An 82,797-nucleotide genomic window follows, 5' to 3' on the forward strand; every position below is an offset into this window, starting at 1 on the left:
GCCGGCGCCGAGCGCCGCCTCAAGCGCTGTCTGATCGCTGATGAAAAGCTTGATATTCTTTGCCGGGATCGATCCGGACGTGGTGCGTCTCAACCATCGCCGTGATGATTGGGCGAAACTGACGTCGCCAAAAAGTGCAGCGACAGTCCAAGGGCGATCACAGTCGCGAAGACCCCCGCGAAGTTGAGCCAGTCCACGCTGAACAACCAATGGATGAGATCCTTCACTGCCCCATCCCCTTTTGTCGCGTGTACCTGCCGATTGTCGCAGGAAAGAACTGGCACCGCAATTGGCGGCGCCCGGCTCACACTGGCGGGCTTTTTGTTAGCCTATGGTTAGCCCGTCTGGAAACCGACCTTCACCGTTTCGGAAGCGAAATACTATCCGCCTGTGCTTGATAATTTGGTGAGCGCGTCGGGGTTCGAACCCGAGACCTACTGATTAAAAGTCAGTTGCTCTACCGGCTGAGCTACGCGCTCCCGCGGGCTTTAAAGGCCGCCCTCGAAATTGCGCGGAACATAGGGAGAGTGCCGCGACCGGTCAACCGGAAAAAGATGGCGCTTTCACCGAGGTTTCCGCCATCGCCTGACGCCCTGCAAATTGCCTTGGCAGGACGCCCGGTGAGCCGCTCCCGCAATGAGGTCGCCGCTTCAAAATCTGCAGGCGTGTGAGATGGTCTTTTCTTCTCCGGTTCATTGGAGAAACATTACAAATCAGCAACTTAATGTTTTGGCTGGAACCATCGCACCGTCGAGCCGTTCACTCCCCACAAGGGACGTCAACCACCCTTTCAGGAGAAGATCATGAACAAGATCGCAACGGGTCTGCTGGCGACCACACTATCAGTTTCATTCGCGGCCGCGGCGATCCTGCCGGCTGACGCCGCGCAGATGTTCGTCCCGCAGGCAACGACGACGTCGTCCGATATCGTGAAGGTCGGCGAGTCTCATCCTGAGCGGTATGAACAGTGGCGTCGTGGCAAGCGCCATTTCAACGGCAACCGCAATTTTGCCCGCAACAATGATAGCGGGGCCTATTGGAATGGCCATCGCGGCTATCGCGATTACCACCGCGGCTACCGTCGTCATGGCGACTATTGGTTCCCGCTGGCTGCCTTCGCCACTGGCGCCTTGATCACCGGCGCAATCGTCAACAGCGAGAACAACCGCGTCTACGAAGGCAACGCCCATGTGCAGTGGTGCTACGACCACTATCGCAGTTACCGCGCCTCGGACAACACCTTCCAGCCGAACTACGGCGGCAGACAGCAGTGCAATTCGCCGTACTGATCCAAGAATGAGTAGCTGACGAGTATGAGTAAAAACCCGCGCCGAGATGGCGCGGGTTTTCTGTATGGCTTGTCACAAGCCGGCGGTTCAGCTCAACTCGCCCAGCCAATGGTCTTCAAGATCAAATAGAGGCCACCGCCTTCTCCGCGTGGAGACCGATAAACTCCGAGAGCGCCGCAAATTCGAACCATGGTCGCGGACAATTCCCAACCGAGCACTTCCAGATCGTCTTGAGCATCCGTCACATAGGCCTGCGCCAGTTCCTTAATGCCGTTCTTCTCTCCGAACGATCGAACCAGCTTTGCGTCGACAAGCAGTTCGCTAGGCAGGTTTGAGTTCGACCAGGCCCAAAGCCAGTTGCTGGCCTTCGCGCTGGTGCTACCTGCAATCTGGATTTCGGCGACAACTCTGACGATGTTCTGGTCTGAAAAGAGAAGCTTTCCGGATGTCAGATCATAGTCGTAGCGGGACCAGTTACCCAGGTTGAAGTCGCCCTCGAGTCGCTTGTTCTTCGCGTTCAGCTGGTCGATAGCCTCGTCGCGCCAAGCAGGATACCAATCTGGACTTGTCATGCCCCCTCGCTCAGCAAAACCAAATCATTTCGCGGTCCGCCGATCTATTGCGCGCTTAGCGTCCTGCGCACCGCATCGCGCCAGCCCGCCAGTTTTGCCGAACGAACGGTGGCATCCATGTCCGGCTTGAAGCGCCTCTCGAGCGCCCAGCTCCTGGCAAAATCCCTCGCCTTCGGCCACACACCCGCCTTCGAGCCGGCAAGCCACGCGGCGCCTAGCGCCGTCGTCTCCAGGATGGTCGGACGGTCGACCGGCGCGTCGAGAATGTCGGCCAGTCGCTGCATCGTCCAGTCGGAGGCCACCATGCCGCCGTCGACGCGAAGCACGGTTTTGGCCGAAGCTCCTTTCCAGTCCTTGCGCATCGCGTCGAGCAGATCGCGCGTCTGGTAGGCGACGGATTCGAGTGCGGCGCGGGCGAACTCCGCCGGGCCTGAATTACGGGTCAGGCCGAAGATCGCGCCACGCGCCTCGGCGTCCCAGTGCGGCGCGCCCAGCCCGACGAAAGCCGGCACCAGATAGACATTCTGCGTCGGGTCCGCGGTCGCCGCCAGCACGCCGCTGTGCTCGGCCTTGCCGATTACTTTGATGCCGTCGCGCAGCCATTGCACGGCAGCACCGGCGATGAAGATCGAGCCTTCCAGCGCATAGGTGGTCTTGCCATTCAGCCGGTAAGCGATGGTGGTCAACAGCCGGTTCTTCGAGCGCACCAGATCGGCGCCCGTGTTGAGCAGCGCAAAACAGCCGGTGCCATAGGTCGATTTCATCATGCCCGGCTCGAAACAGGCCTGGCCGATGGTCGCCGCGTGTTGGTCACCCGCCACGCCGAGGATCTTTATCCCGGCGCCAAACAGCCTTTTCTCCGTCACGCCGTAGTCGTCGGCGCAATCCTTGACCTGCGGCAGCATCGCGACCGGGATGCGCAGGATGGAGAGCAGCTCGTCGTCCCAGACATTTTTCTCGATGTTGTAGACCAGCGTGCGCGAAGCGTTGGTGGCGTCGGTTGCGTGAACCTTGCCGCCGGTCAGCCGCCAGATCAAAAAACTGTCGATGGTGCCGGCGAGCAATTCGCCCTTTTCGGCGCGTTTTCTGGCGCCCTTCACCTTGTCCAGCATCCAGGCGATCTTGGTGCCGGAGAAATAGGGATCGAGCAGCAGACCGGTTTTTTTGGTGAATGTCTTTTCCAGCCCCTGATTCTTCAGCTTCTGGCAGAGCGGCGCGGTGCGCCTGTCCTGCCAGACGATGGCATTGTGGATCGGCTCGCCCGTCGCCTTGTCCCAGATGACGACGGTTTCGCGCTGGTTGGTGATGCCGATCGCCGCCACATCGGACGCCTCGCGGCCGGCGGCCTTCAGCGCGCCTTTGACCGTGGCGACGACGGTCGCCCAGATGTCCTCCGGGTCGTGCTCGACCCAGCCGGAGGCCGGGTAATGCTGGGTGAATTCCTGCTGCTTGCTGCCGGCAACCTTCATCTCACCGTCGAACAGGATCGCCCTGGTCGATGTCGTGCCCTGGTCGATCGCAAGGATGTATCCGGTCATTAGTCCTCCCGGTAGCTCGCTTATACAAACAGGGGAGACGGCACGATGCCGCCTCCCCGTTCACTATGATCCTGGCGCGTATGCCAAGCTTACTTCTGCCAGCTCTTCACCAGTTCGTCGTAGTTGATGGTGATCGGCTTTTCCTTCTCGTTCTCGATCTTCAGCTGAGGCGCGAGATTGCCCTTCTTGACCGCGTCGGCGTTCCAGTAGGCGAGGTCATGCTCTTCGGCCATCTTCGGGCCGATGTCACCCTGGACGCCCGACTTCTCGATGCGGGTCATGACCTTTTCCTGCTCGGCGCAGAGCGAGTCCATGGCTTCCTGCGCCGTCTTGGCGCCGGATGAGGCATCGCCGATCGCCTGCCACCAGAGCTGTGCCAGTTTCGGATAGTCAGGCACGTTGGTGCCGGTCGGCGACCACTGGACGCGGGCCGGCGAGCGGTAGAACTCGATCAGGCCGCCGAGCTTCGGAGCGCGCTCGGTGAAGCTCTTGTCGTGGATCGTGCTCTCGCGGATGAAGGTGAGACCAACGTGGCTCTTCTTCACGTCGACGGTCTTCGACGTCACGAACTGCGCGTAGAGCCAGGCGGCCTTGGCGCGGTCGGTCGGCGTCGACTTCATCAGCGTCCAGGAACCCACGTCCTGATAGCCGAGCTTCATGCCGTCTTTCCAGTAGACGCCGTGCGGCGACGGCGCCATGCGCCACTTCGGCGTGCCGTCGTCATTCATCACCGCCTTGGCGCCGGCGTCGACCATCGAAGCGGTGAAGGCGGTGTACCAGAAGATCTGCTGCGCGACCGCACCCTGCGCCGGAACCGGGCCGGATTCGGAGAAGGTCATGCCCTGTGCTTCGGCCGGAGCGTAGGCCTTCAGCCAGTCGAGGTACTTCTGGATCGAATAGACGGCAGCCGGGCCATTGGTGTCGCCGCCGCGCGCCGTGCAGGAGCCGACAGGACGCGAATTCTCGTCGACCTTGATGCCCCATTCGTCGACCGGCAGACCGTTCGGGATACCCTTGTCGCCATTGCCGGCCATGGACAGCCAGGCGTCGGTGAACCGCCAGCCGAGTGACGGATCCTTCTTGCCGTAGTCCATGTGGCCATAGACCTTCTTGCCGTCGATCTCGCGGCCGGTGAAGAACTCGGCGATGTCTTCATAGGCCGACCAGTTGACGGGAACGCCGAGGTCGTAGCCGTACTTGGCCTTGAAGTCGGCCTTGTTTTTCTCGTCGTTGAACCAGTCGTAACGGAACCAGTAGAGGTTGGCGAACTGCTGGTCGGGCAGCTGATAGAGCTTCTTGTCCGGCGCCGTGGTGAAGGAGGTACCGATGAAATCCTTCAGGTCGAGGTTCGGGTTGGTGACATCCTTGCCGTCGCCCGCCATCCAGTCGGTCAGGTTGCGCACCTGCTGGTAGCGCCAGTGGGTGCCGATCAGGTCGGAATCGTTGACCCAGCCGTCATAGAGGTTCTGACCTGTCTGCATCTGGGTCTGGATCTTTTCGACGACGTCGCCTTCCTGGATGGTGTCATGCGTCACCTTGATGCCGGTGATCGCCGAAAAGGCCGGCGCCAGCACCTGCGATTCATAGGAATGGGTGGCGATGGTTTCGGAGACGACCTTGATGTCCATGCCGGCGAAAGGTTTCGCGGCATCGATGAACCACTGCATTTCGGCTTCCTGGTCGGCGCGCGAGAGCGTCGACAGCGGGCCGATTTCCTTGTCCAGGAACGCTTTTGCCTCGTCCATTCCGGCGTAGGCGTTGCCTGCCCCGAGCAACAGGACAAGGGCGGTTGTTGATGTTAAAAATTGCCGTCGCATAGGTTTCCTCCACATTTAGGTTTCAAGTGCGATCTGGAGCGGCCGCCGGCACGCGGTCGCTCCAACAGTTTCCCCCTCTATACGTAGCGGAACACGCCGACGGCGTAGACCACGGAGAGAGCGAGAGCCCACCACAGGTTGGATCCGACAAGACCCAGCCAAGCGAGATGGATGAAGGCGCTGCCAAGCAGCGAAAGAAAAAGGCGATCGCCGCGCGTCGTCTCGAAGCGCAGCACGCCGACACGGGGATTGCCGCCCGGCGAGACGAATTCCCAGGCCGCCATGCCGCACAGCAGGAAAAGAATGGTGCCGAAGAACGCCGCCGTTGGCCACGTCCACGCCATCCAGGTGAGGTCGAGATTCATGGTCACACCCTCCCCAGGGCGAAGCCCTTGGCGATGTAGTTGCGGACAAACCAGATGACGAGCGCGCCGGGGATCAGCGTCAGCACGCCGGCGGCGGCGAGCAGGCCCCAGTCCATGCCGGCGGCAGAGACCGTGCGGGTCATCGTAGCGGCGATCGGCTTTGCATCGGTGGTGGTCAGCGTGCGCGCGATCAACAGTTCCACCCATGAGAACATGAAACAGAAGAAGCAGGCGACGCCGATGCCGCTGGCGATCAGCGGCATGAATATCTTCACGAAGAAACGCGGGAAGGAATAGCCGTCAATATAGGCGGTCTCGTCGATTTCCTTCGGCACGCCCGACATGAAGCCTTCGAGGATCCACACCGCCAGCGGGACATTGAACAGGCAGTGCGCCAGCGCCACCGCAATATGGGTGTCGATCAGGCCGAAGGCCGAATAAAGCTGGAAGAACGGCAGCGCGAACACCGCCGGCGGCGCCATGCGGTTGGTCAACAGCCAGAAGAACAGATGCTTGTCGCCGAGGAAGCGGTAGCGCGAAAAGGCGTAGGCCGCCGGCAGTGCGGCCGCCACCGAGATCACCATGTTCATGACGACATAGGTGATCGAGTTGATGTAGCCCGAATACCAGGAGGCGTCGGTGAAGATGGTGACGTAGTTGGCGATCGTTGGTGCATGCGGATAGAGCGTCAGCGACGAGACGATCTCGGCATTGGTCTTGAAGCTCATGTTGATGAGCCAGTAGATCGGCAGCAAAAGCACGATGATGTAGACCGTCGGCACGATCCACCACCAGCGCGATTCCTCGCCGCGCTTGCGCATCAGCCGGGCGACCTGGTCCTGCGAGAGCGTGCTCGCCAGTTTGCCCTCGGCTGTCGTCTCGCTCACTCGGTCAGCTCTCTCATTGGCGCCGCTCATCTCAGCGCTCCGCGTCGTAATTGGTCATCACGGTGTAGAACACCCACGACAACAACAGGATGATCAGGAAGTAGACCAGCGACATCGCCGCCGCCGGACCGAGGTCGAACTGGCCAAGTGCTGTCTTGACGAGGTCGATCGACAGGAAGGTCGTCGAATTGCCGGGGCCGCCGCCAGTGACGACGAAGGGCTCGGTGTAGATCATGAATGAGTCCATGAAGCGCAGCAGCACGGCGATGAGCAGCACGCGCTGCATCTTTGGCAGCTGGATGTAGCGGAACACCGCCCAGCGCGAAGCGCCGTCGATCTTGGCCGCCTGGTAGAAGGCGTCGGGAATCGAGACCAGGCCGGCATAGCAAAGCAGCACGACAAGGCTGGTCCAGTGCCAGACATCCATGATGATGATGGTGACCCAGGCGTCATACGGGTCCTGGACGTAATTGTAGTCGATGCCGAGCGCATTGACGTAATAGCCGAGCAGACCGATGTCGTTGCGGCCGAACACCTGCCAGATGGTGCCGACCACGTTCCACGGGATCAAGAGCGGCAGCGCCATCAGCACCAGGCAAACCGGAACGCCCCAGCCCTTCTTCGGCATGTTCAGCGCGATGAAGATGCCGAGCGGCACTTCGATGGCGAGGATGATGAAGGAGAAGACCAGGTTGCGGACCATCGCTTCCCAGAAGCGGTCAGAGGACAGCAGTTCCTCGAACCATTCGGTGCCGGCCCAGAAGAACTGATTGTTGCCGAACGTGTCCTGCACCGAGTAGTTGACGACCGTCATCAGCGGGATGACGGCCGAGAACGCCACCAGCACCAGAACCGGCAGCACCAGGAACCAGGCCTTGTTGTTCCAGGTCTTATCCATCTATGCCCCCATCTCGACACGCCAGGAATCGGCATAGATGTTGATGCCGGCCGGGTCGAAGCGCACCTTCGGCTCGGCAGGCACGCTCTCATCCTCGCCGATGACGGCAGCGATCTCGCGGCCTTCGAGGTTGGCGCGCACCACCTTGTGGCGGCCGAGATCCTCGACCTTGCTGATCTTCACCGCCATGCCGTCGCGGCCGAGCCTCACATATTCGGGCCGGATGCCGAGTTCGATGGTGCCCGTTCCTGTCTTCCCAGCGGTAGTCTTGGGCGCGCCGGGCAGCTCGATGCGCTGGCTGCCGATGGTCGCGGTCTTGCCCTCGATCGCCACCGGCATGACGTTCATGCCGGGCGAGCCGATGAAATAGCCAACGAAAGTGTGGCGCGGGCGCTCGAACAGTTCGGCCGGCGTGCCGATCTGGACGATGCCGCCGTCGTACATGACGACGACCTGGTCGGCGAAGGTCAGCGCCTCGGTCTGGTCATGGGTGACATAGACCATGGTGTAGCCGAAGCGGCGGTGCAGCTGCTTCAGCTGCGAGCGCAGCACCCACTTCATATGCGGATCGATGACGGTCAGCGGCTCGTCGAACAGGATGGCGTTGACATCGGAGCGCACCAGGCCGCGGCCGAGCGAAATCTTCTGCTTCTGGTCGGCGGTCAGGCCCCTCGCCTTCTTCTTCGCCCATGACGCCAGATCGATCATCTCCAGCGTCTCGCGCACCTTGCGGTCGACATCGGCTTCCGGCACGCCGCGGTTGCGCAGCGGGAAGGCCAGATTGTCGTAGACGGTCATGGTGTCGTAGATGACCGGGAACTGGAACACCTGCGCAATGTTGCGCTCCTGCGTCGACAAATTGGTGACGTCCTTGCCGTTGAACAGCAGTTCGCCGTGCGAAGGGTGCAAAAGCGCCGAAATGATGTTGAGCAGCGTGGTCTTGCCGCAGCCGGAAGGCCCGAGCAGCGCATAGGCGCCGCCATCCTCGAAAGTGTGGTGCACTTCCCTCAGAGCGAAATCAGCATCCTTCTGCGGGTTGGGCAGGTAGGAGTGCCGGACATGGTTGACGTCGATGCGCGCCATCGCTTCCTCCTCAAGCCGCCAGCTTCGATGCGGCGACGGCGCTGCCGTTGCTGTCGAAGACCATGATGTGGCGCGGATCGATGAACACCTCGATCTCTGCGTCGGGCTCGAAATCGCGGATGCCATGGGTCAGCATGACCCAGCGCGCGTCGGCGAAATCGAGATGGATGAAGCTTTCCGAACCGGTGATCTCGGTGATCGTCACCTTGGCGCGGACCGGCACGGCGGCGGCGTTGGGCCGCTCGAGCGAGAGATGATGCGGCTGGAAGCCGATCGTATAATTCGCGTCGGCGATGCCGGAAAGCTCGGCCGGCACCGGCAGCTTGACGCCGCCCTCGAGCAGGAAATCCGGGCCCTTCTTGGCCAGCACGATGGTGTTGAGCGGCGGGTCGGCAAAGGTCCTTGCCGTCACCAGGTCAATCGGCTTGCGGAAGACGTCGATGGTCGGGCCGAACTGGGTGATGCGTCCCTCGGACAGCGTCGCCGTGTTGCCGCCGAGCAGCAGCGCTTCGTGCGGCTCGGTCGTGGCATAGACGAAAATGGTGCCTGCGGCGGCGAAGATCTTCGGCAGCTCGGCGCGCAATTCCTCGCGCAGCTTGTAGTCGAGATTGGCGAGCGGCTCGTCGAGCAGCACCAGGCTGGCGTTCTTGACGATCGCGCGGGCAAGCGCGGTGCGCTGCTGCTGGCCGCCGGACAGGCTGAGCGGCGTGCGGTCGAGATAGGGCGTCAGCTTCAGAAGCGCTGCCGCGTTGCGCACTTCCTTGTCGATCTTGGCCTGATCCGTGCCGGCGACGCGCAACGGCGAAGCGATGTTCTCATAGACCGTCATCGCGGGGTAATTGATGAACTGCTGGTAGACCATGGCGATCTTGCGCTGCTGCACCGGCATGCCGGTGACATTCTGGCCGTCGAACCAGACCGAACCGGAGGTCGGCACATCGAGCCCGGCCATCAGCCGCATCAGGCTGGTCTTGCCCGACAGCGTTGGCCCGAGCAGGACATTGAGCGAGCCGTGCTGAAGCGTCAGCGAGACGTCGCGGATGTGCTCCGCCGCACCGACCGTCTTCGTCACGTTTCTCAGTTCCAGCATGATGCCTCCTCCCAGGCTTTGTGCATCAATCGCCTTCCCTATTCCGCTGCCACGACATGGCGCTGGCTGATGCCGCGCATGAACTCGTCGAGGGCCGACACCTGCTCGCGGCTGAAATGCAGGCCGCGCTTGGTGCGGCGCCACAATACATCTTCGGCGGTCAGCGCCCATTCGTTTTCGCAGAGGTAGCGCACCTCGGCCTCGTAGAGATCGGCACCAAAGGTGCGGCCGAGATCGGCATTCGACTTGGCAAGGCCGAGCAGCACTTGCGCGCGCGTGCCGTAGAGCCTGGTCAGCCGCCGCGCCAGGCGCTGGTCGAGGAAAGGATAGGCGCTCTTCAGCTTCGCCACCTGGGCGTCGAAGCCGGTGGCCGGGAAATCGCCACCCGGCAAGGACGCGTTCGCCGTCCATGGCTTGCCGCGTTTGCCGAGAAACCCTTCGATCTTTTCCAGCATCGATTCCGACAGCCGGCGATAGGTGGTGATCTTGCCGCCGAAAGCGTTGACGATCGGCGCCTTGCCCTCGCCGCCATCGGCCTTCAGCACATAGTCGCGGGTCGCTTCCTGCGCCTTCGAGGCGCCGTCGTCGTAGAGCGGGCGCACCGCCGAATAGGTCCAGACGATGTCCGGGCGCGTCACGGCTTGAGCAAAATATTCGCTTGCCGCCGCGCAGAGATAGTCGATCTCGGTGTCGCTGATCTTCACGTCATGCGGATCGCCGGGATAGTCGCGATCGGTGGTGCCGATCAGCGTGAACTCCTCCTCATAGGGAATGGCGAAGATGATGCGCCCGTCCTTGTTCTGGAAGAAGTATGCGCGCGGATCGTCGAACTTCTTCTTGATAACGATGTGGCTGCCCTGCACCAGGCGGACATTGTGCACGTCGTTCTGGCCGACAGCGGTCGACAGCACATGGTCGACCCACGGACCGGCGGCATTGACCAGCAGCCGGGCCTTGACCTCTTCGGTCTTTCCTGTCGCCAGATCTTCCAGCCGGATCGCCCAGATATCGCCTTCGCGCCGCGCCGAGACCACCTTCGTGCGGGTGCGGATGGTGGCGCCGCGGTCGGCGGCGTCGCGCGCGTTCAACGCCACCAGGCGGGCATCGTTGACCCAGCCGTCGGAATACTCGAACGCCTTGTGAAACAGCGGCTTCAGCGGCTTGCCGGCCGGGTCCTTGGCCATGTCGAGTGTGCGGGTCGCCGGCAGCAATTTGCGGCCGCCAATATGATCATAGAGGAAAAGGCCGAGCCGGATCAGCCATGCCGGACGCAGGCCCTTGGCATAGGGCAGCACGAAGCGCATCGGCCAGATGATGTGCGGCGCGTTCTTCCACAGAACCTCGCGCTCCATCAACGCCTCGCGCACCAAGCGGAACTCATAGAATTCGAGGTAGCGCAGGCCGCCATGGATCAGCTTGGTCGAACCGGAGGAGGTCCCGCTGGCGAGATCGTTCATCTCAGCCAGAAATACCGAAAAGCCTCGCCCAACGGCGTCGCGGGCGATGCCGCAGCCATTGATGCCGCCACCGATGACGAAGATGTCATGGATTGCGTCCACAAAGCCCCTCCCGCGATTTCGCATTGCAGCATTTTTAGGTTTTTACGAAACCGTATCGGGATTATTTCGAAATCAGAACGAATGTCAAACGAAATGTCGCAGCGCCGTGATCACACCGCTATCCGAGCGACGTTTCGATCAGTTGCACCTCCGCCTCTTCGCAGATCCTGCGCACCGAAGGGATGTCGCAACGGTCGGTGATGAAGGTGTTGACCTGCGACAGATGTCCGATGCGAACCGGCGCGGTGCGCTCGAACTTGGTCTGGTCGGACACCAGGATGACATGCCTGGCATTGGCGATGATGGCTTGCGCCACTTTCACTTCGCGAAAGTCGAAATCAAGCAACGCGCCGTCATGGTCGATCGCCGAGGCGCCGATGACCGCATAATCGACCTTGAACTGTCGGATGAAATCGACGGCCGCCTCGCCGACCACGCCGCCGTCGGAGCCGCGCACGACGCCGCCGGCGATCACCACCTCGATCGAAGGATAGATGCGCATCCTGTTGGCAACATTGATGTTATTGGTGATGACCATGAGCCCGGTGTGATCGAGCAGCGCCTTGCTGACCGACTCGGTCGTGGTGCCGATATTGATGAACAACGAGGCGTTGTCGGGGATCAGCCTGGCCGCCGCGCGGCCAATCGCCTCCTTCTCGTCGGCGGCGATCTTGCGCCGCGCCTCGTACTCCATGTTCTCGATGCCGGACGGAAACAAGGCGCCGCCATGGATGCGCGACAGCAGCCGCTGGTCGCAGAGATCGTTGAGATCCTTGCGGATGGTCTGCGGCGTCACATTGAAATGCGTGGCCAGATCGTCGACCAGCACGCGGCCATGGTCTTTGGCCATCTGGATGATTTCGGCATGACGCGACGACAAATACACTGAGGACCTCCCGTTTTCGTTTTTCTTGTTTGTAACCCAAAACGAAAGCAATGAAAAGGGAGAAGCCGGCTAATGAAATATCGATGATTGAAAAGGCGAACCAGGCAGATACAGCTCAGACCCGCTCCGCCACCTTGCGGGCGACGGCAGCGACTTTGCCTGGCGAGCGGATCATCAGGAATTTGCCGGACCAGCTTCCCAGGATGCGCCAGGTGCCCGCGATCTCGGTGGCATCGCCGTTCAGAATGCCGCTGTAGTCGATCGGATCCACGTTCGATCCGGCATTGTCATATGTTTTGATGAAGGAGACGGCGTTGCCGTCGCGCTGCCCCTGCAGGGTTGCGTATCTCACTGTGCCGGTCGCCGGGCTCGCCGGTTCGTGGGTCATCCCCGTCAAACTGGTTGCCGTCTCGATCAGCGTGGCAACAAAGGAGACGGGTGCAAGCTCGCGCGGATAAAAATAAAGCCCGTTCCAGACGCCCGTCAGATTTTGGCTCGTCTCTTCGCCCTGCCCGGCCATGCCCTTGCTCGCAATTCTTGCTGGCTACTCTGGGGCGGGAAACCGCCGGTACATGCTGTCAGCGCCTGAGCGATCTTGCACAGTCGCAAATGACAGTGAAGGCGGTATTGACGTCTTCCGCCGTGGTCTCGAACTGTCCGACCTGGAAACGAATGGCGACCCGTCCGTCGACCCGCGTCTGCGTCAGATAAAGGCGGCCATCGTCGTTGATGGCATTGACCAGGCGCAGATTGTGGTCGTCGGCATCGCCGGTGGCCTTATGGCGGAATGAAAACAGTGACAGCATTGGCTCAGTGACGATCTCGAAATCCGGCTCGTTCGCCAGCCGCGCTGCAAGGCCCTCGCTCCAGCCGACGTGGTTGCGGATCATGCTGCGCAGCGCTTCCAGTCCGTGCGCGCGCAGCAGAAACCACAGTTTCAGCGCCCGGAAGCGGCGGCCGAGCGGCACCGACCATTCGGAATAATTGATGATGCCGTCGCGGCCGTGCGTCTTCAGGAATTCGGGCTTGATCGCCAAAGTGCGGACCAGATCCTCGGGCTGGCGGATGAACTGCATCGAGCAGTCAAATTGCGCGCCAAGCCACTTATGCGGGTTGAAGACGATGGAATCGGCGAGCTCTGCGCCGGCCCAGAAATGGCGGAATTCCGGGCAGATCATTGCCGATCCCGCCCAGGCGGCATCGACATGCAGATAGAGCCCGTGGCGCCTGGCCACTGCGGCGACGGCGGCGACATTGTCGGTGCCGCCGGTGCTGGTGCCGCCGACGCTGGCGATGATGCCGGCGGGCAGCATGCCGGCCTCACGGTCGGCGACGATTGCCGCCTCGAGTGCAACCGTATCCATGGCGCGAAAGCGCCCGGCGACCGGAATGCGGACCAGATTGTCCTCGCCGATGCCCGACACCCAGATCGCGCGGTCGATCGAGGTGTGGACCTGATCGGAGGAATAGATGCGCGGCCGCCTCTGCCCGGCCAGGCCCTGCTTGTTGCCCTGCCAATCGAGCGCGCGCTCGCGCATGGTCAGCACGGCGGCCAGCGTCGCCGACGAGGCCGAATCCTGGATGACGCCGGAAAATCCTTCGGGCAAGCCGAGCGCCTGGCGCATCCAGTCGACAATGCGTGTCTCGAGTTCGGTCGCCGCCGGCGAGGTCTGCCACAGCATGCATTGCGCGGCCATCGCCGAGACAAGATATTCGGCCACCACCGAGACCGGCGCGGCATTGGCCGGGAAATAAGCGAAGAAACGCGGATGCTGCCAATGCGTCATGCCCGGCACGATCTTCTCTTCGAAATCGGCGAAAATCCGCTCCATCGGCTCAGCCGCTTCCGGCGGCGACGCCTCGATGCTGCGAAAGATGTCGCCGGGTTCGACCAGCGGCCGCACCGGCCTTTCGCGCAGCGAGGAGCGGTATTCGACTCCCCAATCGGCGGCGTGCCTCGACCATTGCCGGAAATCATCACTGTTCATTCTGGTCTCCAGACCTGAGCCAAGCAGCGTCGATCGCCGCGGCCAGCGCCACGCAACAGCGCCAGCAAGGCAATCTAACCCGGGAAATCGGGCAGGCTGGCAAAGGCCGTTTTCAGCGCGTTCGACCAGCCGTCCGAGATGGTACGATAATACTGGTCGTCCTGGCTTATCCGCTTCTTCAGCCCGACCTTGAAAGCATCCTTCTCGAGGAACAGCAGGTCGAGCGGCAGGCCGACGGACAGGTTCGACTTCAGCGTCGAATCGAAAGAGACCAGAAGCAGCTTCACCGTTTCGGCCAGGCTCATCGTCCTTTCATAGGCGCGGATGATGATCGGCTTGCCGTATTTGGTCTCGCCGATCTGGAAGAACGGCGTGTCGTCGGTCGATTCGATGAAATTGCCCTCGGGGTAGATCATGAACAGTCGCGGCGCGCTGCCCTTGATCTGGCCGCCGAGGATGAAAGAGGCGTTGAAATAGGAATCCGCCTTTTCGCCGGCCGGTGACGACTGGGCGATGACTTCCTTGACGGTGTCGCCGACCAGCCGCACCGTCTGGTACATGGACGGGGTTTCGAGCAGCGTCGCATGGCGTTCGCCGATCGCCTTGTTGCGCTCGTCGAGCAGGCTGATGACAGCCTGCGTCGTGGCCAGATTACCGGCCGACATCAGCACGATGACGCGCTCGCCCGGCTCTTCCCAGACATGCATCTTCTTGAAGGTCGAGATCGAATCCATGCCGGCGTTGGTGCGCGTGTCCGACATGAACACGAGCCCACGATCGATCTTGAGGCCGACGCAATAAGTCATGGAATCTCTTCAGGCAGCAATCTTGCCGAGAACTACTGCTCTACCGTGACGGTGACCGCAAGCTGTTCCTCCGCCTGTCCCAGTCGAATTCCCGACACCGGCGAGGCGTCGCGATAATCGCGACCGGTGGCCACCCTGACATAGCGTTCATCGGGAGAAATGCCATTGGCGGCGTCGAAGGCGACCCAGCCGAGACCCTGGACATGGACTTCGGCCCAGGCATGGCTCGCCGCCTGTTCAATGGCCGCATCCATCATCAGATAGCCGCTGACATAACGGGCCGGAAAGCCCATGGCGCGGGCCGCGGCGACAAAGATATGGCTGTGGTCCTGGCAGACGCCGGTCTTCAGCGCCAACGCCTCTTCCGCCGGCGTCGTCACGCTGGTGGTGCCTGGCGTATAGGCGACGCGCTCGACGATTAGCGCCATCAAGCGATGCAGCCTCTCTATGTCGGTGCCTTTGCCGACCGCCGCGGCAAGCTCGCGGATGCCGTCGCCAGGGATGGTCAAAGCGGTCTCCTGGCTGAACAGCCAGAGCGGCGCATAGCCGTGATGCGGACCCGAGACGCCTGCTGTGTCGCGCGTCACAACCTCGCCGGAGGCCTCAACCGTGATGAAGTCACGCTCGCCCTCGACGCTCAACAGCCTGTTATCATTGCCGAAATGGTCGCTGAAACGCACTTCCTCGCGCGCACCTTCGATCTTCAGCGCCCAGGACAGCACAGTCTGCGTCGGGCCGCTGACCGGCAACAGCCGCAGTCGCTGCAGCAGATAGTGTACCGGCGCGTCGTAGCGGTATTCGGTCCGGTGGGTGATCTTCAATCTCATAACTTGTCTTCCGTTTTGAGCATGACCTTATCCGAAAACCGGGTCCCACTTTTCGCTGACGCGGTCCTCCGGTTCGGGGTCATGCTCAATTGAACCGGTAATCCTGGGCGATCTCGTCGCCCAGCTTGGTGTTGTCTTGAATGAACCTAGCCAGGAATTCGTGCAGGCCGGCGTCGAATATGTCCTTGATCGACCCTGCCCGCAGCATCGCCTGGGTCCTGTCGACAGTGGCGTGGCAGGCATGGCGTTCGCCGTAATCGTCACCGAGGAATTTCAGATGCTCGGCCAGGAAACGATAGCAGAAGGTCAGCGAGCGCGGCATGCGGACATTGAGGATCAGGTAGTCGGCAATGTTGGTCGGCTTGTAGTCGGCCTCATAGACCCAGCGGTAGGAACGATGCGCCGAAACCGAGCGCAGGATGGATTCCCACTGGTAATTGTCCAGCGTCGAGCCAACCCACGAGATCGACGGCAACAACACGTAGTATTTCACGTCGAGGATGCGCGCCGTGTTGTCGGCGCGTTCGACATAGGTGCCGAGCTGCGAGAAGTCGAAGATCTCGTTGCGCAGCATGGTGCCGTAGAAACAGCCGCGGATAAGCGCTGTCTCGCGCTTGATGGCGTCGAGCACGCTCGGCAGGTCGCGCTCGTCGATCGGCTTTGCCAGCATCCGCTTCAACGCCATCCAGGCCTCGTTGATGCTTTCCCAGGTTTCGCGTGTCAGCGCGGTGCGCACCATGCGGGCATTGTTGCGTGCGGTCTCGATCGCCGACATCGTGCTCGACGGGTTCGAGGTGTCGCGCAGCAGGAAGTCGGCGACATTGGCGGCGGTATAATCCTGGTATTTCTGCGTGAAGGCGACGTCGGAGCCGGCGCTGAGCAGCACCGAATTCCACTCTTCCGAAGCGCTCTGGGTACGGGTCAGCGCCATGCGCAGGCCGGCATCGACCAGACGCGCCATGTTTTCCGCCCGCTCGATATAGCGGTTCATCCAGTAAAGCCCGTTGGCGGTGCGGCCGAGAAGCATGGGAGGCCCTTCGGGCTAGTGAGTAGGGATTGGTGAGTAGGGATTAGTAATCATTTGAATTTCAATAGAATATGGCATTCCCTGTCCCCTATTTTTTACTACTGCCTACTGACTAATCCCTACTCACTCAGTCATCCAACACCCACGTATCCTTCGTCCCGCCGCCCTGCGAAGAATTGACCACCAGCGACCCCTCCTTCAGCGCAACACGCGTCAACCCGCCAGGCACGATTTGGATACGGTCTGACACCAGCACGTATGGCCGCAAGTCGACGTGACGGGGCGACAGGCCTTTTTCTGTCAGGATCGGACAGGTCGAGAGCGCCAGCGTCGGCTGGGCGATGTAGTTGGACGGTTTGGCCTGCAGCTTCTTGGCGAAGTCCTGGCATTCCTTCTTGGTCGCCGCCGGGCCGACCAGCATGCCGTAGCCGCCGGAACCGTGCACTTCCTTGATGACCAACTCGTGGATGTGTTCGAGCACATATTTCAGGCTGTCGGGTTCCGAGCAGCGCCAGGTCGGGATGTTGCCGAGGATCGCCTTGCGGCCGGTGTAAAACTCGACGATCTCGGGCATGTAGGAATAGATCGCCTTGTCGTCGGCGATGCCGGTTCCCGGCGCATTGGCGATGGTAATGTTGCCGGCGCGGTAGACATCCATGATGCCGGGCACGCCAAGGGCCGAGTCCGGCCGGAAGGTCAGCGGGTCGAGGAACGAATCGTCGACGCGCCGGTAGAGCACGTCGATCTGCTTGTAGCCCTCGGTGGTGCGCATGGCGACATGGCCGTCGACGACGCGCAGGTCCTGGCCTTCGACCAGTTGCACGCCCATCTGGTCGGCAAGGAAGGCGTGCTCGAAATAGGCGGAGTTGAAGCTGCCCGGCGTCAGCACGGCGATGGTCGGCGCGCCCTTGGTGCTTTGCGGCCGGACCGCTGCCAGCGACTGGCGAAGGAGCTGCGGATAGTTCTCGACCGGCCGTACCTTGATCTGCTGGAACAGCTCGGGGAAGAGCTGCATCATCGTCTCGCGGTTCTCCAGCATGTAGGAGACGCCCGACGGCGTGCGCGCATTGTCCTCCAGCACGTAGAACTCGTTCTCAGAGATGCGGACAATATCGACGCCGATAATGTGGGTGTAGACGCCGGCCGGCGGCCGCACGCCGATCATTTCCGGCAGGAAGGCCTCGTTCCTGGCGATCAGCTCCCTCGGCACACGGCCGGCGCGCAGGATCTCCTGGCGATGGTAGATGTCATCAAGGAAAGCGTTCAGCGCCTGCACGCGCTGCTCGATGCCTTGTGTGAGGCGCCGCCATTCATTGCCGGAGATGATGCGCGGAACGATATCGAAGGGGATCAGCCGCTCGGAAGCTTCCTGCTCGCCATAGACGGCGAAGGTGATGCCGGTCTTGCGGAAGACGCGCTCGGCGTCCTGCATCTTTTCGGTAAGCCTGGCCGGGTCCTGCTCCTTCAGCCAGCGGTCGTAAGCCGTATACGGTTTTCTCAGTCCGGAAACTTCCGGAAGCATTTCATCGAACGCTGCCAATCGCATACTCCCCTGTGACGCCATTTCACTGGCGTCGCGGGAGAAAATCAAGCGCAATCGGTGATTTGGCGGACATCGGCGATCAGTATGTTACGACTGCCCAAAATTAGGGCAGTCGAAACAGGGACGTAATCAGGCTCTGCCTCGTCGCCAGGCAAGTGCCTGATGCGGCGCTAGAGCAGTTCATCGTTTCACGGAAACGGTGAACCGCTCTATCCTTTGTTTCAACGCAATTCCCAAGGGAAAGCGCTACGCGCTTTTCCCGGGAAAACCGATTCACGCTTTTCCTGGAATTGCTTTAGAAAGCGCGGAAAGTGACGACCGTGAAGGTGTCCTTGATTCCGGGAAGATGCTGCACCTTCTCGTTGACGAAGTGGCCGACATCTTCCTCGTCGTCGACATAGAATTTGGCGAGCAGGTCGTAATTGCCGGCGGTCGAGTAGATTTCCGAGGCGATCTCGGCGTCGGCGAGCGCGCTGGCGACCTCGTAGGACTTGCCCAGGTCGCACTTTATCTGCACAAAAAACGTCTTCATTGCCGGTCCTGCCAGGTTGAAACGCGCATCTTGCGCCCATGGCGGCCCTTCTCGCAGACTGCTGCCCGGCTTTCAAGCATCAGGCCGAATGCGCCTTGGCGACGGCGTGTCACTGATAGTCGACGAGTTCGGCGATGGTGACGTCGCCATCCGGATTGCCGAGCGCTGGAATGGCCGGATCGAAGGCGATTTCGGTGACGGTCGGCCCGGTGGCTGCCCAAGCGGGCAAGGGAGCCAGAACTGCAAAGCTAGCCGCGCCCTTCAGCAAAAGGCGCCGATCGATCGGCTGCTTAGACATGGTTCGTCCCTGGTGCGCGAACGGGTCCCACCCGTCCCCTACGATGCGCGATGCTTAAGCATGATCTTGCGGCACTTGCGTGGCGAATATTTGCGGTTGCTGAAACCGTGAGGCAGCGCCGAGCGTATGGTATGATGTGCCTTCAGACAGCGATTTGTCAGGAGACAATGGAGACAGGCCATGCGCCGTATCGCATTCGCAGTCGTTTCATTGCTGTTCGCGTCTTCCCTGTTCATCTCGGCAGCCCTTGCCGGCGATGCCGAAATCAAGGCCGGCCAGGCCGTCATCGACGGTCAGCTGAAGGCGCTCATCGCAAACGATGGCGCCAAGGCCTACAGCTACGCTGCTCCAAACGTGAAGCAGATTTTCCCGACCGTCGACGCCTTCATGAACATGGTGACTAACGGCTACGCGCCGGTGCGTCAGCCACAAAGCTATTCCTTCGGCAAGGTCGAGCAGACCGGCCCAGGCTCGATCATCCAGCAGGTGCTCATCGTCGGTCCCGACGGCAAGGACTACGAGGCGGTCTATACGCTGCAGCAGCAGCCCGACGGCAGTTTCCAGATCACCGGCTGCAGCCTGCGGGCGTCGAATTCACTGAGCACCTGACGCACAAAGCCTCAGTAGCGTGCCCTGCCGCCCGACATGTCGAACACGGCTCCGGTGTTGAATGCGCTGGCGTCGGAACAAAGCCAAAGCACCAGTGCCGCCACTTCATCCACCTCGCCAAGGCGCTTGAGCGGGCTGGCATTTATCATGTATCATGTCGTCTACGACATCGTTTCCAAGGCGCCTGATCAACTCGGTATCGATCGGCCCCGGTGCCACGCAATTCACCCGAATGTCGGTATCGCAGGTCTCCCGCGACAAGGCTTTCGTAAAGGCAATGACGCCTGCACTTGCCGCTGAATAGGCGGCCAGATTCGGCAACCCTTCCTTGCCTGCCAGGGATCCCATATTGATGATCCGGCCCCTACCAACCTTGCGCATGATCGGCAGAACCTGATGCGTAACCTCGAAAACGCCGATCAGGTTGACACCGATGATGCGTTGCCACTCGATCGGATCGAATGCCTCGAACCCACGATAGTCGCCTAAATAGCCTGCATTGTTGATTAGAATGTCAATCCGGCTATTGTCTGCGACGATCTCGGCCAGGGCGTCTTTGATCTGGTGAGCCTTTGTCACATCGACCGTCTGGCAATGCGCGCCGTCCACAGGTGTCGGATCAGCATCCCATATCCAGACTTCGGCCCCGGAGTTCAACAACTGCGCCGCAATGGCCTTGCCGATGCCTCGTGCGCCGCCAGTCACGATCGCGGTCTTGCCGCCAAGTTCATATGTGACAGTCATGGCCTGACCCCAACCGGAATCTGCGCCCGGACAATGGATCCGTCAATCATCGTCAGGTGGCGTTGATTTGTTCAAGGGGTAGGGATATCGCCCCTCGCCCAGCCCTCGGAAATCTCGGCCGCGCACGCCTCGAAGGCGCCGGCCTCGATCGACGTGCGAAGGTCCTGCATCAGCTTCTGATAGTAGGACAGGTTGTTCCAGGTCAGCAGCATCGCCCCCAGCGCCTCCTGCGAGCGCACGAGATGATGCAGATAGGCGCGTGAATAATCGCGTGCCGCCGGGCAGTCGCTCTCCTCGTCGAGCGGGCGCGGATCGTCGGCATGACGGGCGTTGCGCAAATTGACCTTGCCGCGCCTGGTGTAGGCCAGGCCGTGGCGGCCGGCGCGGGTCGGCATCACGCAATCGAACATGTCGATACCGCGCGCCACCGATTTCACAATATCGTCCGGCGTGCCGACGCCCATGAGATATCTAGGCTTGTTGTCAGGCAGTTCCGAACAGGTGATGTCGAGCATCTCCAGCATCACCGCTTGAGGTTCGCCGACGGCCAGTCCGCCGACGGCGTAGCCCTTCAGATCCATGGCGCTCAGCGCCTGCGCCGAGCGCACCCTGAGTGCTGCATTATCGCCGCCCTGGACGATGCCGAACATCGCCTTGCCCGGCTGGTCGCCGAACGCCGTCTTGCAGCGCTCCGCCCAGCGCAGCGACAGTTCCATCGCGCGCTCGATCTCCTTCAGATCGGCCGGCAGCGCTGTGCACTCGTCGAGCTGCATCTGGATGTCGGAATCGAGCAGGCCCTGGATCTCGATCGAGCGCTCCGGCGACATCTCGTAAGGCGCGCCGTCAATATGCGAGCGGAAGGTGACGCCCTTTTCGGTCAGTTTCCTGAGCTTCGACAGCGACATCACCTGAAAGCCGCCGCTGTCAGTCAGTATCGGCTGCGGCCAGCGGGCGAACTCATGCAGGCCGCCAAGACGCGCCACACGCTCGGCGCCGGGCCGCAGCATCAGATGGTAGGTGTTGCCCAGGATGATGTCGGCGCCGACGCCGCGCACCTGGTCCATATACATGGCCTTGACCGTGCCGCCGGTGCCGACCGGCATGAAGGCCGGCGTGCGAATTTCGCCGCGCGGCATGTCGATGACACCGCGCCGTGCCTTGCCGTCGGTGGCAAGGACCTTGAAGGTAAACGGCTTAGCCATTGAATTCCTTGTCATGGACAGGTGCGTCCGGCGCCTGCCTATCGAGCGACTGGCGATACTGGATGCAGCCGCGCATGAATTTTGGCCACGGCGGCACGGCGATCGAAGGCTCGGTCTTTTCCGGCAACAGATCCCACAGATCAGGATGATGCCAGCACAGATCATGGCCCGTCGTATCGCGGTGCGCACGAATGCCGGCGCGCAGTTTTTTCACCTCCGCGATCAGGCTTTCTCGGTCAAAGGCTTGCAGATCATCGTCCATCGCTCATCTCCGCTCGATAAAGCAGGCTTGCGTCTCCGTAGGAGTAGAATCTGTAGCTGGTGTCGATGGCATGCGCATAGGCGGCCCGCATTGTGTTGAGGCCACCGAAGGCCGAAACCAGCATGAACAGCGTCGAGCGCGGCAGATGGAAATTCGTCATCAGCAGGTCGGCAGTCTTGAACCGATAGCCGGGCGTGATGAAAATGTCGGTCGGGCCTGACCATGCGGCGAGCGTACCGTCGGGCTTTGCCGCGCTCTCCAGCAGGCGCAGCGAGGTCGTGCCGACGGCGATGATGCGCCCGCCCCTCGCCTTCGCGGCATTGAGCGCCGCTGCGGTCGCCTCGCTGACTGAACCGGTCTCTGCATGCATCTTGTGGTCGGCGGTGTCGTCGGCCTTGACCGGCAGGAAGGTGCCGGCGCCGACATGAAGCGTGACGAAGCGGCGTTCGATGCCTTTGGCGTCTAGCGCGGCAAATAGCTCCGGCGTGAAATGCAGGCCGGCGGTTGGCGCGGCAACCGCGCCCTCCTCCCTGGCATAGATGGTCTGATAGTCCGTCAAGTCGCGCGCGTCATCGTCACGCTTGGAGGCGATGTAGGGCGGCAGCGGGATGTGGCCGACGGCGCGCAGCGCCTCGTCGAGAAACGGGCCGGACAGGTCGAAGCCGAGCAGCGCCTCGCCAGCCTCGCCCTTCTCGATCACCGTGGCGTCGAGCTGGCCGAGGAAGCAGGAATTGCTGTCATGGCCGAAATGGATGCGGTCGCCGGCAGCGATGCGCTTGCCCGGCCGCATGAAGGCAAGCCAGCGGTCCGGCGCCATGCGCATGTGCAGCGTCGCCTCGACCTGCGCCTGCGCTTCGCCGCGCCGCCTGATGCCTTTCAGCTGCGCCGGGATGACCTTGGTGTCGTTGAAGACCAGCACGTCGCCGTCCCCGAGCAGGGACGGCAGGTCGCGCACCATGCGGTCCGAAAGGCCCTCGCCCGGCCTGACCACCAGCATCCTGGCGCTGTCGCGCGGCTCGGCCGGGCGAAGCGCGATGCGCTCCTCCGGCAGGTCGAAGTCGAAGAGGTCGACGCGCATCAGTAAAGCCGGACGAGCAGCGCTCCGGCCAAGAGCAGCACCGCGCCGGCGACGCGGCCGAATGAGATCTCGCGCACCGCCACGCCGAGGAAGCCGACGCGGTCGATCAGCATGCCGGCCAAGAGCTGGCCGGCAACCAGGAACGCCATCAGGGCGGCCGCACCGATGCGCGGCGTCAAAATGGTCGACAGCGTGACGTAGAAACCGCCGAGCATGCCGCCGGCGATGAACAGCCAGGGCGCCGGCGCCTTCCAGTCGAGTGAGATGTCGTTCAACTTTACCACGGCGACGGCGATGATGCCGAGCACGATCGCGCCGGACAGGAACGAAAACGCCGCCGCCGCGACCGGGAGACCCAGGCCGCGCGCCAGCTGCGAATTGATCGGCGCCTGAACGGCGATGAAGGCGCCGGACAGGATGCCAAGCAGCGACCAGACCACGCCCATCATTGTCGTTTGTCCTTACTTGACGTCGGCCGCGACCTTCAGCGACACGATCTTGTCGGGATCGACCACCGGCTCGCCGCGCTTGATCTTGTCGACATTGTCCATGCCTTCGATGACCTGGCCCCAGACCGTGTACTGGCGGTTGAGGAAAGCGGCATCGTCGAAGCAGATGAAGAACTGCGAATTGGCCGAATTCGGGTTCTGCGAACGAGCCATCGAGCAGGTGCCGCGACCGTGGTTGGCGTTGGAAAATTCAGCCTTCAGATCGGGCTTTTCCGAGCCGCCCATGCCGGCGCGGGAGGGGGCAAATGAGGGCTTGCTCGAATTGCCGAACTTGACGTCGCCGGTTTGCGCCATGAAGCCTTCGATGACGCGGTGGAAGACCACGCCGTCATAGGCGCCTTCGCGCGCCAGTTCCTTGATGCGGGCGACATGGCCGGGGGCCAGATCGGGGAACAGTTCGATGACGACCTTGCCCTTGGTCGTTTCCATGATGAGCGCGTTTTCGCGGTCCTTGATCTCAGCCATGTCGGATATCCTTTATCTCAGAAAAACAGATTGATTTGATAGACTACTTGTCTGCGGCGATGCGCACTTTGATCATGCGGTCGGGGTTGCTGACCGTTCCATTGTCGGCCTCGTCGCCCTTCTTGATGTGATCGACCAATTCCATGCCGCTGACGACATTGCCGACGATAGTGTACTGGCCGTCGAGGTTCGGCGCCGGCGCGAACATGATGAAGAACTGCGAATTGGCGGAGTTCGGATCCTGCGAGCGGGCCATGCCGAGCGTGCCACGCTTGTAATGTTCGCTCTGCGAGAATTCTGCGGGCAGATCAGGCAGATCGGAGCCGCCGGTGCCGACGGCCTCGGGGCTGAACCCCTTCTTCATATTGCCGAACTTGACGTCGCCGGTCTGCGCCATGAAGCCATCGATAACGCGGTGGAAGGCGACATTGTCATAGGCGCCTTCGCGCACCAGCTTCTTGATCTGGGCGACATGCTTGGGCGCCAGGTCGGGCCGCAGCGCGATGGTGACGTCGCCATCCTTCAAGGTGATGATCATGGTGTTTTCCGGATCGGCGGCATAGGCCGAGACAGATGCGATGACAAGACCGGCAAGCACAACGAGGAACGAGGCGAGCTTCTTCAGCTGCATAGGGATCTCCGGGGGATTATTTCTTGAATTTTGCGGTGAGCGCGCCGGCAACCGCGGCCGGCACGAAGGAACGGATGTCGCCGCCCATCGAAGCTATCTGGCGCACAAGTGTGGCGGTAATGGTTCTGACTGACGGACTTGCCGGCAGAAAAACAGTCTGTAACTCCGGCGCCATGGTCTCGTTCATGCCGGCCATCTGCATCTCGTAGTCCAGATCGGTGCCGTCGCGCAGGCCGCGGATCATGATCGAGGCGCCGTGCTTTCTGGCGGCGTCGATGACCAGCCCGTCGAACGCGACAACCTTGATGCGGCCGCCGTCGCGGCCGAATTCGGCCTTGGTCGCCGCCTCGATCAGCTTCACCCGTTCCTCGAAGGAAAACAGCGGCGTCTTGCCGGGATGGGTGCCGATCGCCGCATAAACCGTGTCGGCAACGGCCAGCGATGCCTTCAGGACGTCGAGGTGTCCGTTGGTCAGCGGGTCGAAGGAGCCGGCATAAAGGGCGGTGCGTTCGGTCATGGCAGGGATAGGGCTCTATCTCTCGGTTTGAGCATGATCTGTTTCCGAAAACCGGATTCCACTTTTCGGGATCATGCTCTAGCGGGGCATTGGACGGAAGGCAAATGCGATTGGGAACATCTGCGTGAACCTTTTCGCAGACATGAACGACAGATGAATGCCTTGATCACGAAGACTTCACGCAGCGTTCACTAGTGTGCACTTCAGAAGATGAAACCAAAACCCCATCTAACCGTTGTAAGGCGCAGGAGAACACGCAAATGCTGATCTACATGCTCGCCACCGCAATGACCGTCGCCATGCTGATTGCTACCGCATTCGGGCTGCATCAGGAAGCAGAGCGTGTCCGTGTCCGGACCAAGCGCTTCGAAGGCTTCGGCGCTCGCTGGCCCCACCGTCACCACTAATCTTACCGGCTAAGTCTTGATCGCGCCGGCCCATCGGGCCGGCGTTGTTGTGTCTGAGCCTATTCGGCGCTGTCGGGTGCGGCATCCGCTGCATCCGGACCGCCCTCGCCGTTCTCCTCGGCATCCTCGTCAGACTGCGGTTCCGATATCCGCTCGACCGAAACCACCTTCTCGCCTTCGGCGGTGTTGAAGATGGTCACGCCCTTGGTGGCGCGGCTGGCGAAACGGATGCCGTTGACCGGCACCCGGATGACCGTGCCGCCGTCCGAAACCAGCATGATCTGGTCGTCATTGCCGACCGGGAAGGTCGCCACCAGCTGGCCGATCTCTGCCGTTTTCGACACGTCGGTGGCGCGGATGCCCTTGCCGCCGCGCCCGGTCAGGCGGAAATCGTAGGACGACGAGCGCTTGCCGTAGCCATATTCGGTCACCGTCAGCACATATTGCTCATGCGCCTTGAGGAATTCGTAGCGGTCGTCGGAAAGCTCCGCCTCCTCGCCGATCTCCTCATTGGTCAGCGCGATCTCTTCTTCCTCGCCGGCCGTCTCGAGCCGTCGCTCCGCCGCCGCCCGCTTCAGGTAAGCGGCGCGCTCCGCCGGCGAGGCATCGACATGCTCGATCACCGACATCGAGATGATGCGGTCGGTCTCGGCCATGCTTATGCCGCGCACGCCGACCGAATTGCGGCTCTGGAAAACGCGCACGTCGCCGACCGAGAAACGGATGCACTGGCCGGAGTCCGCCGTCAAAAGCACGTCGTCATTGTCGGTGCAGGTCTCGACACCGAGGATCTCGTCGCCTTCCTCCTCCAGCTTCATGGCGATCTTGCCGTTGCGGTTGACCTGGACGAAGTCGGAAAGCTTGTTGCGGCGCACGGTGCCGCGCGTGGTGGCGAACATCACGTCGAGCTCGCCCCAGCTGGTCTCGTCCTCGGGCAGCGGCATGATGGTGGTGATGCGCTCGCCCTGCTCGAGCGGCAGCATGTTGATCAGCGCCTTGCCGCGCGACTGCGGGTGGCCGATCGGCAGCCGCCAGACCTTTTCCTTGTAGACTATGCCGCGCGAGGAGAAGAACAGCACCGGCGTATGGGTGTTGGCAACGAACAGCCGGGTGACGAAATCCTCTTCCTTGGTCGACATGCCGGAGCGGCCCTTGCCGCCGCGGCGCTGCGCCCGGTAGAGCGACAGCGGCACGCGCTTGATGTAGCCGGAATGGCTGACGATGACGACCATGTCCTCGCGCTGGATCAGGTCCTCGTCTTCCATGTCGGCGCCGCCGTCGGTGAGCTCGGTGCGGCGCGGCGTGCCGAACTCGTCGCGCACGGCGGCGAGCTCGTCCTTGACGATCTGCTGGATGCGCGCGCGGGACGACAAAATATCAAGGTAATCAACGATTTCGGCGCCGATCGTGTTCAACTCGTCGGCGATCTCGTCGCGGCCGAGCGCGGTCAGGCGCTGAAGGCGCAGTTCGAGGATGGCGCGCGCCTGTTCCTCGGACAGATTGTAGGTGCCGTCCTCGTTGATGCGATGGCGCGGATCGTCGATGAGAAGGATCAGCGATTCGACGTCGCCGGAGGGCCAGCGGCGCTCCATCAACTGCTCGCGCGCCGTCTGCGGATCGGGCGCGGTGCGGATCAGCTTGATCACTTCGTCGATGTTGGCGACGGCAATGGCGAGGCCGACCAGGACGTGGGCGCGGTCGCGCGCCTTGCGCAGCAGAAATTTCGTTCGCCGGCTGATCACCTCTTCGCGGAAGCCGACAAATGCCTTCAGCATGTCGGTCAGCGTCATCACTTCCGGCTTGCCGCCGTTCAGCGCTACCATATTGGCGCCGAAAGAAGTCTGCAGCGGCGTGAAGCGGTAAAGCTGGTTGAGGATGACATCGGCGACAGCGTCGCGTTTCAGCTCGATGACGACGCGGTAGCCCTGGCGGTCGCTTTCGTCGCGAATGTCGGAAATGCCTTCGATGCGCTTGTCGCGCACCAGTTCGGCCATTTTCTCGATCATCGAGGCCTTGTTCACCTGGTACGGGACTTCGGTGATGATGATCGATTCCCGGTCATTGCCGCGCTGTTCGACATTGACCTTGCCGCGCATGACGATGGAGCCACGGCCGGTCGCATAGGCGCTATAGATGCCGGAACGGCCAAGCACGATGCCGCCGGTCGGGAAATCGGGACCCGGAATGATCTCCATCAGCGCCGGCAGGTCGATCGCCGGATTGTCGATGATGGCGATGGCGCCGTTGCAGACTTCGGCCAGATTGTGCGGCGGAATGTTGGTGGCCATTCCGACGGCAATGCCGCCGGAACCGTTGACCAGAAGGTTGGGGAAGCGAGCCGGCAACACCTTCGGCTCGGTGTCGGAGGCATCATAGGTCTCCTGGAAATCGACGGTTTCCTTGTCGATGTCCTCGAGCAGCTCATGCGCGACCTTGGTCAGGCGCGACTCGGTGTAGCGCATGGCCGCCGGCGGATCGCCGTCGATGGAGCCGAAATTGCCTTGCCCGTCGATCAGCGGCACCCGCAGTGACCAGTCCTGCGCCATGCGCACCAAGGCGTCATAGATCGAGGCGTCGCCATGCGGATGGTATTTACCCATCACGTCGGCGACCGGGCGGGCCGATTTCACATATTTGCGGTTCCAGTGGTAGCCGCTCTCATGCGCCGCATAGAGAATGCGGCGATGCACCGGCTTCAGGCCGTCGCGAACGTCCGGCAGCGCACGGCTGACGATCACGCTCATGGCGTAAGAGAGGTAGGAGCTCTGCATCTCCTCGATGATGGAGATCGGCTCGATGCCGGTGGGGCCGCCGTCGGCGCCGCGCGGTGTCTTTTGGTCGGTCAAATTGGATCACAATCTAATCAGGAATCACTGACCGCTTATATAGGAAGCCCGCTCGAAACTCCAATGTTCCCGGCACTTTTCCAAAGACAATTTCGGTGGTAATTTCAAATGGATACCGCTGATTGCGACGATTTGGCAAAAGCGTATTTCGCCGCCGCCAGGCAAAAGCCTGCGATGGACCGTTTTCCCCGGCCGGGAGCCATAAGCACGATGAACTGGACCCGGTGGCTGCCGTTGCGAGCGCTGAGCGGTTGGCGGCCCGGGGATCTCAATGGCGATCTGGCCGCCGGGCTGACGCTGGCGGCAATCGCCATTCCCGAACAGATGGCGACGGCGCGGCTTGGCGGCTTTGCGCCCGAGATCGGCTTCTTCGCCTTTGTCGCGGGATCACTGGCCTTTGCCCTGTTCGGCGTCAACCGCCATCTGTCGTCCGGGGCGGATTCGACCATCACACCGCTGTTTGCCGGCGGCCTCGCGCTCATCGCCGTTGCCGGCTCGGCGCATTATCTGGCGCTGGCGGCGATGCTGGCGCTGATGGTCGGGCTACTGGTGGGTTTGAGCGGCATCTTCCGGCTCGGCTGGATCGCCGACCTTCTGTCTGTCCCAGTCACCACCGGTTTTCTGGCCGGCATCGCGGTCCATATCATCGTTTCGCAACTGCCCGGATTGCTCGGGCTGCCGCCCGAAAGCGGCGAAACGCTGCGCCGCGTCGGTGAGATCGCCGCCAATCTCCACCTCATCAACCCGTGGAGCTTGGCGCTCGGCCTTGGCGTGTTTGCCATTGTATTCACCGCCGAGCGCATCAGCGCCCGCATCCCCGGCGCCTTGATCGGCATGGTGCTGGCGACGCTGGCGGTTGCGATCTTCGGCCTGAAGGCGCGCGGCGTCGAGGTTCTCGGCGCCTTTCCCTACGGCCTGCCGCAGGCCGGCCTGCCGACGGTCAGCTTCAGCGATGCGCAGGCGGTGTTACCGCTGGCCCTGCTGATCGCCATCGTGGTCATGGTGCAGACGGCGGCCACCAGCCGCTCCTTTGCTGGCGACGACATCAACCGCGACTTTGTCGGTGTCGGCGCCGGCAGCATCCTGTCCGGCCTGTTCGGCGCCTTCGCGGTCAATGCCAGCCCGCCGCGCACCGCAATCGCCGCCCAGTCGGGCGGCCGTTCGCAGTTTTCAGGCCTGATTGCCGCGGCAATCGTGCTGGCGCTGGGCGCCTTTGGCGGCGGCCTGCTTGCCGATGTCCCGCAGGCCGCCCTTGCCGGGGTGCTGATGTTCGTTGCCCAGTACATTTTGCGCTGGAAGGTGTTTGCCAGTGTCTACCGGCAGGCGCCGGTCGAATTCCTGCTGATCCTGGTCACCATGACGGCGATCGTCGTGTTGCCGATCGAAACCGGCGTCGCGATCGGCATCGGCCTGTCGCTGCTGCATGGACTGTGGAGCGCGACACGCACGCAGGCGATCGAACTGGAACAGGTTCCGGGCACCTCGGTGTGGTGGCCGCCGAGCACGCCGTCGGCCGGCGAGCAACTCCCCGGCGTGCTGGTCGCGGCTTTCCAGGCGCCGCTGTCCTTCGTCAATGCCGAAAGCTTCAAGCGCGGCGTCCGCAAACTGATCGACGCCCGGGGCGACAGTGTGAAACTGGTCGTACTCGAAGCCAGCAACATCGCCGAGATCGACTATACCGCCGCACAGGCGCTGATCGAAACCGTCGACCATTGCCGCAAGGCCGGTGCTGTCTTTGCCATCGCACGGCTGGAATCGCTGCGTGCCCAGGCGGCGCTGGCGCGTTTCGGTATCGCCGACATCGTCGGCCCGCACAGAATCTTCCACAGCGTCGACGCCGCCATCAAGGCGCTATCGTCGGACAAGAAACTTGTCGGACAACAGGACAAGGCGCCATGACCACCGAGCGGGAACCCTTGCTCAAGCCTGTCGCCGTGGAGGAGCTGCGGCCACCAGCCCGGCAGATAGTCCGCGTCCTTGCTCTTGGCTAGGATCAGCGCTTGGTGCAGGCCGACCTCGGACTGAGGTCAGAAGGCTGCGAACGCTGACGGTGACGGCGAGGCGCTGCCTGACCGGCGCGCGCGATAGTCTCCCGGCGTCTCGCCCATGACGCGCCGGAAACGGCGATTGAAGGTCGACAGGTCGTTGAAGCCGGCCTCGAAAGCGATTGCCGAGATGGGCTCATCCGACATGCGCAGCCGCACCGCCGCGCGGTGCAGCCTGGTTCTGAGCAGGAACTGATAAGGCGTCATGCCGGCGACCTGCCGGAAGGTGCGCAGGAAGTGATAGGGGCTGGTCGCCGTCGAGCCGGCAAGCTCGGAAAGCGAGACCGGCCGGTTGGCATTGAGTTCGATCTGCCGGACCGCTTCGGCAACCCGTTTCTGGTCACGGCGGCTCGGTGGGCGAGCGGCAGGCGCGGCCTCGCTGGCAACAGTAAGGGCTGCGCCGGCTATGCGCAGGCCAAGCTCCTCGAAGGCGTCGGTATCGGCCGTCTCGCGCGCCGCTTCGGCCTCGGCCAGCAGCGACGCCAGCGCCGGCAAGGGCGGCAGATGCGACACCCCGAACGTCAGCTTCTTGGCGCCAGTCACGTCGTTGGCAATCCGGTCGAGATAGGCGGGAGCGAAGTGGAAGGACAGGCAGCGGTCGCCGGCGCCGTGCTCGTGCCCGCATTCATAGCAGGCGCCGACATTGCCGAGCAGGACGGCACCTGGCGCCAGCATGGCGGTGCCCTGGCTGGTGCGGTAGCGGAAGCTGCCGCTGGTGACTGCGGCAATGCAGACACCGCGGTGCTCTTCCTCGAACGGGCGATCGCCGGCGCCTGCGGTGCACACCACGTCGGACACATACCAGTCCGGCCCCGAAGCCAGTTTTTGTTCGCTCGTCGTCATGGCTTGAAAGATAGCAATTTTTCCCAAGCGCAACACCCTGCCCCGGCCTATCGCTTGCAGCCTCCTGACACCACGAAGGCAGCAACATGACCAATTCATCTTCTTTCAGCCAAGCGCTGCACAGCGATGGCCCCAATCGCGATCTGGCTGAGAAGCTCGACCTCTACGGCCGTTTCGTCGGCGCCTGGACATTCGATGCCACGCGCCACCTCGAGGACGGCACGGTTTTGACCGGGCGCGGCGAGGTGCATTTCGGCTGGGTCCTGGAAGGCAAGGCGATCCAGGATGTGTGGATCCTGCCCGCGCGCGATGCCGGCCCTTCGCCCTCGCTCGGCAAATGGACCTTTTATGGCACAACGCTGCGGGCCTATGATCCCGGCACGGATGCCTGGCACATCTTCTGGAGCGATCCGCGTAACCAATATTACAGCCGCCAGCTTGGACGCGCCGAAGGCGACACGATTGTGCAGGTCGGCGCCGACGGCACTGGTTCCTCGGTCCGCTGGAGTTTTTCACGCATCACCAAGGACAGCTTCCGCTGGCTCGGCGAGCGTTCGCACGACAATGGGGAGACATGGCGCCTCGAAGTCGAGTTCCTGGCGCGCCGCGTCGCCCAGGGCTGATGGCGCAACACACCTGCAACAAGGAGAAACCCATGCTTGACCACGTTTCGATCGGTGTCCGCGACACCGCCGTGTCAAAGCCTTTCTACGATGCCGCGCTGAAGCCGCTCGGCTATTCCTGCCTCAGCCAGTCGCCGGGCTCGCTGGGCTATGGCGCGCAGGCGGCGGCATTTTGGGTGAACGACGCGGCGCGGCCGGTGCCGGCTGACGAAAAATCCGGCCTGCATTTCTGCTTCGCCGCACCGACAAGGGCCAGCGTCGACGCCTTTCATGCCGGCGCCTTGCGTGCAGGCGGCAACAGCAATGGTGCGCCGGGCCTGCGCGCCGACTATGGCGAGAACTATTATGCCGCCTTCGTCATCGATCCCGACGGCTATCGCCTGGAGGCCTATTGCAGCGCTGCCGGCTAAGCTGCCGGCCACCAGAATCCTGACGGTTCCCACCGGCCGGGCTTTGCTTTACCAATAGGGTGGTGCGGGGCTCGGCCCGGCGGGAGGGGTCAGCGATGCCGAGTTTCGACAGCCTGTTCAACGCCTTCGTCACCATTCTGGTGACCATCGACCCGCCCGGTCTCGCGCCGCTCTTCCTTGCGGTGACACGCCGCATGAACCGCGAGGAGCGCCAGCAGGTTTCGGTGCGCGCCTCGATCATCGGCTTCCTGGTGATGGCGCTGTTTGCGGTGGCCGGCGCCTCGATCCTGTCAGTGTTCGGCATCACGCTGCCGGCCTTCCGCGTCGCCGGCGGGTTCCTGCTGTTCTTCATCGCCTTCGAAATGGTGTTCGAGCGCCGCCAGGACCGCAAGGAGAAGATCGGCGACGTCGCCATCACCAAGGACATGATCCACAACATCGCCGCCTTCCCGCTGGCGATCCCGCTGATTGCAGGCCCCGGCGCGATTTCGGCAACTGTGCTTCTGTCCGGCTCGTTTCAGGGTTTTACCGCACAGGCAGCACTCGTCGGCATCATCTTCGTCTGCCTGGCCATCACCTATCTGGTATTCGTGCTGTCGGAACGTATCGACCGCATCCTCGGCCAGACCGGCCGCTCGATCCTGACCCGCCTGCTTGGCGTCATCCTGGCCGCACTCGCAGTGCAGTTCGTCGCCGACGGCATCAAGGCGCTGATGGCGGGGTGAACGCGCCGTCCCTACTGCCTACTTCACCGCCGTGTCGACGACTTCGAAATCGTGGGTGATGACGGCGGTCTTCGCCATCATGGCGGACGCCGAGCAGTATTTCTCGATCGACAGGTTGATCGCACGCTGGACCTTGTCGTGCGACAGGGCGCGGCCCGTGACGGTGAAATGCATATGGATGCGGGTGAAGACTTTTGGATCGGTTTCCGCCCGGTCGGCGTCGAGTTCGACGGTGCAATCCTCGATCGCCTCGCGGCCTTTTTCGAGAATGTGGACGACATCATAGGCCGAGCAGCCGCCAGTGCCGATCAGCACCAGCTCCATCGGGCTCGGGCCCGGCGTCTTGCCTTCAGGACCGGAGGCGGTTCCCAGCACGAGTTTGTGGCCACTGCCTGACTCGCCGACGAAAGTGCGCTCTTCGACCCATTTGATCCGTGCTTTCACGGCAATCATCCTCCTGGAAAGACATCCCTAGCCGAACACGACCGCATGCATGATGCGGCCGGGCAGCAGTGTGAACACGCCGGCGCCGACCAGCGCAAAAACATACAGCGAAATCATGACCCTGCGATGTTTGGCTACGTAATGCCTATGCGCGTGCCAGACCGCAAGCGGAACGGTGATCAACACTATGATCGACAAGATATGGATCGGGCTGAACGGGCCGATGAGGCGGATCTGCTGGATCCAGAGGCTGGAGGCGGCGATGACCAGCATCAGCGCCGCCCAGGCATAGCCCATCACGCGGTGGCGCGTCGTGCCTTTCGGCAGCGCCAGCTGGGCGCCGCCCAAGGCAAGCGCGGCTAGGGCCGCGAAGGCGTGCCATGGAATGGGAGGGGGCGCCGATAGAAGCGGTCCGAGCGACATCGCGCCCTCTCCTCAAATGCCCTTCACGTGGCCTTGATACTCAGAACGGGATTTCGTCGTCCAGTTCGCGCGACGAACCACCACCGCCGCCACCACCCTTGGAACCGCCGCCACCGCCACGGTTGAAGCTTTCATTGGGACTCGACTGGCCGAAATCCGAGCCACGGCTCGCACCGCCGCCACCGGCATAATTGCCGACCTGGCCGCCGCCCTCGCCGCGTGAATCGAGCATCTGCAGCTCGCCACGGAATTTCTGCAGCACGACTTCCGTCGTGTATTTGTCGGCGCCGGTCTGGTCCTGCCATTTGCGTGTCTGCAGCTGACCTTCGACGTAAACCTTCATGCCCTTCTTCAGATATTGCTCGGCGACCTTGGCGATCTGGTCATTGAAAATGACGACGTTGTGCCACTCGGTCTTTTCCTTGCGCTCGCCGGAATTCTTGTCGCGCCAGCTTTCCGACGTGGCGATGCGGATGTTGACGACCGGGTCACCGGAGTTCAGGCGGCGGATTTCAGGGTCCGCGCCGAGGTTTCCGACCAGAATGACCTTGTTGACGCTACCCGCCATGACACTTCTCCGCGCTCATCCGAAACAAATTTTAAGTCGCTCACCTTACAGCCTGCAGGCGATCCTCGCTTGCCGCGGCTGGCTTTTCCCACAAGGTTTTTGTTCTTTTTTTGTTCTATTCTTGTCTGCCCCGGCTGTCAAGAATGTCAGCAAGAGGTAGGGTGTGCGTCTGAAATTGCGACTGTGCCGGGATCGAAAGGCGGAGGCGAATGAAAGTCATTGCGCATCTGGACCAGCCGCGAGAGCAATGGCGAGCGGGCGTGGAAACCCGCATGCAAGTTTCCGCCGGCAATGGAGCGAGCCAGCTTTGCCTGTTCGAACAGTGGGTTCAGCCCGGCGTCGGGGCTCCGACACACCAACACCCAGTCGAGGAAGTGCTGACTGTCATCGCCGGGATCGCTGAAATGTGGATCGACGAAGGACGTCTGACACTGATTGCCGGACAATCGCTTCTCATTCCTGCCCAACGAAAACATGGGTTTAGAAACGTTGGCACCGAAACGCTTCACATCCAGGCCGTGCTGGCGTCGCCGATCTTCGAGGCGACTTTCGAAGGGGCCGCCGAGCCGGTGAGGCGCTGGCTTCCGGCGGCGCCATAAAAGACCGCTTGCCAAATCAATAAGTATCGACTTATGCTTTTGTCATGATCGAAGCAGAGATTTTTCGCGCCCTGGCCGACCCAACGCGCCGCGCCGTCTACGAACGGCTTGCCGCCGGCGAGATGAGCGTGTCGGAACTGCGCACCGGCCTGAGCGTGTCGCAGCCGGCGGTGTCACAACACCTCGCCGTGCTGCGCGGCGCCGGTCTGGTCAGCGAAAGGCGGTCCGGCCGCAACGCGTACTACCGCGCCGATCCGCAAGGGCTCGAGCCGCTGCTCGGCTGGATCGAACGCTACCGCGCATTCTGGCCGGAGCGCATCGAAAGACTAAAGGCCGTTTTGAAGGACGTGGACCAATGACCGATGAAAAGCAGGCTCCGGCCGCCAAGGATACACTCGCCTTCGAATGCGACCTGCCGGACGCACCGGAAAAGGTGTGGCGGGCGCTGACCGTGCCGGAGCTTTTGGCGGCGTGGATGATGCCAAATGACATCAAGCCGGAAACCGGCAGCCGCTTTGCCTTTGCCGGGCCGGACGCGCCGATCGAATGCGAAGTGCTCGATGCCGAACCGGGGCGACTGCTGCGCTATTCCTGGCGCGAGCGGTCCGACACCGGCGATGCCGATGGGTTGGACAGCATCGTCACGTTCACGCTCGCCCGCACCGTTTCCGGCGGTACGCATCTGCGCATCGTCCATGACGGGTTTGTGCAGGCGGCAACGCCCGCGGTGGCGATGGCGAGCGCCGGTTGCCGGCTTTCGCTCAGGGCATACAAGCCCAAACCGCTGATCGCCGCCAACGCGCCATATCTATTGATGCGCGCGGCCTGAGCCGAAGAAAAACAAACGGAGACAATGAGATGAGCGGCTTTGCTAATCTGGTCCCGATGGTGATCGAGCAATCGAGCCGCGGCGAACGCGCCTTCGACATTTTCTCGCGGCTGCTGCGCGAGCGCATCATCTTCATCAATGGCGAGATCAATGACGGCATGTCGGCGCTGGTCTGCGCCCAGCTTCTGTCGCTGGAATCGGACAATCCCGACAAGGAAATCTCACTCTACATCAACTCGCCGGGCGGCGTGGTGACCAGTGGCTTCGCCATCTACGACACGATGCAATATGTCAGCTGTCCAGTGTCGACGGTGTGCATGGGCTTTGCCGCCTCGATGGCTTCGTTCCTGCTGATGGCGGGAACGCCGGGCCGGCGCATCGCGCTGCCCAACGCCAGCATCGTGCTGCATCAGCCCCTGGGCGGCTTCCAGGGCCAGGCCTCCGACATCCAGCGCCATGCCGAAGGCATTCTGCGCACCAAGCGGCAGATGACCGAGCTCTATGCGCAGCATTGCGGCCGCACCTATGAAGACGTCGAACGCACGCTCGACCGTGATTTCTTCATGACCGCGCGCGAAGCCAAGGACTGGGGCCTCGTCGACCATGTTTTCGACACCCGCAAGCAGGCGGCGGCCTAGCGGGATTGAACGCGCGCCGCCGTCGCGTCAATTTCGACGCCGCCGGTCTGGCCTCGCATGGAGCGCGACACTATAGTCCTGCAATGCGTTACCGCCGGAACAGACTGATGACAGCCATTGCGATCACCGCTGCGACCTGTAGCGCGGCTCTTGCCGGGAACAGCACATCGCAGCCGCAGACGGGCGCCCTGCCCGGCGTGACCAGCGACTACCGTATCGCCAAGCCGACGCCGCAGCCTGAGCCCGACGACGCGCTGCCCGCCGGCGAGAACGGGACATTCAAGATCGGCGATACCGGTGTCCGGATTTCCGGCAGCATCACCGTCGATGTCGGGGTGGGCGCAAACAAGCCTTCCAATCGTTAGAGGCGGATCAAGGCTCCATTCACAAGTCGGCGCCGCCCTGATCTGGCTGCCGCCTCGCATCGATATCGGCACAAAAGAGCAGCCCCGCCGTTGCTTCCGCAAACGGTCGGGGCTTTTTTTGGATCCCAGATCCAACTTGCCGGTAGTGTTTATACCGACTTTTATCTCGGATGCTTCGCGGCATTCAGCCGACGATCCGACTAGCAGTCTCTGATTTTCATGGGATATGGCAGGTCACGGTTTGTCGGGTGGCGAAAACGCTGAACCCTGGCACTTATGCCCGCCGCGGCTCCAACGAGATGTGGAGCCTCAAAGGACTATCCGGTGGCGTCATGCTCCGCTCCTATGTCCGTTGCAACGTTGTCGTCCGAAGCACAAATCGCAAAACCTGCGGCGTCTCGCAGGCCACCTATGGGCGGCGAGGCCATCGAAAGACGGCCGGCTTCGTTGACCTTCAGAGACTGCGCCCCTGAGTCGGCGGCGTCAACATTTGAATAGCCGGTTACCGAAAAATGTGATCGCCGGGACCTTACGTCAGGGTCAGTTCTTGAAAGACCCCTGTCAGGTTTCCGCACAGCTTTGTCAGGAGCGTGTTCGGCCTTTGTTCTTTCCGCTTGCCCCTTCGCGCGAAAGACGGTTAAACGACTTTGGTCGAGAAGTATGGCGTCTCTCGACGTGGCGGCAAAAATACCTACATAGGGGATGGCCGGGAAAACCCCGCCGATCCCACTGATACCAGATCTGAGGCGGCGACCGGCGATGGCCGACCATAAATACCTTTCCATTCGCGGTGCACGCGAACACAATCTGAAGAATGTCGATCTCGACCTGCCGCGTGACAGCCTGATCGTCATGACCGGCCTGTCGGGCTCCGGCAAATCGTCGCTTGCCTTCGACACCATCTATGCCGAGGGCCAGCGCCGCTATGTCGAGAGCCTGTCGGCCTATGCGCGCCAGTTCCTCGAAATGATGCAGAAGCCGGACGTCGACCAGATCGACGGCCTGTCGCCTGCCATCTCCATCGAGCAGAAGACGACGTCGAAGAACCCGCGCTCGACGGTCGGCACCGTCACCGAGATCTACGACTATATGCGCTTGCTGTTCGCGCGCGTGGGCATCCCCTATTCGCCGGCCACCGGCCTGCCGATCGAGAGCCAGACGGTCAGCCAGATGGTCGACCGGGTGCTGACGGTCGAGGAAGGCACGCGCCTGTTCCTGCTGGCGCCGATCGTGCGCGGCCGCAAGGGCGAGTACCGCAAGGAACTGCTGGAGCTGCAAAAAAAGGGCTTTCAGCGCGTCAAGGTCGACGGCGTCTTCTACGAGATTGCCGACGTGCCGGCGCTGGACAAGAAGTACAAGCACGACATCGACGTCGTCGTCGACCGCATCGTGGTGCGCGGTGATCTTGCGACCCGACTTGCCGATTCCATCGAAACGGCGCTGAAGCTGGCCGAAGGGCTGGCGGTCGCCGAATTCGCCGACCGGCCGCTCGACGCCAGCCAGACCGGCGAAGACTCGGTCAACAAGTCGAAGAACGAGACGCATGAGCGCATCCTGTTCTCCGAAAAGTTTGCCTGCCCGGTGTCCGGCTTCACCATTCCGGAGATCGAGCCGAGGCTGTTCTCGTTCAACAACCCGTTCGGCGCATGCCCGACCTGCGACGGTCTCGGCAGCCAGCGTGCCATCGACGCCAGCCTGATCGTGCCGGACGAAAACGTCTCGCTGCGCGATGGCGCCGTCAGCCCGTGGGCGAAATCGACCTCGCCCTATTACGCGCAGACGCTGGAAGCGCTGGGCAAGGCATACGGCTTCAAACTCGGCGACAAATTCAAGGACCTGACCGAAGAGGCCAAGGAAGCCGTCCTGCGCGGCACCGGCGAGCGCGAGGTCACCTTCCAGTATGATGACGGCCTGCGCTCCTACAAGACGACCAAGACGTTCGAAGGCGTCATTCCCAATCTGGAGCGGCGCTGGAAGGAAACCGAATCCGCCTGGATGCGCGAGGAGATCGAGCGCTTCATGTCGGCAACGCCCTGCCCGGTCTGCAAGGGCTACCGGCTGAAGCCGGAAGCGCTGGCGGTGAAAATCGCCGGAAAGCACATCGGCGAGGTCACCGAGCAGTCGATCCGCAACGCCGACAAATGGTTCACCGACCTGCCGGCGCAGCTCAACGACAAGCAGAACGAGATCGCCGTCAGGGTGCTCAAGGAGATCCGCGACCGGCTGCGCTTCCTCAACGATGTCGGCCTCGACTATCTGACGCTGTCGCGCAATTCCGGCACGCTGTCGGGCGGCGAGAGCCAGCGCATCCGCCTGGCCTCGCAGATCGGCTCCGGCCTCACCGGCGTGCTTTATGTGCTGGACGAGCCGTCGATCGGCCTGCATCAGCGCGACAATGCCCGCCTGCTCGACACGCTGAAGCATTTGCGCGACATCGGCAACACGGTGATCGTCGTCGAGCATGACGAGGACGCCATCCTGCATGCCGACTATGTCGTCGACATGGGTCCGGCCGCCGGCATCCATGGCGGCGAGATCATCGCCCAGGGCACGCCGCAGCAGGTGATGGCCAACCCGAATTCGATGACCGGCAAATATCTGTCGGGCGCGCTTGAGGTGGCCACACCTGGTGTCAGGCGCGAGCCCAAGAAGGGCCGCCGGCTGAAGATCGTCGGCGCGCGCGGCAACAATCTGAAGAACGTCACCGCCGAAATCCCGCTCGGCACGTTCACCGCCGTCACCGGCGTGTCGGGCGGCGGCAAGTCGACCTTCCTGATCGAGACTTTGTTCAAGGCGGCGTCGCGACGCATCATGGGCTCGCGCGAGCATCCGGCCGACCATGACCGCATCGAGGGCCTCGAATTCCTCGACAAGGTCATCGACATCGATCAGTCGCCCATCGGCCGCACCCCGCGTTCGAACCCCGCCACCTATACCGGCGCCTTCACGCCGATCCGCGACTGGTTCGCCGGCTTGCCCGAGGCCAAGGCGCGCGGCTACCAGCCCGGTCGTTTCTCGTTCAACGTCAAGGGCGGCCGCTGCGAGGCGTGCCAGGGGGACGGCGTCATCAAGATCGAGATGCACTTTTTGCCCGACGTCTACGTCACCTGCGATGTCTGCCATGGCAAGCGCTACAACCGCGAGACGCTCGATGTCGTGTTCAAGGGCAAGTCGATCGCCGACGTGCTCGACATGACGGTCGAGGAAGGCGTCGATTTCTTCGCCGCCGTGCCCGGCGTCCGTGACAAGCTCGACACGCTGAAGCAGGTTGGTCTCGGCTACATCCATATCGGCCAGCAGGCGACGACGTTGTCGGGCGGCGAGGCGCAGCGCATCAAGCTCGCCAAGGAACTGTCGCGCAAGGCGACCGGCAAGACGCTCTACATCCTGGACGAGCCGACAACCGGCCTGCATTTCCACGACGTCGCCAAGCTTCTGGAAGTGCTGCACGAACTGGTCGACCAAGGCAACACGGTGGTGGTCATCGAGCACAATCTCGAAGTGATCAAGACCGCCGACTGGGTGCTCGACCTCGGCCCCGAAGGCGGCGACGGCGGCGGCGAACTGGTGGCACAGGGTACGCCGGAAGCCATCGTGCGCGAAAAGCGCAGCTATACCGGCCAGTTCCTCAAGGAGCTGTTGGAGCGGCGGCCGGGGGGAAAGCGCGAAGCGGCGGAATAGTAGGCAGACCGGTCGAGCGCCTGGAGAGTTTTGAATGACATTCCGACAGGCGCTTGCCGGTGATCTCGACGCAGTCGTCTCGCTGACGCAGGCCGCCTATGAGCACTACACGCCGCTGTTAGGCGCACCACCTATTCCGGTCACCGAGGATTACACGCCGCGCATCGAACGCGGCGAGGTCTGGCTCTTGGAGAGCGGCGCGGATCTTGCCGGGCTGATCGTCATCGAGCGGCATCCCGATCATGCGATGATCTTCAGTGTCGCGGTCTCTCCCGCTTTCCAAGGCAAGAAACTCGGCACCGCGCTGCTCGACTTCGCCGAGGAACAGGCGCGGCTGTGGGGCGTTCCGGAGGTGCGGCTCTACACCAATTCGCGCATGGAGCGGAACATCGCGATCTACACGGCCTATGGTTTCAGCGAAACGGGTCGCCGGGCCAATCCCCACCGGCCGGGATGGACGGTGGTCGACATGGCAAAACCTGTCGGCGCGAGCACAACGGCCTGATTTTTCTGAATTCGGGAGGACGATATGAGCAAATCCGGGACAATCCGCTCAGGCATGGGTGGCTGGACTTTCGAACCCTGGGATACCTCCTTCTATCCGGACAAACTGTCGAAGGCCAAGCAGCTGCACTATGCCAGCCGCCAGGTGCCGACCATCGAAGTCAACGGCACCTACTATTCCAGCTTCAAGGAACCGACCTTCGTCAAATGGGCAAGCGAAGCGCCGGACGGTTTCGTCTATTCGCTGAAGGGCAACCGCTTCGTCACCAACCGGCGCGTGCTCGGCGAGGCCGGCGAGTCCGTGACGCGCTTCCTCAGCTCCGGCGTCGCGGCGCTCGGCGAGAAGCTAGGCCCGATCCTGTGGCAGTTCGCGCCGACGAAAAAGTTCGACGCCGACGATTTCGAAGCCTTCCTGAAACTGCTGCCGGAAAAGCAGGACGGGGTGGCGCTTCGCCATGCGCTCGAAGTGCGCAACGACAGTTTCATCGTGCCGGAATTCGCCGCACTCGCTCGCAAATACAAGGCGGCGATCGTCTATGCTGACCATGCCAAATACCCTGACATTGCCGACATCACCGGCGATTTCATCTATGCGCGGCTGCAGACCGGCTCGGACGACAATCCCGATTGCTACACGCCGAAGGGTCTGGACGAGTGGGCGGCGCGGGTAAAAACCTGGGCGGAAGGCAAGCAGCCGGCCGATCTGCGGCGCGCCGATCCGTCCGTCGACGCGCCGGTGAAGCCGCGCGACGTGTTCGCCTACTTCATCACCGAGGGCAAGGTGCGCGCGCCGTTCGGCGCCATGGCGCTGATGAAGCGGGTGAGCTGAGCGGCTGAGCGGTTCGCCCTATCGCTCCAACTCTCCATTTTGACGCAATCCGGACGGACATGCGTTTCAACCCAGAATTGCTCTAAATCAAGCCAAACGTAGTATCTTCCCCGCCATCGTAACCTTATCGATACCTCCTTGCTGCATGAATCCGGTCCGGCCCGGTTGCAAGAGCCAGGTCGCCGCGGGCAAGGACGAGGGCATGTCGCTCGACTACAATTCGCTTCTATTGGCTGTCGGTTTTTCCGCCGCTTGCCTCTGCATGACATTGTTCGGCATCTGGCTTACCGCGCGCTCGGAAAAATTCCTGCTGACATGGGCTGTCAGCGTGCTTCTGATCGTCGCCGACGTCTTGGCCTACCAGGCCTATATCGACGCGCCCGGACGCCTGCTCGGCCTCGCCACCTTCACCTTCCTGCTGCTCGCCTTCGCGACCATGCTGGGAGCCGCCCACCAATTCACGACCGGCGCCTCGCCGCTGCCGCGCATCGCTATCGGCGCCGGCGGTCCGCTGGCGATCGCCTTGCCGCCAATGGCGCTTGGCTATGACGGGCTGGGCTTCATGCTGGAAAATGCGTTTGCCGCGCTGCTCTTGTTTGCAACAGCCTATGAATACTGGAAGGGACGGACCGAATTCCCGGCTCCGATCATCGGCATTGCCGGGCTCTACACGGCCACCGCAATATCCTTCGTGCTGTGCTCCGGAGTGCTGGTCTGGGATGGCAGGCTGGTGCTTGGCCATGCGCCGAGCAACTGGGCCGAGGATCTCAGCCTCATCATCGTCATCGCCTGCATGACCGGCATCGGCGCCTTGTCGCTGGCGCTCAACCAGGGGCGCTTGGCGCAGCATCACCGCCGCGAAGCGCTAACCGATCCGCTTACCGGCCTGCTCAACCGACGCGCTTTGTTCGACCTGTATGGCAAAACGGCGGTCGAGGCCTTCACCGCCGTGATCGTGTTCGATCTCGATGGCTTCAAAGCCATCAACGACGAGTTCGGCCATGCCACCGGAGACGAAGTGCTGAAACTGTTCGCCAAGGATTTGACCGCCAATCTCCAGCCGGGCGACGTCGCCGCGCGCATGGGCGGAGAGGAGTTTGCGCTGGTCCTCGATCGCATCTTGCCTGAGAAGGTGGAATTCATAGCCGAACGCATCCGGGCCAGTTTTGCCTCGCGCCGGATCGATACCGAGACCCGCCTGCTGGCCTGCACGGTCAGCGCCGGCTACGCTTTCGGCAGCGAAGGCGGCACCAAGTTCGACAAGGTGCTCAGCGCCGCCGACAAGGCGCTCTACGGCGCCAAGCGCGGCGGCCGCAACCGGGTGCTCGCATTCCGGCGCGCCGGGTAGGCTGTGCCGATATTCAGCCGGCCTGACCTGAATCTCAACACATACTCGGCCTCAGCGGTCAGGCAGCCAGGACGATCTCGTTGTAGGTATCGAGATCGACATAGAAAACCTTGGTGATTTCGCCGATCAACTCATCCTGCTGGTAGCCTTGCGAGCGCAGAATGTTGATGGCGGTGATGATGTCGACGCGCTCTGTCAGCCGTCGTTTCTGGTGGTCCTCGACGAACCGTTCCATAGCCTATTCTCCTGGCAAGATTATCTGGACGCATTGACCGACAATCAGAACTGCGAGGGAAAGCTAGGGTGGCTTGCTTGCGCGGAACTTGCAGGCTGAGCCAGCGCATTCCCTCCATCTGCTACAGACTGATACGGAAGCGGCCGACTCACCGGGGCCTGAGAAAGACTAGCATGCAGTATTGCTAGTGCCAGCGTTGAGGATGAACTGAGTGGAAAATGGTTAGACCGTCAGAAACTTCCTGACATCCGCCCTGTCGAGATCTTCGGCCGGGCCGGTATGGACGATCTGGCCCCGGTCCATGATGTTGACCTCGTCGGCGAGCTCGCGGCAGAAATCGAGATATTGCTCGACCAGAAGCACTGCGATGCCGGCCTGGTCGCGCAAATAGCGGATGGCGCGGCCGATGTCCTTGATGATCGAGGGCTGGATGCCTTCGGTTGGCTCGTCCAGCACCAGCAGTTTCGGCCGCATCACCAGCGCCCGGCCGATGGCGAGCTGCTGCTGCTGGCCGCCGGAGAGATCGCCGCCACGGCGTCCCAGCATCTGCTTCAACACCGGGAACAGTTCGAAGACATGCGCAGGCACATTGCGGTCGGCGCGCTTCAACGGCGCAAAACCGGACTCCAGGTTCTCGCGTACCGTCAGCAGGGGAAAGATCTCCCTGCCCTGCGGCACGAATGCGATGCCCGACCGGGCGCGATCATACGCCGCGCTCCGGTCGAGCGCCTTCCCCTCGAAGGCAACACTTCCGCTCGTCAGCCGGTGGTGGCCGACGATCGATCTCATCAAACTGGTCTTGCCGACGCCGTTGCGGCCGAGCACGCAAGTGATCTTGCCGGCGCCCGCCTTCAGCGACACGCCGCGCAGCGCCTGGGCGGCACCGTAGTGGAGCGTGGCGTTGGAAACTTCGAGCATGTCAGCGCCTTTTCCAGAAGCGAAGGAAAGACAGGTCGAAGCGATGGAATTGCACCCGCCACACCATGCTCATCTCCCCAGATAAACTTCGACGACCCGCTCGTCGGCCGAGACGAAATCCAGCGTCCCTTCCGACAGCACCGAGCCCTCATGCAGGCAGGTGACCTTGACGCCGAGCTCTCGCACGAAATGCATGTCGTGCTCGACGACGATGACCGAATGGTCACGCGCTATGTCTTTGAGCAGGCGCGCTGTTTCCTCGGTCTCGGCATCGGTCATGCCGGCCACCGGCTCGTCGACCAAAAGCAGCTTCGGGTCCTGCGCCAAGAGCATGCCGATCTCCAGCCACTGCTTCTGACCGTGGCTGAGATTGGCCGCCAGATCGTGACGCTTGTCGCCGAGCCGGATGACGCCGAGGATGTCGTCGATCTGCCGCGCCTCGGCGGCCGAGCGGCGATGGAACAGCGCCGGGAAGATCGAGCGCGGCCCCTTCAGGGCCAGCATCAGATTGTCTTCGACGCTGTGGCTTTCGAAGACGGTCGGTTTCTGGAATTTGCGGCCGATGCCCATCATGGCGATCTCAGCCTCATCGTGCCTTGTCAGATCGACCTGGCCGTCGAAGAACACCTCGCCCTCGTCGGGACGGGTCTTGCCGGTGACGATGTCCATCATAGTCGTCTTGCCGGCGCCGTTGGGGCCGATGATGGCGCGCATCTCGCCCTTGTCGAGCACCAGTGACAGATTGTTGATGGCGCGGAAACCGTCGAAGGAGACCGAGACGCCGTCGAGATAGAGGATGGTGTTGGACTTCGACATCGCTCTACTCCGCCGGCTGCGGTTCGGGGCCGGACGCGGACCAGGCACCGGGCGTTGTCGCCGCGGAGCGGACGATCTTCGCCGGTGGCGGGGCGTCGGAATCGGTGCCAGCCTCCTCAGCGATCGCGGCTGCCCGCATCGCCTTGGCATTGCCGCGCCAGGAATCCCACATGCCGATGATGCCCTTGGGCAGGAACAGGGTGACGGCGACGAACAGGCCGCCCAACGCGAACAGCCAGAATTCCGGCAGCACGCCGGTGAACCAGGATTTGCCGGCATTGACGAGCAGCGCGCCGACGATCGGGCCAACGATGGTGCCGCGCCCGCCGACGGCCGCCCAGATCACAACTTCGATCGAGTTGGATGGTTCGAACTCGCCGGGATTGATGATGCCGACCTGCGGCACGTAAAGCGCGCCGGCAATGCCCGCCATGACAGCCGAGACGGTAAAGGCAAACAGTTTTACATTTTCCGCCCGCCAGCCGAGGAAGCGCGTGCGGCTTTCGGCATCGCGCACAGCCATCAAGAGCTTGCCGTATTTGGAGCCGACGATCGCCCAGGTGATGAAGACGGCGAGCGCCAGCATCACCGCGCTGGCGGCAAACAGTGCCGAGCGGGTGGCATCGGCCTGGACGTTGAAGCCCAGAATGTCCTTGAAATCGGTCAGGCCGTTGTTGCCGCCAAAACCCATATCGTTGCGGAAGAAGGCGAGCAGCAGCGCATATGTCATCGCCTGGGTGATGATGGAGAGGTAGACGCCGGTGACGCGGCTGCGGAAGGCGAACCAGCCGAAGACGAAGGCTAGCAGGCCAGGTACGGCCAGAACCATGACGGCGGCGAACCAGAAATGATCGAAGCCATACCAGAACCACGGCAATTCCTTGTAGTTCAGGAACACCATGAAATCGGGCAGGATCGGGTTGCCGTAGACGCCGCGCGAGCCGATCTGGCGCATCAGATACATGCCCATCGCATAGCCACCGAGCGCGAAGAAGGCGCCGTGACCGAGCGAGAGGATGCCGCAATAGCCCCAGACGAGATCGAGCGCCAAGGCAAGCAATGCGTAGCAGAGATATTTGCCGGTCAGCGCCACGATATAGGGCGGGATGTAGAAGGCGCTGGTCGGCGACACCGCAAGGTTGAGCAGCGGCACGATGATGGCGGCGGCCAACAGGATGAGAATCGTGATGGCGATGCGGCGGTCCGCGCCGGCAGCGAAGAAGCGTCCTGTGATCATGCTTCCACCGCCCTGCCCTTGAGCGCGAACAGGCCGCGCGGGCGTTTCTGGATGAACAGGATGATGAGGACCAGCACGACGATCTTGCCGAGCACCGCGCCGGCATAGGGCTCCAAAACCTTGTTGACGATGCCGAGAGAGAAGGCGCCGACCAGCGTGCCCCACAGATTGCCGACGCCGCCGAAGACGACGACCATGAAACTGTCGATGATGTAGCCGCGGCCGAGGTTGGGCGAGACATTGTCGATCTGGCTGAGCGCGACACCGGCAATGCCGGCAATGCCGGAGCCCAGCGCAAAGGTCAGCGCGTCGACCCAAGGCGTGCGGATGCCCATCGAGGCGGCCATGCGGCGGTTGGCGGTGACGGCGCGCATCTGCAGACCCCAGGGCGTGCGCTTCATGACATAGAGCAGCACGCCGAAGACGGTGAGCGCGAAGACCAGAATCCACAGCCTGTTCCAGGTGATGGCGAGCTGGCCGACATCGAAGGAGCCCGACATCCAGGAGGGATTGCCGACCTCCTGGTTGGTCGGCCCGAAGATCGACCGCACTGCCTGCTGCAGGACCAGCGAGACGCCCCAGGTCGCGAGCAGCGTTTCCAGCGGCCGGCCGTAGAGGAAGCGGATGACGCCGCGCTCGATGATCAGGCCGATAGAGGCGGCAACCAGGAAGGCGAGCGGCAACGCGATGACCAGCGACCAGTCGAACAGGCCGGGGAATGAGGTTCGGATCACCTGCTGCACGACGAAGGTGGTGTAGGCGCCGAGCATGACCATCTCGCCATGCGCCATGTTGATGACGCCCATGACGCCGAAGGTGATGGCAAGGCCGATGGCCGCCAGCAGCAGCACCGAGCCGAGCGATATGCCGTACCAGATGTTCTGACCGGCATCCCACAGCGCCAGGCTCGAATTGATGCTGGCGATCGCAGCGCTCGCGGCGTCCTTGACCGCGCCTTGCGCGTTGGCCTCGACCGACGTGAGCAGCGACAGCGCGTCGCGGTCGCCGCGCGCGCCGATGAGCGCAATGGCTGCAAGCTTGTCGGCCTCGGGCTTGTCGGAGACCAGGACCGACGCAGCGCGCGCCTGCTCGAATAGCGCCTTGACCTTGGCGTCGGTCTCGGCGGCAATGGCCGCGTCGAGCGGCTCGATGTTGGCGGCATCGGGCGTCTTGAACATTGTGTCGGCGGCAGCAATGCGGACAGCCGGATCTTTCGCACGCAACGTCAGCGTGCCCAGCGCATCGCGGATGACGCGGCGCAGCGTGTTGTTGACCTTGATCTTGGTGATGTCGGCCTTGGCGGCGTCGCCGGCGCTCTCACCGCTCAGCGGATCGAGCAGCGTGACACTGTCGCCGGCCTCATTGCCGACGAAGACGGCTGAATCGTCTTTGCGGATGTAAAGATTGCCTTCGGCGAGCGCTGCAAGCGGACGTTCGACCAGCGGATCGCCGGTGGCGGCGAGCTCACGCACCACGGCTTCGGTCGCCGAAAACCCTGAGCCGGTGGCGAATTTGGCGATGACGGCGCGCAGATCAGCTTCGGCTGCGTTCGACGGCAACAGGCTTGCCATCAGGAACACCAGCATGAGGCCGAGAGTGCGCAACAGGATCATCCGCTCAGGTACTTTTCCGGGAGGTGGAATTTGGCGCCCGGGCGGGCTGAAGCGCCCGGACGCCTTGCGGTCTCTGGCCTTGGAACCGGCCAGATGGCCATGGACCTGACGGTCCAGGCCGGGGAGGATCAGTTCGTGCCCTTGCCGCCACACCTGCCGGTGGCAACGTTGAAGTTGCCGCAGGACAGAGGCGCACGCCAATCCGAGATCAGGTCCTTGGAGTCAGGCAGATAGTCGGACCACTCGTCGCCCATCACGAGGCCGGGCGTCTGCGACACGGTCTCGAACTGGCCGTCGGCCTGGATCTCGCCGATCAGCACCGGCTTGGTGATGTGGTGGTTCGGCATCATCGTCGAATAGCCGCCGGTCAGGTTCGGCACGGACACGCCGACCATGGCGTCGATGACCTTGTCCGGATCGGTCGTGCCGGCCTTCTCGACCGCCTTCACCCACATGTTGAAGCCGATATAGTGGGCTTCCATCGGGTCATTGGTGGTGCGCTTGTCGTTCTTGATGAACTTGTGCCAGTCGGCGATGAACTTCTTGTTTTCCGGCGTGTCGACGCTCTCGAAATAGTTCCAGGCGGCGAGATGGCCGACCAGCGGCGCGGTGTCGAGACCGGCTAGTTCTTCCTCGCCGACCGAAAAGGCCATGACCGGGATGTCCTCGGCCTTGATGCCCTGGTTGCCGAGCTCCTTGTAGAAGGGAACGTTGGCGTCGCCATTGACGGTCGAGACGACGGCGGTCTTCTTGCCGGCCGAACCGAATTTCTTGATCGCCGAGACTTCAGTCTGCCAGTCGGAGAAGCCGAACGGCGTGTAGTTGACCATGATGTCTTCGGCGGCGACGCCCTTGGCCTTCAGATAGGCCTCGAGGATCTTGTTGGTGGTGCGAGGATAGACATAGTCGGTGCCTTCCAGCACCCAGCGCTTCACCGAGCCGCCATCCTCACTCATGAGGTAGTCGACGGCGGGGATAGCCTGCTGGTTTGGCGCGGCGCCGGTGTAGAATACGTTGCGCTCGCTTTCCTCGCCCTCATACTGGACGGGATAGAACAGGATGTTGTCGAGTTCGGAAAACACCGGCAGTACCGATTTGCGCGACACCGAGGTCCAGCAGCCGAACACGGCGGCGACCTTGTCCTTGGAGATCAGCTCGCGCGCCTTTTCGGCGAAGAGCGGCCAGTTGGACGCCGGATCGACAACGACCGCTTCCAGCTTCTTGCCGAGCAGGCCGCCCTTGGCGTTCTGCTCTTCGATGAGCATCAGCATGGCGTCTTTCAGCGTCGTCTCCGAAATCGCCATGGTCCCCGACAGCGAATGCAGAATGCCGACCTTGATCGTGTCTTCGGCGGCCTTGGCCGGAGACGACATCGACAGGCCGGCAGCGACCACGCCGGCCGAAAACATTTTTGTTATTGTAGCGAAATTACCCCTCATACCGAACACTCCCAAGCTGGTTGATTGCAGCGCAACCATGCAATGCAACAGCCGTGCCAAACGCAAATGCAGCGCTCGGAAATGGGGAATAATCTAACGTTATCAGCCGATTATTATATTAGCCTAAAGAAAACAAAGGCAGCCGGTTAAAAATTGATTGAGGGAAATTTGCGCAGCGCACAAGGCTTTTGCCTAATTTTCGCCCAATTATGACAAGTGCCTAGATTTTGAACTCAGCCAGCGGCATGCGGACGAACAATATTGCGGCACGGCGCAAAAATGGGGCAAGCTCACTCCGCAAACGAGTGACCCGATGACATCCCGCATCTCATGCATTTCCGGCATCCTGCTGCTGATGGCAACGAGCGACGCCGCGCGCGCCGATTTCAGCGATGGCAAGCTGCCGGACGGCACCTATCACTGCGAAGTCTATCTGCTCGGCGCCTTCCTCAACCTCGGTGACATCACCATCAAGGGCAATGTCTATACCGGCCCGGTGACGTTCGGCACCGCGCTGCAAGGTTACAACTATCAGATGAACGCCAATGGCGAGATCACCTGGCTGGGACCGCTGGGCGGCTACACCACCGGCGGCAACTCCGTCTCGATGACGCAGGCGACGCTGGACGGCGAGACCACCCCGTCCTTCGACATCATCCTGAAGCAGCCCGACGGTGCCTTCACCGCCTCGACCTGCACCAAGGGCTGAGCCGAGCAAACCACTCTCGCCAACGCTTGCGCCAAAACCTTCCTCTCATGTCATGCAGATGTTGCCGAAGCAGACTAGGGCAGCGGTGCGCCGTAACATCCACCCTGAGAGGCAGACACCATGGCCAACGCACCGTCTTCATCCTCCCCCGTCATCCGCGAAATCATTGCCGAGCGCCTCTCGCGCCGGTCTCTTTTGAAAGGCAGCCTTGCCTCCGGCGCTTTGATTGCCGGCGGCAGCTTTGTCGGCTCCTTGTTTGCCGGCGAAACGCATGCCGCGGCAGCGCAGTCGACGCTCGGCTTTCCCGAGCTGAAGCGGGTCTACGACAAAACCCATGCCGCCGCTGAGGGCTATGAGACGACCATCGTCGCGCGCTGGGGCGACCCGCTTGCCGCAGGCCTCGCCGAGTTCGACGGCAACAAAGTCGCCGCCGACGAGCAGGAGAAACGCTTCGGTTACAATTGCGACTACATCGCCTTCATGCCGCTGCCCAAGGGCACGGTGAACTCCGACCACGGTCTGCTCTGCGTCAACAACGAATACATCTCGCCCAATGTGATGTTTTCCGGGATGACCGAGGACGACGCCGGCAAGACGATGACCAAGGAACAGGTCGATCTCGGCATGGCCGCGATGGGCCATTCGATCGTCGAAGTGCAACTGAAGGACGGCAAGTGGGAAACCGTGGCTGACAGCCCGCTCAACCGCCGCATCACCGCCAACACCGAAATGACCGTTTCCGGGCCGGCCGCCGGCCATGCCTTGATGATGACTTCAGCCGACGCCACCGGCACCAAGGTGCTCGGCACCAGCTACAACTGCAGCGGCGGCTTTACCCCCTGGGGCACGGTGCTGACCTGCGAGGAAGGCGTGTCGGACATTTTCGGCGGCGACCCGAAGAAGGCGCCGACCGCCGAACTGCTCGACCGTTACGGCTTCGACGGCTCCGACATCTATGGCCGCGGCCGCTTCCACGACCGCTTCAACCTCGACAAGGAGCCGAACGAGGCCAACCGCTTCGACTGGGTGGTCGAGATCGACCCTTACGACCCGCAGTCCAAGCCGGTAAAGCGCACTGCACTCGGACGCATGTCGCATGAGGCGTCGACCGTGGTCCTCAACAAGGACGCCCGCGTCGTCGTCTATATGGGTGACGACGACTATTTCGAATACATGTACCGCTTCGTCTCGGCAAAGCCCTATGACAAGGCTAACCCGGCCTCAGGCGCCGACCTGCTCGACGAGGGCGTGCTGTCGGTCGCCCGCTTCGATGCCGACGGCTCGATGACATGGCTGCCGCTGGTGCATGGCCAGGGGAAGCTCACTGCCGAGAACGGTTTTGCCGACCAGGCCGAAGTGCTGTTGAAGACGCGTTTTGCGGCCGACGCGCTGGGCGCCACGCCGATGGACCGGCCCGAGGACATCGAGACCAATCCGGTGACCGGCCGCGTCTATGCGGTGATGACCAAGAACAAGAAGCGCGACCAGTCGAAGGTCAATCCGGCCAACACGCGGCCGGAAAACCTCTGGGGCCATATTGTCGAGCTGATCCCGCCCGGCGGCCGCGGCGCGGATGCCGACCACACGGCGGAAAAGTATGCCTGGGACCTGTTCGTGCTCTGTGGCAATCCCAGGGATGCCAAGGTCGGCGCGACCTTCCATCCCGATACGTCGGACAATGGCTGGTTCGTCTGCCCCGACAACATCACCTTCGATCCGGCCGGGCGGCTGTGGGTGGCGACCGACGGCGCCAATGATTTCGACCTGCCGGACGGCGTCTATGGCGTCGACACCGAGGGTGCCGCGCGCGGCCTGCCGAAACTGCTGTTCACTTGCCCGCATGGCGCGGAAGCAACCGGCCCGTGCTTCACGCCGGACGGCACCACGCTGTTCCTGTCGGTACAGCACCCTGCGGAAGACGCCGAGACGCTCGACAAGGTGCAGACGCTGTGGCCCGATTTCAAAGACGGCCAGTTGCCGCGGCCGTCCGTCGTCGCCATCCGGCGCAAGGACGGGCAGCCGGTCGGCGCCTAGTCAATCTCGGGAGATAAAAGAGCGGAACGCGCCCATGCGCGTTCCGCGTAGCGGTCCGGGAGGACGGCTCAGATCGTCTTGGCCGACATTTGCGATGCTATATATTCGGCCTGGCGGATCGCCAGCGACACGATCGTCAGTGTCGGGTTTTCGGCCGCACCGGTGGTGAACTGGCTGCCGTCCGACACGAACAGGTTCTTGATGTCGTGCGCCTGGCCGTGCTGGTTGACGACGCCGTCTTCCGCCTTCTCGCTCATCCGGTTGGTGCCGAGATTGTGGGTCGAGGGATAGGGCGGCGTCGGGAACGAGCGCGTCGCGCCAACCGCATCGTAAAGCGCTGTGGCCTGCTTGTAGGCGTGGTTGCGCATCGCCGTGTCGTTGGGATGGTCATCGAAATGCACGTCGGCGATCGGCATGCCGTGCGCATCCTTCTCGTCCTTGTGCAGCGTGATGCGGTTTTCCGCGCGCGGCATGTCCTCACCGACGATCCACAGGCCGGCCATATGATCATAATGGTCGAGCGCGGTGGTGAAGGACCGACCCCAGCCGCCGGGATTGAGGAAGGCAGCCATGAAGGGCAGACCGAGCGACAGCGTCTCGAACTCGTAGCCGCCGACAAAGCCGCGCGACGGGTCATGGCGCGCCTCGTCGCGGATGATGCCGGCCATGGTGGTGCCGCGATACATGTGCACCGGCCTGTCGAAGATGGCGTAGACCGAGCCGGTGGTGTGGCGCATGTAGTTCTTGCCGACCTGTCCCGACGAATTGGCAAGCCCGTGGGGGAATTTCGCTGACTCGGAGTTCAGCAGCAGGCGCGGGCTTTCGATCGAATTGCCGGCGACGGCGACGACGCGGGCCTTCTGCTCCTGCAGCTTGCCGTCCTTGTCGGCATAGACGACGCCGGTCACCTTGCCTGCAGCGTCGTGGTTGATCTTGATCGCCATGGCATTTGGCCTGACTTCGAGATGACCTGTCGCCTCACCCTTGGGGATCTCGGTGTAGAGCGTCGACCATTTGGCGCCCCATTTGCAGCCCTGGAAGCAGAAACCAGTCTGCTGGCAGGAGTTGCGGTCGTCGCGCTCGACCGAGTTGATGGCCATGTTGCCGGTATGACATTCCTTGTAGCCGAGCTTGTCGGCGCCGGCCTTCAGCACCTTGAAATTGTTGTTGCCGGGCAGTCGCGGCCAGTTATTGGTGCCGGTGACACCCATCTTGGCTTCGGCCTTGGCGTAGTAGGGCTCCATCTCGGCCAGCGTGACCGGCCAATCCAGCAGGTTGGCGCCTTCCACCTTTCCATAGGTCGAGAGCGTCTTGAACTCATGCTCCTGGAAGCGCAGCGAGGCGCCGGCCCAGTGCGTGGTCGAGCCGCCGACCGATTTGACGATCCAGGCCGGCAAATTGGGGAAATCCTTCGACACCCGCCAGTCGCCGGACGTCGTGCGCTTGTCCGTCCAGGCAAGCTGGCTGAAGGAGCCCCACTCGTCGTTGATGAAGTCCTCATATTCGTGGCGGGCGCCGGCCTCGAGGATGACGACATCGACGCCCTTCTGGGCGAGTTCGTTGCCGAGCGTGCCGCCGCCGGCGCCGGAGCCGATGATGACGACGACATTGTCGTTCTTGAGATCAAATGAAGCTGCCATGGTTTCCTCCCATGAATTCCTGTTTGCGACGGTTCAAAACGACAGGGGCTCTAGAGCCACTCGATGTCGTCGAAACCGCGTGCGATGTAGCCGCCCTTTGAGTAGGATTCGCCCTCGTAGCCGAAGATCGGCCACACCTCTTGCTGGTTGTAGAGGCTGACGACGAGGCCGCCGCGAATGGACTGGAAGAACGGCGTCGCCTCGATCTGCTGCAGCACGGCGACGCGCTGCTCCTCCCAGCCGAGGCCGCGATAGCCGCCCTCGCCCGACTTCTTGTCGAGGTCGGCAATGCCGTCTTCGATCATCGTCTTGTAGGCGGCGTCCTTGCCGGCCTGCTCGTCATGGCCCTTCACGGCGATGGCGTAGTATTTGTCGGGCACCTGATCGTGCGGATAGATGTCGCGCGCCATCTGGATCAGCGTCGCCATGGTTTCGGGCTTGAGCGCCGATGTCTCGAGCCCCCAGGCATTTTCGGGGCTGATGACGGCGCTGCCGGAGATGACGAGCAGTGCGCCGATGCCACCGCGCTTGAGAAGTTCACGACGTGAGAGCCCAGGCTTTCCGTCATAGATCGTGACCATTTGTTCCTCCCTGCTTGCTATTTGCGCCCTTGAAGAGCACCGTTGCTGGCGTCGCGCGGCTGAACGCGGCGGAATAATCCCCCTACTGGAAGCGCCCTCCACGCTGCAGAACCTCGATCTTGTAGCCGTCGGGGTCCTCGATGAAGAAAAAGCGGGCGATGAGCGACCCATCGCGGTTGAACTCGACGATCTTCTTGGGGTTGAGGCCGAGCGCGCCGATGCGGTCGTGCTCGCTGTCGAGATCGGCGACCGAGACCGCCAGGTGACCGTAACCGTCACCAAGCCCATAAGGCTCGGTGCGGCCCTTGTTCACGGTAAGTTCGAGCTCGAACCCGGTTTCGGCGTTGGCGAGGTAAATCAGCGTGAATGTCTCGAAATCCAGCCTGTCGGCAATATCGAGCCCGAAAGCGTTTCTGTAGAAATCGACGGATCGGGCCTCCTCGAGGACCCGGATCATGGAATGGATCGCTTTCGCCAAATCAGTCTCCGTCGCTGCATGTTGGAGGCGATTATGGGCGGCATGCGCGAAAGGTGGTGGCAGCCGGTTACCACGGCTAATTTTGCAATCACTGCTATGCCTGGGGCCTAAAGACGAAAGTCCGATTGCCGTTTGCGGCTTTCGGGCCGAAAATGGCTGGACAAATATCCGCTTGAAGGCGCGACTCACAGCGCCCAAAACCAACAATATCGGGAGGTAGGAATGTGCAGGGTTTTTGCCGGGCAGGATCCGGAAGGCTACCGACAGATCAACAGGTCGATACGCATCGACGGACACTCGACCAGCATCCAGCTTGAGGCGACATTCTGGGCATTGCTGGACGAGATTGCCGACAGCCAGGGCCTGACGACGCCGAAATTCATCTCGAAACTCTATGACGAGGCGATCGAGATCAACGGCGCCATTCCCAACTTCGCCTCGATGCTGCGCACCACCTGCGCGCTCTATCTGCGCGGTCACCGGCCTGACATGGATGAGCTGACGCCGAAGCGCCAAGCCGCCTGAAGCTGGAGCGGTTCATCCTTTCGCGGAAACGCCGAACCGCTCCAGGTTTTTTGTTTGACGGAATTCCCTAGGGAAAGCGCAACGCGCTTTTCCCGGGAAAACCGTTTCACACTTTTCCTGGAATTGCTTATCCCTCGGCTGCAACCTCGAGCCCGAGCCGCGCCATGTCGGTGAACAGAGCCTGACGTTCGGAATAGGCGGTTAGCTCGTCGGTCACGATATTGTCGACGACGGTCAGCAGCGACAGGGCGCGGGCGCCGAAATGCGCCGCGATGCGGTAGAGCGCGCTGGTTTCCATGTCGACGGCAAGCGCGCCAAGCGCCTGTGCCTCAGCGAATCGAGCGCGCCCTCCCGGGTGATAGAATACATCGCTGCAGATGGTCAGCCCTGCCTGATGGTCGATGCCGAGTTGAGCGGCGCAGGCCAAGGCGTGGGCGAACAGGCCGGGATCGGGCCCGGCGGCGGCATCGTAGAGGCCGAAGACCTGGCCGCTTCGCTCGCTTTCGGCGCGCACCGATTGCGAGATCACCACGGAACGCAACGGCATATCGGCGGTCAGACCACCGCAGGTACCGGTGCGGATCAGCGTTTTGACGCCGTGGAAATCCAGCAGCTCATGCACATAGACCAGGAAGGACGGGACACCGATGCCGGTGGCCTGGATGCTGACGGGACGACCGCGATAGAGGCCGGTAAAGCCCAGCGCGCCCCGGCGACGGTTGACGCAGCGCGGCGCCTCCAGAAACGTCTTCGCCATCCACTCGGCGCGCTGCGGATCGCCCGGCAACAGCACCGTTGCGGCATAGTCACCCTTGGCTGCCTCGTTGTGCGGCGTCACGACATGCTCCCCAAAACCCGCCGCCCCTTTCGCCTGCAATCATGCCAGCGTCACGTCATTGCGCAAGCGGTGAATTAGGGAGATCTAAAGCGCGTCGCTTGCGACGCACTTTAGGCTTTTGTTTTATGCATGTCGTTTTCTCAAAACGGTGCCACTTTTGAGCGACATGCATCAGGATTCAAGCACGTCCTTGACGACAGTGGCCAGTTGTTTGAGCGAGAACGGCTTCGGCAGGAAACCGAATTGCGCGTCGGGCGGCAGGTTCCGGGCGAAGGCATCTTCGGCATAGCCGGACACGAAGACAAACTTGATGTCGGGCTGGCGCTTGCGCAATTCGCCAAGCAGCGTCGGTCCGTCCATCTCCGGCATCACCACGTCGGACACGACGATATCGACCTTGCCGCCGAGCGCCTCGAAGACTTCCAGCGCCTCGACGCCCGAGGACGCCTCATGGACGGTGTAGCCGCGCGAGGTCAGCGCCCGCGAGCCGCCCATGCGCACGGCGTCCTCATCCTCGACCAGCAACACCGTGGCCGAGCCCGAGAGGTCCTTGCCGGGATCGGGGGCTTTCACCGGGGCTGCCGGCGCTTCGCCGACTTCACCCGGCTTCTTCGCCTCCGCTATATGGCGCGGCAGGAAGATGCGGAAGATCGAGCCCTTGCCGACTTCGGAATCGCAGAAGATGAAGCCGCCGGTCTGCTTGATGATGCCGTAGACCATCGACAGGCCAAGGCCGGTGCCTTTGCCGACCTCCTTTGTGGTGAAGAAGGGCTCAAAAATCTTCTTCAACACGTCCGGCGCAATGCCGGAGCCGCTATCCTCGACCTCGACCACGACATAGTCGGCCGGGGTGAGTTCGCGGTAGGAAAAGCTCTTGCACTCTTCGGCGGTAACATTTCGGGTGCGCACGGTGAGATCGCCGCCGGCCGGCATGGCGTCGCGCGCATTGACCGCGAGATTGACCACCACCTGCTCGAACTGGCCGATGTCGACCTTGACCGGCCACAGGTCGCGGCCGTGGTCGACCTTCAGCTTGATGTCGTTGCCGACCAGGCGGGCAAGCAGCATCCTGAGGTCGGCAAGCACGTCGGTCAGGTTCAGCACTTCCGGCCGCAGCGTCTGCTTGCGCGAGAAGGCGAGCAGTTGCCGCACCAGCGAGGCCGCCCGATTGGCGTTCTGCTTGATGTTCATGATGTCGGGGAAGGACGGGTCCGACGGCCGGTGATTGGTCAGCAGAAGGTCCGACGCCATGATGATGGCGGTCAGCACATTGTTGAAGTCGTGGGCGATGCCGCCGGCGAGCTGTCCCACAGCCTGCATTTTCTGGCTCTGCGCCATCTGGCCCTCGAGCGCCTTCTGCTCGGTGGTGTCGACGGCATAGACGATGGCCGATTCCTCAGCCCCCTCGCCGCCGGTGCCATCGGCGACCGCGTTGACGTAGAAGCGGATGTGGCGCTCCTCATTGCCGGGCAGCAGTGTGTCGATGGGCTCGATGTCGGCCTGCCTGAGCCGCGCCTTTTCGAAGGCGGCTGCAAAGGCCGGGCGGTCGCGCTCGTGGATGACCGTATCCAGCCGCACGCGGCGGTCGACGGCATCGCGATCGACGACGGAGGAAAACAGCGACAGGAACGGCGCGTTGGTGCGCAGGATGCGGCCGCTGGCGTCGACGCCGGCAATCGCCATCGGCGTCGAGTTGAAGAAGCGGGTGAAGCGCACTTCCGAGGCGCGAAGGTCGGCGGACGCGTCCTCACCCTGGGTGCGGTTGAGCACGATGGTGCGGGTCGGGCCGTTGGTCCCCTCGCGGCTGGCCGAAACGCGGTGCATGAAGCGCACCGGCAGCGCTTCGCCGGTCGTCGTCGTCAGATCGAGATCGATGACCGCATTGCGGGTGGTGCCGGGATCGGCCTTGACCGAGCGCACCAGCGCCATGCCGTCGCCGGCGACGATTTCCGGCAGCGTAACCGCGCCGGGCGTGAAGCTCGCGAGGTCAATGCCCAGCCATTCGGCGAGCGTGGCGTTGATGTAGGTGACGCGGCCCTCCTGGTCGGCCGAGAAGAAGCCGGCCGGCGCGTGGTCGAGATGGTCGATGGCCTTCTGCAGGTCGAGGAAGAAACGCTCCTGCTCTGCCCGTTCCTGCGAGATATCGGCGAGCTGCCAGGCGAGCATGGGCAAACGCTGGCCGGGAACGCTGAAGGTGCGGGCCCGCGCGCGGTACCAGCGCGCGCCTGGCTCGGCGCCGGGCCGGATCGACTGCGCCAGCCGGAATTCGCCGTCGCCGGCCTGGCCGTCGCGCAGGCCCGAGGCCAAGCGGTATATGGTCACCGAGGCTTCGGGAACATCGGAAAGCAAGCCTTCGACCGTCTTCAGGTCGGCTGCCGACGCGGCACCGGTCATCTCGGCATAGGCGCGATTGGCGTAGACGACGCGGCCCTTGGTGTCGGTGACGATCAGGCCCTGCGACATCGAATCGACGAAGGCCTTCGACAGTTCATCCCCGGTCGAACGCGGCGCGATCTGCACGAAGCCGATGGCCGTGGCAAACAGGAAGCCGACGCCGATCATGGCAAGCACGCCCAGCATGCCGAGCAGGAATGGATCGCCAAGACGCTCGCGGAAAATACCGAAAACGATCGCGGCACCGGTCAAGACGATGATGAAGACGATGAGCCGGGTAACCGCGCCTGGCCGCGTGTTCTGGTCGACGATCGGTACCGGATAGAAATCGCCGCGCGTTTCCCTGGCCATATGCCCCCTGCTCGTGAGTTTGTCCGACATCGCCCCCGGCCGGTTGAATCACATTCTCCTAATCCGGAAAAGGCCTTGGCGGCAAATGTCTGATAAAAATGACGCGCCGGTGTTTCAAGCTGTTCATGAGGCGTGAAGGCAACTTGCGGTGCCCGGTCGCAACGGTCTAGTGTCGCTTCCACTTCAAAACCGATTTGGGGGCACCGATGCAGTGGCTGGATAGCGTGGCGGGTCCTGGATATGCCGCAGCGCTGCTGTGGACGTTTGCCGCCCTTGTCCTGCTGATCATCGTGCTTGTCATCATCAGGCTGGTCCGCAACCTGACTTTCGGCACCTTCGTTGCCGGCGGCAGGAACCGCAAGACACGGCTGGCGGTCATGGACGCCACCGCGGTCGACAGCCACCGCCGGCTGGTGCTCATCCGGCGCGACGATATCGAACACCTGATTTTGATCGGCGGCCCGACCGACGTCGTCGTCGAGCGCGATATCAGGCTGGCGGCACCACGCCGTCCGGCTTTGACCGGCGATGGCGGCGGCGGTGGCCAGCAGCAACAGGCGCCGCGTCCGCGCGCGGCACAACCCGCCCCCGCCGCACCTGCAAGGCAGGCGCCACCGCCGCAACCGGTAAGGGCGGCCCCTGCCGCCGTTCCGCCACGCCAAGCAGCACCAGCGCCAAAACCAACCCAAATCTACCAGGCGAGCAACGTGACACCGCTGCCGGCCTATGGCGCGGCCGCCAACACCGCCCGGCAGGCCCCGCCGCCACCAAAGCGCGAGTCCATCGACGACACGCTGATGCGAGAACTCGAGGTCTCGCTCGATGATTCGCACGCCAGCACGCCGGCGGCGAAAGCGCCGGCTTCACTCGATGACGAGATGACCAAGCTGCTCGGCGAACTCGCCAGCCAGAAGCGATAAATCCTACCGGAAACCGGCCGGTCCTGACCGGAGTGTGGATCTATACCATTCTTGCGTATGATCTCTTCGAACCGAGGCTTAGCGCGGCAAAAACCCGGAAGCTCCGCGAAAAAACAGAAATGGCCGGGAAACCCGGCCATTTCTAATGAAAAGTTCTGCCTGAAAGCTGCGGCTCAATCGTCGCGATAGACTTTCTCGCGGCGCTCGTGGCGCTCCTGCGCTTCGATCGACAGGGTCGCGATCGGGCGTGCGTCGAGACGCTTCAGCGCGATCGGTTCGCCGGTTTCCTCGCAATAGCCGTAAGTGCCTTCATCGATGCGCTGCAGCGCCGAATCGATCTTTGAAATGAGCTTGCGCTGGCGGTCGCGGGCGCGAAGTTCGATGGCGCGGTCGGTTTCAGAAGAAGCCCGATCGGCGAGATCGGGGTGGTTGGCGTTTTCCTGCTGCAGGATTTCGAGAGTTTCGCGCGCTTCGCGCAGTATGTCGTTCTTCCAGGTGACGAGCTTCAGGCGGAAGTATGATTTCTGCCGTTCGTTCATGAACGGCTCGTCTTCGGAGGGTACGTAATCGGCGGTAGAGATATCGTTCATTCGACTCACCCAACAACCCCAAATTTCGCGCCTATATATTCGCGCAGAGGAGGCTGCACAAGCGTAATCGGCGCGCGTTTCACGCAATTGTTAATGCCGCGAGGGGCGAGCCACGGCAAAGCCTTCCACAGCAAGGCGCGGGCGAATTCGCACATGATTCGTTGCGCTTGGGTGCCGCCGCCATTGTGCGGCAGGCCTTTCTCGTGGCTAATCCAATTGTCATCTGAAAGGCAGCACACCATGGGGGCCCGGTGAGCAGACTGTATCTGTTGCGGCATGCCAAGGCTGGTTGGGCGCTGCCCGGCGTGCGCGACTTCGACCGCCCGCTCGACGCATCGGGCATTGCCGATGCCGAAATGATGGGGACGGTGATGCGTGCCCGCAACTACATTCCCGATATCACGCTCTGCTCCAACGCCAAGCGGGCGCGCCAGACGCTGGAGGGCATAGCCGGCCACACCGACACCGGCCGGGTGCTGTTCCTCGACACGCTCTACAGCGAGGATGCCGCCGGCTATCTCGCCATCATCCGCGGCAATGGCGGGCCGGGCTCGCTGCTGGTCATCGGCCACAATCCAATGACGGAAGACCTTGCCATGGCGGTCTCGGGCGACGGCGACGAAGCGGCGCGGGCCATCATGAACCATGGTTTCCCGACCTCCGGCCTGGCGGTGGTGCGCTTCGAGGGCACCCTCACCGAGGCCGCGCAAGGTGCCGGCTATCTCGAAGCCTTCCTGACGCCCGCCGATCTCTGAGCGGAGCCGGCCAGGTCCGGACGCCATTTCAAACTGCGGATGCAAAGCCTATATCGGGGCGGACCGAGGCCCGAGAGAACAGATTTTGGCATCATCGCTTACCACTTTCACAGACGAAGCGAGAATTGCCCTGGATACGCTGTCGGGGCGGGCCAGCGGGCTGTTTTCGCCATCGCTGCGGCTCGGCGTCACCGGCCTTTCCCGTGCCGGCAAGACGGTGTTCATCTCGGCTCTTGTCCACAATCTGATCCATGGTGGACGCCTGCCGCTGTTCGAGGCGCAGAAGTCTGGACGCATCGCGCGCGCCTTCCTCGAGGAACAGCCGGATGACGCCGTGCCGCGCTTCCAGTATGAGGACCATATCGCCGCCCTCGTCAACGATCGCGTCTGGCCGGACTCGACGCGCGCCATTTCCGAACTCAGGCTCACCATCGAATATGAATCGGCCTCCGGCTGGAACCGCATGTTTTCCAGCGGGCGGTTGTCGGTCGACATTGTCGACTACCCCGGCGAATGGCTGCTCGACCTGCCGCTGCTCGGCAAATCCTTCGCCGATTTCTCGCGCGAAGCCTTCGAAATGGCGATGCTGCCGGTGCGTCACGACCTGTCGCAGGACTGGCGGGCCCTGTCGGCGACGATCGACCCCAATGCCGACGCTAACGAAATGACGGCGCGCCGGCTGGCCGAAGGCTTTGCCGCTTATCTCAAGGCCTGCAAGCTCGACGAGCGGGCGCTCTCGACCTTGCCGCCCGGCCGTTTCCTCATGCCTGGCGACCTCGAGGGTTCGCCGGCGCTGACCTTCGCGCCCTTGCTGCTCCAAAGCGAGCGGCGGCCACGCTCCGGTTCGCTGCAGGCAATGATGGAGCGCCGCTACGAGGCCTACAAGACGCATGTGGTGAAGCCGTTCTTCCGCGAACACATCACCCGCCTCGACCGCCAGATCGTTCTGATCGACGCCATGCAGGCGCTGAACGCCGGCCCCGGCGCGATGGCCGACCTCGAACGCGCGGTGACCGAGATCCTCTCCTGTTTCCGCCCCGGCCGCGGCAATTTCCTCACCGATTTGTTTTCGCGCCGCATCGACCGCATCCTGGTCGCCGCGACCAAGGCCGACCATCTGCATCACGAAAGCCATGACCGGCTGCAGGCGATCGTGCGGCGGCTTGCCGACCGGGCCGTGGCGCGGGCGAATTTTACCGGTGCCGATGTCGACGTGGTCGCCATGGCGGCGGTGCGCGCGACACGCGAAGGCACGGTCAAGCAGGGGCGCGAGACGTTGCCGGTGATCATCGGGACGCCGCTGAATGGCGAGAGGATCAACGGCGAAACCTTCGACGGCAAAAACGAAACCGCCATATTTCCCGGTGACTTGCCGGAGAAAATTGAAGCGGTTTTTGATGTTTCGGAAGCCGACCACCGGCAGAGCAGCGACGACCCGGCGATCCGTTTCGTGCGCTTTCGCCCGCCAAAGCTTGAACGCACCGCCGAAGGCGTCACGCTGTCGTTGCCGCAGATCAGGCTCGACCGCACCTTGCAGTTCCTGATCGGAGACCATCTGGCATGACCGCGCCCCGCAGACCGGCAGCTTTCCGTATCGAGCCGGAGGCCGAATCGAAGCGGGCCCGCAGCCATGCCGAGCCGCTACCGACGCGCAAGCCGCGCGCCGTCGTCGTGCCGGCCGAGATCGATGTCTTCGACGAGCCTGACATCGTCGCCGCCGAACCGCCGCCGGCGACCGCGCCGCGCAAGCGCTCGATGTTCGCCAGCCTGTTTTTCGGCGCGGTCGGGGTCCTGGTTTCGCTGGCCGTCGGCCTGTGGACCGACCAGCTCATTCGCGACCTGTTCGAACGCGCGGAGTGGCTGGGCTGGCTGGCGGCTGCCATGGCCGCAATCGCCATGCTGGCGCTCATGGTGGTGCTGGTGCGCGAATTCCTGGCCATCGCCCGGCTGGCCGAGGTCGAAAAGCTGCAAAAACGCGCTCTCGATGCCGTCGCGCGCGACGATCCGAAGGCCGCAAGGGCCGTCGTCGAAGAACTCTCGGCCTTTGTCGCGGCGAAACCAGAGACGGCGGCCGGCAGGCGATCGCTGGCCGAACTGCGCGGCGAGATCATCGATGGCGGCAATCTGGTGCGACTGGCCGAAACCGAGATTCTGGCGCCGCTCGACGCCAGGGCAAAGGTGATGATCCTGGAAGCAGCCAAGCGGGTGTCGCTGGTGACGGCGGTCAGCCCGCGTGCCCTGGTCGACGTTGCCTATGTCGTCTTCGAGGCCGGGCGCCTCATTCGCCGCTTGTCCGAGCTTTACGGCGGCCGGCCCGGCACGCTCGGCTTCTTCCGGCTGGCGCGCAGCGTTCTCGCCCACCTGGCGGTGACCGGCTCGATCGCCGTCGGCGACAGCTTTGTCCAGCAGATCGTCGGCCACGGCCTTGCCGCGCGGCTTTCGGCGAAACTCGGCGAAGGCGTCGTCAACGGCATGATGACGGCGCGCATCGGCATCGCCGCGATGGAGACGGCGCGGCCCCTGCCCTTCATTGCCGCCAGGCGGCCGGGCATGGGCGATTTCCTGTCGGCGCTGACCTCGTTCGCGACCAAAAAAGAGAGTGAAACGCCTGCTCCCGACAAGTGAACGTCCTCTCGCGGTCACCAAGCATTAACCAATCTTGTTCATGGTCGTCCAACAACAACCTCCTTGTTGCCCGGTGTCGTCTATGAAAAGCGTAATCTTGTCCTGCGTCCTGCCCCTGGTCGCGCTTGCTGCACCTCTGGGCCTGGCCGGGAAAGCCCCTGCAGCCGAACCCGACAAGCAGTTCTTCCACACCGTCGAAGGCAAATGGGTCGGCCCGGGCGAGATCGTCGCCGGCAAATACAAGGGCACGAAATTCACCTGCAGCTTCGACGGCTCGACGCCTGACAACAAGACGGGCATGTCGCTCGACGGCGACTGCCGGGTCGGTGTCTTCACCCAAAAAATGTCAGCCACCGTCGAGCGCAAGGGACGCGACTACAAGGGCAACTTCATGGGCGGCGCCGCAGGTTCGGGCCTCGACATTATCGGCGGCAATGTCGTCGATCCCCGCAAGGTGGTCTTCACCATCAACCGCAACCAGTTGCGCGGCGTCATGCAGGCCCGCATCCCCGACGACAATTCGATGACGGTGACCATCGCCGTGCGCGTCGACCAGCAACTGGTGCCGGTGATCGGCATGAGCCTCAAGCGCGTCGATGCCGTCGAAGTCGGCTCCATCGCCAAGAACTGAGTTCCGGCAGCGGCCAGCAAAAAAGGCGGCGGCCACACCCGAGCCACCGCCTTCTTCAATTCCCCAGAACGAAATCAGCCCTTGATGGCGGCCGTCAGTTCGTCATAGGCCTTGCAGGCTTCGTCCAGCGTCGTGGCCCCCTGGTACTTGGTCGTCACCGCCTGCACCTTGGCCGTCAGGTCAGCCGCCTTGGACGGATCCTTGGTGATCGCCTCCTGCAGCGCGGCGGTCATCTCCTGGGCCTTCTTGGCCGCAAGCTCCTGCGTGCATTCAGGCGCCTTCGAACAGGCCGATGCGGCAAGCATGGCGACACCCACGCCAACGAGCAAAAACTTCTTCATGTCAGTCATCTCCTCACAAAGGCAGAACTTGATCGTCGCTGCCTTCAAATGGCCGAAGCCGAGCGTCCCTTAGCCGCCGATTGCGGCAAAACGCAACGCGTGTGCCGCATAAACTTGTGTAACGCGGCTGCAACATCGCGGCGGCCCGGAGTCAGGCCGTCCAATGCATGTCGCCCAAAAGTGCGCAGCGGTTTTGGGATAACGACATGCAAAAAACAAAAACCTAAAGCGCGTCGCACAGGGCCGTTCAGGCGCGACGCGCTTTAGGGCAGTTGAAGCAGGGTTCAGCTGCGAGGCTGTAGCAGCGCCAGCAAAGCTGTCGATGCGGCAAGGACGGCGGTGAGAGTCAAAGGCGCCGTGGCGCCATAGTTGTCCACGACATAGCCGCCGACAACCGCGCCGATGGTGATGGCAACCTGGAAAGAGACGACCATCAGGCTGCCCGCCGCTTCCAGTGCGTCAGGTGCCGCACGGGACAGATTGGTCGGCAGCACCACCGGCCCCATGCCGAAGGCCAAGCCCCAAAGCGTTACGAGCGCGAAGGCAGCGCCGACGTGCACGCCCCAAAGCACCAATGCCAGCGCCGCAAACGCCATCAAGACGGCGGTGACCACGAGAGCCATGCGGATATTGGCGTCGGCCAAGCGGCCGCCGGCTATGTTGCCGACCACGGCGGCGATGCCAAATCCGAGCAGAGCCAGCGCAATCGGCCCGGATGCAAGCAGCGTCACGTGTTCGAGGAAGGGGCGCACATAGACGGAGCCGGCGAAATGCCCGGTCATCAGCAAGACAATGGCAAGCATGCCGAGCTGAATGCCGCGCCGCCGCGTCAGCCGAAACACGTCCGCAAGGCTGTTGCTTGCGGTTGCAGGCAAGGTCGGCAGGCTGAGAAACTGCAGTAGCATGGCAACCAAGGCCAGCCCCGCTGTCATGGCCATGGCACTGCGCCACCCCAGCCAGTCGCTGATCAGTGCACCCATCGACGGCGCGGCAATGGTGGCGAGCGAGACGCCCAGGGTGACAATAGCCATGCCCCGACCTGTCGCATTGGCGCCGACCAGCCTTGCCACGACGGCAACCGAAAGGGCCCAGAAAGCGCTGAGAGCGATGCCCAGTCCGGCCCGGCCCAGCAACAGCAGCCAGAAATTGGGCGCCAGCGCCGCAAGAATATTGGAAGCGACCGCCAGGGCCATGAGACCAACCAGCACCGTCTTGCGGTTCAACCGGCCGATGAGAACATTGCTCAACATGGCCGTTACGGCGCCGACCGAAGCGGTGGCGGTGACGACCTGTCCGGCCGTTCCCTCGCTGATGCCGAGATCGTGCGCCATCGGCGTCAACAGACCTGCCGGCAGGAATTCGGCTGACACCAGGGCAAAGCTGGTGGCCGCCAATGAAATGACCGCGAACCAGGTGGCTGCGCTCCATGCGGTTGGCGCATCGGCATCAAGGCCGATCGCGGCGTCTTCAAGCTGTAATGTTGTGTCAGTCACGGAAGGATCTCCAAAGTTTGGAGATCTTCATAGACGAGTCCGTTCGGATGATATGTATCCTAGAATCCGAAATTCATATCTATTCGTCCGGGAATTGTGCGGCGCACAACACCCGGCGAAACATTGGTGATGCGCTTGAACGCGCGCGCGAAGGATGCCTCGGAATCATAGCCCAAACGGGTAGCGACTTCGGCAACCGACAAGCCGTTCTGCCCCAGCAACTCACGGGCAAGCTGCATCCGCAGGCGGGCGAGATAGCGTGCCGCACCCTCGCCCAAGACAGCGCTGAAGCGCTCGGCGAAAATCGACCGCGATTGGCCTGCCACGCCGGCCAGGCTTCCCAGCGTCCAGTTGTGGCCGGGGTTTCGGTGCATGGCTGCCAGAGCGCGGCCAATATGGGGGTCGCGGATGGCTGCGAGCCAACCGGTGGTCGAAGCGCCATTGCAATTGACCCAGCAGCGGATGAGCCGGGCTGTCAGCAAATCCGCCATACGCGACAAAATGGTGGCGCTGCCCATCTGCGGTTGCGCGGCCTCCACCGTCATAGCCGCCAGCAAAGGACCGACGACGGGGTCATTGCCGGCCACGTCGCAACCCTTGATGACAGGCGGCATCAACGTGATCAATGGGTTGAGCGCACAGGAGCCCAAGGCCATCGAGCCGCAGAAAAGGGTGCTCGTCGCGCCCGTTCCCTGCCGTACCACTTCGCAGACGTTGCCGCCGAACTTGATCACCTGGCAGCCCTCGAGCGAGTCGACCTCAACGTCCGGCGCGCTCGCCAGCCGATGGGCGATGCCTTGCGGCAGCAGCACCAGATCGCCATCGCGCAACTCCTGCCAGCCTTGCGCTTCGGTATGGATCCAGCATGGCCCATGGCCGACAAAATGGAACCGAAGCAGCGGTTGCTGCGGAAAGTCTATGCTCCATGGATGCCGGAGCTCGCAGCGGCCATAGTTGACGCCGCTCAAGCGAAAGTCCTGCAGAACTTCACTGAGCGCATCCATCGGGATATGGGACGGCGAAGACGGTCGGGACGAATGGTCAAGCATTGAGCTGATATAGATGCCGAACGTCCGGCAGGCAAGCGGCGACCATTGTTTCACCGGGGGAATCGCTTCAACGGCACCTACCCGTCCTGGCAGGCTTCCCACCCTTGCCTCTAGCTCCAACTGCATGCAAGGAGTGCTGCTGAACACGGGGACAAGAGGCATGTCAGCGGAAGCGTCGGGCAGCGATCTTATTCAGGTGGTGGCGCTGCTTGCCGCGGGCGTCGTCGCCGTTCCGATCTTCAAACGCATGGGGCTGGGCTCGATCCTCGGCTATCTCGCCGCCGGCGTGGTTATCGGCCCGTTCGGCATCCGCATCTTTTCCGAATCGGAAGCCATCCTGCACGTCGCCGAACTCGGCGTCGTCATGTTCCTGTTCATCATTGGGCTGGAGATGCAGCCGTCGCGGCTATGGGGGCTGCGGCGCGAAATTTTTGGGCTCGGCGCCCTGCAGGTCGGCGTCTGCGCGGTGCTTCTGACTCTCGTCGGATTAGCGGGCGGCTTTCCGATCGCGCAATCCTTCGTTGCCGGCGCCGGCTTCGTGCTGACCTCGACGGCGATCGTCATGCAGCTGCTGGAAGAACGCGGCGAGATGGCCAGTCCCAAAGGACAGCGCATCGTGTCCATCCTGCTGCTTGAGGATCTGGCGATCGTGCCGCTTTTGGCGCTGGTCGCCTTCCTGGCGCCGGGCGGTGCCGAGATGACCCTGCAGCAAAGGCTGACCGAGGTCGGCATCGGCCTTGGCGCCATTGTCGGGCTGGTGGTGGCCGGCCGCTATCTGCTCAATCCGTTCTTCCGCATCCTGGCCGACGCCAAGGCTCGCGAAGTGATGACGGCGGCCGCACTTCTGGTCGTGCTGGGATCGGCGCTGGTCATGCAGCTCTCCGGCCTGTCGATGGCGATGGGCGCCTTCCTTGCCGGCGTGCTCCTGTCGGAATCGACCTTCCGCCACCAGCTGGAAGCCGACATCGAGCCGTTTCGCGGCATCCTGCTTGGCCTGTTCTTCCTCGCCGTCGGCATGTCGCTCGACCTGCATGTGGTGGTCGACAATTGGCGGCTGATCGCCATCTATGTCGTCGCCTACATGGTGATGAAGGCGCTCGGCATCTATCTCGTCGCCCGCGTGCTGAAGAGCGGCCATCGCGAAGCGCTGGAGCGCGCCGTATTCATGGCGCAGGGCGGCGAATTCGCCTTCGTGCTTTACTCCGCCGCGGCGGCCGTCGGCATCATCGACAGCCGGGCCAACGCCACGCTGACCGCGATCATCATCATCTCGATGGTGCTGACGCCGCTGGCGATCATTGCGCTCAAATATCTCACGCCGCGCGACGAGCAGTCGCTCGAAGGCGTCGATATCGCCGAAGGGCTGACCGGCAGTGTTCTGGTCATCGGCTTCGGCCGCTTCGGCCAGATCGCCAGCCAGCCGCTTTTGTTGCGCGGCATCGACGTGTCGATCATCGACAATGATGTCGAAATGATCCAGGCTGCCGCCGATTTCGGCTTCAAGGTCTATTATGGCGACGGTACGCGGCTCGACATTCTGCGCGCCGCTGGCGCTGGTCGTGCGCGCGCCGTGCTGATCTGTGTCGACAAGCCCGACGCTGCCGTTCGCATTGCCGAACTGATCAAGGCGGAGTTCCCGCTGCTGACCGTTCTGGCTCGCGCCTTCGATCGCGGCACAGCGCTGTCGCTCATCCGCGTCGGCGTGGATTTCCAGCTGCGCGAAACCTTCGAATCGGCCCTCGTCTTCGGTGGCTCGGCGCTCGAAGCGCTTGGCGTCGAACCGGAAGACGTCGCCGACGTCATCGAGGATGTACGGCGCCGCGACAACGACCGCTTCGAGACGCAGCTGGCGGAAGGCATACGGGCTGGCCGGCGCTTCCTCAGGGGCAATATCGGCACGCCGATTCCGACACCGCTCGCTCCGCCACGTCGACCCGGCCAGGCGCTGAATGAAGAAACCGCCGGTGTGTTGAACAAATCCGAACCCGCCCAGCCAGAGGAAGGCAGATGACCGCATTGGATGAGCGCGCGCTCGCCGTCACCAAATTCTGGCGCGAGGCCGGCGAAGACGCCTGGTTCGAAAAGAACGACGCTTTCGATGCGGATTTTCGCAGCCGATTTCTCGACCTGCATTATGCGGCCGCGCGGCGCGAGTGCGACGCCTGGTCGGAGCATGCCGAGGGCTCGCTGGCGCTGATGATCCTGCTCGACCAGTTTCCGCGCAACTGCTTTCGCGGCTCAGGCCATATGTACGCCACCGATCCGCTGGCAAGGCACTTTGCCGCCAAGGCGATCGCCGCCGGCCATGACCTGGCGCTGGAAGAAGACCTGCGCGTCTTCCTCTACCTGCCTTACGAACATTCGGAACTGCCCGCCGACCAGGACAGGTCGGTTGAGCTCACCACTGCCAGGGCGCCGGAGTATATCAAATACGCGGTCGAGCACCGCGACATCATCGAGCGTTTCGGGCGCTTTCCGCATCGCAATCGCATGCTTGGTCGCGAGACGACGGCGGACGAACAGGCATTTCTCGATGGCGGCGGGTTCTCCGGCTAACCCAGCCACCAGTCGCGGCCGGACGCCAGCCGCTCTATGCCTGACGTATCGACGGCGCTGAGCCGCTCGCTCACGCTGCGGCCGCCAACCGCCAGTTCCGGCGCGATCTCGGCCAGGGGCGCCAAAACGAAGGCGCGCTCCAGCATCCTGGGATGCGGCACTTCCAGCCCGGTCTCGTGGATGATGCGGTCGCCGAACACCAATATGTCGATGTCGATCAGGCGCGGCCCCCAGCGCTCCTCGCGCACCCGTTTCAGCTTGCGCTCGGCCTCGAGGCAGAGATCGAGCAGCGCCCTTGGCGTCAGCGCGGTCGAGATTTCGGCGGCGGCATTGAGAAAATCCGGCTGGTCGAGCTTGCCCCAGGGCGGTGTGCGGTAAAGCGAGGAGACGGCAATGACGCGCGTGCTCTCGTCGGCGTCCAGCAGGCGCAGCGCCGTCGCCATCGAGGCCGCTGGATCGCCGAGATTGCCGCCAAGGCTGAGATAGACCGTGTTATTCGGGCCAGACAACGGTCACCTCGACATAATCGAGTACGCCGGGCACCGGCGCGTTCGGTTTGCGCACGGTGATCTCGGCCTTCCTGATCTGCGGAAACCGCGCCGTCAGCGCCTTTGCCACTTCGAGCGCCAGCGCCTCGATCAGGAACCGGCGGTGTCCGGTGACGATCTTTTCAATCACCGTGAAGGCGATGCCATAATTGACGGTATCCTCGATGGAATCATCCTCCAGCGGGCGGCTGGGCTCGACCGTCAACTCGGCATCGACATAGAAACGCTGGCCAAGCGCCTCCTCCTCATCCAGCACGCCGTGCCGGGCAAAGAAGGCGCAGTTCTTCATGCGGATGACGTACATTTCTTAGGTTCCTGGGCTCAGTGTCCCGGCTTTTCACGCGCCAGCATAGCATCCGCCATGGCCAGCGCGTCCACGTTGATTGCGACATCGTGGACGCGAAACAGATCGGCGCCCTTCAGCCTGAGGATGACGCTGGTGGCTGCCGTCCCGACGCCGCGCGCGGCGGCGTCGCGGCCGGTGATCGTGCCGATGAAGCGTTTTCTAGACGTGCCGGCCATCAGGGGAAAGCCGAGCGCGGTCAGTTCGGAAAACCGCGCCATCAGGTCGAGGTTTTCCTCCGCCGTCTCCTTGGCGAAGCCGAAGCCGGCATCGAGCACGATATGGTCGTCCTGGACGCCATTGCGCTTGGCGATTTCCAGCGATGCCTTGAGGAAGAAAAACTGGTCGTCGATGACGTCGGGCAGCTTTTGCCGTTCGCGCCCGGTATGCATGATGACCAGCCCAGCGCCTGTCTCTGCGGCGACGCGGGCAATGCCGGGTTCACGCTGCAAGCCCCAGACATCATTGACGATATGCGCGCCGGCGTCGACGGCCAGGCGCGCGGTTTCCTCGCGATAGGTGTCGACCGAAATCAGGGCTTCGCCTGAACTGGCGAGTGCGGCGATGACCGGCAGGATGCGGGCCTGCTCTTCCCCAGGGGTAACGGGAGAGGCGCCCGGGCGCGTGGATTCCCCGCCGATGTCGATGACGGCAGCCCCCTCTTCCACCATGCGGCGCGCCTGCGCCACCGCCTGATCAGGCGTGATAAACTGCCCACCATCGGAAAAACTGTCCGGCGTGACGTTGAGAATGCCGACCACCATGGCCTTCTCGCCAAGGTCGAGATGGCGTCCATGCGCCAGTTGCCATCGCCTTGTCGTCATTGTCCTTCAACCATGTGGCTCATCGGGCGCTTGCAATCCATCAACGATGCGTGATCGGTGGAAGATCAATTCCGTTGCGCCGGCAACGGCCGTAAAGCAAGGTGAGTGAAGAGGCAACATAATGAAACGACCCCTGCTCTGTGCCCTGATGCTGGCTTTGACCGTCCTGCCGGCGAATGGTGCCAATCTGGTGAAGACCTACAGCTATTTTGCGGTCGGCGGCAGCACGCTCGATGATATCGAGACGCAATTGTCGAAACATGGGCCCGAGGTGAAAAGCACCGGGATGAGGCATCCGGGCGCCACCCAGATGGCGTTCACCACCCGCATCAGCTACGCGCAAACCGCTGATTCCTGCCGCATCGCCAAGGCCACCGTCACCGTCAAGGTCAAGGTCATCCTTCCGGAGTGGCGCAGGCCGCGCAAGGCCGACGCCGATGTCAGGCTGTTCTGGGACACGCTGTCGGCCGACATCAAGCGCCACGAGGAGCGTCATGTCGAGATCGCCAAGAGCCACGGCCGTCTCCTCGAGGACGCGCTGAACGCCAGCTACCCGCAAAAGACCTGCGCCGAGGCAAAGGCAAGGGCGGCTGAGATCACCGCGGCCGAGCTCGCCAGGCACGACCAGGACCAGGTGCGCTTCGACCGCGTCGAAGGCGTCAACTTCGAAAGCCGCATCCTGCGGCTGCTGCGCTACCGCATGCAGCGCATCGAAAACGGCCAGCTTCCGCCCGGCTGACCACGGGACCGTTACCCAAGCCAATCCGGCCGAAACATGAGGCCAGCCCCAGAAAATTTTCGGGCAAAGGTCGAAATCGGCCTATACGGGACGACATATGTCAGGCTCGCACGGCGCGAGCTTCGAAACGCGAGATCAAGACCAATTGAGGCGGCGTATAGCGGAGCGGCCATTTGGCGCCGCGCAATCGCTCGCCAAGCATTGTGGATGAACTGATATGGACCAGGCTATCGACAAGCCGGTGATTGCAGCCGCGCCGCTGACGGAAAGCGAGAAGAACGTCATCATCGCCGGCATCCTCTTGTCGATGCTCCTGGCGGCACTCGACCAGACCATCGTCGCGCCGGCCATGCCGACCATCGGCCGTTCGCTCGGCCATGCCGACTATCTGCCGTGGATCGTGACCGGTTATCTCTTGACGGCGACCGCGATGGCGCCGCTCTACGGCAAGATCTCCGACGTTTATGGCCGCCGGCCGACCGTCTATACGGCGATCCTGATCTTCCTCGCGGGATCACTGGTCAGCGCCCTGGCCCCCAACATGTTCGTGCTGGTCATCGGCCGGGCGATCCAGGGCGCGGGCGGCGGTGGCCTGTTCGCCCTGGCGCAGATCGTCATCGGCGACCTGGTGCCGCCACGCGAACGGGCGCGTTATGCCGCCTGGATTTCGGGCACATGGGCTGTCGCCAGCATCGCCGGACCGTTGCTGGGTGGCGGTTTTGCCGAACATCTGCATTGGTCGCTGATCTTCTGGATCAACATCCCGCTTGGCCTGGTGGCCATGGCGATCATCAACAAGCCGCTGCGCAAACTGCCGGTTACGGCAAAGCGGCATCGCATCGACGCCTTGGGAGCACTGCTTCTGGTGGTGGCGACGGCACTGCTGCTTTTGGCGCTCAACTGGGGCGGCAGCGCCTATCCGTGGGCCTCGCGTGAAATCCTCGGCCTGCTCGCCTGTTCGGCGGTCTTCTGGTTCGCCTTTGCGCTCAGGCTGATGCGGGCGGCCGAGCCGCTGATTTCGCTTGAAGTGCTCAGCAATCCGATCGTGCTTGCCGGCACGGCGTCGATGTTCCTGCTGCAGGCCGCCAATATCGGCCTGTCCGTGTACCTGCCGGTCTATCTGCAGTCGATCATCGGCCTGTCGGTCAGCCAGTCAGGCCTTGCCATGCTCGGCCTGCTGCTCGGCACGGTCGCCGGCGCGACGTTCAGCGGCCGCACGATACCGCGCTTCTTCCATTACAAGCACATCGCCATGGTCGGCGTTCTCTTCGCCATTGTCTGCCTTGGCGTGCTCAGCCTGGTCGCCGGCCGCGCCTCGCTGCTGGTGGTCGAGCTCTTAACCATCTGCATTGGGTTGGGAAGCGGCACCACTTTCCCGGTCGCCACAGTGTCGGTGCAGAACGCCGTCGACCGCGCGCATCTCGGCGTCGCCACCGGTGTGCTGACCTTCCTGCGTTCGCTGGGCAGCGCGCTCGGCGTCGCCATGCTCGGCGCCGTCGCGCTCGGCTATGGCCTGCCGCTTGCCGGCGAAGGCGTGCCGGCTGCCGGACAGATCGTCTCGGCGACGCCCTTCATGATGATCTTCCTTGCCGCGGCCATCACGCTCGTGCTGGCGCTGATCACGCTGGCGCTGATGCCGGAGAAGTCGTTGCGCGGCCGCGACGAGGCCGAGGCGCCAGTCGTCCTGGTGGAGTGATCCGGCAAAAGCCCTGAACGCCTATTCGACGACGCCGAGCTTTTTCTGCAGGCTGGTCGACGACGTCGTGTACTGGAAGACGATGCGCTCGCCAGGGCTGATGATGCGCTTGGCGGCCTGCGCCATCAGCGCCACCTCGTGAAAACCCGACAGGATCAGCTTCAGCTTGCCGGGGTACCAGTTGATGTCGCCGACGGCGAAGATGCCGGGCACCGAGCTCTGGAACTTTTCCGTGTCGACCGGGATCAGGTTCTCGTGAAGGTTGAGCCCCCATTCGGCGATCGGGCCGAGCTTCATGGTCAGGCCGAAGAACGGCAGCATGCGGGTGCACGGCACCTCAATGTCGCCGTCAGGCCCGCCCTTGATGGTCGCTGATGCCAGCTGGCCGTCGGCGCCGGTTAGGCCGCTCACCTGGCCGACCCGGAACTCCAGCTGTTTCATCTCCTGCATGGCGTACATCTTGTTGACGCTGTCGGGCGCCGCGCGGAATTCCGGGCGGCGGTGAACCAGCGTCACGCTTCTTGCCACCGGCTGCAGGTTCAGCGTCCAGTCGAGCGCGGAATCGCCGCCGCCGACGATAACGAGGTCGTGGCCGCGGAACTCCTCCATGCGCCGCACCGAATAGAAGACGCTTTTGCCCTCATAGGCTTCGATGCCGGGAATCGGCGGCCGTTTGGGCTGGAACGAGCCGCCGCCGGCGGCGATCACCACCACCTTGGCCTCGAACACCTCGTTCTCGTCGGTGGTGACCCGAAAGGAGCCATCCTCCAGCTTTTGCAGGCTGGAGACCATGCGGTTATAGGTGAAGTCAGGCTTGAACGGATGGATCTGCTCGATCAGCTTGTCGACCAGCCCTTGCGCCGAGATCAAGGGCCAGCCCGGAATGTCGTAGATCGGCTTTTCCGGATAGAGTTCGGCGCACTGGCCACCGGGCCGGTCGAGGATGTCGATCAGATGGCACTTCATGTCGAGGAGGCCGAGTTCGAACACGGCGAACAGGCCGACCGGCCCTGCCCCGACAATGAGTGCGTCGGTCTTGATTACATCGGTCATGCCAGGCGAGCCTCATTGCCAAAACTGGGCCAAACTGGGCGCGAGACTGCATGAGCATTGGCTTGCTGCCAAGCGTCGGCGGTAAAAATCCGAAAGAAGTTGGTTCAGCCCTGGCGGGCGGGCACGCGCACGACGAGGCCGTCAAGGGCGTCGCGCACCTTGATCTGGCAGGACAGGCGCGAGTTCGGCTGGACGTCATAGGCGAAGTCCAGCATGTCCTCTTCCATCGCCTCCGGCTCGCCGACCTCGGTCGTCCAGGCTTCGTCGACATAGACATGGCAGGTTGCGCAGGCGCAGGCGCCGCCGCATTCGGCCTCGATGCCCGGCACCGCGTTGCGGATCGCATTCTCCATGACGGTCGAGCCGTTTTCGGCCTCGACATCGAAAGGAGTGCCGTCATGGGCGATGAAGGTCAGCTTGGTCATTTGTCACCTGAAGGGAGTCTCAGCCGAGATAATCACTCCGCCAGACAAGTCAACTGCGGCGCGAAAGCGCCGCTTTGTGACGTTTTTTCGGAAAGCTGGCTAAAGCGCGCCCTGGCCCGGCCGATTCATGCCGGTGGCCGCCGACGAGCGGCAGCCATTACCGGCTGATGGCGGCGATGAAATCGCGCACTTCCTCGATCAGAACGCCGAGGCGCGTGAGGCTGCGTGTATCTTCCGGCTGCTGTTCGATTGATAATGCGCAGTCGGCGATGGCAAATGCGCCGACGCCGCGCGCCGAACCTTTCAGCCCATGCGCCAGGAGCAGCCTCTCCCTGACATCGGCATCGATGATCTTGTCGCGAACAGAAAGCGCCTGCTGTACGAACAGTGCCAACACCTCCTGCTCGAGGGCGCGATCACCCATTGTCTGGCGGGCCAGATGGGCCAGATCCACCGGCCGCGAACGGGCTGGACCCGACGCATCGCCGCCCGGCATTGAGAAGGCAATGCCGCTTTCACCGCGTACCAATTTGAAACTCCTTTGTCCCGCTCGCAAAAAAACTTAGGCGATTTCCGTCGCCAACGCGTTAATGAATGGGCTGGAAAATTGTTGCCGCAGAGGCGGCGAAATCACGTTCACGTTAACCCTATATTTAAAGTTTTACGTATCTCGCGGAATGCAGGTTTTCTTTACCCCTGTGTGTCATTACGATACGAGGGTCCATTTTCAGCCTCCTGCGTGGGATAAGACAAGCCAGAATCAGGCCAAAATCATAAAGTCCCTCGGCAGCTAGTACAGGGTAGCGAAGGCATGGCGAAGAAACCAACGACGACCAGAACTCTCGACAACGACGTAGCCAGGGAACTCGAAAAGGCACTAGACCTCGACCTTAGCGGAGACGGCAGCGGCGATCTCGATATTGCGGCGTCGATGGAAGATCTGGAAGCGCAGATTTCGCAGGCCGCGGACGAACTGGCGCGCGAAGGCCGTACCCAGAAACCTGCCCCCGCTCAAAGCGCACCCGTCCAACAGAATCAAAGCGCGACGCCGGCTGCCAAGCCCGCCGAGTTGCGCCCGATTGAATCGCGTAACAGCGCGCAGCCGGCCGGCTTCAAGCCGGCAAACGATGATCGCCAGAAAGATTACAAGACGCTGCTGCACAGCCTCAACCGGCGCGCGTCGAGCACGATCTATTGGGTCGTGGCGTTCGTGTCGCTGGCCTGGATTGCCGGCGCCGGCGGTCTTGCCAATCTGCTGTTTGGCCCGAGCATCTGGAAAATTCGTACATTCGATCAACTCCTGGCCCGCCCCGAACTGATCGGCCTCGCAATCGCGGCAATCATACCGGTCGTCCTGTTTTGGGCTTTCGCGGCAATGATCCGCCGCGCGCAGGAAATGCGCATCGCCGCCCAGTCGATGACGGAAGTGGCTTTCCGCCTGGCGGAGCCGGAAAACCTCGCCCAGGACCGCGTCATGATGATCGGCCAGGCCGTTCGCCGCGAAGTGGCGGCCATGGGTGAAGGCATCGAGCGCACGCTGGCGCGCGCCGTCGAACTCGAAACGCTGGTTCACAGCGAGGTCAACCAGATCGAACGCTCCTATTCGGAGAATGAATCCCGTATACGCTCGCTTGTCGACGGGCTGGGCAGCGAACGCGAAGCCGTCGTCACCCATGCCGAGCGCGTGCGCGCTTCGATCACCGGCGCGCATGAGACGCTGAAGGACGAAATCGGCGCTGCCAGCGACATCATTCGCGATTCCATCCTCAACGCGTCGACCAAGCTGTCGATGACGATCACCAATTCCGGCGACACGCTGATCGACCGCATCAATGAAAGCTCGATGTCGATCTTCGATCAGGTGGAAGGCCGGCTCGATACGATCACCGACCGGCTGTCGACATCGGGCGAAGCCTTCGCTTCGCTGCTCGACACCCGCATCGCCAAGCTGACCGACACCACCGACGGCCTGACCCGCTCGCTGACCGACCTGCTCGACGACCGCACCACCGGCATGGTGTCGCTGCTTGGGGGTGCTGCGCGCACCTTGAGCTCTGAATTCGAATCCAGCCTCAACGGCATCGAGCGCACGCTGGCCGAGCGTGGCCAGGCGCTGATCAGCGAATTCCAGACCCGCGCCGAAGCCCTGGATACCGGCACACAAAAACTCAACGCCGCGCTCGAGGCGCGTGCCCGGCAGATCAATGAAACGCTGGTCGAGCGCGCCCGCGAGATCGCCCACACCTTTGCCGAGAGCAAGGATCATTTGTCGGCGATGATCGATCAGGGCAAGACCCAGATCGGCGCTGACATGGCCGACATCGTTTCGTCGACCTCGTCGATGCTCGAAGCTCGCGCCAGCGACTTTGCCGGCCGCATGGAAGCGGCCCGCCACGTCGTGTCGCGCTCCTTCGACACCGACATCCAGCGCCTTGCCGACGCCCGCGTCGGCATCGAGGAAGCGGTCGAAAACCACAGCCGCAAGCTGTCCGAAAGCCGCGAGCGCATGGCAGCGGCCATGGAGGCGGATTTGGCGAAATTCGCCGAGGGCCGCGCCGGCATCGACGCAGCCGTCACCAACCAGGTGCAGAAGCTGGCCGAAGGCCGCAACCTGATTTCGCGCGCTTTGGAAGAGGATCTGCGCAAGGTCAACGAGTCGCGCGCCGCCATCGACGCGTCGGTTGGCAGCCATCTCGAACGCCTCGAAGAGGGCCGCAACCGGCTCAACCAGGCCTTGCATGAAGACTCTGGAAAACTCGTGCAAGCCCGCACGATCATTGATGAAATGGTCGCCGGGCATGTCGGGAAACTGGCTGAAGGCCGCAACATTCTGTCGCGCGCCCTGGAGGCCGATCTCGGCAAGCTCGCCGACAGCCGCGCCTCGATTGACGGGCTGGTCGCCGGCCAGGTCGAAAAGATCGCCGAAGGCCGTGCCATCCTCACCAAGGCGCTCGAAAACGACATTATCGGCATCAAGGGTGTGATCGAGAACCACTCGGCGAAACTGGCCGAGGACCGGACCGAACTCAGCAAGGCGCTGGAGAACGACCTGTCCAGCATCAGGGGCCTGCTCTCCGACCATTCGAACCGGCTCGCCGACGATCGTGGCCTCTTGTCCCAAACGCTCGAGGCCGACCTTGCCAAGTTGGCGGAAAGCCGGTCGAGCATCGACGGGCTGGTCGCCGGCCAGGTCGAGAAGCTGGCCGAAGGCCGTGACATTCTCAAGCGCGCGCTCGAAGCCGACATCAATACCATCAAGGGTGCCATCGCGGGTCATTCCGACAGGGTGGCGGAAGAGCGCAGCCAGCTTTCGAAGGCACTGGAAGCCGATCTGCAGAATGTGAACAGCCTGATCGCCGACCACACGAGCCGGCTTGTCCAGGATCGTTCGACACTATCCCAGGCGCTTCAGGACGATCTGCACAATGTGAGCGGCATCATGGCCGATCATCAAAACAGGCTCGTCCAGGACCGTTCGGCCCTCTCAAAGGCATTGGAAGACGACATCGCCAAGCTGGCGGAGAGCCGCTCCAGCATCGATGGGCTGGTCGCCGGACAGGTCGAGAAGCTCGCCGAGGGCCGCGACATCCTCAAGCGGGCGCTCGAAGCCGATCTCAGCACGATCAGGAGCGCCATTGTCGACCAGTCGCAGAAGCTGACTGAAAACCGTGGAGAATTCGCACGGGTGCTGGAAGCCGATCTGGAAAATGTCAACAGCCTGCTCCAGGATCACAGCGACAAGCTCGCCCAGGATCGCGCGACGCTGTCGAAGGCTCTTGAGGACGACCTCGCCAAGCTGGCCGAGAGCCGGTCGAGCATCGACGGGCTGGTCGCCGGCCAGGTCGAGAAGCTGGCCGAAGGCCGCGACATCCTCAAGCGCGCGCTGGAAGCCGATCTGCAGAAGCTGACGGCAAGCCGCAGCGAGGTCGACGACATCATCGCCCGCCATGTCGGCAAGCTGGCCGAAGGCCGCAACATGCTGACCCAGGCGCTGGAAGACGATCTGGCAAAGCTCGCCGACACCCGCAAGGATGTCGACCGCTCGCTGTCGGGCCATATCGACCAGATCGCCGCCAGAAGCACCGACATTTCCGCGGCTATCGCAGTCGACGTCGAGAAGATCGAGCAGGCCTTCAGCAAGCAGACCGGCATCATCGAGGAGCGCGCCGGAACCATGGAGCGCGCGCTGTCGGTGGGTGTCGACAATGTCCGCAACGTGCTCGAAAAGAGCGCCGTCTTTGTTGCCGGCGCACTTCGCGAGAAGGTGATGGAAGTCACCAGCGCCCTGCACGAACAGGCGGGTGCTGCCTTCAGCGATGCCGACCGCAAGATCGCCGAGCGTGCCGAGCAGACTTCGGCCGCCCTGCTTGCCCGGGCCGAGGATATCGCCCGCACCTTCGAGGATGCGGATCGCCGCCTGCACGCACGCGCCGAGGACACGACGAGCGCGCTGCTTGCCCGGCATGACGAGACGTCAAACTCGCTGCTCGCGCGCGCCGAAGAAACGGCCGAACGGCTGGCTGCCCGCGCCGGCGAAATTGCCGGCACGTTCGACGCCGCCGACCAGAAGCTCGTCGCCCGTGCGGTCGAGACGGCGCAGTCGCTCGCCGACCGCGCCGGCGACATCCTGCGCAACTTCGAGGGTGCCGACCAGCGGCTGAGCATGCGCATCGGCGAATCCGCCGAAGCGCTTGCCGCGCGCGCGTCGGATCTCGGCCGCATCTTCGATGCCGCCGACCAGCAGCTGATCTCGCGCATTGCCGAGGGTTCAGACGCGTTGTCAGCCCGCGCCACCGAGATCAGCCGCATCTTCGACGAGGCTGATCACCGCCTGGTGTCGCGCATCGCCGACTCCACCTCGACGATCGGCGAGCATGCCGACAACATCGTCGGTGCCTTCGCCAGCACCGAGCAGCGGGTTGCCGAACGCGCACGCCAGACCGGCCAGGAACTTGCCGTCCACGCCCAAGAAATTGAGCAGGCTCTGGCCGGCGCCGACGAGCGGCTGGCCGCGAGTGTTGCTGCCGCAACCACCCGCGTCGAGGAACAGGTCGCCAGCGTCGAAAACCGCCTCGCCTACACCACCGAGACGATGGGCCAGAAGCTCAACGAGCAGGTGTCGAGCGCCGAGGCTCAACTGATCTCGCGCGCCAACACGATTGCGGAGACTTTCACCGCTGTTGGCCAGCATATCGGCCAGAGCACCAACGACGCGGCCAAGACCATCGGCACAAACACCCGCGAGCTCAACACCATGCTGGCGGCACGTTCGGCCGAAATGTCGAAGATCCTCGACGAAACCGCACGGCCGCTGGTCGAGCGCTTCGCCCAGGGCGGCTCGGAACTGCAAAAGAGCATGGAAGAGGTCACCGAACGCGCGACCGAGAAGCTGCGCAGCGAGAACGCCGCCCTCGTCAATGCGCTCGCCAGCCGCACGGCCGAAACGCTGTCGGCCGTCGAAGGCGCGCGCTCGTCGCTCGCCGACAGTGTCGCCGATCTCATCGGCCGCATGAGCGTCTCCAGCTCGCAGCTCGGTGAGCTGATCGAACAGGCGGCAGTCAATCTCGGCCAGGTCGACGAACGTCTCAGCGGCAGCACGCAAAGCTTCGCCGCGACCACCGAAAAGGCGGCGCAGACCTTCGCCAGCTCGGCCCGCCTGGTCGATTCGAACACGACGCGGCTTACCGAATTGTCGTCTTCGACGCTGCGCGAGGTCGCCTCGATCGCCACCAAGTTCGACGAGCACAGCCGTCTGCTGTCCTCGGCTTCCGATCTGCTGAGCTCGGCGCAGAGCAATCTGGAACACACGCTGGAGAGGCAGTCGTCACTGGAAGATCTCGCCGTCGGCCTGGTCAAGAAGTCGGAAGACCTCGAGAAGGTGATGCGTTCCTTCGAGAGCCTTGTCGGCCAGACGATGCAGAATGCCGAAGGCAGGACGCTGGCATCGGCCGACAAGATCCGCATTGCCATTGCGGAAGTGGTCGATTCGGCAACCAATCGGTTCGCCGATGCGACCGAGGAGATGCGGCGCACCGCGAGCTCGATCAAGAGCGAGCTCGACCTCACCCGTGCCGAGCTCAAGAAGGGCGTCATCGAGATGCCGGAAGAGGCCAAGGAATCGACTTCGGCGATCCGCCGCGCCGTTTCCGAGCAGATCAACGCGCTCAAGGAACTGTCGGATATCGTTGCGAAATCGGGCCGCGGTGGTGGCGACAGTTCCGAGCCCCGTAATTTGCGCCCGGCTCCCCAGGCGCCGGTCCAGCGCCCCGCCGAACCTGTACGCCGCCCGCCGCCGGCACCGCAGGCCGAGCGTCCGGCTCCGCAGGCGCCGCTCGGCGGCCTGCGCGGCACGCTCGATATCGAACGTCCTGCCGAAGCACCGCGCCAGCGCGACGCCAACGCCCGCACACCGCAAGGTGGCTGGGTGCGCGACCTCCTGACCGGGGCATCGCGCGAGGAGGACGTTGCCAGGCCGGCGGCCCCCGCGGAAGCACCGCGCGCGGCTCCCGCCCAGCGCTCGCCGCTGCATGTCATGGAGTCGCTCAACTCGCTGTCGGTCGACATTGCACGGGCGATCGACCATGACGCCTCGATCGAGCTGTGGAACCGCTACCGGCGCGGCGAGCGTGACGTGTTCACGCGCCGCCTTTACACGCTGAAGGGCCAGCAGACCTTCGATGAGATCCGCCGCAAATATCAGGGAGAGGCGGAGTTCCGCGCCGCCGTCGACCGATACTGCGACGACTTCGAAAAGCTGCTCAAGGACGTCTCGCGCAACGACCGCGACAACATCATGGCGCAGACCTATCTGACGTCGGACACCGGCAAGGTCTACACCATGCTGGCCCATGCGAGCGGCCGGTTGCACTGATTGGTGCGACGATCAACTGAACCAAGGCGGGCCACGGCCCGCTTTTTTCGTTCAGGCCCAGGTTCGTGTCACTGCAGGAAAAGATCACAATCTGTCGGCGCTGCCCCTCATCTGCCTGCCGGCATCTTCTCCCCGTATAGTGACGGGGAGAAGGGGCTGGCCGCAACGCCGGCACTCTTCCTGTAACGCCGGTGATTGGCGAAGCAATCTGCGCAGGCCTCTTTCTCCCCGTCACTATACGGGGAGAAATGCCCGGCAGGGCAATGAGGGGCAGCGCCGACCGATTGTGATCTTTTCCTGCAGTGACACGAACCTGGGCCTGAACGAAATATGCGGGCCGTGGCCCGCCTTGGTTCTGTTGATCGTCGCACCAATCAGTGC

Annotated in this window: 84 protein-coding genes and 1 tRNA gene (1 of these 85 cut by a window edge); 29 read left to right on the forward strand and 56 right to left on the reverse strand. The window is 62.8% G+C overall.

All coding sequences use genetic code 11. The features are described from left to right. The 3 genes from JQK88_RS11550 to JQK88_RS11560 form a co-directional block, all read right to left on the reverse strand. Nucleotides 1-93 carry the 5' end (the start) of a hypothetical protein gene (locus tag JQK88_RS11550; protein ID WP_203278364.1) on the reverse strand. Its footprint begins 291 nt before the window's first position, so 93 of the gene's 384 nt are visible here — the first part of the coding sequence; its start codon is at nucleotides 91-93; the stop codon falls past the left edge of the window. Further along, the gene (locus tag JQK88_RS11555) at nucleotides 90-227 is read right to left on the reverse strand and encodes a hypothetical protein (protein WP_203278365.1); all 138 of its coding nucleotides are present in this window, start codon (nucleotides 225-227) and stop codon (nucleotides 90-92) included. Before JQK88_RS11555 ends, JQK88_RS11550 begins: the two co-directional genes overlap by 4 nt. A 176-nt stretch (nucleotides 228-403) precedes the next feature. Continuing rightward, a tRNA-Lys gene (locus tag JQK88_RS11560) sits at nucleotides 404-479 on the reverse strand. A 324-nt stretch (nucleotides 480-803) separates the two neighbouring features. Here JQK88_RS11560 and JQK88_RS11565 point away from each other — a divergent pair. Continuing rightward, nucleotides 804-1,289, forward strand: coding sequence for a BA14K family protein (locus JQK88_RS11565; RefSeq protein ID WP_192253798.1), 486 nt, complete (start codon nucleotides 804-806; stop codon nucleotides 1,287-1,289). 92 nt (nucleotides 1,290-1,381) lie between these two features. Here JQK88_RS11565 and JQK88_RS11570 read toward each other — a convergent pair whose 3' ends face one another. The 18 genes from JQK88_RS11570 to JQK88_RS11655 form a co-directional block, all read right to left on the reverse strand. Beyond that, on the reverse strand, nucleotides 1,382-1,861 hold the full coding sequence (locus tag JQK88_RS11570) for a DUF6882 domain-containing protein (RefSeq protein ID WP_203278366.1): 480 nt from the start codon (nucleotides 1,859-1,861) through the stop codon (nucleotides 1,382-1,384). 44 nt (nucleotides 1,862-1,905) lie between these two features. Continuing rightward, nucleotides 1,906-3,399 carry a glycerol kinase GlpK gene (glpK, locus tag JQK88_RS11575; protein WP_192253794.1) on the reverse strand — a complete coding sequence of 498 codons (1,494 nt, stop codon included), beginning with the start codon at nucleotides 3,397-3,399 and terminating at the stop codon, nucleotides 1,906-1,908. An 89-nt stretch (nucleotides 3,400-3,488) separates the two neighbouring features. Next, entirely contained in the window at nucleotides 3,489-5,216 is a 1,728-nt protein-coding gene (locus tag JQK88_RS11580; RefSeq protein ID WP_192253792.1) for an ABC transporter substrate-binding protein, read from the reverse strand. A 77-nt stretch (nucleotides 5,217-5,293) separates the two neighbouring features. After that, complete coding sequence (locus JQK88_RS11585; protein WP_192253790.1) at nucleotides 5,294-5,581, reverse strand: DUF2160 domain-containing protein; 288 nt, start codon at nucleotides 5,579-5,581, stop codon at nucleotides 5,294-5,296. 2 nt (nucleotides 5,582-5,583) lie between these two features. Further along, nucleotides 5,584-6,498 (reverse strand): carbohydrate ABC transporter permease, encoded by a 915-nt coding sequence (locus JQK88_RS11590; RefSeq protein ID WP_192253788.1) that lies wholly within the window; start codon nucleotides 6,496-6,498, stop codon nucleotides 5,584-5,586. Nucleotide 6,499: 1 nt separating this feature from the next. After that, the gene (locus JQK88_RS11595) at nucleotides 6,500-7,366 is read right to left on the reverse strand and encodes a carbohydrate ABC transporter permease (RefSeq protein ID WP_192253786.1); all 867 of its coding nucleotides are present in this window, start codon (nucleotides 7,364-7,366) and stop codon (nucleotides 6,500-6,502) included. Continuing rightward, nucleotides 7,367-8,449 carry an ABC transporter ATP-binding protein gene (locus JQK88_RS11600; RefSeq protein WP_203278367.1) on the reverse strand — a complete coding sequence of 361 codons (1,083 nt, stop codon included), beginning with the start codon at nucleotides 8,447-8,449 and terminating at the stop codon, nucleotides 7,367-7,369. Nucleotides 8,450-8,459: 10 nt separating this feature from the next. Further along, nucleotides 8,460-9,539 carry an ABC transporter ATP-binding protein gene (locus JQK88_RS11605; protein ID WP_192253782.1) on the reverse strand — a complete coding sequence of 360 codons (1,080 nt, stop codon included), beginning with the start codon at nucleotides 9,537-9,539 and terminating at the stop codon, nucleotides 8,460-8,462. 38 nt (nucleotides 9,540-9,577) lie between these two features. Continuing rightward, entirely contained in the window at nucleotides 9,578-11,122 is a 1,545-nt protein-coding gene (gene glpD / locus JQK88_RS11610; RefSeq protein ID WP_210328163.1) for a glycerol-3-phosphate dehydrogenase, read from the reverse strand. Between the two features lie 94 nt (nucleotides 11,123-11,216). Then, nucleotides 11,217-11,984, reverse strand: a complete 768-nt coding sequence (locus tag JQK88_RS11615; RefSeq protein WP_192253778.1) for a DeoR/GlpR family DNA-binding transcription regulator — start codon at nucleotides 11,982-11,984, stop codon at nucleotides 11,217-11,219. A 115-nt stretch (nucleotides 11,985-12,099) separates the two neighbouring features. Then, complete coding sequence (locus tag JQK88_RS11620) at nucleotides 12,100-12,504, reverse strand: hypothetical protein (protein WP_192253776.1); 405 nt, start codon at nucleotides 12,502-12,504, stop codon at nucleotides 12,100-12,102. 58 nt (nucleotides 12,505-12,562) lie between these two features. Then, on the reverse strand, nucleotides 12,563-13,972 hold the full coding sequence (locus JQK88_RS11625) for a pyridoxal phosphate-dependent decarboxylase family protein (protein ID WP_203278368.1): 1,410 nt from the start codon (nucleotides 13,970-13,972) through the stop codon (nucleotides 12,563-12,565). A 74-nt stretch (nucleotides 13,973-14,046) separates the two neighbouring features. Next, nucleotides 14,047-14,778: a proteasome-type protease gene (locus JQK88_RS11630; protein WP_203278369.1), complete on the reverse strand. Its 732-nt coding sequence runs from the start codon at nucleotides 14,776-14,778 to the stop codon at nucleotides 14,047-14,049. A 32-nt stretch (nucleotides 14,779-14,810) separates the two neighbouring features. Beyond that, a complete protein-coding gene (locus JQK88_RS11635) occupies nucleotides 14,811-15,605 on the reverse strand; it encodes a transglutaminase family protein (protein WP_112561555.1) in 795 nt (264 codons plus the stop codon). A gap of 85 nt (nucleotides 15,606-15,690) precedes the next feature. Beyond that, nucleotides 15,691-16,632, reverse strand: coding sequence for an alpha-E domain-containing protein (locus tag JQK88_RS11640; RefSeq protein ID WP_192253770.1), 942 nt, complete (start codon nucleotides 16,630-16,632; stop codon nucleotides 15,691-15,693). Nucleotides 16,633-16,759: 127 nt separating this feature from the next. Beyond that, nucleotides 16,760-18,172 (reverse strand): circularly permuted type 2 ATP-grasp protein, encoded by a 1,413-nt coding sequence (locus JQK88_RS11645; protein WP_162712104.1) that lies wholly within the window; start codon nucleotides 18,170-18,172, stop codon nucleotides 16,760-16,762. A gap of 298 nt (nucleotides 18,173-18,470) precedes the next feature. Continuing rightward, on the reverse strand, nucleotides 18,471-18,707 hold the full coding sequence (locus JQK88_RS11650) for an Lrp/AsnC ligand binding domain-containing protein (protein ID WP_112561551.1): 237 nt from the start codon (nucleotides 18,705-18,707) through the stop codon (nucleotides 18,471-18,473). 109 nt (nucleotides 18,708-18,816) lie between these two features. Continuing rightward, a complete protein-coding gene (locus JQK88_RS11655; RefSeq protein ID WP_192253768.1) occupies nucleotides 18,817-19,005 on the reverse strand; it encodes a hypothetical protein in 189 nt (62 codons plus the stop codon). Between the two features lie 180 nt (nucleotides 19,006-19,185). Between JQK88_RS11655 and JQK88_RS11660 the strand changes: the two genes are divergently transcribed. Then, on the forward strand, nucleotides 19,186-19,614 hold the full coding sequence (locus tag JQK88_RS11660; protein WP_112561549.1) for a DUF4864 domain-containing protein: 429 nt from the start codon (nucleotides 19,186-19,188) through the stop codon (nucleotides 19,612-19,614). A gap of 11 nt (nucleotides 19,615-19,625) precedes the next feature. On the opposite strand, the gene JQK88_RS37385 is transcribed toward JQK88_RS11660, so the two are convergent. The 9 genes from JQK88_RS37385 to coaD form a co-directional block, all read right to left on the reverse strand. Then, nucleotides 19,626-19,763 carry an SDR family oxidoreductase gene (locus JQK88_RS37385; RefSeq protein WP_281401898.1) on the reverse strand — a complete coding sequence of 46 codons (138 nt, stop codon included), beginning with the start codon at nucleotides 19,761-19,763 and terminating at the stop codon, nucleotides 19,626-19,628. Then, nucleotides 19,720-20,358, reverse strand: a complete 639-nt coding sequence (locus JQK88_RS11665) for an SDR family NAD(P)-dependent oxidoreductase (protein ID WP_281434860.1) — start codon at nucleotides 20,356-20,358, stop codon at nucleotides 19,720-19,722. The genes JQK88_RS37385 and JQK88_RS11665 overlap by 44 nt, the downstream gene beginning before the upstream one ends. A gap of 71 nt (nucleotides 20,359-20,429) precedes the next feature. Then, nucleotides 20,430-21,560: a tRNA guanosine(34) transglycosylase Tgt gene (gene tgt / locus JQK88_RS11670; protein ID WP_192253766.1), complete on the reverse strand. Its 1,131-nt coding sequence runs from the start codon at nucleotides 21,558-21,560 to the stop codon at nucleotides 20,430-20,432. Next, entirely contained in the window at nucleotides 21,553-21,822 is a 270-nt protein-coding gene (locus JQK88_RS11675; protein ID WP_192253764.1) for a hypothetical protein, read from the reverse strand. The genes tgt and JQK88_RS11675 overlap by 8 nt, the downstream gene beginning before the upstream one ends. Continuing rightward, the gene (gene queA / locus JQK88_RS11680; RefSeq protein ID WP_192253762.1) at nucleotides 21,812-22,900 is read right to left on the reverse strand and encodes a tRNA preQ1(34) S-adenosylmethionine ribosyltransferase-isomerase QueA; all 1,089 of its coding nucleotides are present in this window, start codon (nucleotides 22,898-22,900) and stop codon (nucleotides 21,812-21,814) included. The genes JQK88_RS11675 and queA overlap by 11 nt, the downstream gene beginning before the upstream one ends. Then, nucleotides 22,900-23,349: a DMT family transporter gene (locus JQK88_RS11685; RefSeq protein WP_192253760.1), complete on the reverse strand. Its 450-nt coding sequence runs from the start codon at nucleotides 23,347-23,349 to the stop codon at nucleotides 22,900-22,902. The genes queA and JQK88_RS11685 overlap by 1 nt, the downstream gene beginning before the upstream one ends. 12 nt (nucleotides 23,350-23,361) lie before the next feature. Beyond that, on the reverse strand, nucleotides 23,362-23,874 hold the full coding sequence (locus JQK88_RS11690) for a peptidylprolyl isomerase (protein WP_192253758.1): 513 nt from the start codon (nucleotides 23,872-23,874) through the stop codon (nucleotides 23,362-23,364). Between the two features lie 43 nt (nucleotides 23,875-23,917). Continuing rightward, entirely contained in the window at nucleotides 23,918-24,412 is a 495-nt protein-coding gene (locus tag JQK88_RS11695; protein ID WP_376740396.1) for a peptidylprolyl isomerase, read from the reverse strand. A gap of 109 nt (nucleotides 24,413-24,521) precedes the next feature. Next, nucleotides 24,522-25,022 (reverse strand): pantetheine-phosphate adenylyltransferase, encoded by a 501-nt coding sequence (coaD, locus tag JQK88_RS11700; RefSeq protein ID WP_203278370.1) that lies wholly within the window; start codon nucleotides 25,020-25,022, stop codon nucleotides 24,522-24,524. Between the two features lie 260 nt (nucleotides 25,023-25,282). Between coaD and JQK88_RS11705 the strand changes: the two genes are divergently transcribed. Further along, nucleotides 25,283-25,429, forward strand: coding sequence for a hypothetical protein (locus tag JQK88_RS11705; protein WP_192253752.1), 147 nt, complete (start codon nucleotides 25,283-25,285; stop codon nucleotides 25,427-25,429). Nucleotides 25,430-25,488: 59 nt separating this feature from the next. On the opposite strand, the gene gyrA is transcribed toward JQK88_RS11705, so the two are convergent. Beyond that, entirely contained in the window at nucleotides 25,489-28,275 is a 2,787-nt protein-coding gene (gene gyrA, locus JQK88_RS11710) for a DNA gyrase subunit A (protein ID WP_203278371.1), read from the reverse strand. A 210-nt stretch (nucleotides 28,276-28,485) separates the two neighbouring features. Between gyrA and JQK88_RS11715 the strand changes: the two genes are divergently transcribed. Next, nucleotides 28,486-30,174 (forward strand): SulP family inorganic anion transporter, encoded by a 1,689-nt coding sequence (locus tag JQK88_RS11715; protein ID WP_203278372.1) that lies wholly within the window; start codon nucleotides 28,486-28,488, stop codon nucleotides 30,172-30,174. A 128-nt stretch (nucleotides 30,175-30,302) separates the two neighbouring features. On the opposite strand, the gene JQK88_RS11720 is transcribed toward JQK88_RS11715, so the two are convergent. Continuing rightward, nucleotides 30,303-31,163: a helix-turn-helix transcriptional regulator gene (locus JQK88_RS11720; protein WP_192253746.1), complete on the reverse strand. Its 861-nt coding sequence runs from the start codon at nucleotides 31,161-31,163 to the stop codon at nucleotides 30,303-30,305. 86 nt (nucleotides 31,164-31,249) lie between these two features. Between JQK88_RS11720 and JQK88_RS11725 the strand changes: the two genes are divergently transcribed. The 3 genes from JQK88_RS11725 to JQK88_RS11735 all read left to right on the forward strand — a co-directional run bounded on the left by JQK88_RS11725 (nucleotide 31,250) and on the right by JQK88_RS11735 (nucleotide 32,921). Continuing rightward, on the forward strand, nucleotides 31,250-31,786 hold the full coding sequence (locus JQK88_RS11725) for a hypothetical protein (RefSeq protein ID WP_203278373.1): 537 nt from the start codon (nucleotides 31,250-31,252) through the stop codon (nucleotides 31,784-31,786). Between the two features lie 32 nt (nucleotides 31,787-31,818). Further along, nucleotides 31,819-32,196, forward strand: a complete 378-nt coding sequence (locus JQK88_RS11730; RefSeq protein WP_192253742.1) for a VOC family protein — start codon at nucleotides 31,819-31,821, stop codon at nucleotides 32,194-32,196. 95 nt (nucleotides 32,197-32,291) lie between these two features. Next, nucleotides 32,292-32,921, forward strand: coding sequence for a MarC family protein (locus JQK88_RS11735; protein WP_203278374.1), 630 nt, complete (start codon nucleotides 32,292-32,294; stop codon nucleotides 32,919-32,921). Nucleotides 32,922-32,939: 18 nt separating this feature from the next. Here JQK88_RS11735 and JQK88_RS11740 read toward each other — a convergent pair whose 3' ends face one another. Genes JQK88_RS11740 through ssb form a run of 3 tightly spaced genes read right to left on the reverse strand, consistent with a single transcriptional unit; the run spans nucleotide 32,940 to nucleotide 34,356 of the window. After that, on the reverse strand, nucleotides 32,940-33,365 hold the full coding sequence (locus JQK88_RS11740) for an OsmC family protein (protein WP_192253740.1): 426 nt from the start codon (nucleotides 33,363-33,365) through the stop codon (nucleotides 32,940-32,942). A 27-nt stretch (nucleotides 33,366-33,392) separates the two neighbouring features. Further along, entirely contained in the window at nucleotides 33,393-33,788 is a 396-nt protein-coding gene (locus JQK88_RS11745) for a DUF2306 domain-containing protein (RefSeq protein ID WP_192253738.1), read from the reverse strand. 40 nt (nucleotides 33,789-33,828) lie between these two features. Next, nucleotides 33,829-34,356, reverse strand: a complete 528-nt coding sequence (gene ssb / locus JQK88_RS11750) for a single-stranded DNA-binding protein (protein ID WP_192253736.1) — start codon at nucleotides 34,354-34,356, stop codon at nucleotides 33,829-33,831. 209 nt (nucleotides 34,357-34,565) lie between these two features. Here ssb and JQK88_RS11755 point away from each other — a divergent pair, with 209 nt between their 5' ends. From JQK88_RS11755 to JQK88_RS11795, 9 genes are all read left to right on the forward strand, one after another. Further along, complete coding sequence (locus JQK88_RS11755) at nucleotides 34,566-34,955, forward strand: cupin domain-containing protein (RefSeq protein ID WP_203278375.1); 390 nt, start codon at nucleotides 34,566-34,568, stop codon at nucleotides 34,953-34,955. Nucleotides 34,956-34,999: 44 nt separating this feature from the next. Continuing rightward, entirely contained in the window at nucleotides 35,000-35,314 is a 315-nt protein-coding gene (locus JQK88_RS11760; RefSeq protein ID WP_203278376.1) for an ArsR/SmtB family transcription factor, read from the forward strand. Then, the gene (locus JQK88_RS11765; RefSeq protein ID WP_203278377.1) at nucleotides 35,311-35,784 is read left to right on the forward strand and encodes an SRPBCC family protein; all 474 of its coding nucleotides are present in this window, start codon (nucleotides 35,311-35,313) and stop codon (nucleotides 35,782-35,784) included. Before JQK88_RS11760 ends, JQK88_RS11765 begins: the two co-directional genes overlap by 4 nt. Before the next feature lie 29 nt (nucleotides 35,785-35,813). Continuing rightward, complete coding sequence (locus JQK88_RS11770; protein WP_192253728.1) at nucleotides 35,814-36,422, forward strand: ATP-dependent Clp protease proteolytic subunit; 609 nt, start codon at nucleotides 35,814-35,816, stop codon at nucleotides 36,420-36,422. A 107-nt stretch (nucleotides 36,423-36,529) separates the two neighbouring features. Beyond that, a complete protein-coding gene (locus JQK88_RS11775) occupies nucleotides 36,530-36,787 on the forward strand; it encodes a hypothetical protein (RefSeq protein WP_246749805.1) in 258 nt (85 codons plus the stop codon). A 759-nt stretch (nucleotides 36,788-37,546) separates the two neighbouring features. Continuing rightward, entirely contained in the window at nucleotides 37,547-40,468 is a 2,922-nt protein-coding gene (gene uvrA, locus JQK88_RS11780) for an excinuclease ABC subunit UvrA (RefSeq protein ID WP_203278378.1), read from the forward strand. Between the two features lie 34 nt (nucleotides 40,469-40,502). After that, nucleotides 40,503-40,973 carry a GNAT family N-acetyltransferase gene (locus JQK88_RS11785; RefSeq protein WP_192253722.1) on the forward strand — a complete coding sequence of 157 codons (471 nt, stop codon included), beginning with the start codon at nucleotides 40,503-40,505 and terminating at the stop codon, nucleotides 40,971-40,973. Nucleotides 40,974-40,997: 24 nt separating this feature from the next. Beyond that, the gene (locus JQK88_RS11790) at nucleotides 40,998-41,801 is read left to right on the forward strand and encodes a DUF72 domain-containing protein (protein ID WP_192253720.1); all 804 of its coding nucleotides are present in this window, start codon (nucleotides 40,998-41,000) and stop codon (nucleotides 41,799-41,801) included. Nucleotides 41,802-42,003: 202 nt separating this feature from the next. After that, nucleotides 42,004-43,149 (forward strand): GGDEF domain-containing protein, encoded by a 1,146-nt coding sequence (locus JQK88_RS11795; RefSeq protein ID WP_192254337.1) that lies wholly within the window; start codon nucleotides 42,004-42,006, stop codon nucleotides 43,147-43,149. 58 nt (nucleotides 43,150-43,207) lie between these two features. Here JQK88_RS11795 and JQK88_RS11800 read toward each other — a convergent pair whose 3' ends face one another. The 6 genes from JQK88_RS11800 to urtA all read right to left on the reverse strand — a co-directional run bounded on the left by JQK88_RS11800 (nucleotide 43,208) and on the right by urtA (nucleotide 49,407). Next, nucleotides 43,208-43,384, reverse strand: coding sequence for a hypothetical protein (locus JQK88_RS11800; protein WP_112561526.1), 177 nt, complete (start codon nucleotides 43,382-43,384; stop codon nucleotides 43,208-43,210). A 222-nt stretch (nucleotides 43,385-43,606) separates the two neighbouring features. After that, the gene (urtE, locus tag JQK88_RS11805) at nucleotides 43,607-44,302 is read right to left on the reverse strand and encodes an urea ABC transporter ATP-binding subunit UrtE (protein ID WP_013895283.1); all 696 of its coding nucleotides are present in this window, start codon (nucleotides 44,300-44,302) and stop codon (nucleotides 43,607-43,609) included. A gap of 69 nt (nucleotides 44,303-44,371) precedes the next feature. Beyond that, entirely contained in the window at nucleotides 44,372-45,118 is a 747-nt protein-coding gene (urtD, locus tag JQK88_RS11810) for an urea ABC transporter ATP-binding protein UrtD (RefSeq protein WP_192253719.1), read from the reverse strand. 4 nt (nucleotides 45,119-45,122) lie between these two features. Next, nucleotides 45,123-46,355 (reverse strand): urea ABC transporter permease subunit UrtC, encoded by a 1,233-nt coding sequence (gene urtC / locus JQK88_RS11815; protein ID WP_192253718.1) that lies wholly within the window; start codon nucleotides 46,353-46,355, stop codon nucleotides 45,123-45,125. Beyond that, complete coding sequence (urtB, locus tag JQK88_RS11820; RefSeq protein ID WP_203278379.1) at nucleotides 46,352-47,968, reverse strand: urea ABC transporter permease subunit UrtB; 1,617 nt, start codon at nucleotides 47,966-47,968, stop codon at nucleotides 46,352-46,354. The genes urtC and urtB overlap by 4 nt, the downstream gene beginning before the upstream one ends. Before the next feature lie 128 nt (nucleotides 47,969-48,096). Further along, entirely contained in the window at nucleotides 48,097-49,407 is a 1,311-nt protein-coding gene (urtA, locus tag JQK88_RS11825) for an urea ABC transporter substrate-binding protein (RefSeq protein ID WP_112561521.1), read from the reverse strand. 313 nt (nucleotides 49,408-49,720) lie between these two features. Between urtA and JQK88_RS11830 the strand changes: the two genes are divergently transcribed. Together JQK88_RS11830 and JQK88_RS11835 are read left to right on the forward strand one after the other, a co-directional pair. Then, nucleotides 49,721-50,116, forward strand: a complete 396-nt coding sequence (locus JQK88_RS11830) for a hypothetical protein (RefSeq protein ID WP_192253716.1) — start codon at nucleotides 49,721-49,723, stop codon at nucleotides 50,114-50,116. A 120-nt stretch (nucleotides 50,117-50,236) separates the two neighbouring features. After that, the gene (locus tag JQK88_RS11835) at nucleotides 50,237-52,150 is read left to right on the forward strand and encodes a PhoX family protein (protein WP_203278380.1); all 1,914 of its coding nucleotides are present in this window, start codon (nucleotides 50,237-50,239) and stop codon (nucleotides 52,148-52,150) included. A gap of 68 nt (nucleotides 52,151-52,218) precedes the next feature. Here the strand turns inward: JQK88_RS11835 and JQK88_RS11840 are convergent, their stop codons facing one another. The 3 genes from JQK88_RS11840 to JQK88_RS11850 form a co-directional block, all read right to left on the reverse strand. Further along, on the reverse strand, nucleotides 52,219-53,790 hold the full coding sequence (locus JQK88_RS11840) for a GMC family oxidoreductase (RefSeq protein WP_203278381.1): 1,572 nt from the start codon (nucleotides 53,788-53,790) through the stop codon (nucleotides 52,219-52,221). 50 nt (nucleotides 53,791-53,840) lie between these two features. Then, entirely contained in the window at nucleotides 53,841-54,371 is a 531-nt protein-coding gene (locus JQK88_RS11845) for a gluconate 2-dehydrogenase subunit 3 family protein (RefSeq protein ID WP_112561517.1), read from the reverse strand. A gap of 82 nt (nucleotides 54,372-54,453) precedes the next feature. After that, on the reverse strand, nucleotides 54,454-54,849 hold the full coding sequence (locus JQK88_RS11850) for a VOC family protein (RefSeq protein ID WP_192253712.1): 396 nt from the start codon (nucleotides 54,847-54,849) through the stop codon (nucleotides 54,454-54,456). A 222-nt stretch (nucleotides 54,850-55,071) separates the two neighbouring features. Between JQK88_RS11850 and JQK88_RS11855 the strand changes: the two genes are divergently transcribed. Further along, nucleotides 55,072-55,374, forward strand: coding sequence for a ribbon-helix-helix domain-containing protein (locus JQK88_RS11855; RefSeq protein ID WP_112561515.1), 303 nt, complete (start codon nucleotides 55,072-55,074; stop codon nucleotides 55,372-55,374). 127 nt (nucleotides 55,375-55,501) lie between these two features. Here JQK88_RS11855 and JQK88_RS11860 read toward each other — a convergent pair whose 3' ends face one another. Both JQK88_RS11860 and cckA read right to left on the reverse strand, forming a co-directional pair. Beyond that, a complete protein-coding gene (locus tag JQK88_RS11860) occupies nucleotides 55,502-56,212 on the reverse strand; it encodes a purine-nucleoside phosphorylase (RefSeq protein ID WP_203278382.1) in 711 nt (236 codons plus the stop codon). A gap of 171 nt (nucleotides 56,213-56,383) precedes the next feature. Continuing rightward, nucleotides 56,384-58,957 (reverse strand): cell cycle histidine kinase CckA, encoded by a 2,574-nt coding sequence (cckA, locus tag JQK88_RS11865; protein ID WP_203278383.1) that lies wholly within the window; start codon nucleotides 58,955-58,957, stop codon nucleotides 56,384-56,386. A 206-nt stretch (nucleotides 58,958-59,163) separates the two neighbouring features. On the opposite strand from cckA, the gene JQK88_RS11870 reads away from it, so the two are divergent. After that, complete coding sequence (locus JQK88_RS11870) at nucleotides 59,164-59,877, forward strand: flagellar biosynthetic protein FliO (protein ID WP_203278384.1); 714 nt, start codon at nucleotides 59,164-59,166, stop codon at nucleotides 59,875-59,877. Between the two features lie 173 nt (nucleotides 59,878-60,050). Here JQK88_RS11870 and dksA read toward each other — a convergent pair whose 3' ends face one another. Then, a complete protein-coding gene (gene dksA, locus JQK88_RS11875; RefSeq protein ID WP_112395407.1) occupies nucleotides 60,051-60,467 on the reverse strand; it encodes an RNA polymerase-binding protein DksA in 417 nt (138 codons plus the stop codon). A 251-nt stretch (nucleotides 60,468-60,718) separates the two neighbouring features. Here dksA and JQK88_RS11880 point away from each other — a divergent pair, with 251 nt between their 5' ends. From JQK88_RS11880 to JQK88_RS11895, 4 genes are all read left to right on the forward strand, one after another. Next, nucleotides 60,719-61,222, forward strand: a complete 504-nt coding sequence (locus tag JQK88_RS11880; protein ID WP_192253704.1) for a SixA phosphatase family protein — start codon at nucleotides 60,719-60,721, stop codon at nucleotides 61,220-61,222. An 85-nt stretch (nucleotides 61,223-61,307) separates the two neighbouring features. After that, a complete protein-coding gene (locus JQK88_RS11885; protein WP_192253702.1) occupies nucleotides 61,308-62,786 on the forward strand; it encodes a YcjX family GTP-binding protein in 1,479 nt (492 codons plus the stop codon). Next, nucleotides 62,783-63,847, forward strand: coding sequence for a YcjF family protein (locus JQK88_RS11890; RefSeq protein ID WP_192253700.1), 1,065 nt, complete (start codon nucleotides 62,783-62,785; stop codon nucleotides 63,845-63,847). The genes JQK88_RS11885 and JQK88_RS11890 overlap by 4 nt, the downstream gene beginning before the upstream one ends. A gap of 82 nt (nucleotides 63,848-63,929) precedes the next feature. Then, complete coding sequence (locus JQK88_RS11895) at nucleotides 63,930-64,478, forward strand: hypothetical protein (RefSeq protein WP_192253698.1); 549 nt, start codon at nucleotides 63,930-63,932, stop codon at nucleotides 64,476-64,478. Between the two features lie 74 nt (nucleotides 64,479-64,552). Here JQK88_RS11895 and JQK88_RS11900 read toward each other — a convergent pair whose 3' ends face one another. The 3 genes from JQK88_RS11900 to JQK88_RS11910 all read right to left on the reverse strand — a co-directional run bounded on the left by JQK88_RS11900 (nucleotide 64,553) and on the right by JQK88_RS11910 (nucleotide 67,361). Further along, the gene (locus JQK88_RS11900) at nucleotides 64,553-64,819 is read right to left on the reverse strand and encodes a hypothetical protein (protein WP_192253696.1); all 267 of its coding nucleotides are present in this window, start codon (nucleotides 64,817-64,819) and stop codon (nucleotides 64,553-64,555) included. Between the two features lie 284 nt (nucleotides 64,820-65,103). Then, the gene (locus tag JQK88_RS11905; protein ID WP_203278385.1) at nucleotides 65,104-66,312 is read right to left on the reverse strand and encodes an MFS transporter; all 1,209 of its coding nucleotides are present in this window, start codon (nucleotides 66,310-66,312) and stop codon (nucleotides 65,104-65,106) included. A 59-nt stretch (nucleotides 66,313-66,371) separates the two neighbouring features. After that, on the reverse strand, nucleotides 66,372-67,361 hold the full coding sequence (locus JQK88_RS11910; RefSeq protein WP_192254335.1) for an AraC family transcriptional regulator: 990 nt from the start codon (nucleotides 67,359-67,361) through the stop codon (nucleotides 66,372-66,374). 160 nt (nucleotides 67,362-67,521) lie between these two features. Here JQK88_RS11910 and JQK88_RS11915 point away from each other — a divergent pair, with 160 nt between their 5' ends. Together JQK88_RS11915 and JQK88_RS11920 are read left to right on the forward strand one after the other, a co-directional pair. Continuing rightward, on the forward strand, nucleotides 67,522-69,372 hold the full coding sequence (locus JQK88_RS11915) for a monovalent cation:proton antiporter-2 (CPA2) family protein (protein WP_192253692.1): 1,851 nt from the start codon (nucleotides 67,522-67,524) through the stop codon (nucleotides 69,370-69,372). Continuing rightward, nucleotides 69,369-69,917 carry a DUF924 family protein gene (locus tag JQK88_RS11920; RefSeq protein ID WP_192253690.1) on the forward strand — a complete coding sequence of 183 codons (549 nt, stop codon included), beginning with the start codon at nucleotides 69,369-69,371 and terminating at the stop codon, nucleotides 69,915-69,917. The genes JQK88_RS11915 and JQK88_RS11920 overlap by 4 nt, the downstream gene beginning before the upstream one ends. Here JQK88_RS11920 and folK read toward each other — a convergent pair. From folK to folP, 3 genes are read right to left on the reverse strand one after another with little or no spacing between them, the layout of a single operon-like run. Beyond that, complete coding sequence (folK, locus tag JQK88_RS11925) at nucleotides 69,914-70,426, reverse strand: 2-amino-4-hydroxy-6-hydroxymethyldihydropteridine diphosphokinase (RefSeq protein WP_203278386.1); 513 nt, start codon at nucleotides 70,424-70,426, stop codon at nucleotides 69,914-69,916. The genes JQK88_RS11920 and folK overlap by 4 nt on opposite strands. Then, nucleotides 70,410-70,769 (reverse strand): dihydroneopterin aldolase, encoded by a 360-nt coding sequence (folB, locus tag JQK88_RS11930; RefSeq protein WP_112395424.1) that lies wholly within the window; start codon nucleotides 70,767-70,769, stop codon nucleotides 70,410-70,412. Before folB ends, folK begins: the two co-directional genes overlap by 17 nt. Before the next feature lie 17 nt (nucleotides 70,770-70,786). Further along, the gene (gene folP / locus JQK88_RS11935) at nucleotides 70,787-71,632 is read right to left on the reverse strand and encodes a dihydropteroate synthase (protein ID WP_192253685.1); all 846 of its coding nucleotides are present in this window, start codon (nucleotides 71,630-71,632) and stop codon (nucleotides 70,787-70,789) included. Between the two features lie 121 nt (nucleotides 71,633-71,753). On the opposite strand from folP, the gene JQK88_RS11940 reads away from it, so the two are divergent. Continuing rightward, nucleotides 71,754-72,371, forward strand: coding sequence for a DUF922 domain-containing Zn-dependent protease (locus JQK88_RS11940; RefSeq protein ID WP_192253683.1), 618 nt, complete (start codon nucleotides 71,754-71,756; stop codon nucleotides 72,369-72,371). 217 nt (nucleotides 72,372-72,588) lie between these two features. Next, nucleotides 72,589-74,067, forward strand: coding sequence for an MDR family MFS transporter (locus JQK88_RS11945; RefSeq protein ID WP_203278387.1), 1,479 nt, complete (start codon nucleotides 72,589-72,591; stop codon nucleotides 74,065-74,067). A gap of 21 nt (nucleotides 74,068-74,088) precedes the next feature. Here JQK88_RS11945 and JQK88_RS11950 read toward each other — a convergent pair whose 3' ends face one another. The 3 genes from JQK88_RS11950 to JQK88_RS11960 form a co-directional block, all read right to left on the reverse strand. Continuing rightward, complete coding sequence (locus JQK88_RS11950) at nucleotides 74,089-75,120, reverse strand: NAD(P)/FAD-dependent oxidoreductase (RefSeq protein WP_192253679.1); 1,032 nt, start codon at nucleotides 75,118-75,120, stop codon at nucleotides 74,089-74,091. Between the two features lie 104 nt (nucleotides 75,121-75,224). Next, nucleotides 75,225-75,545, reverse strand: a complete 321-nt coding sequence (locus JQK88_RS11955; protein WP_192253677.1) for a 2Fe-2S iron-sulfur cluster-binding protein — start codon at nucleotides 75,543-75,545, stop codon at nucleotides 75,225-75,227. A 157-nt stretch (nucleotides 75,546-75,702) separates the two neighbouring features. Beyond that, on the reverse strand, nucleotides 75,703-76,041 hold the full coding sequence (locus JQK88_RS11960) for an Hpt domain-containing protein (RefSeq protein ID WP_192253675.1): 339 nt from the start codon (nucleotides 76,039-76,041) through the stop codon (nucleotides 75,703-75,705). A gap of 315 nt (nucleotides 76,042-76,356) precedes the next feature. Here JQK88_RS11960 and JQK88_RS11965 point away from each other — a divergent pair, with 315 nt between their 5' ends. Next, the gene (locus JQK88_RS11965) at nucleotides 76,357-82,416 is read left to right on the forward strand and encodes a kinesin (RefSeq protein WP_203278388.1); all 6,060 of its coding nucleotides are present in this window, start codon (nucleotides 76,357-76,359) and stop codon (nucleotides 82,414-82,416) included. The last annotated feature ends 381 nt before the right edge of the window (nucleotides 82,417-82,797 follow it).

The organism is Mesorhizobium caraganae (assembly GCF_016836705.1).
Lineage (GTDB): Bacteria > Pseudomonadota > Alphaproteobacteria > Rhizobiales > Rhizobiaceae > Mesorhizobium > Mesorhizobium caraganae.

Excerpts from the sequence above, each read along its gene's own strand:
- JQK88_RS11565 (WP_192253798.1), top strand. The coding sequence starts at position 804 with ATGAACAAGATCGCAACGGGTCTGCTGGCGACCACACTATCAGTTTCA.
- JQK88_RS11570 (WP_203278366.1), bottom strand. The coding sequence starts at position 1,861 with ATGACAAGTCCAGATTGGTATCCTGCTTGGCGCGACGAGGCTATCGAC.
- glpK (WP_192253794.1), bottom strand. The coding sequence starts at position 3,399 with ATGACCGGATACATCCTTGCGATCGACCAGGGCACGACATCGACCAGG.
- JQK88_RS11580 (WP_192253792.1), bottom strand. The coding sequence starts at position 5,216 with ATGCGACGGCAATTTTTAACATCAACAACCGCCCTTGTCCTGTTGCTC.
- JQK88_RS11585 (WP_192253790.1), bottom strand. The coding sequence starts at position 5,581 with ATGAATCTCGACCTCACCTGGATGGCGTGGACGTGGCCAACGGCGGCG.
- JQK88_RS11590 (WP_192253788.1), bottom strand. The coding sequence starts at position 6,498 with ATGAGCGGCGCCAATGAGAGAGCTGACCGAGTGAGCGAGACGACAGCC.
- JQK88_RS11595 (WP_192253786.1), bottom strand. The coding sequence starts at position 7,366 with ATGGATAAGACCTGGAACAACAAGGCCTGGTTCCTGGTGCTGCCGGTT.
- JQK88_RS11600 (WP_203278367.1), bottom strand. The coding sequence starts at position 8,449 with ATGGCGCGCATCGACGTCAACCATGTCCGGCACTCCTACCTGCCCAAC.
- JQK88_RS11605 (WP_192253782.1), bottom strand. The coding sequence starts at position 9,539 with ATGCTGGAACTGAGAAACGTGACGAAGACGGTCGGTGCGGCGGAGCAC.
- glpD (WP_210328163.1), bottom strand. The coding sequence starts at position 11,122 with ATGCGAAATCGCGGGAGGGGCTTTGTGGACGCAATCCATGACATCTTC.
- JQK88_RS11620 (WP_192253776.1), bottom strand. The coding sequence starts at position 12,504 with ATGGCCGGGCAGGGCGAAGAGACGAGCCAAAATCTGACGGGCGTCTGG.
- JQK88_RS11625 (WP_203278368.1), bottom strand. The coding sequence starts at position 13,972 with ATGAACAGTGATGATTTCCGGCAATGGTCGAGGCACGCCGCCGATTGG.
- JQK88_RS11630 (WP_203278369.1), bottom strand. The coding sequence starts at position 14,778 with ATGACTTATTGCGTCGGCCTCAAGATCGATCGTGGGCTCGTGTTCATG.
- JQK88_RS11635 (WP_112561555.1), bottom strand. The coding sequence starts at position 15,605 with ATGAGATTGAAGATCACCCACCGGACCGAATACCGCTACGACGCGCCG.
- JQK88_RS11640 (WP_192253770.1), bottom strand. The coding sequence starts at position 16,632 with ATGCTTCTCGGCCGCACCGCCAACGGGCTTTACTGGATGAACCGCTAT.
- JQK88_RS11650 (WP_112561551.1), bottom strand. The coding sequence starts at position 18,707 with ATGAAGACGTTTTTTGTGCAGATAAAGTGCGACCTGGGCAAGTCCTAC.
- JQK88_RS11655 (WP_192253768.1), bottom strand. The coding sequence starts at position 19,005 with ATGTCTAAGCAGCCGATCGATCGGCGCCTTTTGCTGAAGGGCGCGGCT.
- JQK88_RS11660 (WP_112561549.1), top strand. The coding sequence starts at position 19,186 with ATGCGCCGTATCGCATTCGCAGTCGTTTCATTGCTGTTCGCGTCTTCC.
- JQK88_RS37385 (WP_281401898.1), bottom strand. The coding sequence starts at position 19,763 with ATGATAAATGCCAGCCCGCTCAAGCGCCTTGGCGAGGTGGATGAAGTG.
- JQK88_RS11665 (WP_281434860.1), bottom strand. The coding sequence starts at position 20,358 with ATGACTGTCACATATGAACTTGGCGGCAAGACCGCGATCGTGACTGGC.
- tgt (WP_192253766.1), bottom strand. The coding sequence starts at position 21,560 with ATGGCTAAGCCGTTTACCTTCAAGGTCCTTGCCACCGACGGCAAGGCA.
- JQK88_RS11675 (WP_192253764.1), bottom strand. The coding sequence starts at position 21,822 with ATGGACGATGATCTGCAAGCCTTTGACCGAGAAAGCCTGATCGCGGAG.
- queA (WP_192253762.1), bottom strand. The coding sequence starts at position 22,900 with ATGCGCGTCGACCTCTTCGACTTCGACCTGCCGGAGGAGCGCATCGCG.
- JQK88_RS11685 (WP_192253760.1), bottom strand. The coding sequence starts at position 23,349 with ATGATGGGCGTGGTCTGGTCGCTGCTTGGCATCCTGTCCGGCGCCTTC.
- JQK88_RS11690 (WP_192253758.1), bottom strand. The coding sequence starts at position 23,874 with ATGGCTGAGATCAAGGACCGCGAAAACGCGCTCATCATGGAAACGACC.
- JQK88_RS11695 (WP_376740396.1), bottom strand. The coding sequence starts at position 24,412 with ATGATCATCACCTTGAAGGATGGCGACGTCACCATCGCGCTGCGGCCC.
- coaD (WP_203278370.1), bottom strand. The coding sequence starts at position 25,022 with ATGACCGAACGCACCGCCCTTTATGCCGGCTCCTTCGACCCGCTGACC.
- JQK88_RS11705 (WP_192253752.1), top strand. The coding sequence starts at position 25,283 with ATGCTGATCTACATGCTCGCCACCGCAATGACCGTCGCCATGCTGATT.
- JQK88_RS11715 (WP_203278372.1), top strand. The coding sequence starts at position 28,486 with ATGAACTGGACCCGGTGGCTGCCGTTGCGAGCGCTGAGCGGTTGGCGG.
- JQK88_RS11720 (WP_192253746.1), bottom strand. The coding sequence starts at position 31,163 with ATGACGACGAGCGAACAAAAACTGGCTTCGGGGCCGGACTGGTATGTG.
- JQK88_RS11725 (WP_203278373.1), top strand. The coding sequence starts at position 31,250 with ATGACCAATTCATCTTCTTTCAGCCAAGCGCTGCACAGCGATGGCCCC.
- JQK88_RS11730 (WP_192253742.1), top strand. The coding sequence starts at position 31,819 with ATGCTTGACCACGTTTCGATCGGTGTCCGCGACACCGCCGTGTCAAAG.
- JQK88_RS11735 (WP_203278374.1), top strand. The coding sequence starts at position 32,292 with ATGCCGAGTTTCGACAGCCTGTTCAACGCCTTCGTCACCATTCTGGTG.
- JQK88_RS11745 (WP_192253738.1), bottom strand. The coding sequence starts at position 33,788 with ATGTCGCTCGGACCGCTTCTATCGGCGCCCCCTCCCATTCCATGGCAC.
- ssb (WP_192253736.1), bottom strand. The coding sequence starts at position 34,356 with ATGGCGGGTAGCGTCAACAAGGTCATTCTGGTCGGAAACCTCGGCGCG.
- JQK88_RS11755 (WP_203278375.1), top strand. The coding sequence starts at position 34,566 with ATGAAAGTCATTGCGCATCTGGACCAGCCGCGAGAGCAATGGCGAGCG.
- JQK88_RS11760 (WP_203278376.1), top strand. The coding sequence starts at position 35,000 with ATGATCGAAGCAGAGATTTTTCGCGCCCTGGCCGACCCAACGCGCCGC.
- JQK88_RS11765 (WP_203278377.1), top strand. The coding sequence starts at position 35,311 with ATGACCGATGAAAAGCAGGCTCCGGCCGCCAAGGATACACTCGCCTTC.
- JQK88_RS11770 (WP_192253728.1), top strand. The coding sequence starts at position 35,814 with ATGAGCGGCTTTGCTAATCTGGTCCCGATGGTGATCGAGCAATCGAGC.
- JQK88_RS11775 (WP_246749805.1), top strand. The coding sequence starts at position 36,530 with ATGACAGCCATTGCGATCACCGCTGCGACCTGTAGCGCGGCTCTTGCC.
- uvrA (WP_203278378.1), top strand. The coding sequence starts at position 37,547 with ATGGCCGACCATAAATACCTTTCCATTCGCGGTGCACGCGAACACAAT.
- JQK88_RS11785 (WP_192253722.1), top strand. The coding sequence starts at position 40,503 with ATGACATTCCGACAGGCGCTTGCCGGTGATCTCGACGCAGTCGTCTCG.
- JQK88_RS11790 (WP_192253720.1), top strand. The coding sequence starts at position 40,998 with ATGAGCAAATCCGGGACAATCCGCTCAGGCATGGGTGGCTGGACTTTC.
- JQK88_RS11795 (WP_192254337.1), top strand. The coding sequence starts at position 42,004 with ATGTCGCTCGACTACAATTCGCTTCTATTGGCTGTCGGTTTTTCCGCC.
- JQK88_RS11800 (WP_112561526.1), bottom strand. The coding sequence starts at position 43,384 with ATGGAACGGTTCGTCGAGGACCACCAGAAACGACGGCTGACAGAGCGC.
- urtE (WP_013895283.1), bottom strand. The coding sequence starts at position 44,302 with ATGCTCGAAGTTTCCAACGCCACGCTCCACTACGGTGCCGCCCAGGCG.
- urtD (WP_192253719.1), bottom strand. The coding sequence starts at position 45,118 with ATGTCGAAGTCCAACACCATCCTCTATCTCGACGGCGTCTCGGTCTCC.
- urtC (WP_192253718.1), bottom strand. The coding sequence starts at position 46,355 with ATGATCACAGGACGCTTCTTCGCTGCCGGCGCGGACCGCCGCATCGCC.
- urtB (WP_203278379.1), bottom strand. The coding sequence starts at position 47,968 with ATGATCCTGTTGCGCACTCTCGGCCTCATGCTGGTGTTCCTGATGGCA.
- urtA (WP_112561521.1), bottom strand. The coding sequence starts at position 49,407 with ATGAGGGGTAATTTCGCTACAATAACAAAAATGTTTTCGGCCGGCGTG.
- JQK88_RS11830 (WP_192253716.1), top strand. The coding sequence starts at position 49,721 with ATGACATCCCGCATCTCATGCATTTCCGGCATCCTGCTGCTGATGGCA.
- JQK88_RS11835 (WP_203278380.1), top strand. The coding sequence starts at position 50,237 with ATGGCCAACGCACCGTCTTCATCCTCCCCCGTCATCCGCGAAATCATT.
- JQK88_RS11840 (WP_203278381.1), bottom strand. The coding sequence starts at position 53,790 with ATGGCAGCTTCATTTGATCTCAAGAACGACAATGTCGTCGTCATCATC.
- JQK88_RS11845 (WP_112561517.1), bottom strand. The coding sequence starts at position 54,371 with ATGGTCACGATCTATGACGGAAAGCCTGGGCTCTCACGTCGTGAACTT.
- JQK88_RS11855 (WP_112561515.1), top strand. The coding sequence starts at position 55,072 with ATGTGCAGGGTTTTTGCCGGGCAGGATCCGGAAGGCTACCGACAGATC.
- cckA (WP_203278383.1), bottom strand. The coding sequence starts at position 58,957 with ATGGCCAGGGAAACGCGCGGCGATTTCTATCCGGTACCGATCGTCGAC.
- JQK88_RS11870 (WP_203278384.1), top strand. The coding sequence starts at position 59,164 with ATGCAGTGGCTGGATAGCGTGGCGGGTCCTGGATATGCCGCAGCGCTG.
- dksA (WP_112395407.1), bottom strand. The coding sequence starts at position 60,467 with ATGAACGATATCTCTACCGCCGATTACGTACCCTCCGAAGACGAGCCG.
- JQK88_RS11890 (WP_192253700.1), top strand. The coding sequence starts at position 62,783 with ATGACCGCGCCCCGCAGACCGGCAGCTTTCCGTATCGAGCCGGAGGCC.
- JQK88_RS11895 (WP_192253698.1), top strand. The coding sequence starts at position 63,930 with ATGAAAAGCGTAATCTTGTCCTGCGTCCTGCCCCTGGTCGCGCTTGCT.
- JQK88_RS11900 (WP_192253696.1), bottom strand. The coding sequence starts at position 64,819 with ATGAAGAAGTTTTTGCTCGTTGGCGTGGGTGTCGCCATGCTTGCCGCA.
- JQK88_RS11910 (WP_192254335.1), bottom strand. The coding sequence starts at position 67,361 with ATGCTTGACCATTCGTCCCGACCGTCTTCGCCGTCCCATATCCCGATG.
- JQK88_RS11915 (WP_192253692.1), top strand. The coding sequence starts at position 67,522 with ATGTCAGCGGAAGCGTCGGGCAGCGATCTTATTCAGGTGGTGGCGCTG.
- JQK88_RS11920 (WP_192253690.1), top strand. The coding sequence starts at position 69,369 with ATGACCGCATTGGATGAGCGCGCGCTCGCCGTCACCAAATTCTGGCGC.
- folB (WP_112395424.1), bottom strand. The coding sequence starts at position 70,769 with ATGTACGTCATCCGCATGAAGAACTGCGCCTTCTTTGCCCGGCACGGC.
- folP (WP_192253685.1), bottom strand. The coding sequence starts at position 71,632 with ATGACGACAAGGCGATGGCAACTGGCGCATGGACGCCATCTCGACCTT.
- JQK88_RS11940 (WP_192253683.1), top strand. The coding sequence starts at position 71,754 with ATGAAACGACCCCTGCTCTGTGCCCTGATGCTGGCTTTGACCGTCCTG.
- JQK88_RS11945 (WP_203278387.1), top strand. The coding sequence starts at position 72,589 with ATGGACCAGGCTATCGACAAGCCGGTGATTGCAGCCGCGCCGCTGACG.
- JQK88_RS11950 (WP_192253679.1), bottom strand. The coding sequence starts at position 75,120 with ATGACCGATGTAATCAAGACCGACGCACTCATTGTCGGGGCAGGGCCG.
- JQK88_RS11955 (WP_192253677.1), bottom strand. The coding sequence starts at position 75,545 with ATGACCAAGCTGACCTTCATCGCCCATGACGGCACTCCTTTCGATGTC.
- JQK88_RS11960 (WP_192253675.1), bottom strand. The coding sequence starts at position 76,041 with ATGCCGGGCGGCGATGCGTCGGGTCCAGCCCGTTCGCGGCCGGTGGAT.
- JQK88_RS11965 (WP_203278388.1), top strand. The coding sequence starts at position 76,357 with ATGGCGAAGAAACCAACGACGACCAGAACTCTCGACAACGACGTAGCC.